114 protein-coding genes and 1 tRNA gene (1 of these 115 only partly in view) are annotated in these 111,522 nt (G+C 65.0%); 58 read left to right on the top strand and 57 right to left on the bottom strand.

Going from position 1 to position 111,522, the window contains the following annotated elements:
- Together V6F88_RS00575 and V6F88_RS00570 are read right to left on the bottom strand one after the other, a co-directional pair.
- Positions 1 to 543 carry the 5' portion of a DMT family transporter gene (locus tag V6F88_RS00575; RefSeq protein ID WP_332607436.1) on the bottom strand. It extends 342 nt beyond the left edge of the window, so the window shows 543 of its 885 coding nt (coding positions 1-543); it begins with the start codon at positions 541 to 543; its stop codon lies off the left edge, out of view.
- Positions 534 to 1,262, bottom strand: coding sequence for a GNAT family N-acetyltransferase (locus V6F88_RS00570; RefSeq protein WP_332607435.1), 729 nt, complete (start codon positions 1,260 to 1,262; stop codon positions 534 to 536). The genes V6F88_RS00575 and V6F88_RS00570 overlap by 10 nt, the downstream gene beginning before the upstream one ends.
- A 153-nt stretch (positions 1,263 to 1,415) precedes the next feature.
- Here V6F88_RS00570 and pdxR point away from each other — a divergent pair, with 153 nt between their 5' ends.
- Positions 1,416 to 2,996 carry a MocR-like pyridoxine biosynthesis transcription factor PdxR gene (pdxR, locus tag V6F88_RS00565; RefSeq protein WP_332607434.1) on the top strand — a complete coding sequence of 527 codons (1,581 nt, stop codon included), beginning with the start codon at positions 1,416 to 1,418 and terminating at the stop codon, positions 2,994 to 2,996.
- On the opposite strand, the gene V6F88_RS00560 is transcribed toward pdxR, so the two are convergent.
- A complete protein-coding gene (locus V6F88_RS00560) occupies positions 2,993 to 3,289 on the bottom strand; it encodes a hypothetical protein (protein WP_046804547.1) in 297 nt (98 codons plus the stop codon). The genes pdxR and V6F88_RS00560 overlap by 4 nt on opposite strands.
- Positions 3,289 to 3,921, bottom strand: a complete 633-nt coding sequence (locus tag V6F88_RS00555) for a LysE family translocator (protein ID WP_332607433.1) — start codon at positions 3,919 to 3,921, stop codon at positions 3,289 to 3,291. Before V6F88_RS00555 ends, V6F88_RS00560 begins: the two co-directional genes overlap by 1 nt.
- 226 nt (positions 3,922 to 4,147) lie before the next feature.
- On the opposite strand from V6F88_RS00555, the gene V6F88_RS00550 reads away from it, so the two are divergent.
- On the top strand, positions 4,148 to 4,972 hold the full coding sequence (locus V6F88_RS00550) for a DUF72 domain-containing protein (protein WP_332607432.1): 825 nt from the start codon (positions 4,148 to 4,150) through the stop codon (positions 4,970 to 4,972).
- A gap of 32 nt (positions 4,973 to 5,004) precedes the next feature.
- Here the strand turns inward: V6F88_RS00550 and gorA are convergent, their stop codons facing one another.
- Positions 5,005 to 6,363 (bottom strand): glutathione-disulfide reductase, encoded by a 1,359-nt coding sequence (gene gorA / locus V6F88_RS00545; RefSeq protein ID WP_332607431.1) that lies wholly within the window; start codon positions 6,361 to 6,363, stop codon positions 5,005 to 5,007.
- Between the two features lie 144 nt (positions 6,364 to 6,507).
- Positions 6,508 to 9,171 (bottom strand): pyruvate dehydrogenase (acetyl-transferring), homodimeric type, encoded by a 2,664-nt coding sequence (aceE, locus tag V6F88_RS00540; RefSeq protein WP_332607430.1) that lies wholly within the window; start codon positions 9,169 to 9,171, stop codon positions 6,508 to 6,510.
- Between the two features lie 223 nt (positions 9,172 to 9,394).
- Between aceE and V6F88_RS00535 the strand changes: the two genes are divergently transcribed.
- The 4 genes from V6F88_RS00535 (at position 9,395) to V6F88_RS00520 (ending at position 14,478) form a co-directional block, all read left to right on the top strand.
- Complete coding sequence (locus tag V6F88_RS00535; RefSeq protein ID WP_332607429.1) at positions 9,395 to 9,853, top strand: MarR family winged helix-turn-helix transcriptional regulator; 459 nt, start codon at positions 9,395 to 9,397, stop codon at positions 9,851 to 9,853.
- Positions 9,850 to 10,599: an aspartate/glutamate racemase family protein gene (locus tag V6F88_RS00530; protein WP_332607428.1), complete on the top strand. Its 750-nt coding sequence runs from the start codon at positions 9,850 to 9,852 to the stop codon at positions 10,597 to 10,599. The genes V6F88_RS00535 and V6F88_RS00530 overlap by 4 nt, the downstream gene beginning before the upstream one ends.
- A gap of 246 nt (positions 10,600 to 10,845) precedes the next feature.
- The gene (locus V6F88_RS00525; RefSeq protein WP_332607427.1) at positions 10,846 to 12,666 is read left to right on the top strand and encodes an acyl-CoA synthetase; all 1,821 of its coding nucleotides are present in this window, start codon (positions 10,846 to 10,848) and stop codon (positions 12,664 to 12,666) included.
- A gap of 42 nt (positions 12,667 to 12,708) precedes the next feature.
- Positions 12,709 to 14,478: an acyl-CoA dehydrogenase gene (locus V6F88_RS00520; RefSeq protein ID WP_332607426.1), complete on the top strand. Its 1,770-nt coding sequence runs from the start codon at positions 12,709 to 12,711 to the stop codon at positions 14,476 to 14,478.
- Here the strand turns inward: V6F88_RS00520 and V6F88_RS00515 are convergent.
- Positions 14,460 to 15,713 carry an MFS transporter gene (locus V6F88_RS00515; RefSeq protein WP_332607425.1) on the bottom strand — a complete coding sequence of 418 codons (1,254 nt, stop codon included), beginning with the start codon at positions 15,711 to 15,713 and terminating at the stop codon, positions 14,460 to 14,462. The genes V6F88_RS00520 and V6F88_RS00515 overlap by 19 nt on opposite strands.
- 90 nt (positions 15,714 to 15,803) lie before the next feature.
- On the opposite strand from V6F88_RS00515, the gene V6F88_RS00510 reads away from it, so the two are divergent.
- On the top strand, positions 15,804 to 16,262 hold the full coding sequence (locus V6F88_RS00510; protein ID WP_332607424.1) for a winged helix-turn-helix transcriptional regulator: 459 nt from the start codon (positions 15,804 to 15,806) through the stop codon (positions 16,260 to 16,262).
- On the opposite strand, the gene V6F88_RS00505 is transcribed toward V6F88_RS00510, so the two are convergent.
- The 4 genes from V6F88_RS00505 to V6F88_RS00490 all read right to left on the bottom strand — a co-directional run bounded on the left by V6F88_RS00505 (position 16,259) and on the right by V6F88_RS00490 (position 19,911).
- Positions 16,259 to 17,245, bottom strand: a complete 987-nt coding sequence (locus V6F88_RS00505; protein ID WP_332607423.1) for a pyridoxamine 5'-phosphate oxidase family protein — start codon at positions 17,243 to 17,245, stop codon at positions 16,259 to 16,261. The two genes, V6F88_RS00510 and V6F88_RS00505, sit on opposite strands and share 4 nt — an antisense overlap.
- A 33-nt stretch (positions 17,246 to 17,278) precedes the next feature.
- On the bottom strand, positions 17,279 to 17,908 hold the full coding sequence (locus V6F88_RS00500) for a glutathione S-transferase family protein (protein ID WP_332607422.1): 630 nt from the start codon (positions 17,906 to 17,908) through the stop codon (positions 17,279 to 17,281).
- A gap of 162 nt (positions 17,909 to 18,070) precedes the next feature.
- Positions 18,071 to 18,976 carry a LysR family transcriptional regulator gene (locus V6F88_RS00495; RefSeq protein ID WP_332607421.1) on the bottom strand — a complete coding sequence of 302 codons (906 nt, stop codon included), beginning with the start codon at positions 18,974 to 18,976 and terminating at the stop codon, positions 18,071 to 18,073.
- Positions 18,973 to 19,911, bottom strand: a complete 939-nt coding sequence (locus V6F88_RS00490) for a LysR substrate-binding domain-containing protein (protein ID WP_332607420.1) — start codon at positions 19,909 to 19,911, stop codon at positions 18,973 to 18,975. Before V6F88_RS00490 ends, V6F88_RS00495 begins: the two co-directional genes overlap by 4 nt.
- Before the next feature lie 145 nt (positions 19,912 to 20,056).
- On the opposite strand from V6F88_RS00490, the gene V6F88_RS00485 reads away from it, so the two are divergent.
- Complete coding sequence (locus tag V6F88_RS00485; RefSeq protein WP_332607419.1) at positions 20,057 to 21,334, top strand: MFS transporter; 1,278 nt, start codon at positions 20,057 to 20,059, stop codon at positions 21,332 to 21,334.
- Positions 21,335 to 21,365: 31 nt separating this feature from the next.
- Here the strand turns inward: V6F88_RS00485 and V6F88_RS00480 are convergent, their stop codons facing one another.
- The gene (locus V6F88_RS00480) at positions 21,366 to 22,265 is read right to left on the bottom strand and encodes a LysR substrate-binding domain-containing protein (protein ID WP_332607418.1); all 900 of its coding nucleotides are present in this window, start codon (positions 22,263 to 22,265) and stop codon (positions 21,366 to 21,368) included.
- A 111-nt stretch (positions 22,266 to 22,376) separates the two neighbouring features.
- Here V6F88_RS00480 and V6F88_RS00475 point away from each other — a divergent pair, with 111 nt between their 5' ends.
- Positions 22,377 to 23,042: a flavodoxin family protein gene (locus V6F88_RS00475; RefSeq protein WP_332607417.1), complete on the top strand. Its 666-nt coding sequence runs from the start codon at positions 22,377 to 22,379 to the stop codon at positions 23,040 to 23,042.
- Here the strand turns inward: V6F88_RS00475 and V6F88_RS00470 are convergent.
- From V6F88_RS00470 to V6F88_RS00445, 6 genes are all read right to left on the bottom strand, one after another.
- Positions 22,991 to 23,749, bottom strand: coding sequence for an AraC family transcriptional regulator (locus tag V6F88_RS00470; protein WP_332607416.1), 759 nt, complete (start codon positions 23,747 to 23,749; stop codon positions 22,991 to 22,993). The two genes, V6F88_RS00475 and V6F88_RS00470, sit on opposite strands and share 52 nt — an antisense overlap.
- 131 nt (positions 23,750 to 23,880) lie before the next feature.
- Positions 23,881 to 24,846 carry a proline dehydrogenase family protein gene (locus tag V6F88_RS00465; RefSeq protein ID WP_332607415.1) on the bottom strand — a complete coding sequence of 322 codons (966 nt, stop codon included), beginning with the start codon at positions 24,844 to 24,846 and terminating at the stop codon, positions 23,881 to 23,883.
- Between the two features lie 95 nt (positions 24,847 to 24,941).
- Entirely contained in the window at positions 24,942 to 26,189 is a 1,248-nt protein-coding gene (locus tag V6F88_RS00460; protein ID WP_332607413.1) for a D-amino acid dehydrogenase, read from the bottom strand.
- A gap of 124 nt (positions 26,190 to 26,313) precedes the next feature.
- A complete protein-coding gene (locus tag V6F88_RS00455; protein WP_332607412.1) occupies positions 26,314 to 26,751 on the bottom strand; it encodes an Rrf2 family transcriptional regulator in 438 nt (145 codons plus the stop codon).
- A gap of 56 nt (positions 26,752 to 26,807) precedes the next feature.
- A complete protein-coding gene (gene hmpA, locus V6F88_RS00450; RefSeq protein ID WP_332607411.1) occupies positions 26,808 to 28,025 on the bottom strand; it encodes an NO-inducible flavohemoprotein in 1,218 nt (405 codons plus the stop codon).
- Between the two features lie 91 nt (positions 28,026 to 28,116).
- Positions 28,117 to 28,755, bottom strand: coding sequence for a 4'-phosphopantetheinyl transferase family protein (locus V6F88_RS00445; protein ID WP_332607410.1), 639 nt, complete (start codon positions 28,753 to 28,755; stop codon positions 28,117 to 28,119).
- Between the two features lie 135 nt (positions 28,756 to 28,890).
- On the opposite strand from V6F88_RS00445, the gene V6F88_RS00440 reads away from it, so the two are divergent.
- The 19 genes from V6F88_RS00440 (at position 28,891) to V6F88_RS00350 (ending at position 45,288) form a co-directional block, all read left to right on the top strand.
- A complete protein-coding gene (locus V6F88_RS00440; protein ID WP_332607409.1) occupies positions 28,891 to 29,646 on the top strand; it encodes a beta-ketoacyl synthase chain length factor in 756 nt (251 codons plus the stop codon).
- Entirely contained in the window at positions 29,643 to 30,491 is an 849-nt protein-coding gene (locus V6F88_RS00435) for a lysophospholipid acyltransferase family protein (RefSeq protein WP_332607408.1), read from the top strand. Before V6F88_RS00440 ends, V6F88_RS00435 begins: the two co-directional genes overlap by 4 nt.
- Positions 30,488 to 30,748: a phosphopantetheine-binding protein gene (locus tag V6F88_RS00430; RefSeq protein ID WP_332607407.1), complete on the top strand. Its 261-nt coding sequence runs from the start codon at positions 30,488 to 30,490 to the stop codon at positions 30,746 to 30,748. Before V6F88_RS00435 ends, V6F88_RS00430 begins: the two co-directional genes overlap by 4 nt.
- Before the next feature lie 17 nt (positions 30,749 to 30,765).
- Positions 30,766 to 31,020: an acyl carrier protein gene (locus V6F88_RS00425; RefSeq protein ID WP_332607405.1), complete on the top strand. Its 255-nt coding sequence runs from the start codon at positions 30,766 to 30,768 to the stop codon at positions 31,018 to 31,020.
- Positions 31,017 to 31,565: a hypothetical protein gene (locus V6F88_RS00420; RefSeq protein WP_332607404.1), complete on the top strand. Its 549-nt coding sequence runs from the start codon at positions 31,017 to 31,019 to the stop codon at positions 31,563 to 31,565. The genes V6F88_RS00425 and V6F88_RS00420 overlap by 4 nt, the downstream gene beginning before the upstream one ends.
- 3 nt (positions 31,566 to 31,568) lie before the next feature.
- Positions 31,569 to 33,269 (top strand): ApeI family dehydratase, encoded by a 1,701-nt coding sequence (locus V6F88_RS00415; RefSeq protein ID WP_332607403.1) that lies wholly within the window; start codon positions 31,569 to 31,571, stop codon positions 33,267 to 33,269.
- The gene (locus V6F88_RS00410) at positions 33,253 to 34,029 is read left to right on the top strand and encodes a glycosyltransferase family 2 protein (protein ID WP_332607402.1); all 777 of its coding nucleotides are present in this window, start codon (positions 33,253 to 33,255) and stop codon (positions 34,027 to 34,029) included. Before V6F88_RS00415 ends, V6F88_RS00410 begins: the two co-directional genes overlap by 17 nt.
- On the top strand, positions 34,026 to 34,976 hold the full coding sequence (locus V6F88_RS00405) for an LpxL/LpxP family acyltransferase (RefSeq protein ID WP_332607401.1): 951 nt from the start codon (positions 34,026 to 34,028) through the stop codon (positions 34,974 to 34,976). Before V6F88_RS00410 ends, V6F88_RS00405 begins: the two co-directional genes overlap by 4 nt.
- Entirely contained in the window at positions 34,969 to 35,412 is a 444-nt protein-coding gene (locus tag V6F88_RS00400) for an acyl-CoA thioesterase (RefSeq protein ID WP_332607400.1), read from the top strand. The genes V6F88_RS00405 and V6F88_RS00400 overlap by 8 nt, the downstream gene beginning before the upstream one ends.
- Entirely contained in the window at positions 35,409 to 36,116 is a 708-nt protein-coding gene (locus tag V6F88_RS00395) for an outer membrane lipoprotein carrier protein LolA (protein ID WP_332607399.1), read from the top strand. Before V6F88_RS00400 ends, V6F88_RS00395 begins: the two co-directional genes overlap by 4 nt.
- The gene (locus V6F88_RS00390; protein ID WP_332607398.1) at positions 36,100 to 38,436 is read left to right on the top strand and encodes an MMPL family transporter; all 2,337 of its coding nucleotides are present in this window, start codon (positions 36,100 to 36,102) and stop codon (positions 38,434 to 38,436) included. The genes V6F88_RS00395 and V6F88_RS00390 overlap by 17 nt, the downstream gene beginning before the upstream one ends.
- Positions 38,437 to 38,461: 25 nt before the next feature.
- The gene (locus tag V6F88_RS00385) at positions 38,462 to 39,709 is read left to right on the top strand and encodes an NAD(P)/FAD-dependent oxidoreductase (RefSeq protein ID WP_332607397.1); all 1,248 of its coding nucleotides are present in this window, start codon (positions 38,462 to 38,464) and stop codon (positions 39,707 to 39,709) included.
- Positions 39,710 to 39,714: 5 nt separating this feature from the next.
- Entirely contained in the window at positions 39,715 to 40,377 is a 663-nt protein-coding gene (locus tag V6F88_RS00380) for a DUF3261 domain-containing protein (protein ID WP_332607396.1), read from the top strand.
- Entirely contained in the window at positions 40,374 to 41,741 is a 1,368-nt protein-coding gene (locus V6F88_RS00375; RefSeq protein WP_332607395.1) for a beta-ketoacyl-ACP synthase, read from the top strand. The genes V6F88_RS00380 and V6F88_RS00375 overlap by 4 nt, the downstream gene beginning before the upstream one ends.
- Positions 41,738 to 42,199, top strand: coding sequence for a hotdog family protein (locus V6F88_RS00370; protein ID WP_332607394.1), 462 nt, complete (start codon positions 41,738 to 41,740; stop codon positions 42,197 to 42,199). Before V6F88_RS00375 ends, V6F88_RS00370 begins: the two co-directional genes overlap by 4 nt.
- On the top strand, positions 42,196 to 42,927 hold the full coding sequence (fabG, locus tag V6F88_RS00365) for a 3-oxoacyl-ACP reductase FabG (RefSeq protein ID WP_332607393.1): 732 nt from the start codon (positions 42,196 to 42,198) through the stop codon (positions 42,925 to 42,927). The genes V6F88_RS00370 and fabG overlap by 4 nt, the downstream gene beginning before the upstream one ends.
- Positions 42,927 to 44,153, top strand: coding sequence for a beta-ketoacyl-ACP synthase (locus tag V6F88_RS00360; RefSeq protein WP_332607392.1), 1,227 nt, complete (start codon positions 42,927 to 42,929; stop codon positions 44,151 to 44,153). Before fabG ends, V6F88_RS00360 begins: the two co-directional genes overlap by 1 nt.
- A 141-nt stretch (positions 44,154 to 44,294) precedes the next feature.
- The gene (locus V6F88_RS00355; protein ID WP_332607391.1) at positions 44,295 to 44,735 is read left to right on the top strand and encodes an excinuclease; all 441 of its coding nucleotides are present in this window, start codon (positions 44,295 to 44,297) and stop codon (positions 44,733 to 44,735) included.
- Positions 44,736 to 44,826: 91 nt separating this feature from the next.
- Positions 44,827 to 45,288, top strand: coding sequence for a GatB/YqeY domain-containing protein (locus V6F88_RS00350; protein ID WP_006218783.1), 462 nt, complete (start codon positions 44,827 to 44,829; stop codon positions 45,286 to 45,288).
- Positions 45,289 to 45,303: 15 nt separating this feature from the next.
- On the opposite strand, the gene dinB is transcribed toward V6F88_RS00350, so the two are convergent.
- A complete protein-coding gene (gene dinB / locus V6F88_RS00345; RefSeq protein ID WP_332607390.1) occupies positions 45,304 to 46,386 on the bottom strand; it encodes a DNA polymerase IV in 1,083 nt (360 codons plus the stop codon).
- Between the two features lie 101 nt (positions 46,387 to 46,487).
- Between dinB and V6F88_RS00340 the strand changes: the two genes are divergently transcribed.
- The gene (locus V6F88_RS00340) at positions 46,488 to 46,922 is read left to right on the top strand and encodes a PaaI family thioesterase (protein ID WP_332607389.1); all 435 of its coding nucleotides are present in this window, start codon (positions 46,488 to 46,490) and stop codon (positions 46,920 to 46,922) included.
- Between the two features lie 56 nt (positions 46,923 to 46,978).
- Here the strand turns inward: V6F88_RS00340 and V6F88_RS00335 are convergent, their stop codons facing one another.
- Complete coding sequence (locus V6F88_RS00335) at positions 46,979 to 47,434, bottom strand: BPTD_2524 family lipoprotein (protein ID WP_046804510.1); 456 nt, start codon at positions 47,432 to 47,434, stop codon at positions 46,979 to 46,981.
- 137 nt (positions 47,435 to 47,571) lie between these two features.
- Between V6F88_RS00335 and V6F88_RS00330 the strand changes: the two genes are divergently transcribed.
- Positions 47,572 to 49,479: a prolyl oligopeptidase family serine peptidase gene (locus tag V6F88_RS00330; RefSeq protein ID WP_442880109.1), complete on the top strand. Its 1,908-nt coding sequence runs from the start codon at positions 47,572 to 47,574 to the stop codon at positions 49,477 to 49,479.
- Here the strand turns inward: V6F88_RS00330 and V6F88_RS00325 are convergent.
- Both V6F88_RS00325 and V6F88_RS00320 read right to left on the bottom strand, forming a co-directional pair.
- Positions 49,476 to 50,717 (bottom strand): GGDEF domain-containing protein, encoded by a 1,242-nt coding sequence (locus tag V6F88_RS00325; protein WP_332607387.1) that lies wholly within the window; start codon positions 50,715 to 50,717, stop codon positions 49,476 to 49,478. The two genes, V6F88_RS00330 and V6F88_RS00325, sit on opposite strands and share 4 nt — an antisense overlap.
- A 394-nt stretch (positions 50,718 to 51,111) precedes the next feature.
- Entirely contained in the window at positions 51,112 to 52,380 is a 1,269-nt protein-coding gene (locus V6F88_RS00320; protein WP_332607386.1) for an MFS transporter, read from the bottom strand.
- Positions 52,381 to 52,542: 162 nt separating this feature from the next.
- On the opposite strand from V6F88_RS00320, the gene V6F88_RS00315 reads away from it, so the two are divergent.
- Together V6F88_RS00315 and V6F88_RS00310 are read left to right on the top strand one after the other, a co-directional pair.
- A complete protein-coding gene (locus tag V6F88_RS00315) occupies positions 52,543 to 53,343 on the top strand; it encodes an AraC family transcriptional regulator (protein ID WP_332607385.1) in 801 nt (266 codons plus the stop codon).
- Between the two features lie 244 nt (positions 53,344 to 53,587).
- Positions 53,588 to 56,284: a penicillin-binding protein 1A gene (locus tag V6F88_RS00310; RefSeq protein WP_332607384.1), complete on the top strand. Its 2,697-nt coding sequence runs from the start codon at positions 53,588 to 53,590 to the stop codon at positions 56,282 to 56,284.
- Between the two features lie 9 nt (positions 56,285 to 56,293).
- On the opposite strand, the gene V6F88_RS00305 is transcribed toward V6F88_RS00310, so the two are convergent.
- Positions 56,294 to 57,007 (bottom strand): metallophosphoesterase, encoded by a 714-nt coding sequence (locus V6F88_RS00305; protein ID WP_332607383.1) that lies wholly within the window; start codon positions 57,005 to 57,007, stop codon positions 56,294 to 56,296.
- A 246-nt stretch (positions 57,008 to 57,253) separates the two neighbouring features.
- Here V6F88_RS00305 and V6F88_RS00300 point away from each other — a divergent pair, with 246 nt between their 5' ends.
- Entirely contained in the window at positions 57,254 to 58,429 is a 1,176-nt protein-coding gene (locus V6F88_RS00300) for a PepSY-associated TM helix domain-containing protein (protein ID WP_332607382.1), read from the top strand.
- Complete coding sequence (locus V6F88_RS00295; RefSeq protein WP_332607381.1) at positions 58,426 to 58,629, top strand: hypothetical protein; 204 nt, start codon at positions 58,426 to 58,428, stop codon at positions 58,627 to 58,629. The genes V6F88_RS00300 and V6F88_RS00295 overlap by 4 nt, the downstream gene beginning before the upstream one ends.
- Before the next feature lie 81 nt (positions 58,630 to 58,710).
- Here V6F88_RS00295 and V6F88_RS00290 read toward each other — a convergent pair whose 3' ends face one another.
- On the bottom strand, positions 58,711 to 59,538 hold the full coding sequence (locus tag V6F88_RS00290) for an aldo/keto reductase (RefSeq protein ID WP_332607379.1): 828 nt from the start codon (positions 59,536 to 59,538) through the stop codon (positions 58,711 to 58,713).
- A gap of 261 nt (positions 59,539 to 59,799) precedes the next feature.
- Here V6F88_RS00290 and V6F88_RS00285 point away from each other — a divergent pair, with 261 nt between their 5' ends.
- Together V6F88_RS00285 and V6F88_RS00280 are read left to right on the top strand one after the other, a co-directional pair.
- Positions 59,800 to 61,677: an ABCB family ABC transporter ATP-binding protein/permease gene (locus V6F88_RS00285; RefSeq protein ID WP_332607378.1), complete on the top strand. Its 1,878-nt coding sequence runs from the start codon at positions 59,800 to 59,802 to the stop codon at positions 61,675 to 61,677.
- A 51-nt stretch (positions 61,678 to 61,728) separates the two neighbouring features.
- On the top strand, positions 61,729 to 62,112 hold the full coding sequence (locus V6F88_RS00280; RefSeq protein WP_332607377.1) for a Rieske (2Fe-2S) protein: 384 nt from the start codon (positions 61,729 to 61,731) through the stop codon (positions 62,110 to 62,112).
- A gap of 55 nt (positions 62,113 to 62,167) precedes the next feature.
- Here the strand turns inward: V6F88_RS00280 and V6F88_RS00275 are convergent, their stop codons facing one another.
- Positions 62,168 to 63,151 (bottom strand): bile acid:sodium symporter family protein, encoded by a 984-nt coding sequence (locus V6F88_RS00275; protein ID WP_332607376.1) that lies wholly within the window; start codon positions 63,149 to 63,151, stop codon positions 62,168 to 62,170.
- A 111-nt stretch (positions 63,152 to 63,262) separates the two neighbouring features.
- Here V6F88_RS00275 and V6F88_RS00270 point away from each other — a divergent pair, with 111 nt between their 5' ends.
- On the top strand, positions 63,263 to 64,105 hold the full coding sequence (locus tag V6F88_RS00270) for a LysR substrate-binding domain-containing protein (RefSeq protein ID WP_332607374.1): 843 nt from the start codon (positions 63,263 to 63,265) through the stop codon (positions 64,103 to 64,105).
- Between the two features lie 58 nt (positions 64,106 to 64,163).
- On the opposite strand, the gene V6F88_RS00265 is transcribed toward V6F88_RS00270, so the two are convergent.
- The 3 genes from V6F88_RS00265 to V6F88_RS00255 form a co-directional block, all read right to left on the bottom strand.
- Positions 64,164 to 64,484: a hypothetical protein gene (locus V6F88_RS00265; protein ID WP_332607373.1), complete on the bottom strand. Its 321-nt coding sequence runs from the start codon at positions 64,482 to 64,484 to the stop codon at positions 64,164 to 64,166.
- 149 nt (positions 64,485 to 64,633) lie between these two features.
- Positions 64,634 to 65,512, bottom strand: a complete 879-nt coding sequence (locus V6F88_RS00260; RefSeq protein ID WP_332607372.1) for an N-formylglutamate amidohydrolase — start codon at positions 65,510 to 65,512, stop codon at positions 64,634 to 64,636.
- A 2-nt stretch (positions 65,513 to 65,514) separates the two neighbouring features.
- Positions 65,515 to 66,507, bottom strand: a complete 993-nt coding sequence (locus V6F88_RS00255; protein WP_332607371.1) for a Bug family tripartite tricarboxylate transporter substrate binding protein — start codon at positions 66,505 to 66,507, stop codon at positions 65,515 to 65,517.
- Positions 66,508 to 66,645: 138 nt separating this feature from the next.
- Here V6F88_RS00255 and V6F88_RS00250 point away from each other — a divergent pair, with 138 nt between their 5' ends.
- The gene (locus V6F88_RS00250) at positions 66,646 to 67,581 is read left to right on the top strand and encodes a LysR substrate-binding domain-containing protein (protein WP_332607370.1); all 936 of its coding nucleotides are present in this window, start codon (positions 66,646 to 66,648) and stop codon (positions 67,579 to 67,581) included.
- A 130-nt stretch (positions 67,582 to 67,711) separates the two neighbouring features.
- On the opposite strand, the gene V6F88_RS00245 is transcribed toward V6F88_RS00250, so the two are convergent.
- From V6F88_RS00245 to V6F88_RS00220, 6 genes are all read right to left on the bottom strand, one after another.
- Positions 67,712 to 67,927: a hypothetical protein gene (locus V6F88_RS00245; protein WP_025135384.1), complete on the bottom strand. Its 216-nt coding sequence runs from the start codon at positions 67,925 to 67,927 to the stop codon at positions 67,712 to 67,714.
- Between the two features lie 103 nt (positions 67,928 to 68,030).
- Complete coding sequence (locus V6F88_RS00240) at positions 68,031 to 69,140, bottom strand: AGE family epimerase/isomerase (protein ID WP_332608903.1); 1,110 nt, start codon at positions 69,138 to 69,140, stop codon at positions 68,031 to 68,033.
- Between the two features lie 149 nt (positions 69,141 to 69,289).
- A complete protein-coding gene (locus V6F88_RS00235) occupies positions 69,290 to 69,502 on the bottom strand; it encodes a hypothetical protein (RefSeq protein ID WP_008159938.1) in 213 nt (70 codons plus the stop codon).
- A gap of 342 nt (positions 69,503 to 69,844) precedes the next feature.
- The gene (locus V6F88_RS00230; protein ID WP_332607369.1) at positions 69,845 to 70,069 is read right to left on the bottom strand and encodes a hypothetical protein; all 225 of its coding nucleotides are present in this window, start codon (positions 70,067 to 70,069) and stop codon (positions 69,845 to 69,847) included.
- Between the two features lie 54 nt (positions 70,070 to 70,123).
- Positions 70,124 to 70,870 carry a sulfite exporter TauE/SafE family protein gene (locus V6F88_RS00225; protein ID WP_332607368.1) on the bottom strand — a complete coding sequence of 249 codons (747 nt, stop codon included), beginning with the start codon at positions 70,868 to 70,870 and terminating at the stop codon, positions 70,124 to 70,126.
- 79 nt (positions 70,871 to 70,949) lie between these two features.
- Positions 70,950 to 71,861, bottom strand: a complete 912-nt coding sequence (locus V6F88_RS00220) for a DMT family transporter (protein ID WP_332608902.1) — start codon at positions 71,859 to 71,861, stop codon at positions 70,950 to 70,952.
- Between the two features lie 160 nt (positions 71,862 to 72,021).
- Between V6F88_RS00220 and V6F88_RS00215 the strand changes: the two genes are divergently transcribed.
- Together V6F88_RS00215 and V6F88_RS00210 are read left to right on the top strand one after the other, a co-directional pair.
- Positions 72,022 to 72,492, top strand: a complete 471-nt coding sequence (locus V6F88_RS00215) for an Lrp/AsnC family transcriptional regulator (protein WP_006218755.1) — start codon at positions 72,022 to 72,024, stop codon at positions 72,490 to 72,492.
- A 114-nt stretch (positions 72,493 to 72,606) separates the two neighbouring features.
- Complete coding sequence (locus V6F88_RS00210) at positions 72,607 to 72,840, top strand: hypothetical protein (RefSeq protein ID WP_046807419.1); 234 nt, start codon at positions 72,607 to 72,609, stop codon at positions 72,838 to 72,840.
- 79 nt (positions 72,841 to 72,919) lie between these two features.
- On the opposite strand, the gene V6F88_RS00205 is transcribed toward V6F88_RS00210, so the two are convergent.
- Positions 72,920 to 73,510: a BPSL1445 family SYLF domain-containing lipoprotein gene (locus V6F88_RS00205; RefSeq protein ID WP_332607367.1), complete on the bottom strand. Its 591-nt coding sequence runs from the start codon at positions 73,508 to 73,510 to the stop codon at positions 72,920 to 72,922.
- A 227-nt stretch (positions 73,511 to 73,737) separates the two neighbouring features.
- Positions 73,738 to 73,995, bottom strand: a complete 258-nt coding sequence (locus V6F88_RS00200; protein WP_332607366.1) for a hypothetical protein — start codon at positions 73,993 to 73,995, stop codon at positions 73,738 to 73,740.
- Between the two features lie 253 nt (positions 73,996 to 74,248).
- Here V6F88_RS00200 and V6F88_RS00195 point away from each other — a divergent pair, with 253 nt between their 5' ends.
- Positions 74,249 to 75,202: a succinylglutamate desuccinylase/aspartoacylase domain-containing protein gene (locus tag V6F88_RS00195; RefSeq protein WP_332607365.1), complete on the top strand. Its 954-nt coding sequence runs from the start codon at positions 74,249 to 74,251 to the stop codon at positions 75,200 to 75,202.
- 37 nt (positions 75,203 to 75,239) lie between these two features.
- On the opposite strand, the gene V6F88_RS00190 is transcribed toward V6F88_RS00195, so the two are convergent.
- Positions 75,240 to 75,674, bottom strand: a complete 435-nt coding sequence (locus tag V6F88_RS00190) for a GNAT family acetyltransferase (protein ID WP_332607364.1) — start codon at positions 75,672 to 75,674, stop codon at positions 75,240 to 75,242.
- Positions 75,675 to 75,942: 268 nt separating this feature from the next.
- Positions 75,943 to 76,857, bottom strand: a complete 915-nt coding sequence (locus V6F88_RS00185) for a PhzF family phenazine biosynthesis protein (RefSeq protein ID WP_332607363.1) — start codon at positions 76,855 to 76,857, stop codon at positions 75,943 to 75,945.
- 238 nt (positions 76,858 to 77,095) lie between these two features.
- On the opposite strand from V6F88_RS00185, the gene V6F88_RS00180 reads away from it, so the two are divergent.
- Positions 77,096 to 77,482: a hypothetical protein gene (locus V6F88_RS00180; protein WP_332607362.1), complete on the top strand. Its 387-nt coding sequence runs from the start codon at positions 77,096 to 77,098 to the stop codon at positions 77,480 to 77,482.
- Between the two features lie 77 nt (positions 77,483 to 77,559).
- Here V6F88_RS00180 and V6F88_RS00175 read toward each other — a convergent pair whose 3' ends face one another.
- Positions 77,560 to 78,372: an alpha/beta fold hydrolase gene (locus tag V6F88_RS00175; protein ID WP_332607360.1), complete on the bottom strand. Its 813-nt coding sequence runs from the start codon at positions 78,370 to 78,372 to the stop codon at positions 77,560 to 77,562.
- A gap of 3 nt (positions 78,373 to 78,375) precedes the next feature.
- On the bottom strand, positions 78,376 to 79,122 hold the full coding sequence (locus V6F88_RS00170; protein WP_332607359.1) for a hypothetical protein: 747 nt from the start codon (positions 79,120 to 79,122) through the stop codon (positions 78,376 to 78,378).
- Positions 79,123 to 79,324: 202 nt separating this feature from the next.
- On the opposite strand from V6F88_RS00170, the gene V6F88_RS00165 reads away from it, so the two are divergent.
- Complete coding sequence (locus tag V6F88_RS00165; protein WP_332607358.1) at positions 79,325 to 79,729, top strand: hypothetical protein; 405 nt, start codon at positions 79,325 to 79,327, stop codon at positions 79,727 to 79,729.
- Between the two features lie 119 nt (positions 79,730 to 79,848).
- Here the strand turns inward: V6F88_RS00165 and V6F88_RS00160 are convergent.
- From V6F88_RS00160 to V6F88_RS00120, 9 genes are all read right to left on the bottom strand, one after another.
- Positions 79,849 to 79,925 (bottom strand) — tRNA-Pro (locus V6F88_RS00160).
- 231 nt (positions 79,926 to 80,156) lie between these two features.
- Positions 80,157 to 80,591, bottom strand: a complete 435-nt coding sequence (locus V6F88_RS00155) for a MerR family transcriptional regulator (protein WP_332607357.1) — start codon at positions 80,589 to 80,591, stop codon at positions 80,157 to 80,159.
- Between the two features lie 58 nt (positions 80,592 to 80,649).
- Complete coding sequence (locus V6F88_RS00150) at positions 80,650 to 80,991, bottom strand: integration host factor subunit alpha (RefSeq protein ID WP_332607356.1); 342 nt, start codon at positions 80,989 to 80,991, stop codon at positions 80,650 to 80,652.
- A gap of 3 nt (positions 80,992 to 80,994) precedes the next feature.
- On the bottom strand, positions 80,995 to 83,412 hold the full coding sequence (gene pheT, locus V6F88_RS00145) for a phenylalanine--tRNA ligase subunit beta (RefSeq protein ID WP_332607355.1): 2,418 nt from the start codon (positions 83,410 to 83,412) through the stop codon (positions 80,995 to 80,997).
- A gap of 13 nt (positions 83,413 to 83,425) precedes the next feature.
- Complete coding sequence (gene pheS, locus V6F88_RS00140) at positions 83,426 to 84,448, bottom strand: phenylalanine--tRNA ligase subunit alpha (protein WP_006218742.1); 1,023 nt, start codon at positions 84,446 to 84,448, stop codon at positions 83,426 to 83,428.
- 77 nt (positions 84,449 to 84,525) lie between these two features.
- Positions 84,526 to 84,885, bottom strand: coding sequence for a 50S ribosomal protein L20 (gene rplT, locus V6F88_RS00135; RefSeq protein WP_006218741.1), 360 nt, complete (start codon positions 84,883 to 84,885; stop codon positions 84,526 to 84,528).
- Positions 84,886 to 84,900: 15 nt separating this feature from the next.
- Entirely contained in the window at positions 84,901 to 85,098 is a 198-nt protein-coding gene (gene rpmI / locus V6F88_RS00130) for a 50S ribosomal protein L35 (RefSeq protein ID WP_006218740.1), read from the bottom strand.
- A gap of 271 nt (positions 85,099 to 85,369) precedes the next feature.
- Complete coding sequence (locus V6F88_RS00125; RefSeq protein WP_332607354.1) at positions 85,370 to 86,902, bottom strand: YifB family Mg chelatase-like AAA ATPase; 1,533 nt, start codon at positions 86,900 to 86,902, stop codon at positions 85,370 to 85,372.
- 287 nt (positions 86,903 to 87,189) lie between these two features.
- Positions 87,190 to 87,441 carry an accessory factor UbiK family protein gene (locus V6F88_RS00120; protein WP_006218738.1) on the bottom strand — a complete coding sequence of 84 codons (252 nt, stop codon included), beginning with the start codon at positions 87,439 to 87,441 and terminating at the stop codon, positions 87,190 to 87,192.
- A gap of 139 nt (positions 87,442 to 87,580) precedes the next feature.
- On the opposite strand from V6F88_RS00120, the gene V6F88_RS27870 reads away from it, so the two are divergent.
- The 3 genes from V6F88_RS27870 (at position 87,581) to amt (ending at position 90,171) form a co-directional block, all read left to right on the top strand.
- Entirely contained in the window at positions 87,581 to 88,057 is a 477-nt protein-coding gene (locus V6F88_RS27870) for a hypothetical protein (RefSeq protein WP_442880106.1), read from the top strand.
- A gap of 504 nt (positions 88,058 to 88,561) precedes the next feature.
- Entirely contained in the window at positions 88,562 to 88,900 is a 339-nt protein-coding gene (locus tag V6F88_RS00110; protein WP_006218735.1) for a P-II family nitrogen regulator, read from the top strand.
- Between the two features lie 32 nt (positions 88,901 to 88,932).
- Complete coding sequence (amt, locus tag V6F88_RS00105; RefSeq protein WP_046807729.1) at positions 88,933 to 90,171, top strand: ammonium transporter; 1,239 nt, start codon at positions 88,933 to 88,935, stop codon at positions 90,169 to 90,171.
- A gap of 255 nt (positions 90,172 to 90,426) precedes the next feature.
- Here amt and ptsP read toward each other — a convergent pair whose 3' ends face one another.
- The 6 genes from ptsP to thrS all read right to left on the bottom strand — a co-directional run bounded on the left by ptsP (position 90,427) and on the right by thrS (position 96,701).
- The gene (ptsP, locus tag V6F88_RS00100; RefSeq protein ID WP_332608901.1) at positions 90,427 to 92,184 is read right to left on the bottom strand and encodes a phosphoenolpyruvate--protein phosphotransferase; all 1,758 of its coding nucleotides are present in this window, start codon (positions 92,182 to 92,184) and stop codon (positions 90,427 to 90,429) included.
- 55 nt (positions 92,185 to 92,239) lie between these two features.
- Positions 92,240 to 92,509, bottom strand: coding sequence for an HPr family phosphocarrier protein (locus tag V6F88_RS00095; protein WP_046807727.1), 270 nt, complete (start codon positions 92,507 to 92,509; stop codon positions 92,240 to 92,242).
- A 116-nt stretch (positions 92,510 to 92,625) separates the two neighbouring features.
- Positions 92,626 to 93,027, bottom strand: a complete 402-nt coding sequence (locus V6F88_RS00090) for a PTS sugar transporter subunit IIA (protein ID WP_046807726.1) — start codon at positions 93,025 to 93,027, stop codon at positions 92,626 to 92,628.
- A 17-nt stretch (positions 93,028 to 93,044) separates the two neighbouring features.
- Positions 93,045 to 94,016: a glutathione synthase gene (gshB, locus tag V6F88_RS00085; RefSeq protein ID WP_332607352.1), complete on the bottom strand. Its 972-nt coding sequence runs from the start codon at positions 94,014 to 94,016 to the stop codon at positions 93,045 to 93,047.
- 157 nt (positions 94,017 to 94,173) lie between these two features.
- Positions 94,174 to 94,728, bottom strand: coding sequence for a translation initiation factor IF-3 (gene infC, locus V6F88_RS00080; RefSeq protein ID WP_332608900.1), 555 nt, complete (start codon positions 94,726 to 94,728; stop codon positions 94,174 to 94,176).
- 20 nt (positions 94,729 to 94,748) lie between these two features.
- On the bottom strand, positions 94,749 to 96,701 hold the full coding sequence (gene thrS / locus V6F88_RS00075) for a threonine--tRNA ligase (RefSeq protein ID WP_332607351.1): 1,953 nt from the start codon (positions 96,699 to 96,701) through the stop codon (positions 94,749 to 94,751).
- A 560-nt stretch (positions 96,702 to 97,261) separates the two neighbouring features.
- Between thrS and V6F88_RS00070 the strand changes: the two genes are divergently transcribed.
- Positions 97,262 to 98,002: a response regulator transcription factor gene (locus V6F88_RS00070; RefSeq protein WP_332607350.1), complete on the top strand. Its 741-nt coding sequence runs from the start codon at positions 97,262 to 97,264 to the stop codon at positions 98,000 to 98,002.
- Positions 98,003 to 98,025: 23 nt separating this feature from the next.
- Here V6F88_RS00070 and hemN read toward each other — a convergent pair whose 3' ends face one another.
- On the bottom strand, positions 98,026 to 99,453 hold the full coding sequence (gene hemN / locus V6F88_RS00065) for an oxygen-independent coproporphyrinogen III oxidase (protein ID WP_332607349.1): 1,428 nt from the start codon (positions 99,451 to 99,453) through the stop codon (positions 98,026 to 98,028).
- Between the two features lie 125 nt (positions 99,454 to 99,578).
- On the opposite strand from hemN, the gene V6F88_RS00060 reads away from it, so the two are divergent.
- From V6F88_RS00060 to V6F88_RS00015, 10 genes are all read left to right on the top strand, one after another.
- A complete protein-coding gene (locus V6F88_RS00060) occupies positions 99,579 to 99,824 on the top strand; it encodes a hypothetical protein (RefSeq protein WP_332607348.1) in 246 nt (81 codons plus the stop codon).
- Between the two features lie 209 nt (positions 99,825 to 100,033).
- Positions 100,034 to 100,777, top strand: coding sequence for a FadR/GntR family transcriptional regulator (locus V6F88_RS00055; protein WP_332607347.1), 744 nt, complete (start codon positions 100,034 to 100,036; stop codon positions 100,775 to 100,777).
- Positions 100,774 to 102,018, top strand: a complete 1,245-nt coding sequence (locus tag V6F88_RS00050) for a Zn-dependent hydrolase (RefSeq protein ID WP_332607346.1) — start codon at positions 100,774 to 100,776, stop codon at positions 102,016 to 102,018. Before V6F88_RS00055 ends, V6F88_RS00050 begins: the two co-directional genes overlap by 4 nt.
- A 260-nt stretch (positions 102,019 to 102,278) precedes the next feature.
- Positions 102,279 to 103,853 carry an ABC transporter substrate-binding protein gene (locus V6F88_RS00045; RefSeq protein ID WP_332607345.1) on the top strand — a complete coding sequence of 525 codons (1,575 nt, stop codon included), beginning with the start codon at positions 102,279 to 102,281 and terminating at the stop codon, positions 103,851 to 103,853.
- 103 nt (positions 103,854 to 103,956) lie between these two features.
- Complete coding sequence (locus V6F88_RS00040; protein ID WP_162941181.1) at positions 103,957 to 104,964, top strand: ABC transporter permease; 1,008 nt, start codon at positions 103,957 to 103,959, stop codon at positions 104,962 to 104,964.
- Complete coding sequence (locus V6F88_RS00035; protein WP_332607344.1) at positions 104,961 to 105,800, top strand: ABC transporter permease; 840 nt, start codon at positions 104,961 to 104,963, stop codon at positions 105,798 to 105,800. Before V6F88_RS00040 ends, V6F88_RS00035 begins: the two co-directional genes overlap by 4 nt.
- Before the next feature lie 9 nt (positions 105,801 to 105,809).
- On the top strand, positions 105,810 to 107,444 hold the full coding sequence (locus tag V6F88_RS00030; RefSeq protein ID WP_332607343.1) for an ABC transporter ATP-binding protein: 1,635 nt from the start codon (positions 105,810 to 105,812) through the stop codon (positions 107,442 to 107,444).
- A 73-nt stretch (positions 107,445 to 107,517) separates the two neighbouring features.
- The gene (locus tag V6F88_RS00025) at positions 107,518 to 107,808 is read left to right on the top strand and encodes a cupin domain-containing protein (RefSeq protein WP_332607342.1); all 291 of its coding nucleotides are present in this window, start codon (positions 107,518 to 107,520) and stop codon (positions 107,806 to 107,808) included.
- 19 nt (positions 107,809 to 107,827) lie between these two features.
- On the top strand, positions 107,828 to 108,892 hold the full coding sequence (locus tag V6F88_RS00020; protein WP_332607341.1) for a histone deacetylase family protein: 1,065 nt from the start codon (positions 107,828 to 107,830) through the stop codon (positions 108,890 to 108,892).
- Between the two features lie 15 nt (positions 108,893 to 108,907).
- On the top strand, positions 108,908 to 109,801 hold the full coding sequence (locus V6F88_RS00015) for a DMT family transporter (protein ID WP_332607340.1): 894 nt from the start codon (positions 108,908 to 108,910) through the stop codon (positions 109,799 to 109,801).
- A gap of 9 nt (positions 109,802 to 109,810) precedes the next feature.
- Here the strand turns inward: V6F88_RS00015 and V6F88_RS00010 are convergent, their stop codons facing one another.
- Entirely contained in the window at positions 109,811 to 110,836 is a 1,026-nt protein-coding gene (locus V6F88_RS00010) for a LacI family DNA-binding transcriptional regulator (RefSeq protein WP_332607339.1), read from the bottom strand.
- Between the two features lie 133 nt (positions 110,837 to 110,969).
- Between V6F88_RS00010 and V6F88_RS00005 the strand changes: the two genes are divergently transcribed.
- Entirely contained in the window at positions 110,970 to 111,512 is a 543-nt protein-coding gene (locus tag V6F88_RS00005; protein WP_332607338.1) for a TRAP transporter small permease, read from the top strand.
- Positions 111,513 to 111,522: the final 10 nt, after the last annotated feature.

The raw sequence follows: 111,522 nt of genomic DNA, 5'->3' as shown, positions 1-111,522 counted from the left end.
GACGACGATACGGTGGCCGTCCACGGGCCAGCGTTTCAGATACACCGTGCCCGCCGCCCACCCGAATGCGGCCACCAGCGGAAACACCAGGCCACGAGTGGCGGCCAGGTCGTGCTGCCCGAACACCGCGCGCAACACCGGCCAGGCCAGGATTGCGACGCCGATGGCGCCCAGCATCAATGCCAGCGCGCGCCGCCGGTCCAGCCGTTCGCCCAACACCAGCCAGGCCAGCAGCGCCGACATCATGGGCATCGTGAAGGTCAGCACCGCCGCGCGCGACGTGCTGGTGCTGAGCTGCGCCCAGGCCACCGCCAGGTTGAAGACCGCGACGGCCAGCACCCCGCCCACCACGATGCCCGGCCACGCATCGCGCGGCGGCAACAGCGGCAGGCGCTTGGCGCGCGCCAGCAGCAACAGCAGGACGGCGCCGCTGCCCAGCCCCAGCACGCGCAGCGTGAAGGGCGGAAAGATGGCCAGGATGATCTTCACCGCCGGCCAGTTCAGCCCCCAGAACAGGGCCAACGCCACCGGAATCAGGCGCACGCGGCTTTTTCCCGGGCGGTCAGTTCAGACAGGCTGTGGCGCTGATTGCCTTCGGCGTCGAAGTTGGCGGGGTCCAGCCAGCGTTCATAGGCGGCGCGCAGCGCGGGCCATTCGCCGTCGATGATCGAGAACCAGGCGGTGTCGCGGCTGCGGCCCTTGTAGATCGTGGCCTGGCGGAAGATGCCTTCAAACTGAAAGCCCAACCGCGCGGCGGCTTGGCGCGACGGCGCGTTCAGGCTGTCGCACTTCCATTCATAACGGCGGTAACCCAGCTCGTCGAAGGCGCGGCGCATCAGCAGGAATTGCGCTTCGGTGGCGATGCGGGTGCGCTTGAGCTGGCGCGAGAACGACACGAAGCCGACTTCGATGACGCCATTGGCGGGGTCGATGCGCATCAAGGCCAGCGTGCCGATGGCCCGCCCCGTTTCCAGGTCGATGATGGCGTGATGCAGGGGGTCGTTGCCCGCCTGGGCGGCTTCGGCAAAGGCGCGGTATGCGGCGGTGTCGGCAAACGGGCCAACGCCCATGTAGGTCCAGTCGCTATCGTCCGGCGCCCGGCTGAACGCGTCGTACAGGTCCGCGGCATGACGCTCGGCGGACAAGGGTTCCAGGCGGCAGTAACGGCCGACGGCCGGCGTCAGCGGCGGGCGCGGGCGCGCGGTCCAGGCGGGTACGTCGGGGCCGATGGGTTGTTGAAATGCATTGACGCGGGCTTGCATTGGGCGGGGCCTCATCCGGTTAAGCGCGCGCCGCCGGCCGTGGCGGACGCAACACGCAGGGCCTCACGATATCGGAATCGTGGCATCATAAAAAGCACCACGGATCTCGAATTTAATAGGGCCACGATCAATGTGGCCCGCGATCATCGCGCCATGCAACCGCCCAGCCAAAGCCTGCCCGCCAACACCGCCCTGCTGTCCAGCCCACTTGCGCGCGGCCCCGGCGCGCCGCCGCGCCAACGCCAGCTGATTCAACGCCTGAAGCAAGCCATCCTGGCCGGCCAATTGCCCGCCGGCGGCAAGCTGCCATCGTCCCGCGCGCTGTCCGAAGAGCTTGAGATCTCGCGCAATACGGTGTTGATCGCGTACGAACAATTGACGGCCGAAGGCTATGTGATTGCCGACCGCCAGGGCACCCGCGTGGCGCCGCTGTCGGCCGCGCCGCTGGCATTGGCGGCCCGCGCCGCCGGGCAGACAGCGCCCGCCGACCCGCACGCGCCGGCCGGCCGCGTCACGAACCGTGCTGCCGCCACCGCAACCACGACCGCCGCGGCGACAACCTGCCCGACGCCCCCCCCCACCGCCACCGCCACGCGCTTGTCGCGCATCGTTGCCACCCGTGGCGCCACGGACAGTTCGTGGCCGATGACCCCCGGCACGCCGGCCCTGACGCAATTCCCCATGAACGCCTGGCGCCGCGCGCAAGACCGCGCGCTGCAAGCCGCCCCCGCCACCACGCTGGGCTACGGCCATCCGACGGGTGAGCCGGCGCTGCGCGAAGCCATCGCGCAATATCTGCGGGTGTCGCGCGGTGTGCATTGCGACGCCTCGCGCATCATCATCACCGAAGGCGCGCAGGGCGCGCTGGCCCTGTGCGTGCAACTGCTGACCAACCCCGGCGACACCGCCTGGCTGGAAGAGCCCGGCTATCGCGGCGCCAAGTCGGCGTTTCATGGCGGCGACCTGAACGTGGTGGCCATGCGCGTGGACGCCGACGGCATCGTCATTCCCGAGGACGCCTGGCGCACGCATCCGCCGCGCCTGATCCAGACCACGCCCACGCATCAATACCCCACGGGCGCCGTGCTGTCGGTGGCGCGGCGGCTGGACCTGCTGGAACGCGCCGGGCGCGCGGGCGCCTGGATCATCGAAGACGACTACGACAGCGAATTCCGGCATCAGGGCGACCCCATCGCCGCCATGCAGGGGCTGTTGCCCAACGCACCCGTGCTGTATGTAGGCACATTCAGCAAGACACTTTTTCCGGCATTGCGCCTGGGCTTTCTGGTGCTGCCCGAGCCCCTGGCCCAGACCGCCCTGCCCTCCGTCATCGAGATGCTGCGCGGCGGCCACCGGCTGGAACAGCTGACGCTGGCCGCCTTCATCGACAACGGACAATTCTCGCGTCACCTGGGCCGCATGCGGCGCCTGTACCGCGAACGGCAGTCGGCCTTGCGCGACGCGCTGGCCACGCATTTCAAGGTGGATCATGAGGTCTTGGGCGGACACAGCGGCCTGCACCTGACGGTGCGCCTGCCGCCGGACTGCCCGGATCAGGCCACCGTGGCGCTGGCGCGGCAGGTGGGCATGAACCCCAGCGCGCTATCGACTTTCGCCATGGCGCCGCGCGCCGAAGACAATGGCTTGGTGATCGGCTATGGCAACACCAGCGCCGACCGCTTTCCCGCGCTGCTCAAGCGCCTGGGTGAACTGGCGCGGCAAGCGGGGCGTTAATTGACCAGGCCGCCCAACACCAGCACCGCCAGCACCGCCCAGAAGAGAAACCCCAGGATGGAGCGGCGCAGCAACGCCTTGATGGCGGCCCACAGGAACATCAGGCCCAGCACCAGCAAGACAAAATTGAAGATGGACGGGCTCATGCCCATCGCTTTCGACAGCCCGCCGTAGAAGTCGCCCAGCGCACCGCCCAAGCCGCCCAGCAGCCATTTGATGCCGCCCACCACCGCGCGCAGCGCTTCGCCCAGCATGACGCCCAGCGAGCCGAAAAATCCGTCGTCCTGCGGCATCAGCGTCGCGCGTCCATCAACATGCGCACGGCCAGCCCGGCCAGCACGGTACCCATCAGCCAGCGCTGGATCACCAACCACAACGGCCGCCCGGCCAGAAAGCCCGCGATGGACCCGGCGGTAATCGCGATGACGGCATTGACCGACAGGCTGATGACCACCTGCGTCATGCCCAGCGCCAGCGATTGGGTGAACACGCTGCCATGGTCGGGCTGGATGAACTGCGGCAACAGCGACACATACATCACCGCGATCTTGGGGTTGAGCAGGTTGGTGACCAGCCCCATCGTGAACAGCGTGCGCGGGCTGCTGCGGGGCAGTTCGCGCACCTGGAACGGCGATCGTCCCCCGGGGCGGACGGCCTGCCATGCCATGTACAGCAGGTACATGGCGCCGCCGATGCGCAAGGCGTCATAGGCGTAGGGCACCGTCAGCAGCAAGGCCGTGATGCCGAAGGCCGCGCAGCACACATAAAAGATGAACCCGACCGCCACGCCGCCCAGGGAAATCAGGCCGGCGCGGGCGCCTTGCGAGATGGATCGGGACACCAGGTAGATCATGTTGGGGCCGGGCGTCAGCACCATGCCAAGGGCCACCAGGGCGAATGTCAGAAGATGAGTCAGGTCGGGCATGATGAGCCGGCGCGGGCCGGACGATGTCGAACGGGGATGCGCACACGTTATCGCAAAACTGTATCGGAACAGGAAACTTTTTGAACGCGGCGCGGCCGCCCGGCGAACGTATCGCCGATGCCACACCGGCCCAAACCCGCGCCGTGATTGGCATCCGCAACTTTACGACCCCACGGGCGTAGCGATACAGTGGACCGATTCGTTGGACTGCATGGAGCACCGGGACATGCCGAAACGTCATCCGTCCGTGGTGGAAAGCCCGCCCGTTATTCGCGTCGGCATCGGCGGCTGGACATTCGCGCCGTGGCGCGGCGCCTTTTATCCCGAGGACCTGCCCCATGCGCGCGAGCTGGAATACGCCAGCCGGCAGCTCACCGCGATTGAAATCAACGGCACCTACTACAGCACCCAGAAGCCCGCCACTTTTGCCAAATGGCGCGACGAAACGCCGGACGGCTTCGTCTTTTCGCTAAAGGCGTCGCGCTATGCGACTAACCGACGCGAGCTTGCCGGCGCCGGCGATTCCATCCAGCGCTTCGTCCATAGCGGCATTGCCGAATTAGGGCCCAAGCTGGGGCCCGTGGTCTGGCAATTCGCGCCCACCAAGATCTTTAACGCGGAAGACTTTGGCGAATTCCTGGCGCTGCTGCCCGACAAGGTCGATGGCCTGCCGCTGCGTCATGTGCTGGACGTGCGCCACCCCAGCTTTGCCTGCGAGGAATACCTGGAGCTGGCGCGCCGCCACGGCGCCGCCACGGTCTACACGGACAGCGAAAATTTTCCGTCCATCGCCGACCGCACCGCCGATTTCGTCTACGCCCGGCTGATGCGCGCCAGCACCGCGTTCAAGGCCGGCTATGCGCCCAAGGTGCTGGACGCCTGGGCGCAAAGGCTGCACACCTGGTCGCGTGGGGCCGATCCGGCAGACCTGCCTCGGATCGGTTCCGAACCGTCCGGGCCGCCACGCGCGCAGGACGTCTACGCCTTCTTCATCAATGGCGCAAAAGAACGCGCGCCGCTTGCGGCGCGCGCCATGATCGAACGCTTGTAACGGGGGGCCAGTGCGGGGCCGCTGCCGCGCCCTTATTGCGCCACAGGCGTGCGCAGGGTGACGAATTCTTCCGCCGCCGTGGGGTGGATGCCGATGGTGTCGTCGAACACCTGCTTGGTGGCGCCTGCCTTGAGCGCCACGGCAATGCCCTGCACGATTTCTCCGGCATCGGGGCCGACCATGTGCACGCCCAGCACGCGGTCGGTCTTGGCGTCCACGATCAGCTTCATCAGCGTCTTTTCCTGCGATTCCGTCAGCGTCAGCTTCATCGGACGGAAGCGGCTTTCGAACAGCTTGATCTCGTAGCCGGCTTCGCGCGCTTCTTCCGTGGTCATGCCCACCGTGCCGATGTTCGGCAGGCTGAACACGGCGGTCGGGATCAGCTTGTAATCGACCTTGCGGTATTCCTCGGGGCGGAACAGGCGGCGCGCCACAGCCATGCCTTCCGCCAACGCCACCGGCGTCAGCGGCACGCGCCCGATCACGTCGCCAATGGCCAGGATGGAAGGCTCGGCGGTGCGGTATTCGTCGTCCACGTCGATGAAACCGTCTTCGCGCAGCTTCACGCCCGTGTTCTCCAGGCCCAGGTTGTCCAGCATCGGACGGCGGCCGGTGGCGTAGAAGACGCAATCGGTCTCGATGACCGCGCCGTCTTTCAAGGTGGCAACCAGCGAGCCATCGGGCTGCTTGTCGATGCGCGCCAGGTCGGTGAAAAAGCGCAGATCGACGCCCTTTTTCGTCAGTTCGTCGCGCAGGTGTTCGCGCACACCCTGATCAAAGCCGCGCAGGAACAGCGGGCCGCGATAGGCCTGCACGGTGTGCGCGCCCATGCCGTTGAAGATCGACGCGAATTCCACGGCGATATAACCGCCCCCCACCACCAGCACGCGGCGCGGCAACCGCGGCAGGAAGAACGCCTCGTTCGAGGTGATGGCGTGTTCCTTGCCGGGAATGTCGGGCACGCGAGGCCAGCCGCCCGTTGCCACCAGGATGTTGGCGGCGGTGTGGCGTTGTCCGTTGATCTCGACGGTGTGCGGGTCGACGATGCGGGCGTGGCCTTCCAGCAGCGTCACGCCGCTATTGACCAGCAAGTTGCGGTAAATCCCGTTAAGGCGTTCGATCTCGCGGTTTTTGTTGGCGATCAGGGTGGGCCAGTCGAACGACGGCTTGCCGACATTCCAGCCAAAGCCGTGGGCCTGCTCGAAATCTTCGCTGTAATGGGCGCCGTAGACCAGCAGCTTTTTGGGCACACAGCCCACGTTGACGCAGGTGCCGCCCAGGTAGCGGCTTTCCGCCACGGCCACGCGCGCACCAAAACCCGCTGCAAAACGGGCCGCGCGCACGCCGCCAGAACCCGCGCCGATCACAAACAGATCAAAATCGAATGCCATGTTGTTTCCTTCGCTAAAGCCCGGGGGCCCGCGTTCACTGTCCGGGAAAACCGTATTTAACACTACCGGCGCGCGCCCGGGTTCGCGCGGGCGGCCGGGGCGCGGTGCGGACGCGCCCATGCCGACGGCGATACGCCCCTGCGCCTAGGGCAAGGCAGCCGACACGGCCTCGGCGTCGATACCGTATCGGACGATGGCCTGGGCGGCCTGCGCCGGGTCTACCTGCCCGTCATCGGCCAGGGCCTTTAGCGCCGCCAGGGCGATGTGATGGCGGTCCACGCCGAAAAACGCGCGCAGCGCCGGCCGCGTATCCGAGCGGCCAAACCCGTCGGTGCCCAGGGTGACGTAGCGCCGGCCCGCCAGGAAGGGGCGGATCTGCTCGGGCACCGTCTTCATATAGTCGGTGGCGGCCACCACCGGCCCCACGCTGGCGGCCAAGGCGGTTTCGGCATGGCCGCGCCGTGCCTCGGCCTGCGGATGCAGGCGGTTCCAGCGTTCAACCTCCTGGCCGTCCCGCATCAGTTCGGAATAGCTGGTCACGCTCCAGACGTCGGCCGACACGCCGAAATCCTGCCGCAAGAGATCGGCGGCGGCCAGCGTCTCGGCCAGAATCGCGCCGCTACCCAGCAGCTGCACGCGCAAGGCGCCCGGCTCGCCTTGGCGCAGGCGATACATGCCTTGCAGGATGCCGGCCGGGGCGCCTTCGGGCATGGGCGGATGCGCGGTCTTCTCGTTGACCAGGGTCAGGTAATAGAAAACGTCTTCGCCGTCCTGGTACATCCGGCGCAGCCCGTCTTGCACGATCACCGCGATTTCATAGGCGTAGGCGGGGTCATAGGCGCGGCAGGACGGGATGACCGAGGCCAGCACGTGGCTATGGCCGTCATCGTGTTGCAGGCCCTCGCCTTCCAGCGTGGTGCGCCCCGACGTGGCGCCAAGCAGGAAGCCGCGCGCGCGGATGTCGCCCGCCGCCCACGCCAGATCGCCCACGCGTTGAAAGCCGAACATGGAATAGAAAATGTAGAAGGGAATGGTGGCCAGCCCATGCGTGCTGTGCGCGGTGCCCGCCGCGATCCACGACGACATCGCGCCGGATTCGTTGATGCCTTCCTGCAGGATCTGGCCCTTGCGATCCTCGCGATAGACGCTGAGCTGGTCCGCGTCCTGGGGCGTGTAAAGCTGGCCGACATGCGAATAGATACCCACCTGGCGAAACATGCCGTCCATGCCGAACGTGCGCGACTCGTCGGGCACGATGGGAACGACGCGCGGGCCGATATCCGGGTCTTTGAGCAACTGCGCCAACACCCGCACGAAGGCCATCGTGCTTGAAAATTCGCGGCCGTCGCTGCCCTTCAGATGCGCGGCGAACGCAGTCAGCGGCGGCGTGGACAACGGCCCCGGCCCGGCCGAACGCTGCGGTAGGTGGCCGCCGGCACGCCCGATGGCGGCCTGGAAATAGGCGTGTTCCGCGCTGTTGGGCGCGGGCTTGATATACGGAATTTCTTCAAGCTGATCGTCCGGCACGGCGATGGCGAATCGGTCGCGAAAGGCGCGCACGGCCGGGTCGGCCATTTTCTTTTGCTGGTGGTTGGTGTTGGCGGCCTCGCCTGCCGCGCCCATGCCGTACCCCTTGACGGTCTTGGCCAGGATGACGGTGGGCTGGCCCCGGTGCGCCACGGCCGCCGCATAAGCCGCATGCACTTTGGCGGGGTCGTGGCCGCCCCGGTTCAACGCGCCGATCTCGTCGTCCGACAGATGGGCCACGCGTTCCAGCAACACCGGGTCCGCCCCAAAGAAATGCTCGCGCACGTAGGCGCCGCCTCGCGCCTTGAACACCTGGTATTCGCCGTCCACGCACTGCATCATGCGGCGGCGCAGGCGGCCGTCGTGGTCCTGCGCCAGCAGCGCGTCCCAACCGGCGCCCCAGATCACCTTGATGACATTCCAGCCCGCGCCGCGATAGACACTTTCCAGTTCCTGGATGATCTTGGCGTTGCCGCGCACCGGCCCATCCAGCCGTTGCAGATTGCAATTGACCACGAAGATCAGGTTGTCCAGCTTTTCGCGCCCGGCCATCGCCACGGCGGCCAGCGTTTCGGGTTGGTCCTGTTCCCCGTCCCCCAGAAAGCCCCACACCTTGCGGCCCTGGGCGGGGATCAGCTCGCGGTCTTCCAGGTAACGCATGTAGCGCGCTTGATAGGCGGCCATCAGCGGACCCAGGCCCATGGACACCGTGGGAAATTGCCAGAAACCCGGCATGGTGCGCGGGTGCGGATAGGACGCCAGCCCCCCGCCACCGATTTCACGGCGAAAGCCGTCAAGCTGGTCTTCGGAAATTCGGCCTTCCAGGTAGGCGCGCGCATAGATGCCGGGTGCGGAATGCCCTTGTATGTAGAGCAGGTCGCCCAGGAAATCCGGCGCGGCGGCGCGAAAGAAATGGCGGTAGCCGGTTTCGTACAGCGTCGTGGCCGATGCGTAGGTGGCAATGTGGCCGCCCACGCCCGAGGTCTTGCCGGCGCGCAGCACCATGGCCATGGCATTCCAGCGCAGGTAGGCGTCCAGACGCTGCTCAATGCCGATATCGCCGGGAAACGCGGGCTGGCTCGCGGCATCGATCGTGTTGACGTAGGGCGTGACGCCCGGCGCCGCATAGCGCCCATTGGCCGCGCGGTCCTGCTGGATCAACTGGTCCAGCAAGTAGTGCGTGCGCGGCCTGCCTTCGTGGGCCAACACGGCCTGCATGGCGTCCAGCCATTCCTGGGTTTCCTGCGGGTCGGCGTCGGTGGTATCGATCGGGGTGTCCATGGGGTTCCTTTGGTGATGGGGCAGCGCCACGCAGCAAGACTTCGGCCTCTGCGTTTCACATCGTGAATTGCAATTGCATCATGTGCAATTGCAATCGTATTGCCGTGCTCGGACAATTGCAAGTGCAACTATCCTGGCTTGCGCTTTTCACTTCGATCACGCGATCCGGCCAAGCCGCTCTTACAATCGCGGCTGCATTCCCGATATCAAAAGGAACGACCGCATGGCCACGGGCAAGCCCGACGCATGGAGCCTCTTCCTGACCGCGCACGCGCTGGTGGTAGAGGAAATTGAAAACCGCCTGTCGGCAGCCGACCTGCCGCCGCTGGCGTGGTACGACGCGCTGTGGGCGCTGGAACGCGCGCCGGATGGCACGGCGCGCATGTTCGAAATGGCGGAACGCATGGTGATCGCGCGCTATAACCTGACGCGCCTGATGGACCGCATCGAGGCGGCCGGCCTGGTCGAGCGCTTTCGTTCCGACGAGGACAGGCGCGCCACCTATGCACGCCTGACGCCCAAGGGCCGCGCGCTGCGGCGGGAAATGTGGAAGGTGTACGGCCCGGCCATCGACGAGTTGTTTTTGTCGCGCTTGCCCGCCGCCCAACAAGCCGCCATGGCCAAGAGCTTTATCGACATTGCCCGCCACGTGCGGGCGTTGAACCAGGACGCTGCCTCATGAACAGTGCGCCCACGGCCGCCGGCCCCACGACCACCGGCCCCATCACCGCCGCCCCCCTGCACATCGGCATCGTTGCCTGTTCGGCCGAAGGCGCCGCGCTGTGCTATCGCACGTTGTGCGCCGAAGCTTCGCAGCGCATGGGGCCGCACGCGCACCCTGAGATTTCGCTGCACACCCATTCGCTGGCGGACTACGTGGTGTGCCTGGACAACAAGGACCTGGCCGGCGTGGGCGCGCTGATGCTGTCATCGGCCGACAAGCTGGCGCGCGCCGGGGCTGACTTGCTGATCTGCCCCGACAACACCATCCACCAGGCGCTGAAATATGTGCTGCCGCATTCGCCGCTGCCCTGGCTGCATATCGCCGAGGAAGTTGCCTTGCAGGCCGCGGCGCGAGGTTTTCGGCGCATCGGCATCCTGGGCACGCGGTGGCTGGTCGATAGCGTGGTGTACCCGGATAAGCTCGGCGCGCAAGGGCTGGAATGGGTACGCCCTGTCGAACAAGACCGGGTCACGCTGGGCCGCATCATCATGGATGAACTGGTTTACGGGGTGTTCCAGCCCACGTCGGTCGCGCGCCTGCAAGGCATTGTGCAGCGCTTGCGCGATGCCGGATGCGACGCCGTGGTGCTGGGCTGCACCGAACTGCCGCTGGTGCTGAACGACGGCAACTGCGTCTTGCCCACGCTGGATTCCACACGCATCCTGGCGCGCGCCGCGCTGTCATGCGCCCTGGCGCCGCGCTGAACGGGATGTAGGGGTTATGGGTGGGAATCTGGCGCGTTGACGGAAACAACGTTTGAAACGTCGGACAAGGTCGGAACCGTGTAAAACTGGCGGTTTGCAAGGGCGGCCGGCGCTCTGTCATGCAGGCGACAGACAGTAATTTCGGCTTGCCCCTAAGCTCAAGCAAGCGACGGAAATCAAGCTCTCCGCGCTCGGCAAACCTCGAACAAGACAGGGCCGCCCACGCGCCCGACTCGGAGACTACGCATGAGCAGCATGTTTGACCACGGCCTGGCGCGCCGCGACGCCAACTACACCCCCTTGACCCCGGTGGACTTCATTGCCCGCGCGGCCGAGGTGTATGGCCAGCGGCTGGCGGTGGTGCACGGCAAGGTACGCCGCACCTGGGCCCAGACCTACGAACGCGCGCAGCGCCTGGCCAACGCGCTGGAACGCGCCGGCATCAAGCGCGGCGACACCGTTGCCGTGATGCTGCCCAACATCCCCGCCATGGTCGAAGCCCACTTCGGCGTGCCGATGATGGGCGCGGTGCTCAATACGCTGAACACCCGGCTGGACGCCTCCAGCGTGCTGTTCATGCTGGGCCACGGGGAAGCCCGCGCGCTGATCATCGACACCGAATATGCCGACATCGCCCAGCGCGCCCGTGCCGAATTCCCGCACTTGAAAATCGTCTCGGTCCACGACCTGGACGGCGCCCCCGCCACCGTGCCGGGCGCCCCTGAGCCGGGCGCCCCTATGCCGGGCGCCCCTGAGCCGGGCGCCCCTATGCCGGGCGCCCCTGAGCCGGGCGCCCCTATGCCGGGCGCCACCGATTACGAAGCCTTCCTGGCCGACGCGCCCGCGCATTACGCCTGGCAACCGCCCGCCGACGAATGGGACGCCATCGCTCTGAACTACACCTCGGGCACCACCGGCGACCCCAAGGGCGTGGTCTACCACCATCGCGGCGCGTACCTGAACGCCGTCAGCAACATTCTTGAATGGGACATGCCCAAGCACGCGGTCTATCTTTGGACCTTGCCCATGTTCCATTGCAACGGCTGGTGCTTTCCCTGGACGGTAGCCGCGCGCGCCGGCGTGAACGTGTGCCTGCGCAAGTTCGACCCCCAGACCGTGTTCGACCTGATCCGCGCCGAAGGCGTCACGCACTACTGCGGCGCCCCCATCGTGCAAAGCGCGCTGGCCAACGCGCCGGCCGAGATGCGCGCGGGCATCACGCATACGGTGCGCACCATGGTCGCGGGTGCCGCGCCCGCACCCGCCGTCATCGCCAAGATGCGCGACATCGGCTTTGAACTGACGCACGTCTATGGGCTGACCGAAGTCTACGGTCCGGCCGCCGTCTGCGCCCGCCAGGAATCGTGGGACGCGCTGGACGACGAACGCCGCGCGCAGCTGACCGCGCGCCAGGGCGTGCGCTACCACTTGCAGACCGGCTTATCGGTACGCAACCCCGACACCATGCAGGAAGTGCCCGCCGACGAGCAGACCGTGGGCGAAATCATGTTCCGGGGCAACATCTGCATGAAGGGCTACCTGAAAAACGAACGCGCCACCGACGACGCCTTCGCGGGCGGCTGGTTTCACACCGGCGACCTGGGCGTGATGACGGCGGACGGGTACGTGCGCATCAAGGACCGCAGCAAGGACATCATTATTTCCGGTGGCGAAAACATCTCCAGCATTGAAGTGGAAGACGCGCTGTACCGACACCCCGCCGTTGCGGCGGTGGCGGTCGTGGCCATGCCCGACCCCAAGTGGGGCGAAACACCTTGCGCCTTCGTTGAACTGAAACCGGGTTGCAGCGCCACCGCCGAAGAGATCATCGCGCATTGCAAACTGCTGCTGCCCGGCTTCAAGGTGCCGCGCGCGGTGCGCTTCGGCGAACTGCCCAAGACATCCACCGGCAAGATTCAGAAGTTTGAATTGCGCGCCGCCGTGGGCGCCACGCAGGCCATTGATCTGGCCGGTCCATCCGCGACGAAGCCGTCGACGGGTCCCGCGCCTGACGCCGCCGGCGATGCCCCGGCCGCGCCGTCCACCAGCCCCGACAAAGCCGTCTGAACGCCGGCAGCCCGGCACCTTCATCAAAGGAGTTTTTCGGCCATGACGTACCAAGCCCCCGTGAAAGACATGATGTTTGTGTTGAACCACCTGGCCGGCCTGCGGCAAGTTGCCGCCCTGCCCGGCTTCGAGGAGGCCACGCCCGACACCGCGCAGGCCGTGCTGGAAGAATCCGCCCATTTCGCGGCCGACGTCCTGGCGCCGCTGAACCAACCCGCCGACCGCGAGCCCAGCACGTGGCGCGACGGCGCGGTCACGACGTCGCCCGGTTTCAAGCAAGCGTTTCGCCAGTACACCGAAGCGGGCTGGCAAGGCATGTCGCACCCCGTGGAATACGGCGGCCAGGGGCTGCCCGGCCTGATCGGCTCGCCCTGCTCTGAAATGCTGAACGCCGCCAACCTGTCGTTTGCGCTGTGCCCCCTGTTGACCAACGGCGCCATCGAAGCCCTGTTGACGGTTGGCTCGGCGGAAATGAAAACGCGCTTCATCGGCCCGATGATCTCGGGCCGGTGGACCGGCACCATGAACCTGACCGAGCCGCAAGCCGGCTCGGACCTGGCCATGATCCGCACGCGCGCGCAGCCGGTGGGCGACGGCACGTACCGGCTGTCCGGCACCAAGATCTTCATCACCTATGGCGACCACGACCTGACCGAGAACATCCTGCACCTGGTGCTGGCCCGATTGCCCGACGCGCCCGAAGGCGTCAAGGGCATTTCACTGTTCCTGGTGCCCAAGTTCCTGGTCAACGAAGACGGCTCGCTGGGCGAGCGCAACGACGTCACCTGCGTGTCCATCGAACACAAGCTGGGCATCAAGGCCAGCCCCACCGCCACCCTGCAATTTGGCGATGCGGGCGGCGCGCTGGGCTACCTGGTGGGCCAGGAAAACCGCGGGCTGGACGCCATGTTCATCATGATGAACGCGGCCCGCTATGCGGTGGGCGTGCAGGGCATCGCCATTGCCGACCGCGCCTACCAGCACGCGCTGGCCTATGCCCGCGACCGGGTGCAAAGCCGCCCGGTGGATGGGTCGTCGCGCGATGCCGTCACCATCATCCATCACCCCGACGTGCGCCGCATGCTGGGCACCATGCGCGCGCTGACCGAGGCGGGCCGCGCGCTGGCCTACGTGACGGCGGGCCACGCCGACCTGGCCCACGCCAGCCCCGACGCCGACGAGCGCAAGCGTCATCTGGCCATCCAGGAATTCCTGGTGCCCATCGTGAAGGGCTGGTGCACCGAGATGTCGCTGGACGTGACCAGCCTGGGCGTGCAGGTGCACGGCGGCATGGGCTTCATTGAGGAAACCGGCGCGGCGCAGTACTACCGCGACGCGCGCATCCTGACCATCTACGAAGGCACCACCGCAATCCAGGCCAACGACCTGGTCGGCCGCAAGACCTTGCGCGACGGCGGCGCGGTGGCGCATGCGCTGCTGGAGGCCATCCGCCAGACAGAAACCGAGCTGGAATCGCGCAGCGAACCCGCGGCCAACCTGGTGCTCAAGCCGCTGCGGCAAGCCCGGCTGGCCCTGGCCAATGTGGTGGACTTTGTGCTGGCCAACGCCGCCGGGGCGCCCAACGCCATCTTCGGGTCGGCCGTGCCCTATCTGCTGCTGGCGGGCACGACGCTGGCCGGTTGGCAGATGGCGCGCGCCCTGCTGGCCAGCCTGGACCACCAGCAGGAAGACCCCGACTTCCATCAGGCCAAGATTGCCACCGCCCAAACCTATGCGCTGCACAAGCTGACCCAGGCGCCGGGCCTGGCGGCCGTGGTGCTGGGGTCCAAGGACTACGCGGTACAGCCTTGACGTGACGACGATGGCGGCGGCGATGCCTTGCGGGGCAACGTCGCCGCCCAGAAAACTAAAGCCGTCACGCTGATGGCCGCGCCCAGCGCGCACACGCCCAGCCAGCCGGCGCGCGCGTACACCGCCGTGGACGCAATGCCGCCCAGCCCGCTACCCACCGCGTAGAACATCATGTAGCTGCCCACCAGCCGGCTATGCGACTGGGCGCTGATGCTGAAAATCATCGTTTGATTCGTCACGTGCAGCGCTTGCAGCGCCACGTCCAGCACCAGCACGCCCAGCGCCAAGGCCCATAGACTGTGATCCAGCAAGGCAATGGGCGCCCACGCCAGGCACAGCAGCACCAGGCCCGTGCCCGTAGTGCGCTGCCCCAGCCCGCGATCCGCCCAGCGGCCGGCGCGCGCAGCCATCAACACGCCCAATACGCCCACCAGCCCAAAGCCACCCACCGCCGCGTGCGACAACGAATGCGGCGGCGCGCTCAAGGGCAGCACCAGCGCCGTCCAGAACACGCTGATGGCGGCGAACATCAGCAAGGCGATCATGCCGCGCACGCGCAGCACGGGTTCAGTGGCCAGCAGCGTCGCCATGGACCGCAGCAAGTCCCGGTACGACAGCGTGGCCGTGGGCAGGCGCCGCCGAGGCAAGCGGCGCAGCAGCACCCACGCCAGCAAGGCGGCCATCACGGCGGACACCACGTACACGGCGCGCCAGCCCCAGGCGTCGGCCACCACGCCGGCCACGGTGCGCGCCAGCAACAAGCCGATCACCACCCCGCCCTGCGCGGCGCCCACCACCCGGCCCCGTTCTCCCGGCGCCGCCAGGGCGGCGGACAGCGCCAGCAGGCCTTGCGTCATCGCCGTACCCAACAGCCCCAGCGCCACCATGCCCGCCAGCAGCCACGGCGTATTGGCCGACACGGCCACCGCGCCCAGCGCCAGCACCAGCAGCCCCAGTTGCGCCAGCATCAGGCGGCGCCGGTCCAGCAGGTCGCCAAGCGGCACCACGAACAGCAGCGCCACCGCGCAGCCCAATTGCGTGGCGGTAACGACGACGCCCACGGCGCCCTCGTCCAGCAGGAACTCGCGGCCGATGGCGTCCAGCAAGGGCTGCGCGTAATACACGTTGGCCACGCTAAGCGCACAGGCCACGGCCAGCAGCATCACCAGCGAGGTAGGCAGGGGTGCTGGCGACGCATCGGCCGAGGCGTGGGCGGGCGGTGGAACATCTGGCATGGCAAGTCCTTTTGGTTTTATTACGAAACCGGAATGCTAGATCTTAAGGTTTTATAATGCAACCATTGCATCCCCACCCAAGGGTCAGACATGGTTAAACGCACCAGCCTTGAAGGCGCCGCCTGCCCGGTGGCGCGCTCGTTAGACGCCATCGGCGACTGGTGGTCGCTGTTGATCGTGCGGGACGCGTTCGATGGCGTACGCCGCTTTGGTGAATTCCAGAAAAGCCTGGGCGTGGCCAAGAACATTCTTAGCGACCGGCTGCGCACGTTGGTGGCGCACGGCATCCTGGCCGTGGCCCCCGCGTCGGACGGCAGCGCCTATCAGGAATACGTGCTGACGGACAAAGGCCGCGCGCTGTTTCCGGTCATCGTCAGCTTGCGGCAATGGGGCGAAGACCATTACTACGGCCCGGCCGAAGCCCACTCCACATTGATCGACCGCAAGCGCGGCCAGGCGGTGCGCCGCCTGGAAATCCGCGCGCAGGATGGACGCCTGCTGGAACCGGAGGACACCGTCGTGCAGAAAACCGCGCCCCCGCCCGGCTAGCCGGTTTGGTCGGGCTGCCCCGGCCACTGCCCCGTGCCCAGCGCGGTCGGCGAATACGCGCCGAATTGCCAGCGTAGCGCCAAGGCGCCGGGCCGCCGCAGCACACGGCGCACATGCACGCGCCACAGCCGTTCCGCGCCCGCGAAGCTTTGAATCTCGGGGCTGTCCAGCACCACCTCGGCGCGGCCCGATATCTGAAGCACGTCGCCACGTTCAAAGTCGATGAAGACCAAACCCGCGCGCGGGTTCGCCATCAGGTTGCCCAGGGTATTGAAGAAGCGGTTGCCGGAAAAATCGGGAATGGTCAGCACATTGCCGTCCACGCGCACAAAGCCGGGTTTGCCGCCGCGATGCGACACGTCAACCGCGCGCCCCCCTCGGGCATCATCGTCCACGTAAGAGGCCACGAAAAAGGTGTCGGCCGATTGGATCAACGCGCGCGCGGCATCGTCCAATTGATCGGTCTCGGGTCGCGCCGCCGCAAAGCGCATGGCCGGCGAGCGCGAGAAATGAAAATCGCGCGTCTGGATGTACTGCGGGCAATTGCCGAACGACTGCGCCACGGCCACATCGAAACGCTTGCCGTCCCACGCGGCGATCTGACCGTTCATGCGGTTGCGCCGACGCGTGTGCAGCTCGATTCCCAGCAGCCCCACCGCCTGCCCCGGGCCCAGGCCCGCGCGCACCGGATCATCGGCATCGGGCATGGCCGACACCCGTAACGTATGCGCATCGGGCGACATGGCAAAGCCCGGCAGGCCCTCCAGCACGCCGGCCCAGGGATCGCCCTGCCCGTCTACCGCGCCTACCACCAGGAACGGCAACTGCGCGAAAAAGTCACGATGCTGGTCGGGCATGTAATCGCGCACGATCTTCGGGCCGATCTGCGCCATGCGCTCGGCCACGCCGGCGCGCGCTTGCAACAGGCGTTCGCCCGCATGCCAGGGCAAGCCGTCGTCAAAAGAAGGATCAGTGAGAGTCATGGTGCGCTCCGGGCCAATGCGGTGATGGCGGTATCAGGCGGCCTGCAAGCCGGCGGGCGTGCGCGCCATGGGCACGAAGCCGGGCAGATTTTCGATGCGTGCGAGCCACGCGCGCACGTGGGGGTAGTCGGCCAAGGACACATTGCCTTCGGGCGCGTGCGACACGTAGGCGTAGCAGGCGACGTCCGCGATCGTCGGGCGGGAACCGGCCAGGAAGGCGCGGCCGCCAAGTTCGGCGTTCATAACGCCCAGCAAGGCATGCGCGCGTGTCAAGGTGGTTTCCACGTCGTAGGGCGCGCCAAATACCGTGATCAGCCGGGCCGTCGCCGGGCCGCTCGCCAAAGGCCCGGCTGCTACAGACAGCCAGCGCTGCACCGCCGCCGCACCGGCCGGATCGGCGGGCAGCCAAGCCTGGCCGTCGTAGCGGGCGGCCAGATAGACCAGGATGGCATTGGAATCCGCCACCACCGTGCCGTTGTCGTCGATCACCGGCACCTGGCCGAACGCGTTCAGCGCCAGGAATTCCGGGCGCTTGTGCTCGCCGCCGCGCAGATCCACGTCGACGCGCTTGTGCGGCACGTTCAGCAGCGACAGCATCAGCGCGACGCGATGCGCATGGCCGGACAAAGGGAAGCTATAGAAGGTCAACGGGGCAGCGGACATGGGAATTTCCAAGGGGGATGAACATGGCTCCATCTTGGCCCGATGCACGCCCTGCGTGAACGGCCAGCCGCGACAAGACACTATTGTCGGAATTGAAAGAACGGGTCGAAGGCACGGTCGAGGCGCCTGGTCCACCGTCCGGCGGGGCCGGGCTTCGGCCCTTCAGCGCGGCAATTCGGCCAGATCGCGCCGCAGCGCTTCCACGCAGAATTCAACAAAGCTGCGCACTTTGGCAGAGCTGCGTCGGCCCTCGGGGTACACCACGTGCACCGGCATGGGCGGCAATTCGAAATCGCGCAGCACCACCTGCAAGGCACCGCTTTTCAGGTGCCGCGCCACCTGGTACGACACCACCTGGGTCAAGCCCCAGCCTTCGCACGCGGCCAGCACGGCGGCCTGAAACGACGTGACGGCCAGTTGCGATTCCACATTCAGCCGGCGCGGCTCGCCGGCTTGCTGGAAACGCCATTGCGCGCCCCGCCCCTCCATCGCGGCCGTGATGGTGCAGAAGCGATGCAGGGCGTCGGGGTCCTGCGGTTCACCGTGTTGGCGCAGGAATTCCGGCGTGGCGCAGACCACGCGGCGCACGTGGCCCACCGGCACCGCCGTCAAGGTGGAATCGGGCAAAGCACCAATGCGCACGGCCACGTCCACGCCTTCGTCCAGCAGGTTCACCACCCGGTCCACCAGCAGGGTGCGCACCGACACGGCACGATGCGCGCGTAGATAGCCCAGCACCACCGGCATGACGTGCAGTTCGCCAAAGAAGGCGGGCGCGGTGACGTGCAGCGCACCGCGTGGCACGGCCATCGCACCAGCGGCGGCATCGTCGGCTTGTTCGACGTCTTCAAGAATGCGGCGGCAGTCGGCCGCGTAGCGCTGGCCCGCTTCGGTCAGGCGCAGGCTGCGGGTGGTGCGTACCAACAGCAAGGCGCCCAGCCGCCGTTCCAGCGCCGCAACGCTGCGCGTGACCGACGGCGCGGACATTTCCAGGCGGCGCGCGGCGGCGGCAAAGCCCTGGGCTTCGGCCACGGCCAGGAACACCGACATTTCTTGGAATCGATTCATGCTGGGACCGTGGCGGGCAAGGTGGTGGACAAGGCGGAAGGCGACGCCCAGGCAACGCTGCTGTCCCGGACACACTGCCGCACGATATCGGCCAGCGCGGCGGCCACCGGGTCTGGCTGCGCCTGGGCACGATACAGCGACAGCGTGATCGACGGCAAAGGGGGCAGGCCCCGTTCGCCCGGCGCCAGCGCCCGCACTCCGGCGGGCAGCCCTAGCGGCGTGCGCACGGCCAGGCCCAGCCCCGCCGACACGGCCGCCCACAAGCCGGCCAGGCTGGGGCTGGTGAAGGCCGCGCGCCAGCCCAAACCGGCGCGGTCCAGCGCATCGGTGGCACAGGCGCGAAACAGGCAAGGCGCCTCGAATGCCACCAGCGGCACCTCGCCGTCGCCCTCGCCTCGCGGCGGGTCGGCAAGCTGGCTGGGGCCGATCCAGCGCATGGGCAGGTCCAGCAGGCGCTCGGCGTGCGGCAGGCGCGCATCAAAGTCCCAGGCCAGCGCCAGATCCAGCTGCCCAAGCGCCATGCGTTCCAGCAGTTCGCCGTTGCGCGCCACCCGCGCTTCGATCCGCACATGGGGATGCGCGCGGGCGAATTGGCCCAGCACCCGGGGCAAGAGCATTTCGCCGAAGTCTTCCTGCATGCCCAGGCGCACGCGGCCGGACAGCTCGGCCCCTTGCACGGCGCGGGCCGCCTGGTCGTTCAGTTCCAACAGGCGGCGGCCGTAGGCCAGCATGGTCTCGCCCGCGTCGGTCAGCGCCAGTCCGCGCCCGGCCTTGCGCAGCAGCGGCACGCCGGCCTGCTCTTCCAGCTTTTTCATTTGCGCGCTGATCGCCGACGTGGAACGGCCCAGCCGGTCGGCCGCGCGGCCGAAACTGCCCAGATCGACGCCCGCAACGAAGCTGCGCAGGGTGTCCAGGTCAAAGGTTACGGGTCGCATGCATCGCCTAAATCGGAGCTGGGTGGCCTTGGATGGACTTGATAGTCCCGTTTTTCAAAACTATTTGATCAATATTTCCTGATTTTCAGAACGATAGCAGACGCGCAAACTGGCCGGGTCCTTTTTTAAAGTCCTGGAGTCCTGCATGTCCGACCTCCCCGCCCCTACGATTTTGTTGTCCGAACCATCGGCGCCCGCCGCCCACCGCTGGAAGGTGCTGGCCGTGGGCGTGGCCGCCAACGCGGCCTTTTCCGCAGCAGCCGCCGGCCTGCCGACCACGGCGGTGTTCATGCGCGCCGGTTATCGGCTGGACAACGATCAACTGGGGCTGGCGCTGGGTCTGATGGGCCTGGGCGTGGCCTTGTTTGAATTGCCGTGGGGCCTGCTGACCGACCGCTGGGGTGACCGCCCCGTCCTGTTGACCGGCCTGAGCGCCACGGCCGCCGCGCTGGCCTGGCTAAGCGTGTTCGCCTCGCCCACGGCCGGCGTGGTGCCCAGCTTGTGGCTGCTGGCAGCGGGGCTGGTGCTGGTCGGCGTGCTGGGCGGCAGCGTCAACGGCGCCAGCGGCCGGGCCGTGATGGCCTGGTTCGACGATAGCGAACGCGGTCTGGCCATGAGCATCCGCCAAACCGCCGTGCCGCTGGGCGGCGGCCTGGGTGCGCTGCTGCTGCCTTGGCTGGCGGCACGGGCCGGCTTTGCCGCCGTCTTCGGCGTACTGGCCGCGATGTGCGCGGCGGCGGCCGTGCTGGCGCTGTGCTGGCTGCGCGATCCGCCCCTTGCCGCCCGAGGCCGCCATGCCTCCGGCCGCGCCCGCCCCGCCGCGCCCAGCCCCTTGCGCGATGCGCGCGTCTGGCGCGCGGCGGCGGCGATCGGCCTGATGTGCTGCCCGCAGTTCGCGGTGCTGACCTTCGCCACGGTATTCCTGCACGACTTCAGCCAGGCGGGTATCGGCGCGCTGACTGCCGTGATGGTGGCCGTGCAACTGGGCGCGATGGTGGCGCGCATTGCCAGCGGCAGGTGGACCGATCGGCACGGCAACCGGCGCGCCTTTCTGCGCCGCTGCGCGCAACTGAGCGCGCTGATGTTCGCGGCGCTGGGCGCCGTCGCCTGGCTGGTCGGCGAGGCCCCGTCGGCGACGGGCGCGGTGATCGCCACGGCAGTCGTGCTGACCGCGGCGGGCGTGTGCGCGTCCGCCTGGCACGGAGTGGCGTATACCGAATTGGCAACGCTGGCCGGCGTCAACCGCGCGGGCACGGCGCTGGGCATGGCGAACAGCTGCGTTTATTTGGGCCTGTTCCTGACGCCGGTTGCGCTGCCCCACGTGGTGGCGGCCAGTTCGTGGCCCGCCGCCTGGGTGCTGGCGGGCGTGGCAATGCTGGCGGCCTTGCCGCTGTTGCCGCGCGCGTCATTGCGGGCGACATAGTCGCATGCGTCGCCGCAGGCGCCGGCGACTGCTATGCCTGGAATTCCCCCGTCAGCCACGCCAGAAAAGCCCGGACCGGCGGATGGCGTTCGCGCCCCGGCGCGCACAGCGCCGTGTAAGCCGCGCCGGGCACGCGCACCTGCGGCCGGTACGCGGCCAAGGTGCCGGCGCGCACGCTGTCGGACACCATGACGGAACTTGCCAGCACCAGCCCCTGCCCCGCGATGGCGGCTTGCAGCGCGTAGTGCTCTTCGGCGTACGCATGCACTGCCGAGGGTTCCCGCCATGCGGGCATGCGCGCCGCCTGGCACCACGCCAGCCAGCCTTGTTCGTACAGATCCGAATCGCGCCAGCGCACCGTCACCAGCGCAGGCGACGCTTTGGCGGCGCGCGTCTTCGACATTTGCGCGATCAGGCCGGGCGCGCCGTACACGCCAAACCACTCGGGCAGCGTCGCGGCGGTATGCAGGGCGGGATAGGCGCGTCGGCTATAGCGCACCGCCACGTCCACGCTGGCGTCTTGCAGCAGGTCCACGGGGTCGGCGCCGGTTTGCAGGTTCAGCTGGTATTGCGGAAAGGCTTGATGAAAGCGCCCCAGTCGCGGCACCAACCACAGGGCCGCGAAGGAATGTGTGGTGGACAGCGTCAAGGCGCCCGAGGCCGGTTCGGGGCGCAAGGCGTCCAGCGTTTGCGCAATATCCAGCAGCGCACCATGCACGCTGATGAAAAGGCGCGCACCCTTGTCCGTCAGTTTTACGCTTCGCGGCGCGCGGTCGAACAGCGAAAATCCCACTTGCCGTTCCAGCGCCTTGATCTGGTGCGACACCGCCGTGGGCGTCACGGCCAATTCGGCGGCGGCCAGCTTGAAACTGCGCAGCCGCGCGGCGGCCTCGAACGCGCGCAACGCGGTCACCGGCAATGTTGAAAACATGATGTTGGGGCAGTCTATGGATGAAATGAATTCATCTTAATCAAGGATTCGTCATTTGTCGTCGACATGCCGGATTTCTATATTGAAGGCACGACATTACTCGGAGCCATCATGAATCGAAATCATCCATCCCAACGCTTGCTGATCCTGGTCGGCAGCCCCCGCCGCGACGGCAACAGCGCGGCATTGGGCGCCGCCGCGCAACGTGGCGCAAACGCTGCCGGCGTATCCACCAGCCTGCTTTTCCTGGACGATTACATCCAAGGATTCCTGTCCGACCTGCGGCACCAACCCGGGCCCGATGACCGCTATTCGGAACTGTTTCTTGAACACTTCCTGCCGGCCGATGGCGTGCTGATCTGCACGCCCATTTATTGGTACGGCATGTCGGCGCAGACCAAGGCTTTCTTTGACCGTTCGTTCAGCCACTATGCCGGCAGCGGCCCCGAGCCGGAACGGGTCAAGGCGCGCATGACGGGCAAGCGCCTGGGGCTGGCAGTGGCGTCCGAGGAAACCTACCCGGGCGCAGCGCTGGGCATCGTGCACCAGGTGCAGGAATACGCGCGCTATTCGCATTCGGAATTTGTGGGCTATGTGCACGGCGCGGGCAACCTGCGCGGCGAAATCGCGGCCGATCCGCGTCAACCCTTGTTGGCGGCCGAGCAACTGGGCGCTTCGTTCTTTAGCCGGAAATATTCCGATTACCGCATCGAAACGCCCCGCCCTCACAACGTCTGGGAACCCGCGCGCACCAGCACGCCGGGCGTGCTGCCGTAGACCTGTTTGAACACGCGAGTCAGGTGCGCCTGGTCGGCAAAACCCACGGCTTGGGCCGCCTGCGCCAGTGGCACGCCGCCGCGCAACAACACCCGTGCGCGCGCCACGCGCCAATTGCGCAGCCACGCCTGCGGGGGCAGCCCGTAGCGGCGGGCAAACTGCTTGACCAGTGTGGTGCGGTGACGGTCCTGCGCGCGGGCCAGCGCCTCAAGATCCGGCGCGCAGGCGGGATCGGCGGCCATGCGATCGCGCAGCAAGGCGCAGACGTCGGACACGTCCTTGTCCGTCGACTCCGTCGTGTCGCCATGGGCGCCATGCGCGCCAAGCAGGCCGAGCAGCGCGGCCGAGATTCGGTCGCGGCGTTCGCAGTCGCGCATGGCGCCCGGCGCCAGGGCGGCCAGCCATTGCGCGCATAACGCCGGCGCACTGACGACCGGGCCCGAGACGCGCACGGTACGGCCCGGCATGGCGCGCGCGTGGTCATCGAACCACGCCGGGTCGATGTACGCCATGCGATAGGCCAGCGGCGCGTCGGACGTGCCGCCCGTATGCACCTGGCCGGGCGCAATCACCACCAAGTCGCCCGTAGCGGCCACGTGCGTGCGGCCTTGGACGGTAAAGGAACATCGGCCGCGCTCGATGGCGCCGATGGACCAGGCATCATGAAAATGCGGCGCGTAGCAATACGCGCGCAGGTCCGCGATCAAGACGTCGCCGGGCAGCTCCGCGCCACAATGCCAAATATGTTGAGATGCCGCCATCAGATAGCCGAAAGTGAATGATCAGGACTGAATAGCGCGGCATCCGCCCCGCGCTCTCATCGCCCTGCCCCGATACGCTAGCCGAAGTACCTTCCGTCCGCATTCAGCGACCGCGCCAACAGCCACGCATTGGACGGATTTTCGCCGACGCGGCGGATGGCGTAAGGCCACCAGTCGGCGCCAAACGGCAGGTAGACCCTGACGTTATAGCCCAGGCCGCGCAGCGCCATTTGCCAGTCGGGGCGCACGCCATAGAGCATTTCAAATTCGAACGCGTCGGGCGACCATCCCCGTTCGCGCGCCAACGTCATGAGGGCGCCGGCAAGCCGGTCGTCGTGCGTGCCGAAAACCGGATAAAACCCCGCTTCGCGCGCTTCGTGCGACAGCATGATGGCCGCCGCGTCCAGATACGCCTGGTCGATCCGAGCGCGGCCGGCATGGTCCAGCGCGCGCTCGGGAAACGCGCCTTTTACCAGGCGCAACGACGTATGCCGGCGCACGGCCCAGGCCAGGTCTTCGGGCGTGCGCCGCCGACGCGCCTGCAAGGTCAGGCCGACGGGCAAGCCGTCTTCCAGCAACGAGCGATGCAGCGCGCAGGTGCGATCGCGGATGGCGGAATCTTCCATATCCAGCACCATCCAGTTGCGGCCGCCGATGGCGCCGCGGGAGCTTGCAACGGCCTTGGCGATGCGGGTCGCGTTGGCGGCGCCCACCGCGTCACCGGCCATGTAGCCGATGGCGGTGGGGTCCACGGACACATGCGCGTCCAGCCCCGCCGCGCCCAGCGCGCCACAGGCTTCGATGGTTTGCGACACGTTGTGTTCGATGGCGGCGGCGTCGGCCACGTATTCGCCCAGGTAGAACAACGACGCCCGGATGCCATGCGCCTGCCACAGCCGCAACGCGGTGTGAACAGCGGCGCCCACATCCGCGCCGCCGACGAAGCGCTGCGCCAGGGACGAGCGTGCCGCCACCGCCCGCATCGCGCGCCCCATCATGGGGCTGCGCGCCAGCGCGATGGTGGTTCTTTGGAAAATGCTCATGAATGCTCCCGCTAGAGAGCCGCACTATGGCGTGGCCGGACGCGCTTGTATTGAACGCCCGTGAACGCGGGCAATGGCTCCTGGGGGACGCGGCCTCAAGGCCGAAACGGCGCCGGGTCCAGCGGCAGTTCCAGCCCGGCCATCTGCGCCGTCAGCAGCGCGGCGCTGCCGCAGGCCAGCGTGAAGCCCAGCGCGCCCTGGCCGATGTTCAGCCACAGGTTGTCGGCTGCGGGACTCTGCCCGATCAGCGGTTTGCCGGTAGGGGTGGCCGGGCGCAAGCCGGCCCAGGGAATGGCTTGCGACAAATCCAGCGCCGGAAACGCCTCGCGCACCTGACGCTTGAGCAGATCCACGCGCGCGGGATCGATATCCGCGTTGGCGCTGCCGATATCGACCATGGCGGCAATGCGCAGCACCTTGCCCACGCGCGCATAGACGATGCGGCGCTCGTAATCCGTCACGCTGATGCGAGGGGCAACCGGTTCGTCATCCGCCAAGGGCACGCTCAGGCTGTACCCCTTCAGCGGGTACAAGGGCACGTCGTGCCCCAGCGGCTTGAGCAGCGCACGGGTGCCGATCCCGGTGGCCAGCACGATGGCGTCGGCGCCGATGTCGCCATGGCGCGTGTTCACCGCGACGATGCGGCGGCCTTCGCGCTGCAAACCCGTCACGGGGTTGGACATGGCGCATTCCACATTGCCCAGCGCTTGCAGGCGGTCGAACAGCCCTTCGGTGAACTGACGGCAATCACCCGCTTCTTCGCTGGGCGTGTAGATCGCGCCAGCCAGGTTGCGGCCCATGGCGGCCAGCGCGGGCTCCATCGCCAGGGTTTGCGCCGCGTCCAGTACCTGCTGCTGAGCGCCGTGCCCGGCTTGATAGGCCACCAGCGCGCGCGCCTTGTCCAGCAAGGCCGCGCTGCGGTAGGCGATCAACTTGCCGTTTTTCAGGTGGCCAAAATCCAGGTTTTCCTGTTGCAGCAGCGTGTGCATGACGTCGCGGCTAAGGTAGGACAGGCCCAGCAACTGCGCAGTGGACGCCTTGGCCACCGACGCGCGGCAGGCCAGCGCAAATTGCACGCACCACCGCCATTGGTGGGGATCCAGCCGGGGCCGGAAGCGCAGCGGGGAATCCTGGCGCAAGAGCCAGCCGGGCACGCTGGGCAAGACGCCCGGCCCCGCCAGCGGCGCGACGTAGCTGTAGCTGAGCTGACCGCCGTTGGCGTAGCTGGATACTTCCGCCGGCCGCGCCTGGCTATCCACCAGCACCACATCGTGGCCCTGGCGCGCCAGGAAATACGCAGACGTCACGCCGACAACGCCCGCACCGATTACGCAAACGCGCATGCCTTCATCCAATCAAACAGGGAATATCCCATTTTGTAACGGCCATGGGCGGCGCGGCAAATGCCAAACGCCGCAGCATCCATAACAAAACATCATGGGATGGGGCAGGGTCAGCCGGGGCCGGTCAAGCCGCGCGATGCAGCTTGATGATGGCGGCGGCGGTGGGGTCGCGCACCAGATCGGCCAACGTGTAGCCGTTCAGCGCATCGTAGAAAGCGTTCAGGGTCTGGGCCAGCACGCCCGCCAGCCGGCAGGCGCCGTCCAGCGCACAGGGCGGTTCGCGGCAGTCGATCAGCGGCCCTTGCTGTTCCAGTTCGCGGATCAGGTCGCCCACCGGATAGGTGCACGCGTCACGCGCCAGCCGCAAACCGCCGCCCTTGCCGCGCACGGTACTGATCCAGCCGCGTTGCGACATGAAGTGCACCACTTTGACCAGGTGATTGCGCGACACGTCGAAACGCTCGGCAATTTCCGGGATGGTCACGGCCGTGGGCCGGTCGCGGCATTGCGTCAGATACATCAAGACGCGCAGGCCGAAGTCGGTGAATCGGGTCAGTTGCATGGCGGGATGGGGGTGGCCGGGCGGCCCGGCAAGTTCAGGCCGCCAGGATACACCGCTCAGGCAGGGGCGCCGCCGGTGCCAAAGGCCTCGGCGTGGATGCGCACGGGTTCCACGCCCAGCTCCAGCAAGGCAGAGCGTTGCGCGGCCATGAACGGCGCCGGGCCGCACAGGTAGTAGTCGGCGCCCGGCACAATGGCTTCGTGCGCAATGGCGCGCAGGTTCACGCGACCACGGTGGTCGTAGTCTTCACCGGCCTTATCGGCATGGCCGACTTCTTCATAGAAGACCGCCTTGCGCACATTGGCGCGCTCTGCCGCGATGCGGTTCACGTGGTCGCGCATGGCGTGCACCGCCCGGTTGCGGCAACCGTGCACGAACCGGATCTGGCGTTTGTCGTCCGTACGCACCAGGTGGTTCAGCATGGAGACCATCGGAGTCAGCCCGACGCCGCCGCTAAGCAGCACCACGGGCGCGTCGCTATCTTGTTGAAGATAAAAATCGCCTTGCGGCGGCGCCACATCCAGCACGTCGCCCTCTTGCAGCCGGTCATGCAAGGTGTTGGACACCAGGCCCGCCGGCGTGTCGGCGCCCGCGGCCTCGCGCTTGACCGAAATACGCAGGCGATCTTGCCCGGGCGCATCCGACAAACTGTATTGGCGCGGTTGCATCAGACCCAGCTTGGGAATATAGACGCGCACGGACAGGTACTGGCCGGGCCGATATTCGGGCACCGTGCCGCCATCGGACGGCGCCAGATAGAAGGAAGTGATTTCGGCGCTTTCCGGCTGCTTGCCCACGATGCGAAACGCGCGCCACCCCGTCCAGCCGCCCGGCTTGGCCGCCGACTCGGCGTACAGGCGCGATTCTTCGGCGATCAGCAAGTCCGCCAACTGCCCATACGCGGCGGCCCAGGCGTCCACCAGTTCGTCGGTGGCGGCCTCGCCCATCACTTCGCGGATGGATGCCAGCAAATGCTTGCCCACAATGGCGTAGTGCTCGGCGCGGATGCCCAGGCTGACATGCTTGTGCACGATGCGCGTCACCACGGGGGCCAGCACGGAAGGGTCGTCGATGTGTTCCGCGTAGGCGGTCACGGCACCGGCCAGCGCATGCTGCTGCTGGCCGCCGGCCTGATGGCCCTGGTTGAACACGTGCTTGAGCTCGGGATTGTGCTGAAACATGCGCGCGTAGAAATGACGCGTCAGCGCCACGCCATGGGTTTTAAGAACGGGGGCCGTGGCTTTGACCAGCGCGCGGACTTCGGGGCTCAACATCTTGCTGCTCCTTGAATTGCGATCGTGCTCGCTTTAAACATATATTTATAATACATCTTTAAGAACGAACGAGCCAATCCCGGCGCGCCTGTTATTCGATATTGCGTACCCATTCGCCAACAAGTGTTAGCGCAGGCAAGACGCAGCCGGCGCCGCCACGCCAAATTGGATACCTTGTGGCTTGGGCCGGGCCCTGCCAGACCACGGAGACCATCCATGCGTCCCCCACCATCCAGCTGGCCGCCTGCCACGGACCGGGCGGCGCGCGCAGCCGCCAATTGCCACCGGCATCCCTGGCGAGGCCGACCGTGGCCATATCCGCTGGAAAAGCCAGTTTTGCCGCCTTGATCAAGGCTTCTTTCAACGTCCACAGCAGGTAAAAACGATGGCATCGGGCCGGCCCGTCCAAGGCGGCCAGTGCCTCGGCCTCTTCCGCTGAGCAGACCCAGGCAGCCAGCGCGGCGAAATCCCGCGTGCGCAGGCGCTCAAGGTCGGCGCCCACTGCCCAGCCGTCCGGGGCGCGGACGCAGACGGCGTGGCCGCCGCTGTGGCTAAGCGACGTCACGCCGCCCGGGGGGGTGGACCGGCGCGCGTCATGCAGCAAGGCGCGGCTGACCTGCCAGTCTTCGCGGGCCTTGGGGCCGGATCGGGCGGACGCCAGCAAGGCATCATTTTCGGACAGGTCCTTCACCCGATAACGATCCGCGGCGCCTTTGTCCGCCCAATACATGAATAGTTCCTGAATTTCCACGGCAACAAGTAACCAATTACATTTCAAAGCCGTCAAACCCCTTGGGGCGGCGCCGACACAAAGTTACTACTGAAAACAAATTCCATGAGCGATGACATAGTAGAATCGCGCGCTATGTTGACGTTTTCAATCGCGCAATGGCAAGGTTGGACGCAAGGAATGGAGTCGCCCGAAGACTGGTTTCATTGGGCGCAACACCCTTACTGTCCTCTTGATGACGCACGCGCGCCCCGCCTGGACTTTCTGCCCCCGATGCAACGCCGCCGGCTCAGCCCGCTTGCCCGCGCGGTGTTCGAATGCGCGTGGCCGCTAGCGGCCGGGCGCCCGGCGATGCCTTTCGTGTTTGCCTCGCGGCACGGCGAAACCAGCCGCAACTTCGGTCTGCTGCAAGCGCTGGCGGCGGATGAACCGTTATCGCCCACTGCGTTCGGCCTGTCGGTGCACAACGCCATCGCCGCGCAGTGGTCGATCATACGCGGTGAAACCACGGAATCCGTTGCGCTGTCCGTGGACGGCGACGGCCTGGAACACGCCTTTGTCGAAGGCGCCATGCTGCTGGACCAAGGCCATGACGACGTCCTGGTGGTGCTTGCCGAAGAACGCCCGCCCGCGCCCTATGCGGCCTGGATCGATGACGTGCCCTACACCTACGCCGCCGCGTTTCGCTTGCGCGCCGGCTCGGACTGGTCGCTGGCCCTGTCCTTTGGCGCCGACAGCCACCGCCCGCCGCCCGCGCCTTCCCCCGACCCGACGGCAGCCGCGCACCCCTGGCCCAACCCCTTGAACCTGCTGCGCCACCTGACGCTGCGCACCCCCACGTGGGCGCATGCCAATCATGCCCGACGCTGGACCTGGACCCGCACCGCATGACTAGCCCACCCCAACCCCGCCAGGACTTCTGGCTTTGGCGCCTGCTGGCCACCGGCATGGCCTTCACGATGTTCGGCGTGGGCGGCGTGCTGTTGCGCGTGTTGGTCTTCCCGCCGCAGCGCCTGCTGCCGGGCGGCCGGATCGAACGCCAGCGGCGCGCGCGCTGGGCGCTGAACCGCACGTTTCGCCTGTTCATCCGGTTCATGGTCCGGGTGGGCATCCTGACCGTTGAATTCAAAGGCGCCGAACGCCTGGGCAAGCCCGGCCAGATGATCCTGGCCAACCACCCGTCGTTGCTCGATGTGGTGTTCCTGGTGGGACACGTCAAGAACGCCAACTGCATCGTCAAGCATGGGCTGGCCACCAACCCCTTTACGCGCGGGCCCGTCGCCAACGCCGGCTACATCACCAACGACGAAAGCTTCGACATGTTCGACCGCGCCGCCGATGTGCTGCGCAACGGCGAAACGCTGATCGTCTTTCCGGAAGGCACGCGTACGCCGCCTGACGCCTTGCCGCGGTTTCACCGTGGCGCCTGCGCCATTGCGCTGCGCGGCGCACGCGTCGTCACGCCCGTGGTGATCCAGATGAACCCGCGCAGCCTGACCAAGGGCGAACCTTGGTACCGGATTCCCGCGCGCCGCATGCGCTATGTCATCCAGGTGGGCGAGGACATCGACCCGTCCGTCTGGAGCAGCGCGCATCCCCTGCCCGCCGCGGGCCGCAAGATGAATGCCTGGCTGCATGCCTATTTCGAAGCCGAGTTGGCGCGCACCGCGCCGGCCGGCGCTGTCATGAACGAACACGCCACCCGGGACGGTGGCAACGGAGTCAAAGCGGGATGAATCAATTGGAACTTGAGCTCAAGACGCTCGTCATCGAATCGCTGGGGCTGGAAGACATCACCCCCGACGACATCGCGTCCGACGCCCCGCTGTTTGGCGACGGTTTGGGGCTGGATTCGGTCGATGCCCTTGAGCTGGGCCTGGCGCTGCAAAAGCGCTACAGCATCGCCATCGACCCCGAAACGCGCAACATGCGCGAGCATTTCACCAGCATCAGCAGCCTGGCGGACTTTGTCGCCGCGCAGCGCCGCGCCTAACGCAGATGGAGTCCACGATGCATACCCGTGAGGACATCTTCAATACGTTGCGCGAGGCGCTGGTCGAGCTGTTCGAGATCGAACCCGAACGCGTTACGCCGCAAGCCAATCTATATACCGATCTGGAAATCGACAGCATCGACGCCATCGACCTGATCGACCACGTGCGCCGCCAGACCGGCCGCAAGCTGGACGCGAACGACTTTCGCACGGTACGCACCGTCGAGGACGTGGTCCAGGCCATGTGGCAGAAGCAGGCTCCCGACGCATGAGGCGCGGCGTTGCGGCCGGCTTGGCCGTTGCCGGCGTCGCGTATCCCTTTGTGGTGCACGCAACGCTGGGGCGCGTCAGTCCCGCCTGGCTGGCCTTGCCGCTGGCGCTGCTGTGGTTGCTGCGTGGCGTGACCGCGCGCGCCGGGCAACCCGGCGCGCGCTTGCTGCCGGCCGTGGCGGTAACGTTCTGCGTCGTGCTGGCGCTTTGCAATTCCGAGGCCTGGCTGCGCTGGTACCCCGTGATGGTCAATGCGATGATGCTTGCCATCTTCGGCACAAGCCTGCGCGTCGGCCGTCCCGTGGTTGAACAAATCGCCCGCCTGCGCCATCCGAGCCTGCCGCCCGAGGGCGTGCGCTATACGCGCAATGTCACGCGCGCATGGTGCCTGTTTTTTGCGGGCAATGGCGCCGTTGCCGCGGCCCTGGCCGCCTGGGCGCCCTGGAGCTGGTGGGTCGCCTACAACGGCGCCATCAGCTATGGCTTGATGGGCCTGCTGATGGCAGGCGAATGGCTGCTGCGCCCGGCAGCCGCGAAGGCGGTTTGAGCCATGCGCTGGACACCGCCTGAACACCTGCTGTTGCCAGCCGCAGCCGCCCACGACGTCCTGCTGGCCGACGATCCCCCCTTGACGCGCGCGGCTTTCGCGCAGGCCAGCCTGCACGTGGCCGGCGCCTTGCAGGCACGCGCGCCGCGCCGCGTGGCGCTGTGGTTTGACGACGCCGTGGCGCTGGCCATCGCGCTGTACGCCTGCTGGCGGGCCGACGTCATCGCCGTCCTGCCCGGCGATGCGCAACCCGCCACCTGCGCCACGCTGGACGCGGATGTGGACGCCTGGCTGACCGACGCCGCCCTGCCCGTGCCGGCCTTTCGCCAATGGCGGCTGGACGGCTTGCAAGGCCACCCGCCCCTTGCGCCCGCCAGCCTGGACCCGTCGCGCACCGTGGTGTTGTGCACGTCGGGCTCCAGCGGCGCGCCCAAGCCGCTGCACAAGCAATGGCGGCAACTGTCGGCCGAGGTCCACGCCTTGCAGCGGCAATGGCCGGAACCGGACACGCCCGTGCTGGGCAGCGTATCGGCCCAGCATATGTACGGCCTGCCGTTTCGCGTGCTGTGGCCGCTGTGCGCCGGCCGCCTGATCGACCGCCTTCAGCGCCACTATCCCGAGGAATTGCAGCAAGCCAGCCTGCGCTACCCGTCCTTCACCTGGATAGCCAGCCCCGCCATGCTGCGGCGGCTGGGCCAACGGCTGGACTGGGCGCAACTGCGCGGCCGACTGCTGCGCATTCATTCGTCGGGCGGTGCGCTGCCATTGCGGGTATCCGACGACATCGAACGCGAACTTGGCCTGCGTCCCACCGAAATCTATGGCAGCTCGGAAACCGGCGCGGTTGCGTGGCGCACCGGCGCGTCTGACTGGCAAGCCCTGCCCGGCGTTGCGCTCAGCACAGGCGCCGACGGCGCGCTGCGCGTGCAGTCGCCCTGGGTCAACGCCGCCGACGAACACACTTCGGATGGCGCCCGGCTGACCGGCAGCGGCTTTGAATTGCTGGGCCGCCTGGACCGCATCGTCAAGATCGAAGAAAAACGGATCTCGTTGCCGATGCTGGAACAGGCGCTGATGCGCCATGGGTATGTGTCCGATGCGCGGGTGGGCATCGCGAGCGGCGCTACGCGCCTGACCGGGCTGATCGCGCTGTCGGGCGCGGGCCTGCATGTGCTGCGCAACCAGGGCCGCAAGACGCTGGTGGACGCGCTGCGCACGCATCTGGGCACGGGTTTTGAGTCCCTGGCCATACCGCGTTCGTGGCGGCTTTTCAGGCATCTGCCCACCAATGCGCAGGGCAAGCTGCCGCAGGCATTGTTCGACGCGGCGGCGGGCCCGCGCCCGGTGGACCCCCACGCGGTCGAAGTGCCCGCCCAACCCGACAACGAACGCCGCTACACGCTGGATATTCCGTACGACCTGGCGTTTTTCAGCGGGCATTTCCCGACGGTGCCCGTGGTGCCCGGCGTGGCCCAGATCAGCTGGGCGGTGTCGCTGGCGCAGCGCGGCTTGTGCCCGGGCCTGCAATTTGGCGGCATGGAGGCCCTGAAATTTCAGCGGCTGCTGCGTCCGGGCGATCAGGCCGTGATGGCCTTGCGCTGGGACGAGACGAAACACAAGCTGTATTTCACCTTGACGGTGGACGACGCGCCCTGCTCGTCGGGCCGCGTGATTCAAAGGGATGGCCATGCCGCAACCCCATAAGCTGTGCGCGGTCATCCCCGTCTACAACCATGGCGCGACGGTAGCCGCCGTGCACGCGCAAATGGCGACGCAGGGCTTGCCCTGCGTGCTGGTGGACGACGGTTCCGAGCCGGGCTGCGCCGCCGTGCTGGACACGCTGGCCGCGCAACCGCACACGCACCTGGTGCGCCGCGCCGTCAACGGCGGCAAGGGCGCGGCGGTACAGGACGGCCTGCGCGCCGCCTCCGCCTTGGGCTATACCCACGCCTTGCAGGTGGACGCCGACGGCCAGCACGCCCTGCACGACGCCATCGCCATGGCCGAGGCGTCGCGCGCCCAGCCGCAAGCGGTAATCTGCGGCGCGCCCGTCTACGGCGACGATGTCCCGCGCAGCCGCCTTTACGGGCGCTGGCTGACCCGCGTCTGGGTCTGGATCAACACGCTGTCGACGGACATCCCCGACGCCATGTGCGGTTTTCGTATTTACCCATTGGCGTCCGTCCTGCCCGTCATTGACCGCGCAGGCGTCGGCCGCCGCATGGATTTCGACATCGCCATCCTGGTGCGCCTGCATTGGCGCGGCGTGCCGATGGCATGGCGCCCTACTCGCGTGACGTACCCGGAAGGCGGTGTGTCGCACTTCAAGGGCCTGCGTGACAACGTGCTGATCAGCCGCATGCACGCGCGGCTGTTCTTCGGGATGCTGGGCAGATCCCCGGCCTTGCTGTGGCGCCGTCTGGCACGAGGCGCGCAGCGCCCGACACGAAGGACCCAATCTTGAGCGCCGCCGATTCCCATTGGGCCCACCAGCGCGAGCGCGGCAGCCCCGCGCTGATGCGCCTGACGGCCTGGGCCGCGCGTCACCTGGGCCGCCGCGTGGTCGCGCCCGTGGTGTGGGTGGTGGTGCTGTACTTCTACGCCTTCGGCGGGCGCGCGCGTCGCGCCATTGCGCAGTACCAGCAGCGGCTGTCCAGCACGACGACGCCCGACATGCCCCACATGCCGCCCTCGGCGCACGTGCCGCTGCCGCGCACCTTGCCCGTCTACCGCCAATACCTGGCGTTCGCCGACGCCATGCTGGACAAGCTGGACGTCTGGCAAGGCAAGATCACGCTGTCGCACCTGGACATCGCCGACCCGGACGGCTTGCATGCCCAAATGGGCGCGGGCCGTGGCCAGATACTGGTGGGCTCGCATCTGGGCAACATCGAAGTGTGCCGCGCGTTGGCTGAACGGTCGGGCGCGCTGCGCCTGAATGTGCTGGTGCACAGTAAGCACGCCGTGCATTTCAACCGCCTGCTTGATGCGGCCGGCGGGGGCTTGCGCATGATCCAGGTCAGCGAACTGGATGCCGCCACCATGCTGGACCTGGCGCAGCGCCTGGATCGCGGGGAATGGCTGGCCATTGCCGGGGACCGCGTGCCGTTGCAGGGCGACCGCACCACGCTGGTCAACTTCCTGGGTGCGCTCGCGCCGTTGCCGCAAGGGCCCTGGCTGCTGGCGGGGCTGCTGCGCTGCCCGGTCAATGTGCTGTTCTGCACCCGCCATGGCGACCGCTACCGCGTCTCCATGCAGCGCTTGTGCGACGGCATTCAATGGACGCGCGCCACGCGCCAGGAACGCATCGCCCACTGGGCACAACGCTATGCCGACCAGCTAGCCGCGCACTGCCGGCTGGCGCCGCTGCAATGGTTCAACTTCTACCCTTTCTGGAAAGACGATGCGTAAACGAGGCCTTATCGGCGCACAGGTCGACATCCAGGTGCCCTTCTTCGACGTCGACTCGCTCAATGTCGTGTGGCACGGCCACTACGTGAAGTACCTGGAGCAGGCGCGTTGCGAACTGCTGGATCAACTGGGCCACAACTACGACGCCATGCGCGCCAGTGGCTACGCGTGGCCGGTCATCGATTTGCATCTGCGCTACGCCCAGCCCGCCGAGTTCGGCCAGCGCCTGACGGTCCGCGCCGAGCTGGTGGAATGGGAAAACCGCTTGAAGATCAATTACCTGATCCTGGATACGGCAAGCGGCAAGCGGCTGACGCGCGGTACGTCGGAACAGGTGGCCGTCTGCATCGAAACCCGTGAAATGCAATTGACCTCGCCACCCGCGTTCGTGGACGCCGTGCGGCGCAAGCTGCATGCCCTGGAGGCCTCGGCATGAAGGCGCCTGCGATCAAGTCGTTTGCACTGGGGCTGAAAGGCGGCCTGAAACACGGCTTGAAACACGGCTTGAAACGCGGCCTGACACTCGCGCGACATGCGGCGCTGCGGCAGTTGCAGTTGCTCTTGCTGTTGCTGATCGTGCTGCCGTGGACCGCGCACGCTTTCAGCCTGGACGACCTGCAAGCCCAACTGCGTGCCACGCCGGTCGTGCGTGGCCATTTCATCCAGCAGAAATTCCTGCGCTCGCTGCCGCGGCCCCTGACCAGCCGTGGCGACTTCACGCTGGCGGCGGGCAAAGGGCTGTTGTGGCTGCTGCGCACGCCCATCGCCCAGGACCTGCGCATCGACGCCGGCGGCATATCGCGGCGTGATGAATCCGGGGCCTGGCAGGCCTTGCCGCAACAAACCGGCTCAGGCCGCGAGAACCGCCTGTTCCTGTCGGTGCTGGCCGGCGAAACCAAAGGCCTGCAAGACAATTTCGACCTTGCCCTGACGGGCGACGCCACGGCATGGCAGTTGATGCTGACGCCGCGGTCCGCTTTGCTGCGCCAGATTTTTGACAACATCCAGATCAACGGCGGCAAGCTGGTTGACCGCATCGAATTGCGCGAGACCCAAGGCGATCGCAGCGTCCTGCAAATGACGGATGCGGTTGCCGCCGACGCCCTGACTTCAGAAGAGCAACGTGCGTTTTCCCATTGAGCGCTGGCTACCCCGGCTGTTCAAGCTGGGTCTGCTATTGGTTCTGTGCGTGGGCGCGTGGCAATGCCGCCACGGCTGGCCGGTGTCGGCCAACCTGATGGAGCTGGTGCCGCACACCCGGGCCGACGCCACGCGGCAGTTGGCCGAAGCACGCATCCAGCAACCGCTGTCCCGCCAGTTGCTGGCCCTGGTCGCGGCGCGGCCGGGCGCGGACCCGGTGGCGCCCGCGCGCGCCTTGGCCGACCGCCTGCGCGACAGCGGCCTGTTCGCCTCGGTGCAGCTGGAATTGAATGTGGACGTGGCCGCGCTGCGCGCGCAGTTGCTGGCAGGACGCCTTGCCATGCTGCCCCCCGCCGACCGCGAACAACTGGCCGCCAACCCCGCCGCCTACGCCCAACGTCGCGCGCGCGAATTGTCCGACCCGTTTTCGTCGTCGGGGCTGGTGCCCGTGGACCAGGACTGGTTGGGGCTGACGCGGCGCGCCGAACAGGCGCTGCGGCCGGGCGGCGCGGTGCAATACGACATGGGCACCGGCACGCTGCAAGCCGAACACGACGGCAGGCGCTGGGTGATGGTGCGCGCCGAAACGCGCGCTGACGCATTCGACACCGACGCGCCACAGGGCCTGGCGGCCCGCATCGACGAAGCCCGCCAGGCGCTACAGGCCGACGGCGCGGAACTCCTGGTGGCCGGCGGCCCGCTGTACGCGGCGGCCGGGCGGGCGCAGGCCGTGGCGGAAAGTTCGTGGATCGGGTCCATCGCCATGGCCGGCATCGTCCTGGTGCTGTTGCTGGCCTTGCGCCGCGCGCGCGCGTTGCTGGCATTCATCCCGGTGGCGGTGGGCCTATTGACCGGCGCGGTCGCCTGCGTGGCGGTGTTTGGCTCGATCCATGTGCTGACGCTGGTGATCGGCGCCAGCCTGATCGGCGTGGCGGTGGACTTTCCCATGCACTGGCTGGGCAAAAGCTACGGCATGGCCGACTGGCAGGCATGGCCCGCGCTGCGCCGCGTGTTGCCCGGCCTGACCATCAGCCTGGCGGCCAGCCTGGTCGGCTACGTGGCGTTGGCCTTTACCCCGTTTCCCGCCCTGACGCAGACGGCCGTCTTTTCAGCCGCCGGCCTGTTGGGTGCCTACGCGTGCACGGTGTGCCAGCTTCCGGCATGGATGAACGGCTGGCGCCCGCGCCCATGGCCCCCGCTGTTGCATGCCGCCGAAGCGGCCTTGCGTTTGCGCGAACGCGTGGCGGGCCAACGCCTGTTGCTGGCGGTGGGCGCCCTGGCGCTGGTGGCCGCCACCGCGGGTGGCATCAGCCGGCTGGTCATCCAGGACGACCTGCGCCAATGGCTCAGCCTGCCCGCCCCGCTACTGCAACAAGCGCGCCAGATCGGCGAAATCACCGGCTTCACGCCGACCAGCCAGTTCTTTCTGGTGCGCGCGCCCGACGCGGACGAGCTGCTGCGCCGACAAGCGCAGGTGGCTCGCAAGCTGGACGCGCTGGTCCAGCGTGGTGACCTTGCCGCTTACAGCGCGCTTAGCCAGCTGGTGACGCCCGTGCAGGACCAGCTGGCGCTGGGCCAACGGCTGGCGGCACTGGCCCGGCAGCCCCAGGCCTGGAAACCATTGACCGACATCGGCATTCCGCTTGAGTCCCTGCAACAAGAACTGCAAGGCTACGCCGCGTTGCCCCCGCTGACCCTCGACGCCGCGCTGCAAGGCCCGCTGGCCGAACGCTGGCGCGGCCAATGGCTGGGCGTGCACGACGGCCAGGCAGCCGGCATGGTCACGCTGCTGGGCCTGCGCAGGGCCGCCGCCCTGGACGGCATCGCGGGCGATTTGCCGGGCGTCGAACTGGTGGACCGCAGCGGCGACTTGAATCGCATGTTTGCGTCGACCCGCATCGAAGCCGCCGAACTGAAGCTGCTGTCCTATGGCGTGGCCGCCGTGTTGCTGCTACTGACGCTGGGTCGGGCGGCCACGTGGCGCATTCTGGCGGTGCCTCTTGCCGCCACCGCCTGCGCCTTGGCCGCCTTGGGCTACCTGGGCCAGCCCCTGACCCTGTTCAGCCTGTTCGGCCTGCTGTTGGTGTCCGCCATCGGCGTGGACTACGCCATCTTCATGTTCGAACGCGTGGCGGGCGCCGCCGCCAGCCTGGTCGGCATCCTGCTGGGCGCCGTCACCACCTTGCTGTCCTTCGGTCTGCTTGCCGTCAGCCAGACGCCGGCTATCGCGAACTTCGGCATGGCCGTCGCGCTGGGCGTTGCCTTCTCTTTGCTGTGGTCTCCCTGGGTGCGTCCGCCCCAGCATGGCCGCTCCCTCTAGCTCAACCTACATGGAATCTCCCCTCATGGAACATCGTGAAGTCGTCGTCATCGGAGCGGGTCCCGCCGGTGCGGTTGCGGCGGCCCTGCTCAAGCGGCAAGGCCATGATGTCTTGATGCTGGAACGCCAGCAATTTCCGCGCTTTTCGATCGGCGAAAGCCTGCTGGCGCACTGCCTGGAATTCGTGGAAGAAGCCGGCATGATGCCCGCCGTCAACGCGGCGGGCTTTCAGGTTAAGAACGGCGCCGCCTTTGCGCGGGGCGACGACTACACCTACTTTGATTTTCGCGACAAGTTCACGGCCGGCCCCGGCACCACCTTCCAGGTGCAGCGCGCGCAGTTCGACAAAGTACTGGCCGACGATGCCGCGCGCCAGGGCGTGGACGTGCGCTACCTGCAGGAAGTCACCGCCGCGGATTTCAGCGGCGACCAACCGCTGCTGGATGTGCGCGGCGCCGACGGCGCCAGCTACCAGGTCGCAAGCCGCTTCGTGCTGGACGCCAGCGGCTATGGCCGCGTGCTGGCCCGCTTGCTGGACCTGGAACGCCCGTCGTCGATGCCGCCTCGCAAGGCGATCTTCACGCACATCGAAGACCGCATCGACGACCCCGGCTTTGACCGCGAAAAAATCCTGATCAGCGTGCATCCCGAACAGCCGGGCATCTGGTATTGGCTGATTCCGTTTTCGAACGGCCGCTGCTCGTTCGGCGTGGTCGGCGGCCAGGACCTCTTCGGCGGCCCCGATCAGGACCTGATGTCGACCCTGCGCGAGATGGCCGCTGCCGCGCCGAACCTCAAGCGCGTGCTGGCCAATGCCGTGTGGGATACGCCGGCCAACACCATCGGCGGCTATTCCGCCAGCGTCACCCGGCTGTACGGTCCCGGTTACGCGCTGCTGGGCAACGCGGCCGAATTCCTGGACCCGGTGTTTTCGTCGGGCGTGACCATCGCGCTGCGCTCGTCCAAGCTGGCCACCGACGCCCTGCACCGCCAACTGGGCGGCGAAGTGGTGGACTGGCAGGCCGATTTCGCCGACCCCTTGATGCTGGGCGTGGAAACCTTCCGCGCCTACGTGCAAGGCTGGTACAGCGGCGAATTCCAGGACGTGGTGTTCCACAAGAACCCGCAGCCCGAGATCCGGCGGATGATCAGCTCGATTCTTGCCGGCTACGCCTGGGACACCGCCAACCCCTTTGTCGCCAGCCCGCAGCGCCGCCTGCGCATGCTGAGCGAGCTTTGCCGTGGCGCCGCCACGCAAGCCGAACCCGCCTGAGACCGATGATGCAAGCCGCTTCGCCTCGCCCGCCCGTATCCGTGCACACACATGGCGTTTTTGCACGCCTGCCCTTGCCCGTACCCCGCCTTGGCGTTGTGCCGCGCTTGCCCTTGCCCGTGGGCAAGTCGGCCCGGCGCGCGCTGGCCACGGCGGCGTTGCTGGCCGTGCTGATCGGGCTGGCCGGCTGCGCCGGCGCGCCACCCTTGCCCGCCCGCGACGCCGGCTTTGCCGTGCCGCGCCAGCTGCACGTCGTGCAGGTGGCCGCCGACCAGCCCAGCGTGGACACGATGCTGGTGGTGCAGCGCGAAGGGGCGGCGCTGCGCTGGTCGCTGTTCGACCCGATGGGTGTGCCGCAAGCGCGGCAGATGCTAGAGGGCGGCCACTGGCGCAACGACGGATTCATGCGGCCCAACGCCCAGGCGCGCGATCTGTTTGCCGCGCTGATGTTCGCGTGGACGCCGCGGGCCCAGCTGGACGCCGCTTATGGCGCGGGCACATGGCGCACGCGGCAGCAAGAGGACGGCACGGCGGTACGCAGCCTGCTGGATCGCGGCGCGGTGCGCTGGACGGTGCGTTGGGCGCAGCCCTCGCAGCCCGACGTTTTTTCGATTACCGGCGCCGATGGCGTCACCTGGCGCGTCGCGCCGCTCAAGGAACAGCCGTGAACACTTGGCTAGGCACCCCCGGCATCGTCTGCGCGTTGGGCGCTGGCGTGAACGCCGTCGCCCAAGCCGCCTTCGATGGCGACACGCGCGGCATGCGCGGGCAGGCGGGCTGGGTCCGCGACCGCAGCCTGACGCTGGGCGCTTATGACGGCCCATTGCCGGCGTTTCCGGGCACCGCCGCCGACACTCGCCCCCACACCGCCGCCAACACAGATGGCGACATCCCGCCAGGCACCTCGGTCGCCGCCCCGCGCGACATGCTTGCCAAGGCCACCGCTGGCTCCTTAGACGCCCCGCCCAGCGACATCCTGGCCAAGGCCACGGCCACGGCCACGGCCGCCCCCATGCCCGACCATCTGCGCAGCCGCAACAACCGCTTGCTGCTGGCCTGCGCCGAGCAGATCGCGCCGCAATTGCAGCGCGCCATCGCCCGCCACGGACCCTCCCGCGTTGCCGTGGTGCTGGGCACCAGCACGTCGGGCGTCAACGACAACGCGCCTGCCTTCCGTACCTTGGCAGCGCAAGGCGCCTGGCCCGCCGACTACGACTACCGCCGTCAGGCCCTGTCGTCGCCCGCTGCGTTTCTGGCGGCACATCTGGGCGTAACCGGCCCGGCGTATACGCTGTCAACCGCGTGCACCTCCAGCGCGCGCGCCCTGCTGTCCGCCCGCCGGCTGCTGGCCGCCGGCCTTTGCGACGCGGTGGTGTGCGGCGGCGCCGATACGCTTTGCCGCCTGACGATCAATGGCTTTGCCACGCTGGAAGCGGTGGACGACGCGCTCTGCCAACCGTTCTCGGTCAACCGCCGAGGCATCAATATCGGCGAAGCCGGCGTGCTGTTCGTGATGCAGCGCGACGCCGATGACGCCAACGCCGTGGCGCTGCTGGGCGGCGGCGCCAGTTCCGACGCCTGGCATATGTCGGCGCCCGAGCCGTCCGGCGCGGGCGCGCGTCAGGCCATGCTGGCCGCCTTGCAGGCCGCGCGGCTTGCGCCTGCCGACATCGGCTGGGTCAACCTGCACGGCACCGGCACCCCGCACAACGACGCGATGGAAAGCCACGCCATGCATGCGGTGTTCCCGGAAGGCGTGCCCTGCGCGTCCACCAAGGCGTTGACCGGCCACACGCTAGGCGCGGCCGGCGCGATGGAAGCCGCGCTGGCCTGGATCACGCTTTCCGCCATGAATCCCGACGGCCGGCTGATGCCCCACGTCTGGGATGGCCAGGCCGACCCGGCGCTGCCCGCGCTGAATTTCAGCACGGGACAACATCGCTATGCGCCGGGCCGCCCCCGTATCGCGATGAGCAATTCCTTTGCGTTTGGCGGCAACAACGCCAGCCTGATCCTGGGAGCCCAGCCATGAAAGCCTGCCCCTGGCCCGTCGCCAGCCTGTTGCCGCATGCCGGCAACATGATCTTGCTGGACGCCGTGGACGGCTATGACGCCGACAGCCTCAGCGCCCACGCCGTCATCAAACCCGGCCCGTACTCCTTGCCGGACGGCTCGCTGCCGCCCTGGCTGGGCATGGAACTGATGGCGCAAGCCGTGGGCGCCTGGGCGGGTTGCCACGCACGCGAAGCGGGCACGTCCGTCAAGCTGGGATTCCTGCTTGGCACCCGGCGCTACGAATCCCATGCAAACGCGCTGCCCGCCGGCGCGGCCCTGACCATCCATGTCCGACGCGGCTTGATCGACGCCAGCGGCATGAGCGTTTTCGAATGCGAGTTGCGCGCGGAATCCCGCCTGCTGGCGCACGCCCGGCTGAACGTGTATCAGCCCAAGGACCCCGACGAATTTACCCAGGAAGCTTCCCCGACATGAACGCAGCCCCCATTCTTGTAACCGGATCAAGCCGCGGCATCGGCCGCGCCATTGCCATGGCGCTGGCTGACGCCGGCCACGATCTTGTCCTGCACTGCCGCCAGCAACGCGAGCAGGCCGAGGCCGTGCAGGCGGACGTCATCGCGCGCGGGCGCCAGGCGCGCGTGCTGCAATTCGATGTGTCCGACCGCGCACAATGCGCGGCCGTGCTGCAAGCGGACGTGGAAGCGCACGGCGCGTATTACGGCGTGGTGCTGAACGCCGGGCTGACACGCGACGGCGCTTTCCCGGCCTTGACGGCCGACGACTGGGACCAGGTGATGCGCACCAACCTGGACGGCTTCTACAACGTGCTGAGCCCGCTGGCCATGCCCATGATCCGGCGCCGCGCGCCGGGCCGCGTGGTCTGCATGGCGTCGGTGTCCGGGCTGGTGGGCAACCGTGGCCAGGTCAACTACAGCGCGTCCAAGGCCGGCCTGATCGGCGCGGCCAAGGCGCTGGCCGTTGAATTGGCCAAGCGCCAGATCACCGTGAACTGCGTGGCGCCGGGCCTGATCGATACCGACATGATCGACGAGCACGTACCGGTGGAAGAAATCCTGAAAGCCGTGCCGGCCCAGCGCATGGGCAAGCCCGAAGAGGTCGCCGCGACGGTGGCCTTCCTGATGTCGCCGGGCGCCGCCTACATCACGCGCCAGGTCATTGCCGTCAACGGAGGCTTGTGCTGATGAAACGGGTTGTCGTCACCGGCATGGCCGGCATCAGCGCGCTGGGTTCGGATTGGGCCAGCGTGCAGCAAGCGTTTGAATCGGGTCGCAGCGCCATCCGCACCATGCCGGATTGGTCGCGCTTTGCCGAACTGAACACGCGCCTGGCAGGGCCCGTCGAGGATTTCCAGGTGCCCTCGCACTGGACGCGCAAGCAATTGCGCAGCATGGGCCGCGTGTCGCAGCTGGCCGTGCGCGCCGCCGAGCTGGCGCTGGCCGACGCGTCGCTGCTGGGCGACCCCCGCATCACCGATGGCCGCATGGGCGTGGCCTGCGGGTCGTCGGTGGGCAGCACCGCCGAGATCCGCGCGTTCGGCAACATGCTGCTGAACGGCGTCACCGACGACCTGAACGCCAATTCCTATGTGCGCATGATGCCGCACACCACGGCGGCCAACGTGGGCATCTTCTTCGAGCTGAAGGGCCGCATCATTCCGACATCCAGCGCCTGCACCTCGGGCAGCCAGGGCATCGGCTACGCCTACGAGGCCATCCGCTATGGCCGCCAGGACATGATGCTGGCCGGCGGCGCGGAAGAACTGTGCGCCAGCGAGGCGCTGGTGTTCGACGCGCTGTACGCCACCAGCCAGCAGAACGACACGCCGGAACTGACGCCACGCCCCTACGACCGTGACCGCGACGGCCTGGTCATTGGCGAAGGCGGCGGCATGCTGGTGCTGGAATCGCTGGATCATGCGCTGGCGCGCGGGGCGCGCATCCATGCGGAAGTGGTGGGATTCGGCAGCAACTCGGACGGCACGCACATCACGCGGCCCGAAGCGGCCACGATGCGCATCGCCATGCAGATGGCGTTGACCGATGCGGGGCTGCCGCCCGAGGCCATCGGCTACGTGAACGGTCACGGCACCGCGACCGAACAAGGCGACATCGCCGAAACGCAGGCCACGCACGCGCTGTTCGGTGCCCGCATGCCGATCAGCACGCAGAAAAGCTACCTGGGCCACACGCTGGGAGCCTGCGGCGTGCTGGAGTCCTGGTTCAGCATCGAGATGTTGAACCGCGACTGGTACGCGCCCACGCTGAACCTGCGCAACATTGATCCGCGTTGCGGCGAGCTTGACTACGTGCAGGGCGAAGGCCGCCGCATGAGCAACGAATACGTCATGAACAACAACTTCGCGTTCGGCGGCATCAACACGTCACTGATCTTCCGGCGCTGGCCCTGAGCGGTGCCGGGCGTTGCCGGCCCGGCCTTGCCGGGTCGGCATTGACCTGTTCCATCTATTCGCCTTTTTCACTGAATTTTCACCTTCTGTTCGCCTTCTTTTTGCCTTCTTCCCTACTTTCACTCACGGAAAACGCACTTCATGAAGATCACCCACAAGCTCTTTGGCGCTCTGTCCCTGTCGCTGGCCTGCTCGACCCAGGTCCTGGCCGCCGACCGCACCGTCTTCCTGCCCCTGCAACCGGCCATCGAGGCCGCCCTGGCCGCCGGCAAGATCGACGGCAGCGTCAAGTTCTACCTGGCGGGCACGGGGCCCAAGGGACAGGTGCTGGAAGCCAACGTGGTCACCAACCGCAAGACCAATGCGTTTGCCAAGAAGGACCCGGAAGCGTGCCTGTGGGCGGCGCAATCGGCCGTGATCTCGCTGCATGAAGCCGCCAAGAAGGCCGGTGCGAATGCCGTGACGAACATCGTCAGCTACTATCGCAAAAACGAAACCCGCAGCAAGACCGACTACGAATGCCACGCGGGCGCCGTGGTGGCCGGCGTAGCGCTGCGCGGGGATCTGGCCCGCGTGAAGTAAGCCGGGCCGATGCCGGCCCGATGCGAGCCCGATCCGGGCCCGCCCGATTTACACTTGCGAATTGCCGCAACACCACCCAAAAGGTTCACACATGAGCACTGCTACGCTCAAGACCCGCCTGTCCGATGCCGTCAAGGACGCCATGCGCGCCAAGGCTTCCGAACGCCTGACGACGCTGCGTTTCCTGCTGGCCGCCGTCAAGCAGAAGGAAGTGGACGAGCGCCGCGACCTGAACGACGCCGAAATCACCGCCATCATCGAAAAGCAGGTCAAGCAACGGCGCGAGTCCATCGCCGCGTTCGAACAGGCCGGCCGCACGGAAACCGCCGAACAGGAAAAGGCCGAATTGCTGGTGCTGCAAGAGTTCTTGCCGCAGGCCGCAACGCCTGAAGAAGTGGCCGCCGCCATCGACGCCGCGCTGGCCGAAGTGGCCGCGCAAGGCGTGACGGGCGCGCCCGCCATGGGCAAGGTCATGGCGCTGCTCAAGCAGGCGCTGGCCGGCCGCGCCGACATGACGGCGTTGTCGCAACAGGTCAAGGCCCGTCTGGCCTGACCGGACGCCGGGCAGTTAAAACGCGCCGCCGAACAGATCCGGCTGGCGCGACTGCTCGGCGGGATCGGCAAAATTGCTCATCCCCACCCCTGCCAGTCGGTACAGCGTTTCCGGCGGCAGTTCCACCCGTTCGCATAACAGCCTGGCCAACGCCGCCAGTTCGGCCGCCGACCCCGGCGGATTCAGGCTGGTCTGGCTGCGCGTCAGGATGCGAAACCGGTCGGTCTTCAACTTCAGGACCACCGTGCGCCCCAGCGCGCCCTTCTTCAACGCCTGATCCCAGACCTTGCCCGCCATGCGGTCGATGGCGTCGCCCAGCGCGTCCAGCCGGATATCTTCCGAAAACGTGGTCTCGGCCGACACCTGCTGCAACGGCTGGTCGGTTTGCACTTCGCGTTCGTCGATGCCGCGCGCCAGCTCGTACAGGCGGCGCCCGTAGCGGCCGAAATAGTGGGCCAGCTCTTCCAGGCTGTGCGTGGCCAGGTCGCCCACCGTGTGGATGCCCAGCTGCTCCAGGCGCGCCTGCGTCACCTTGCCCACCCCGGGCACTTTGCGCACCGGCAGCGGTTGCAGAAATTCCAGCACCTTCGTGGGTCGGATGACGAATTGCCCGTCGGGCTTGTTCCAGTCGGACGCGATCTTGGCCAGGAATTTGTTGGGCGCGATGCCGGCCGATGCGGTCAGGCCGGTTTCCTCGCGGATCTGATGGCGGATGACCTGCGCCACTTCGGTCGCCGAGGGCAGCCCGCCCTTGTTATGCGTCACGTCCAGATAGGCTTCGTCCAGCGACAGGGGTTCGATCAGGTCGGTGTGGCGCGCGAATATCTGCCGGATCTGGCGCGACACCTCGCGATAGCGGTTGAAGTCCGGGGGCACGTAGATGGCTTGCGGGCACAGGCGTTCGGCGCGGATGGCGGACATGGCCGAATGAATGCCGAAGCGCCGCGCCTCGTAGGACGCCGCGCAGACGACCGAGCGCGGCCCGGTCCAGGCCACCACCACGGGCTTGCCGCGCAGGTCGGGATTGTCGCGCTGCTCCACGGACGCGTAGAACGCGTCCATGTCCACATGCACGATCTTGCGCAAGAGTTCAGACATTCCAGTGAAGACGATGGCCCCGTCGCGCTTGCACGCTGGCGGGCACTGCAAAAAAATATATTATGACCGGCTCTATCCGCTTACCCATCTTGCCCACGCTCATGACCGCACCCGCATCCCCATCTGCCTCTGCCTCCACCGACTATTTCGGCCTGACGATACCCTTCATGCACTTCATCGGGCTGGTGCCCGAGAGCGTCGCGCCGGGATTCGCCCGCACCACCCTGCCGTGGCGCCAAGACCTGACCAACAGCCGGGGCGACGTGCATGGCGGCACGCTGATGAGCGTGCTGGACTTCACCCTTAGCGCGGCGGCACGCGGGTCCGCCGACGCCACCGAAGGCATGGCCACCATCGACATGAACACCACATTCCTGTCTCCCGGCACGGGCGACCTGGTCATTGAAGCGCGCTGCCTGCGCCGTGGCGCGTCCATCGCCTTCTGTGAAGGCGACATCCGGCGCGCCGACGGCGAACTGGTGGCGCGCGCCACGGCAACGTTCAAGATCATTCGCCGCCGTCCGGGCGGCGACTGAGCGGCGCCGCCAGGGGGCTGACGCGCGCCGACCGGGTTCGGGCCGGCGCGCCGCCCTTAATTGGGCAGGTCGCGCGACGGCTTGACGGGCGGGCGCGGGTCCAGCGGCATGTAAGTGCTGCACGACGTGATGCTGTAGTAGATGGCGTCCTGCATGGCGCGCATCGCGGCGGCGTCCCAGGTGCCCTTGCCCCACATCACAATCTTCACGTCGGTGCTTGCCGGGCCATTGGCCTTGAGGTCCACGCGTGACATTTCGTTGTCGGTGTACGGGGCCAGCACGCGCACCACGCCCGACTGCGCCGCCTCGTTCAGGTCGGACACCACGCGATAGGCGTTGTCGGTGCTGCGCAGGCAGTTGTTCGACTGCCGGATCACGGTGGCGTAGGCGTCCTTGAACGCGACCGGCGCCTTGAATTCGCTGTGCGGGGATGCGCTGTCCTGCGAGATGCCCAGCGAGCAACCCGCCAGGCCCAGCGCCAGCGCCGATGCCGCGACCAGATTCCTGTACATGTAATTCTCCAGATGAATTGCCGCGATTATCCCGCAAACGGCACGGCGGCATAAGTGGGGCCGGTTCGACACCGCCCGCGCGACTATGGCATTATCGACCGCATTGAAATCGCGGAGGTCCTGCCTTGTTTTCCTTCATGACGCGCACCATTCTGGCCGCCAGCATCGTCGGCACCACGCTGGGCGCCTGCGCCACCCAGCCCCCGCCCCGCGCCTATCCCCTGAAGGACTTTTTCCGCAATCCGGAACGCGGCTTCTTCCGCCTGGCCGACGACGGCCGCACGCTGGCCTTCATGCAGCCCACCAGCGTGGACGGCAACCCCGCCCGCATGAACATCTATGTGCAGCCGCTGCAAGGCAGCCAACTGGTGGGCGAGCCCCGCCAACTGACCAGCGAAACCGCGCGCGACATCTCCAACTACTTCTGGAAGGGCGCCGACGTGGTGCTCTATCAAAAGGACTTCGGCGGCGACGAAAACTTCCACGTGCTGGCCGTGAACGCCAAGACGGGCAAGATCACCGACCTGACGCCCTATGAGGGCGCGCGCGCCAGCATCGAAGACGATCTTGAAGACGATCCCGATCACGTCCTGATCAGCCACAACCAACGCAACCCCGAGGTCTTTGACGTCTACCGCGTCAACGTCCACACCGGCGCGGCCGTGCTGGTGGCGCAGAACCCGGGCAACATCGTGGGCTGGCAAACCGACCATGCGGGCAAGGTGCGCGCCGCCGTCACCAGCGACGGCCTGAACACCACCCTGCTCTACCGCGACAACGAAGCGTCCGACTTCCGCCCGCTGATCACCACCGATTACCGCACCAACGTCAGCCCGTCGTTCTTCACGTTCGACGACAAGAAGATCTACGCGCTTAGCAACCGTGGCCGCGACAAGCTGTCGCTGGTGGTCATCGACCCCGCGCAACCCGACGCCGAAGAAGAGATCTTCACGCCCGACACCGTCGACCTGGACGGCGCGGGCTACTCGCGCAAGCGCCGCGTGCTGACGCTGGCCGCCTACCAGACCGACAAGCCGCAATACAAGTTTTTCGACGCGCAGTCCGAAGCGCTGTTCAAGAAACTGTCCGACAAGCTCAAGGGCTATGACATCGCCCTGCAAGGGTCGAACCGCGACGAAACCGTATTCATCGTGGCCGCCTACAACGACCGCACGCCGGGTTCGCGCTACTTGTATGACGCCAATGCCGACACGCTGACCAAGCTGGCCGACATCAACCCGGCCATTCCGGAAGCCGACATGTCGCAAGTGCGGCCCATCAGCTACCAAAGCCGCGACGGCCTGACCATCCACGGCTACCTGACGCTGCCCGCCGGCCGCGATCCCAAGAATCTGCCTTGCATCGTCAACCCGCACGGCGGGCCGTGGGCACGCGACGGCTGGGGCTACAACCCCGAAACCCAATTCCTGGCCAACCGGGGTTTCTGCGTGCTGCAAATGAACTTCCGTGGCTCGACGGGTTATGGCCGGGCGTTCTGGGAAGCCGGCTTCGGGCAATGGGGCCTGAAAATGCAGGACGACATCACCGATGGCGTTCAGTGGCTGGTCAAGCAAGGCATCGCCGACCCCAAGCGCATCGGCATCTATGGCGCCAGTTACGGCGGCTACGCCACGCTGGCCGGCGTGACGTTCACGCCGGACCTGTACGCGGCGGCCGTGGACTACGTGGGCGTGTCCAATCTGTTCACGTTCATGAAGTCCATTCCGCCGTACTGGAAGCCCATGCTGGACAAGATGCAGGACATGGTCGGCCACCCCGAACGCGATAAGGACCGGCTGGCCGCGACCTCGCCCGCGCTGCACGCGGACCGGATCAAGACGCCGCTGTTCGTTGCGCAAGGCGCCAAGGACCCGCGCGTGGCCAAGGACGAAAGCGACCAGATGGTGGCGGCGTTGAAGGCGCGCGGCGTTGAAGTGGAATACATGGTCAAGGACAACGAAGGCCACGGTTTCCACAACGACGAAAACAAGTTCGAGTTCTACGAAGCCATGGAAAAGTTCCTGACGGAACACCTCAAGCCTTAGTGCCCCGCGCCTTCATGAGTCACCAGCGGCGCGTTTGCCGCTGGCGCCATGCCCGCCAACCCGCCTACGTGCACGCGGCCCGCGCCGCGCGCGCCAAACGCCATTTCCACCCGGTCGCGCCCTTGCTCCTTGGCGCGGTATAGCGCCACGTCGGCGCGCGCCAGGATCACATCGGCGCTATCGCCGGGCTGGTACGTCGCCAAGCCACCGCTGGCGGTCATGGGCACTTCCACCCCTTGCAGGTACAGCGGCGTATCGCGTAGCGCATCGCAGACGCGTTGCGCGTGCACCAGCGCACGCGCCGGGTCGCAGTCCACCATCAACAGCACGAATTCCTCGCCCCCCAGGCGGCCGAAGCGGTCGGAGCCGCGCACGGCGTGCTGAGCAACCTTGGCGAAATGGCGCAGTGCGGTGTCGCCCGCCGCATGGCCGTAGCGGTCGTTGATGGATTTGAAATGGTCGATGTCCAGCACCAGCACGGCCAGCGGGCCGCCCGAGCGGCCACAGCGCTGTAATTCGCGTTCCAGTTCATCCAGGATGCTGCGACGGGAATAGGCGTGCGTCAGGCTGTCGAACGTCAGCGCTGCCTGCATCTGCTCGGATAGCCAAGTCTGCACCAGCAGCAGCAATGCCAGGAACAGCGCCGGCACGGTGACCGAGCCGCACACAATGAAGAACAGCCCCCAGGACGACGGCTCAAGCAAAGACAAAGGCGTCACGAAACCGAAGCCATAGACCGCAACCCGCGTTGCGTGCAGTGCCGCCAGCCCGAATATGGCCAGCATCAGATACAGCGTCACACCCGGCGTGCGAATCTTTGCGCGCTGCTGGTAGATCACCCGCCCGGTCAGCAGCGCGCTGATGCAGGTAAAGCCCGAATTGAGCAGCATGCGTTCTTGCAGGTGGTCCGTGCCATACAGCAGCAGCGCAAAGGCCAGCACACAAGCCGCCGTGACGCCGCAGGTGCGCGCGATATGCGGTCGCAGCCCGAAGAACTGGCGCACGCCTACGTACACCAGGCTGATCGCGCATACCCACGCTGCGTTCGACGCCATGATGTAGGCGCCCGGCGGCACAAGCTTGGCGGCGGCGAAGGCCAGCAGCGCCAGCACGGCCAGCGTGTTGGCGGCAATGAACGCGCGCACGCCCTTCACCCCGCGCGACTGGAACGGCAGCAACAGCGGTAGCGCCAAGGCCGTAGCCAACGCCCACATCAGGAAGAATAAGGAAGTCGTCATGGTTTTCTGCCGGCCGCGCTTCAGGCACGAATGCCGTCGGTTCAGGCTGCTGTTGCACTGGGTTCATGGATGGATACGCGTTACACGTCAGCATGCTTGATGCTTTTTGTTACCAGAAGGACGAAACGTCGCAGCCTCGATGAACGGCGATACGCCGTAGCGAGGGCGCGACGTTGTCCTGAACCTTTACCTACCGCGCCAAGACGATTGCGCGGCATGTCCAGAAGAATACGCCAAGCCAGGGGCGCCCGGATGCCCCTTTGCAGTATTTGACAGTTAAACCTTTCAGGTGACTGACAATCGAAAGGAACGAGGGGCAAACCCTAGATTAATTATTGTGGTTCGCCCCCGCCAGTCGGCCAAAAGCACTAACCCGGATCAACGCGGGACTGCATCACCGCGGCTTTTCGACGTTGGGCAACAAGATCGCCACTACGCCCAGCAGCGGCAGATACGCGCACACCTGGTACACATAGCCGATGCTGGTGGCGTCGGCCAGCTTGCCCAGCGCGGCCGCCCCCACTCCGCCCATGCCGAACGCAAAGCCAAAGAACAGCCCGGCAATCATGCCGACCTTGCCCGGCACCAATTCCTGCGCGTAGACGACGATGGCGGAAAACGCCGACGCCAGCACCATGCCGATGATCACCACCAGCGCCGCCGTCCAGAACAGATTGGCGTAGGGCAGCAACAAGGTGAACGGCGCCACGCCCAGGATAGACACCCAGATCACGATCTTGCGGCCGATGCGATCGCCCACCGGCCCGCCCACCACCGTGCCCACCGCCACCGCGGCCAGGAACAGGAACAGGTACAACTGGGCCTCGCGCACCGACAAGCCAAACTTGTCGATCAGATAGAACGTGAAATAGCTGTTCAGGCTGGCCAGGTAGAAGTACTTGGAAAATATCAGCACGCCCAACACCGCCAGCGCGCCGATCACCCGATTGCGCGACAGCCCGTTGCCGGCGCCCGCCGCGCGCACGCGCGGCTTCAAGATGACGCGGTTGGCGCTGTACCAACGGCCGATGCCGGTCAGCACCACGATGCCGAACAGCGCCGCGAAGGCAAACCAGGCCACGCTGCGCTGGCCGTGCGGAATGATGAATAGCGCTGCCAGCAGCGGCCCCAGCGCCGACCCCACGTTGCCCCCCACCTGGAACAGCGACTGGGCCAGGCCGTGCCGGCCGCCCGAGGCCATGCGCGCAACCCGCGACGATTCGGGGTGGAACACCGACGACCCCGTGCCGACCAGCACGGCAGCCACCAGCAGCCAGCCGAACGACGGCGCCACCGACAGCAGCAACAGCCCCGCCAGCGTGAAGCTCATCCCCACGGGTAGCGAATACGGCTTGGGATGGCGGTCGGTGTACAGGCCGATAAAGGGTTGCAGCAGCGAGGCCGCCAACTGATAGACCAAGGTGATCAGCCCAATCTGCGCGAACGACAGGCTGAATGAATCCTTCAACATGGGGTAGATGGCCAACAGGATCGACTGGATCATGTCGTTCATCAAATGCGCCACGCTGATCGCGCCCAGCACTTTATAGGCGGTAGATGACGCGGCGGATGGGGCGGAGGCCGGCGCGGAGAGTGGCGCGGCGGCAGGCGCGGGCACGTTGGCGTCCGACATGCCGGCAATGGGATTCTGGGCGGGAGTCATGGGCGGCTTTTGCGATTGGGTTGTGGTTGGCTGACAGCCAAAGCCAGCCATCAGTGTAGAAACCGGCCACGGCGAGGATCTGCCAATTTTCATCGAGCAAGTGACAAAATAGCGCCACCCTGCCCGCCGTCGCGGCGTCATCCTTTTGTTGGAAGTGACATCATGGCCACCCGTCTTGCCCCGCCCGACCCCGCCCGCAGCATCAACGCGCAGGACTACCAGGATCGCCCGCGCGTCGTCACCGCGTTGGCCAAGGAATTTCGCGCGGGCGCGCAGACGGGCGCGCACTCGCACCCGCGCGCGCAGCTGATCTACGCGGCCGAAGGCGTGATGCGGGTCACCACGCCCAGCGGCCTCTGGGCGCTGCCGCCGCTGCGCGCGCTGTGGGTGCCGGCCGGGGTGCCTCATGGCGTCGACATGGTGGGCGCCGTGTCGATGCGCTCGCTGTACATCCAGGCCGATGCCGCCGCCGCCTTCTGGCCGCAACCCCAGGTGGTGGAAGTAAGCGGGCTGCTGCGCGAACTGATCCTGACGCTGACGGCCGAGCCCATCGACTATCCGCTGGGCGGCCGGGCCGAACAGGTCGCCGCGCTGATCCTGTCCGAACTGGCGGCCGCGCGCGTGCTTCCCATCCAGATCCCGTGGCCGCGCGACCGCCGCTTGCAGACCATCTGCGCGGCCATCCTGGACCGGCCCGGCCTGCAACGCGGCATGGAAGCCTGGGGCAGCCAGGTGGGCGCCAGCGCGCGCACGCTGATCCGGCTGTTCCAGGCCGAACTGGGCCTGAATTACCGGCAATGGGTGCAGCAGGTGCGCTTGGCGGACGCGGTCTGCCGATTGTCGGAAGGCGTGCCCGTGGCGCGCATCGCCGCCGACCTGGGATACCGCAGCCCCAGCGCGTTCAGCGCCATGTTCCACCGTGCGTTGGGCGCGCCGCCGCAGCGGTATCAACAGGGCTCTTGACACCTTACCGAAAGCTGAATCGCAACATGCGCATGCAACCGGCCTTGCTGTTTGTCACCGCGCGCAATACATTTCACAGCGCAATTCCCGTCGCTCGCGCGCGCAAGCCGCGTCGCGCGTATGCTAGACCCCGTCCCTATATCTACAGCGGCACACGCCCCCCACCTGGCTTCGGCAAGTTTGGTTACTGAAACCTTATGACGCCATGGCCGGTCTATAGCGTTCTGTCCTAGAATCGCCTGCAATGAGCACCCCCCAGCAATCCTCCGCCACCCCGGGCGGCAAATCGGGCCTTCCCTGGAAACGCATCCTGGTCAAGACGGGCATCGTCGCGGCCGGCGTCGGCGCGTGCGGCGCCGTCGTGCTTGGGCTGGCACTGGCCCTGGCCTGGCCCAGCCTGCCCGACCTGCACGCCATGACCGACTACCGGCCGCGTGTGCCGCTGCGCATCTACACGGCCGACAAGGTGCTGATCGGCGAGTACGGCGAAGAGCACCGCAACGTGCTGCGGTTCGACGAGATTCCGCCGGTGATGCGCCAGGCCGTGCTGGCCGCTGAAGACGACCGCTTCTACAGCCACGGCGGCGTGGATTGGATGGGCGTGGCGCGCGCGGTGCTGACCAACGTGGTCAAGGGCTCGAAGTCGCAAGGCGGCAGCACGATCACGATGCAGGTGGCGCGCAATTTCTATCTGTCTTCCGAGAAGACGTATTCGCGCAAGCTGTACGAGCTGCTGCTCACGTTCAAGATCGAAAACGAGCTCACCAAGGACCAGATCCTTGAGCTCTACATGAACCAGATCTACCTGGGGCACCGCGCCTATGGCTTCGCGGCCGCGTCGCGCGCCTACTTCGGCAAGCCGCTGTCGGAAGTGACCCCGGCGGAAGCCGCCATGCTGGCCGGCATCCCCAAGGCCCCGTCGCGCTTTAACCCCATCACCAATTTCCCGCGTGCCGAGATCCGCCAGCACTACGTGCTGGGCCGCATGAAGACGCTGGGCTACATCACGCCCGAGCAGGCCGACGAAGCGCTCAAGCAACGCCTGACAATCCGCGGCGCCGACGGCACCAGCGCGCGCGGCTTCGCGGTGCACGGCGATTACCCGTCGGAACTGGCGCGCCAGTTGATGTATGGCGTGTTCCAGGAAGAAACGTATTCCAAGGGCATCGACGTCTACACGACCATCGATTCCAAGGCCCAGGAAGCTGCCTACCGCGCGGTGCGCGATGGCGTCATGGACTACACGCGCCGCGCCGTGTATCCCGGGCCGGAAGACCAGATCGATTTGCCTGACGGCGTTGAAAGCGATGCGCAAGCGCTGGACGAGATTCTGGACGGCGTGCAGGACAAGACGCCGGACAGCGAAGACCTGCTGGCGGCCGTGGTGCTGTCGGCCAGCCCTACCGAGGTGAAGGTGGCCCGCAGCGCGCGCGACATCATCACCATTTCGGACAAGAAGGCCCTGGCCGTGGTGGCCCGCGCCTTGAACCCGAAGGCCGGCGACAGCCAGCGCATCCGTCGCGGTTCGGTCGTGTACATCCACAAGACGGGCGGCAAGGACAGCGACACCTGGGAAATCATCAACATGCCGGCGCTGCAAGCGGCGCTGGTGTCGATGGCGCCCCAGGACGGCGCGATCCGCGCCATGATCGGCGGCTTTGACTACAACCGGGGCAACTTCAACCGCGTGACGCAGGCTTGGCGCCAGCCCGGTTCGAACATCAAGCCTTTTGTCTATGCCGCCGCCCTGGAACGCGGCTTTACCCCCGCCACGCAGATCTCGGACCAGCCGTTCATGTTGACGGCCGCGCAAACGGGCTCCAAGGACTGGCAGCCCAAGAACGACGGCAACAAGTACGAACCGATGCTGACGTTGCGCCAAGGCTTGTACCGGTCCAAGAACATGGTGTCGATCCGCATTCTGCAAGCGATTTCGCCGCAGTACGCGCAGGACTATCTGACCCGTTTCGGCTTTGACAAATCGCGCTGGCCGGCGGTGTTGCCGCTGGCGCTGGGCGCGGGTGGCGCCACGCCGTTGCAGGTGGTCAATGGCTATGGCGTCTTCGCCAACGGCGGTTATCGCGTGACGCCGTATCTGGTGGACCACGTTACCGACCGTTCTGGCAAGGTGCTGATGCAGGCCCAACCGGTCAAGGCGGGCGACGAGGCGGCGCGCGCCATCGACCCGCGCACCGCCTGGGTCATGGACGACATCCTGCGCGGCGTGACGACCAGCGGCACGGCCGCGCGCGCGCATCAGGTCCTGAAGCGCAACGACGTGGGCGGCAAGACGGGCACCACGAATGATGCGGTGGACGTCTGGTTCTCGGGCTTCACGCCTGATCTGGCCACGACCGTCTGGATGGGCTTTGACCAGCCCAAGTCCCTGGGCACCAACGAATTCGGCAGCGGCTTGGCGTTGTCCACGTGGCTGGACTACATGCAGCCGGTATTGAAGGGCATGCCCGAAGCCAAGCAGCCGCCCCGTCCGGACGGGCTGTTGGTGGATAACGGCGAATACTATTTTGCGGAATTCCCGCCCGGGCAGGCGGTGGCTTCGCTGGATTTGTCGTCGGGTGATGCGCTGACCGATTTCCTGAACAACAACCGCAGCACCGACGGGGTGGATACGTCTGTCAAGCCGCTGCCGGCCCCGGGTGGTGCCGTGCTGCCGCAAAATTCGAACAACGGCGCGGTGCAGCCGCCGTTGCAGCCCCTTCAGGCACCCAACGCCGCGAATGTCGCGCCGGCCGCGATGGCGGGTGTAGCGACTTCTGGATTACCGGCGGCGGGCGTACCGGCGGCGGGCGTACCGGCGGCGGGCGTACCGGCTTCGGGCATACCGGCTTCGGGCGTACGGGCTTCGGGCAGCGCTGACGATGCTGCTGCCCGCGCAAGCGCGGTATCCACGTCCAGCTCGGTCATCGCGCGGCCTCTGTAACCGGCCGACCTACTCCTCTACCGCCAGTTCCGTCACGACCTCGTGCGGCCAGGCGGTCAGCGATTCCAGGTCCAGGAACGTGAAGAAGCCGGACCGCCAGCCCTCGGTATCGATGTGATAGACGTTGCCCAGGACCAGCGGCGCGGCCACCGGCGTGTGCCCGGCCACCACCGCCCGCACGCCCTGGATGCCCGTGCGGTTCATCTGCCGCAAGCGGTCGCGTGACCACTGGCACGCCGCGCTGGTGCGTTTGTAGCGATCTTGCAGCGCGAATTCAAGGCGGGGCCAGAACAGCACCGGGCAATCCGCATGCAGCAGGCCCACCGCCCCCTCGCGCGTCTCGACCTCGATAGCGATGGGCAGCTTGGCAAACGCGTCGGCAAACACTTGCTGCTGGTCGGCAGGCAGGTCCAGAAACCAGCCGCCGCCGTAACCGCGCCAATTGATCACGTCCACCTGCCCCGTACGCACGTGGCGAATCGCATAGTCTTCGTGGTTGCCCTGCACCGCGAAAAACCAGGGTTGGGCCAGCCAGTGCAGCGCGGCCTCGCTTTCAGGCCCGCGATCAACCAGGTCGCCCACGGAAAACAGCCGGTCGCGAGCCGGGTCGAAACCCAGCCGGTCCAGGCTTGCCTGCAAACGCGAAAAATGCCCGTGCACGTCGCCCACCGCGAAATCGCGGCCGCGCTCGTTGCGCGGAACTTTTAAAAATCGCTGCTCCATGATGCTTCTCGACTGCCCGTTGCGGGGCGGGCAAGACCCGTCCCTTGAAACAAACCGTGGCGGCTCGCGCCCGGTCACTCCCGAGCTGTCTTTTTAACCCGCTTTAGTTGACGCCGGCCTTGCACCCCTGGCCATCCGGGGGTCAAATATTCCGTTACGAGAATCGCTATTATTCGTGATAATGTTCCGCCTTCCTCACAAACAGCTTAAAGGGGGCCGCGCGCGCCGCCGCCCCCTTCCGCCGCCATGACAGCCGCGTCCACCATTAAAACCTGGTATTGGATCCACAAGTGGACCAGCCTTGTCTGCACCATCTTCCTGCTCATCATCTGCCTGACGGGCTTGCCGCTGGTCTTTCATCACGAAATCGAACACTGGCTGGATGACGCCAAGCCGCTGTCCGACGTGCCGGCCAATACGCCGCCCGCCAACCTGGACAAGCTGGTCTCCAGCGCGTTGACCCTGTATCCAGGCGAAGTGGTTGATTACCTGTTCTTCGACCCGGACGAACCCCAGGTGTATGTCGGCATGGCCAAGAAACCGGGCGATGGCCAGGCGTCCGGGCACGCGGTCCGCATGGACGGCCGCACCGGCGACGTGCTGCTTGAAGGCCCGCTATATACCGAAGACAAGTTCTCGTTCATGGGCATCATGCTGGCCCTGCATGTGGATTTGTTTGCCGGCCTGCCCGGCGAATTGTTCCTGGGCTTCATGGGGCTGCTGTTCTGTGTGGCTATCGTGTCGGGCGTGGTGTTGTACGGCCCGTTCATGAAAAAGCTGGAGTTCGGCACTGTTCGCGCTGCCCGGTCCACGCGCCTGAAGTGGCTGGACCTGCACAACCTGCTGGGCATCGTGACGCTGGTGTGGGCCTTCGTGGTGGGCTTTACCGGCGTCATCAACGAACTGTCCACCCCGTTGTTCCGTCTGTGGCAGTCCACTGAATTGGTCCGCATTCTGGAACCCTACAAGGGGCAGACCGTGCCCACGCAGCTGGCCTCGGCGCAGCTGGCGGCCGACACGGCCAAGAAAGCCATGCCGGGCAACGAGGTGTCGTTCATCGCCTTCCCGGGCAACGCCTTCGGCAGCCCGCACCACTACATCGCCTGGATGCGCGGCGATACGCCGCTGACTTCGAAGCTGAACACGCCTGTGCTGGTCGACGGCAGAACCGGCGAACTGACCACCGTGGCCAAGATGCCGTGGTACCTGACCGCGCTGGAAGTGTCGCGCCCCCTGCACTTTGGCGATTACGCAGGCCTGCCGCTGAAGATCATCTGGGCCTTGCTTGACCTCATCACCATCGTGGTGCTGGTCAGCGGCCTGTACCTGTGGATTGCGCGGCGCCGCGCCACCGAGGCGCGCATCAACGAGCTGGTGAAAAAGCATCAGGCCGCCGCCGCCCCGCAAAGGACCCCCGCATGAGCCCCCGCCACGCCAAAGGCCGCGGCGGTCGTGGCTTCATGTTCGTATGGGGCGCGCCCATCCTGCTAGGCGTGCTCAGCGTCTTCGGCCTGCTGGCCGCGCTGTTGGGCACGGGCGCCTGGCACTGGGCGTCGTGGATCACGCTGACCATCCTGCTTGTGGTCATCGTCCGCTACTGGGTGTTCCCGCTGAAGCACTAGGCCGGCCATGGGGCCCCGCAGCCCCATTCCCGCGCCGTGTCCGGGGCCTTGGGTCTTGTGCCAGACCCTGCCCCCGGCCGGCTATCGGCCGAACTGTTCGGGATCAGGCCCCAGCCGCGCGCCGTTCTTGATGCCGTCGATCGCGGCCATCTCATCCGCTGACAATTCAAAATCAAAAATGTCGATGTTCTCGCGGATGCGGGCGGGCGTGACCGACTTCGGAATCACGATAAGACCGCTTTGCACGTGCCAGCGCAGCGTGATCTGCGCGGGTGACTTGCCGTGCTTGGCCGCCAGGTCCACGATGACTTTTTCCTTCGTCACGCCGCCCTGTGCCAGTGGGCTCCAGGATTCGGTGGCGATGCCGTGCTTGGCGTGGAAAGCCCGCAGGTCGGGCTGGGCGAAGCCCGGATGCAGCTCGATCTGGTTCACCGCCGGCGTGACGCCGGACGCTTCGATCAGCTGTTGCAGATTGGCCTGCGTGAAGTTGGACACACCGATCGAACGCGCGCGGCCGTCTGCCTTCATTTCGACCATCGCGCGCCAGGCATCCAGGAATTGGGTGCTGCCCGCCACCGGCCAGTGGATCAGGTACAGGTCCACATAAGCCAAGCCCAGCTTTTCCAGACTTTCGTCCATGGCCTTGTGCGCGTCGTCATAGCCGTGCTTGTCGTTCCACAGCTTGGTGGTGATGAACAGGTCCTTACGCGCCACGCCCGACGCGCGCAGCCCCGCGCCCACACCTGCCTCGTTGCCGTAGATGGCCGCCGTGTCCACCGACCGGTAGCCGGCCGCCAAGGCTTCCTTGACGCTGGCGGCCGCCTGGTCGTCGGGCACCTGCCAAACGCCCAGCCCCAATTGCGGGATGTTGCTGCCGTCGTTCAATTTCACTGCGGGTACCTTCGCCATAAGCCCTCCGAAACGTGCAACGCAACGCTCGCGCGGCGAATACGCGCCAGGTCGCGCAATCCAGGGGCACAGCCCGGCCAACCCCGGATTGAAGAGATAAAAAAGCGGGCTTGCCGAGCTGCGCCCGCATTGCGATACCGGTCTGACATCCCCAGGCAATGGTCCGTAAATACCAGGGGTTATCACCCAAATAATAGCGCCCGTGCCGGATAATGCCCTTCACCCCGCTCCACCCCCCGCTTTCGCCCCCCAAGGCCAGCCATGAATTCCCCTGACGCGCCCCCGAAGAATCGCGGCGGTTTTTCCACCTTGCGTACCCTATTCCCGTACTTGTGGCCGCCCGGCAAGACCGGCCTGAAGGTGCGCGTCGTGGCCGCATTGCTGTGCCTGTTCGCGGCCAAGGCGGCCACCGTCTATGTGCCGCTGATCTACAAACACGCCATCGACGAACTGGGCAAGGGCGCGCCCGGCGCGGTGACGGTGCCACTGGGCCTGATCCTGGCCTATGGCACCGCGCGCGTGTTGTCGCTGCTGTTCTCGGAATTGCGCGACGCCATCTTCGCCCGCGTCGGCCAGCACGCCATCCGCGCGGTCGGCTTGCAGATCTTTCGCCACCTGCATGCGTTGGCGTTGCGTTTTCACCTGTCGCGCCAGACCGGCGGGCTGACACGGGCCATCGAACGCGGCACCAAGGGCATCCAGACGCTGCTGTCGTTTTTGCTGTTCAACATCCTGCCCACGTTCTTTGAAATCGGGCTGGTGTGTATTGTGCTGTGGAAGATGTTCGACATCTGGCTGGCCGCGGCCACCGGCGCCACCGTCATCCTGTACATGGCCTACACGCTTGCGGTGACGGAATGGCGCGCCAAGTTCCGGCGCCAGATGAACGAAACCGATTCAGAAGCCAACACCAAGGCCATTGAAAGCCTGTTGAACTACGAGACGGTCAAGTACTTCGGCAATGAAGAGCACGAGGCGCGCCGCTACGACGCTTCCCTGACGCGCTACGAGCGCGCCGCCGTGCGCAGCCAGGTCAGCTTGTCGATTCTGAACGTGGGCCAGGCCGCGATCATTTCGGTGGGCTTGACGCTGGTGATGTGGATGGCCGCCACCGGCATCGCCCAGGGCCGCTACACGCTGGGCGACTTTGTCCTGGTCAACACCTACCTGTTGCAGCTGTACCAGCCCCTGAGCTTCTTCGGCTTCATCTACCGCGAAATCAAGCAGGCCATGATCGACATGGAACGCATGTTCGAACTCTTGGGGCAGGACCGCGAGGTGGCCGACCGCCCCGACGCCCAGCCGCTGCGCGTGGCGGGCGGCGAAGTGGAATTTCGCGACGTGTATTTTGGCTATGACGCGCGCCGCCCCATCTTGAAGGGCGTGAGCTTCACCATTGCGGCGGGCAAGACCGTGGCGGTGGTCGGCACGTCGGGCGCCGGCAAATCCACCATCGCCCGCCTGCTGTTCCGCTTCTACGACGCGGACAGCGGCGCCATCCTGGTGGACGGCCAGGACGTGCGCAACGTCACGCAGGCCAGTCTGCGCGCCGCGATCGGCGTGGTGCCGCAGGACACGGTGCTGTTCAACGACACCATTCACTACAACATCGGCTACGGCCGACCCGGCGCGACCGACGCCGAGATCGAAGCCGCGGCGCGCCTGGCGCACATCCACGACCTGATCATGACCATGCCGGACGGCTACCAGACCATGGTGGGCGAGCGCGGGCTGAAATTGTCGGGCGGGGAAAAGCAGCGCGTGGCCATCGCCCGCACCATCTTGAAGAACCCGGCCATTTTCCTGTTCGACGAGGCCACCAGCGCGCTGGACACCCACACCGAGCGCGAGATTCAGGCGAACCTGCGCGAAGTCAGCCAAGGCCGCAGCACGCTCATCATCGCGCACCGCCTGTCCACCGTGGCCGACGCCGACGAGATCATCGTGCTGTCCGAAGGGCGCATCATCGAACGCGGGCGCCATCCGCAGTTGCTGGCGCAACGCGGCGTGTACGCGGGGATGTGGGCGCGCCAGCAGGACGGCGCCGCATCAAATGAAGACGCCGACGCTACGTCAAACGAAGACGCCGACGTTGGCGACGCCCCGGCCGGCGGGCCGGCGAACAGCCCGGCGGATTGACAAGCCCCGCCGCCCTGACCGAACATCGCACCCTTTCGTAAAAGGCCCGCCATGCAGGAACCCTCACTTGCCTCCGAAGTCCGCGTCTGTGCGGCATCCGACCTGGCCAACGGCGGCCTGGGCGTCAAAGTGCCGGTATCCGACGGCGCGGGTCAGACCACCGCCTTTTTCGTCCGTTATCAGGACCGCGTGCATGGCTACCTGAACCGCTGTGCCCACGTGGGCGTGGAACTGGACTGGGAAGGCAGCTTCTTCACCCGCGCGGGTGACCTCATCATGTGCGCGCGCCATGGCGCGATCTATCAGCCCGACACCGGACTATGCGTCGGTGGGCCGTGCAAGAACGGGCGACTGACCGCGCTGACGGTGTCGGAACGCGATGGCGCCGTGTACTGGCATCCCACGGGCAAGATCGTTCCACGCGACGGCGGCTGACAGCGGACGTTGGCGGCTTGCGCAGGCGTTTTACCACGACCGCCGCCATTGCCGACTACGCCCCCGCCACGGCAGCCTGTGCCGGCGGCTGCCGTTCCGCATAGCGTCGTGCCAACACGGCGCACACCATCAGCTGCATCTGGTGAAAGATCATCAAGGGCAGCACCACCACGCCCATCTGCGACGTGCCAAACAGCACGGTGGCCAGCGGAATGCCGGACGCCAGTGACTTCTTCGACCCGCAGAATACCAGCGTGATTTCGTTCTCTTTGGACAGGCCCAGCTTGCGGCTGCCCCACGTCGTAATCACCAGCACCGAGCCCAGCAGCAATGCATTGACCAGCACCATCGTGGCCAGATCGATCGCCGGAAACGCGTGCCAGATGCCCTGCGCCACGGCTTCGCTAAAGGCCGTGTAAACGGCCAGCAAAATCGAACTGCGATCCACCTTGGACAGGGTGCGGTTGTTGCGCTGCGCCCAGGCGCCGATCCACGGCCGCAACAGGCTGCCCACCGCAAACGGCAGCAGCAGCTGCAACAGGATGCGGCCCGCGTCAGCCAGCCCGTGCCCGCCACCCTGCCGATGCAGCAACACCGCCACCAGCAACGGCGTCAACACGGTGCCCAGCAAGTTGGACGCGGTCGCCGCGCAAATGGCGCCCGGCACGTTGCCCCGCGCCATTGACGTGAAGGCAATGGAAGACTGCACCGTGGAAGACAGCGTGCACACGAACAGCACGCCCAACCACAGCGAAGGCGTCAGCAGCCCCGGGAACAAGGCCCGCAAGCCCAGCCCCAGCGCGGGAAACAGGATGAAGGTGCAGGCAAGGATCAACGCATGCAGGCGCACGTCTTTGACGCCCGCCACGATGGCATCCGTGGAAAGGCGCGCGCCGTGCAGGAAGAACAGCAGCGATATCGCCACGTTGCTGGCCACCATCATGAACGTGGCGCCCCTGCCCACGGCAGGGAAAAAACTGGCGAACGCCACGGTGGCGATCAGGATCAGGGTGAATTGGTCAGGTAAAAAGCGGCGCATGGCTAGGTTTCCAGGAAATTACGGAAAACTATAGGCGGGCCGCTTGCTATCGTGAAGCCCATTGATTACTTTGACTGTCATCGAAAAGTCCTATAACCATATCGGCGCGACATGCTTAATCCCTTGTGGCTCAAGACCTTCACGGTGGCCGCCGGCGCCCCCAGCTTTACCGAAGCCGCCCGCCGCCTGGGCCTGACGCAGCCCACCGTCAGCGAACATATCCGCCAACTGGAACAGTCCGTGAACCGGCGCCTGTTCCTGCGCGACACGCATTCGCTGGCGTTGACCAGCGACGGCCGCAGCCTGCTGGTGCACGCCGAGATCATTCTTGACGCGCACGAACGCGCCGCGCGGCTGTTCGACGCGCCGCGCCTGCGCGGTCGCGTGCGGCTGGGCACGTCGGACGACCTGGCGATGGGGCCGCTGCCCGAGGTGCTGGCCGCGTTTCGGCTGGCGCATCCCGAGGTGGAACTGGACCTGACCATCGGCGTCACCAGCGAGCTTTACAAACTGCTGGACGACAGCGAGCTGGACGTGATGATCGGCAAGCGGCGGCGCGGCGATCGCCGGGGGCAGACGCTGCACAAGGAAGCGCTGCTGTGGCGCGCCAAGGAAGGCCTGCGGTTCGCGGCGGACGCGCCGCTGCCGTTGATATTGCTGCGCGAGCCCAGCGTGACGCGTACGCTGACGCTGGACGCCCTGGCGCGCGCCGGGCGCAGCTGGCAGATCGTGTGCACCAGCACCAGCTACGCGGGCTGCCAGGCGGCCGCGCGGGCGGGGCTGGGCATTACCGTGCAGCCTTCGCATCTGTCCACGGCAGGGCTGGCCGCGCCGGGCGGCGCGACGCCATTGCCGCCCTTGCCGCAGGTGGAATTCATCGTCATCTCGGCGCCCGCGCCCAACAAACCCACGCGCGCGCTGACCAACATCCTGATGCGCAGCACCTTGACCTGACGGTGCTGCAAGGCGCGGCGGCAGCGGGCCGTCAATGCCCGCCCGCCCCGCCCCACGCTTATTCCGGCAACGGATCCGGCACGCCGTCTTCGTCCACGCTGGTCACGCGGTCCAGCGCATTGCGCGCGGCGGACATCGCTTCGATCGCGCTGCGAAAGCGGCGGCTGACAAAAATCTCGAACGGCCGGCCTTCGGGCGGCGCCGGGGCCGGGGCCGGCTCGGCGCCATCGGGGTCCAGCACCTGCTGCGCATCGGCTTCGCCTTCCTTGACCTTGGCCACCAGGCGCCGCGTCTCCAAGAACGCCCGAGGCGGCGTGCGCCCCTCGGGTTGCGTCGCGTACGCCACCACCGAAAATCCGTTGATCTTCTTCTCTAGCATTACGGTTCCCTTGCGCCGCGGCCACCGTTGGCGCAGCGTGTTCCTAGCGACAACGGCGCGGCAAACGGAAACTTAAGCGGTAGGCAAAAAGCCGGCGTTGATCTGCATCAACGCCGGCTTTTTGCCTGGGTACAGCCACACAAACGACTCTATTTTGTCGACGTAGCCGCTTCCATGCGCACGCGCACGTAATCGGCCACCTGGGCCAGCACCGTCGTCAAATGCCCGCGCAGCAAATCAAAGCCGGCGTTGCGTTCGCGCGTGGCTTCGTCCATGTACAAAGGACGACGAATTTCCACCTGCAAGCTGTGCCGGTTCAGCGCCGGCTGGCCAATCTGCGCAATCAACTGCACGCCCTTGTAAGGGTCGTTGCGCGCGACGGTATAGCCCAGGTCGCGCAGCGCCTTTTCGATCAGCGCGATGAACTCGGGTTCGCACGTCGTGCCATCCCGATCCCCCAGCACGAAGTCCGCCAGCGGATGCTCGCTTTGCCGGCCCAGGCGTTCGTAAGCGTCGTTGGGCATGGAATGCAGGTTCAGATGCCACACCGCGCCAAAGCGTTGTTCAGCTCGGCTGATCGCCTGCGACAACGCCGCGTGATAGGGCTCGTAGTAAGCCTGAATGCGATGCCGCACTTCTGCCAGGCTCAGCTTGCGATCGTAAATGGGCGTGGCCTTGTCCATGCGGCGCCAGATCAGCCCCTTGCCCAAGCGAGTCTTCTCGCCCGGGGACAGGGGCTGCGGCCACGGTTCCGCCAGCAGCTCCGGGTCCAGATCCTGCAAGGTGCGGTTCGGGTCGATGTACACGCGCGGAAAGTGCGCGGCAATTAACGTTGCGCCCAGCGTAGGCGCCGCCGACCACAACGCGTCCACGTGCGTGTCTTCGCCCTGGCGCAATTGCGCCTGCGTTGCCACCGCCCCGAAATCGTCGGGATAGCGTTCACCGCTATGCGGCGAATCACAGACCAGCGGCAAGGCCGGCCCCTGAGGTTCATGCACGGAAACCACGTTGAAATCGGCAAGCGTCATCGTCAGTCAGCCTGAATGTTGGCGGCCTTGGCCACCTTGGCGTAGCGGGCCAGGGCCTGTTCGATCTGGACCTGGAACTCTTGGGGCGTCGTGGGCATCAGCGTACCACCCACGTCTTCGGCCTTCTTGCGGAACTCGGGGTCTTGCATCGCCGCGCGCACCGCCTGGTTCAGGCGGTCGATAACGGCCTTCGGCGTACCGGCGGGAGCCACCAATCCGAACCAGCCGCCGGTGCCCATGTCGGGATAACCCAGTTCGATATAGGTCGGCACGTCAGGCAACAGCGGCGAACGCTGGGCGCCCAGCACGGCCAACGCACGCAGCTTGCCACCCTGCACTTGCGGCAGCGTGGAAGACAGGTTGTCGGTGATGGCATCCACCTGCCCGCCCATCACGTCGTTCAGCGCTGGGCCGGCCCCACGGTAAGGCACGTGCAGCAACTTGATGCCGGACAGCATCATGAAATTCTCGATGTTCACATGCCCCAGCGACCCGACGCCGGGCGACGCAAAGCTGTAGCGGTCAGCCGGCGCCTTCTTGGCCAGCGCCACGAATTCGACCATGTTCTTGGCCGGAATATTCGGGTTGATGGCCAAAATGCTGGGCACCGCCAGCACGTTGGCCACGGGCGCGAAGTCCTTGATCGGGTCGTAATTCATCTTGCGATACACGGCCGGATTCGACCCGTGCGTGCTCATCGTGGCCATGCCGATCGTGTAGCCGTCAGGCGTGGACCGCGCCACCTGCTCCATGCCCATCGAGCCGCCCGCGCCCGCCTTGTTTTCAACCACGATGGTCTGCTTGAGATCGCGCCCGGCATACTCCGCGACCAGGCGGGCAACGATGTCGGTCGAACCGCCCGCGGCGAACGGCACCACCAGCTTGATGGGACGCGAGGGGTAGTCGGCGGCTTGGGCAATGCCGGCAAAGGACAGCGTGGCGAACATGCCGGCAAGCGCAAAGCGCGCGGACCGGCCAAGCAGGCGGCAAGACATGGATCGACTCCGAAAGGGATACGTTGAAGTAAGGGTCAGAACGGGGTGTCAAACAGAGACAGGCCGCCAGTGTCCAAACTTTACGGTCCCCTTTCAAACGACTATATTGCACTCCTTCATTACCAAAGATCATGCTAAATGCGGCTACATTCGCCGTCCATGTCCGAGCTGCACGCCTTTATCGCGGCGGCACGCTTGGGAAGCTTCACCCTGGCTGCCCAGACGCTGTGCGTCACCCAAGGCGCCATCAGCCGCGCCATTTCGCGCCTGGAGGCCCATTTCGGGCAGCCGCTGATGCATCGCAACGCGCACGGCCTGACGCTGACCGAGATGGGCCAGAAGCTGTACGACGGCGCGCACACGCCGCTTCAGGCCATTGAAAAGCTCAGTGCCGAACTGCGGGCGGATGACCGCCGGCTGCGCTTGACGCTATCGACCGTGCCAACGTTGGCCAGCGCCTGGCTGGTGCCGCATTTGCCAGACTTCCATCGACGCCATCCCGATATCCAGCTTAATTTCGCGGCCTATCGGCGCAATGAGGACTTTTCGGGCACCACGCCAGACGCCAGCATCCTGGCCGGCACCCCTGATCAATGGCCCGGATGCCAAGCCGATTACGTGATCGGTCGCGAAGTGGTGGTTATTTGCCATCCCGACCGTCTTGCCGCCCGCCAGGCCCAGGGGCTATGGAGCACCCCGCACGGGTTGCTGGGCGAAGCCTTGCTCTATCACACCAACGGGCAGGACAACTGGGCGCAGTGGTTCAATGCAGCGGGGGTGCCCCGCCATGCCGTCACGCTGTCCAAGGGGTTCGATCAGGTATCCATCTTGATCCGCGCGGTCATGGCGGATATGGGGGTTGCGGTATTACAGCGCTGCCTGGTGCGCGACGAGCTTCAGTCCGGCCGGGTGGCCGCGCCCTTTCCCGATATGCCCATTCGGCTGAGCCGGGGCTATCACCTTTGCGCGCCGGCCCAGCGCCGCGATCATTACGCGCTGGAATGCTTCCGGCAATGGCTGCTGGCCACCGCACATGCCGACCCGGACGTCATCGCGGCCAGATCAGCGTCTTGAAAGGCGCGCTGCGGCATATGACACGGCCAGCGCCCACGACATGTCTGGTTTCATCGCCGGCGCTATACTTGAAACCAAATAAAACGGGCCTCTGTAAAGAGGCCCGACTTTAAGTACGGCGATAAAACGATCAAGGTGCCAGCTTGAATCCCAGGTCCACGCCCCACTTATCGGTTTCACGCAACCATTTCGCCCCGCAGCTCAGGCACCGGAAGTGATCTTCGCGACTCTCTTCGCGCCCTTTCTGCGTGGGATTGGTGAAACCTTGATGTCCCAGGTGCGAATGCGGCGCGACGCCGGCAAGGCCCGGGTTAATGCGTTGGCAAGCCAAACACATAACGCTCATTGATGCTTCCCCACAAACAGTGTTAGCAAATTGTAAGGGATTTCACCAATGTTTTTCTATCGATTTATAACAATTGAACGACAATAATTGTTAACAAGGGCGTTTAAACAACGTTAGGCATTGCCGCCAGGCAGGTGGCCAAATGATACGGCGATGTCGACGGCATGTCGGCGCGGACGACGTCCCCCTGCCCGTTCAGGCATTCGTACCACCCGCCCTCATGCACGAAATGGGCGCGAAAACTGGCCAGCCCGGACTCCAGCGCCGGCCAGTCGCCCAGCACCGCCAACGTCCGCAGGTATTCCGTCTGCGCCCAGATCCGGCGCGTGTCATCCATCACCGCACCCGACTCGTCCAACGACGCCAGCACGCCGGGGCCTTGTACGCCCACCCCATGCGTGCGCGCCCACTGCACCGCGCGCGGCAAGGTTTCCACCAGCTCAAGCCCTTCAAACACCTGCGCCGCACCGTGCACCAGCGACAGCCATTCAAACTGGTGCCCCGGTTCAAGCCGGTTGCCCGCCGTGCCTTGCAGCGCTTCGGATATGCACTGGGTGGGCCCGTGTACAAAAAACTGGCTGACGCCTTGCGCAAGCGTGCGCAGATGCTGGGCAAACAGCGCGGGTTCGGCCACCTGGGCGGCCGCCAGATACGCTTCCGTGAGGTGCATCATTGGATTTTGCGCGGGCGGGCGTAGCGGCGTCTGCCAGTCGGCGCTAAGCGCCGCATGATAGAGCCCGTCATTTGTCTTGAAGCGCGCTTCGATTGCCGATGCCGTGGCCAACATAAGCTTGCGCGCATCCGCATTACGGCTGCTCTGAAAGTACGCCGAGCAGGCCAGCACCACGAACGCGTGGGTATATAAATCCTGAGTGTCATCCAACGGCTGCGCATCAGCGTCCACGCTGTACAACCAGCCGCCTTGATCGTTGCGAAATACGCGGCACAGGGACGCAAACAAGCGGTCTGCATGCTGGCCCGCGGCGGCGCCGGATGCTTCTGAAAAAACATAGAGTTGACGCGCGCATGCCATGGCTCGATATCGGCTGGGCGGCAGCGGCTTGCCCGTTGCGGCATCCAGCGATTCGTAGGGCAGACCCAATGCGCCGTTGAAGCCCTGCCCCATCCAAAGCGGCAGGATGACGGAGTCGAAATGTGCGCGTAATGCGCGGACATGCTCCGTCAGAATAGGAGTGGTCTGTGCGGCAATCATTTTGGAACGACCCATACCCGAAAAGGGCCCCAGGTTTTGGAGCAGCAACGATAACCGAAAACTTCGTCGCAAATTTTGGAGTATTTTCCGCAGCCTCATGCACACACAGACCGGCACCACCGATCAGCTCCGTCCAGGGCGGATAAGCCCTATCGGAAGATGTTTTCCTCGACCCAGTTCTGCGCGAATACTTCCGCGCGATCTCGTGCTTCGTCTAATGAAGCGCAGTTGCCCAAGTGGGAAAACGCGGCATCCACTTCGGTGCCGCCCTCGGCCGTTACCGTCAGCAAGACGCCATATCCGCCGGTATCCATGGCCGCTGTGGAAACGTCGATCAGTACTTCCTGGTCACGATGCTGCATGTGCTACCTCCCAGTCGGTTACCTAAACGCGTGAACCACGCGTGACGTGGCGGGACCAAATCCCGCGTAATTGAATAGACCTGAAAGCGTCACGCAAGTTCATCTTACTGGCGAGATAACAAGCGCGATACGTCCGGAAGATGCCAAATCACACATTCCGTCTCAGGAGATTCCCGTACTGCCCTGTAAATACCCCCTGCGCTGCGACATAACGCGAAATCATTCGCAAACTATGCGGCAATTAGGCGCAACTTGCTTCAAACCGCAGCAAGCCGGCGCGCACAAAAGGGGGATCGATATGTGCTGCAAGAAATACCGCCGAGCGTGCCGGCGGCGCAGCGTTCAGCGCACGTGGATGGCGGTGGGCTCTTCCATGCGCAGGGCGAGCTTGCCCTTTTCGGTGATCAGCCAGCGGCCATTTTCGCCGGGCTGAATGCAGCGCAAGGTTTGAAGTGCCTGGGAAATTTCGACAGGCACTTCTGCTTGCGCGGCGCCGGGTTCGCTGCTGTCGGCCACGATGCGCAGCCAATGACCCAGTTCACCCTTCTGAAAACGATGCAATGCCATACTGATTCTCTCTTCAATGACTTTAACGATAGCATGCTCGTCAAGCCTGTCCCGCTATGCAATAAGCTTGGGCACGGACGACACCAGCAAGGCAATGCCCGACAACGTCAAGAGGCCCAGCACCACGCGCCGAAAGGTCACGTCGGTGATGCCGACATACATGCGCGCGCCCAGCAATGTGGGCACCAGCATGGCCGGCACGATGATGGCAAACAGCGGCAGCATGTCTGTCGTCACCATTCCCGTGACGATGTAGCTTGCCATCGTGACCGCCAGCATCGACAAGTTGAAGTTTTGAATAACCGAGCGCTGCACATCGCGCTCGAAGCCGCGCAAGGTGCACCACAACGTCGGAATGACGCCGGTGAAGCCGCCGATGCCGCCCATGATGCCGCCCATCGCCCCCACGACGCCATCCGCCACCTTGCCGCCGGCCGTAATGCGCGGCAAACGCGTTGCGAACAGCATGATCGGGCACCAGACCGCCAACAGAGCACCGATGAAGGTCTTGAATATCAGCGGGTCAAGATGCGGCAAGACCTTTACCCCGATGGGGATGCCCACCAAACCGCCTAGTACGAATGGCAGCAGGTTCGACCACGAAAAGCCGCGGCGCACGGTAAATGCCGCCAACAGCTGGCCGGTCAGTGCGCCGAAGACCGTCATCGCGGCAGCCAGGCGTGGGTCGATGGTCCACGCCCAGAACGACATTGCCACCATCCCAAAGCCGAACCCGGACAAGCCCTGGACGAAGCCGGCAGCCACCGCGCCCAACACGACCAGCACATATAGCGTATCCATTTCTGCCCCATTTACCCGATTTCCGCGGCGCATCCACGCGTCTTGCCAGGCCCCTCCCGGCGCGACATTCTAGTGCGTTCTACGAAGGACGCAGCGCAAGCGGGCGCTTCACGCGCGCGGCAACCGCCGAGGCGGCGACGCTGATGCCGATCAACGACAGGCCCAGCACCAGGTCGGCGGACAGGCGTTCATGGAAGACGACGGACGACACGACAAGGCCGATCACAGGTACGCACAGCATCGCGATGGAGGTGGCCACGGGCGGCAGTTTTTGCGTCATGCCCAACACCACGATGAACGTCAGCGCTGTCGCAAGCGGACCGGTGTACAGGATGATCGGCCACGCATCGGGCACGGCCAAAAAGCCGGGCGCGCCATCGCGCATCCAGGCCAGCGCCGCCAACGGAATCGTGGCTAGCGCGGTTTGCCAGGGAATCATGTCGGCGCCCAGACGCACGTGACGGTTGCCGCGCAGCTGGATGATGTTGCACGCCCACGCGAACGAGGCGCCCAGCAGCATGACCAGGCCCACCACCGTATGCGCCTGCCAAGGGCTGAACGCCGGCGCCACGATCACGCCGATGCCGGCATAGCTGAGCGCCGTCGCCAGCCATTGACCGACGTTCAGGCGTTCTTTCAAGATCAGCGCCGACAAGGGAATGACCCATATCGACGTCGCGTAGGCAACGACGGACGCCCGCCCCGGCGCCACGTACTGCAACGCCCACAACGCCAAGGCGGTGAACGCGCCCATCTGCAACAGCGCCACGCCAGCCACCAGCGGCCATTCCTGGCGCGTGGGCAACCGCAGTCGACCCAGTGCCGCCAATACCAGCACGCTGACCACGGCGGCCGACCCGAACCTGCTGGCGGCAAGCCACAACGGGCTCATGTGCGCCAGCCCCATCTTCATGACGGGCCAGTTTCCCCCCCACACCATGACCGCGCCCACCAGCGGCAAAAACTTGCGCAACGTGCTTTGCTGACTTATCACCACAGGATCTACCGCTTGAATATTCCGCACTTCGGCCCCTTTGCCGAAGAAAGAAATAGTCTATAGGGTTAACCCCAGCATATTTCACCTCATTCAGCTTCGATACACTGCTTGCGCAGCACGAACGAATTGCCAAGCCACAACAACTGGATGACTTATGCCGGAAATCAACCTGGATGCGACCGACATCCGAATCCTGAACGAACTTCAACGCGATGCGCGACTGACGAACGTCGAGCTTGCCGCCCGGGTGAACCTGTCCGCCTCGCCTTGCCTGGCGCGCGTGCGGCGGCTGGAAACCGATGGACTGATAGACCGCCGCGTCACCCTGCTCAATGCGCGCAAGCTGGGGCTGAAGGTCAACGTCTTCATCCAGATCTCGCTGGACAAGCAGCGCAAAGCCGCGCTGGATGTCTTCGAGCGCGAAATCGCCGTACTGCCTGAAATCATGGAGTGTTATCTGATGTCGGGCGACGCCGACTACCTGATTCGCGCATTGGTGCCCGACGTGGATGCGCTTGAACGCCTGATCGTCGAGCACATCACCCGCATCCCCGGCGTGGCCAGCATCCGGTCAAGCTTCGCGCTCAAGCAGGTGCTGTACACCACCGCCGTGCCGCTAGCCTGACGGATACCAGGCGACGCGTTCCGAAACTTGCGGGATCAGTCGCCCGCCCGCACAATGATTCGTCGGCGCGACATACGCGCCGGCTTCCCTCCCATCGCTTAGCAAGGAGCAACCATGCCCGAAACAGAATGGTCCCCCGGCAGTGCGCTACCCGATCGTCAGGGTTACTTCGAAGTGGAATTCGACACAGGCGAAACTGAAATCACCCGATACGGCATGCTGGGTTGGGAACCCGAAGCCGAACGCGGACGCATACTGCGGTGGCGCGGTCTGGACCCCGCCATTGAAGAAGCCGAAATCCAGCGCGAAAGCGCCGTGCGCAATAACGGCGACACCTTGCTCGGCTGACCCATAGCCCCGCCAAAAAAAACGCCGCGGAGTTAAATCCGCGGCGTTTTTCTTGGGGAAGGATTGTCGGCCGCCAGGCTTACCAATCAAGCTTCGAGATCTTGGTGCCGGCCAGCGAAACGCCCGCCATCAAGCCACCGTTGTTCATCACGAAGCCCACAATCGGCTGCTGCGCCGTATTGGTATCGATGCGGCCATTGGCGCCGATGTTCACCACGGCAACCGTGGCGTCCGCGCCGACGGTCCAGCCACTGCTGTTGCGGAACTTGTTCAAGGCGTCATCCGTCATGAACAACAACACCATGGCCTTGGACTGCGCGCCGGCCTGGAAGCCGATCGAGCCCGCCGTGGTGCTGTAGTAACCGGCATTGGAGCCGCCCACCCGCAACACGCCCTTGCCATGCTCGGCGCCCACGATGAAGCTGCCGCTGAGTACGTCGGGGAACACCAGCACACCCTTGGCGCGCGCCACCAATTCCTTCGATTGCGGCGAAGCCTCGTACAGCTTGGTCAGTGTGGCGTTGGCCGCGCTATTCATCGAATCGCGCTTTTCGGTTGAGGTAGCCGAAGACTTGGGCGTGGTCGTGGTGCAACCGGCAAACAGCACACCGGCCACTCCGATCGTCGCGGCAATACCTACACGACGCAGAACAGGAAAAGTGTCAAGCATGGAACTCTCCTTTATTGTTGTCAGCCGGTACCACTGTACCGGTCATAACCGCTGAAGCAAGGCACACGATTGTGATAAACGAAACAAAACCTACCTGTCTTCAACGCGGGCGCAATGGCCTCGGTCCAACATCCATGGGCCTGCGCGGGCCGAATCCCTTGCACTGCCTCTGCAACATTTAGTAGAGGCTACCCGGAGAGTCCGTCACGCCTGACGTTGCCGCGCAACTACAGAATGCCGTACCTCGGCTCGCCGGTGGACGCATCCACCGACACGATGCCGGACAACACCAATTCCGCGTGACGACGCGCCACGTCGGCGTCGGCGAACGTCACAAAACGGGGCAAAGACCAGCGTTGTTGCTGCGCCCCACCGTCGTCCGGGCGGCTCACGATGATCTCGATAGCCATCACGCCGGCATCCAGACTCACGATCTCACAACCCACTTGAAAACCATCGATATGGCGTTGCGGTACCGCCCTCATTCCGCGCTCCTGAAATCAAACACTCCGCGCGCAATATGCCAAAAAAACATGGTACTGAAAAGCAGTGCTTTTAGCGGGTCATGAAGCACTAGTGCACCTAGTATTCCAGCATCTTGCATACGCTTCGATCACACTAGAATTCGGTATTTCCAAGCGGAATTGCCATTTTTTTAAATCATGCAAACACGGCCGGCGGTTTACGCCGCGCGGTCGGGGGGTATATTGCAACGTTCACCAACAGGCCTTTCGTTCCATGCAAACCTTACCTTTTGAACCTGACACCGCCCCGCTTGAAGTCCTGCCCCGCGACTTGTCTGCGTACCGCGAAGGCAACACCGGCATCCCGTACGTGCATCGCTTTGAATCCGGTGTCCCCGGTCCGCACGTGCTGATCAACGCCATCACGCATGGCAACGAAATCTGTGGCATGGTCGCCGCCACGCATTTGCTGGACACCGGCGTGCGTCCCAAGATCGGCACGTTGACCGTCAGCTTTGCCCATGTCGAAGCGTATGAAGCCTTCGACATCGAGAACCCGTACGAGAACCGGCAGTTGGTGCATAACCTGAACCGCATCTGGTCGGCAGCCATGTTGGATGGGACGGAAGACAGCCCGGAACTGCGCCGCGCCCGGGAGCTTCGACCGGTGCTGGACGCCGCCGATTTTGTGCTTGATATCCATTCGACCCGCGCCCCCGTGCAGCCGTTCTGGGTCTACAACGAGATGGATCGCAATACCGCGCTGGCAGCCGCCGTTGGCGCGCCCGCCGTGCACCTGGTGATGCCGCAGCATAAATTTCCCGGCACGGGCGTTATGGGCTACGGCCATCACGGGGACCCCCTGTCCGACAGCCAAGGGGCGCTGGTCGTCGAATGCGGCCAGCACTTCGCACGCTCGGCCGCCGAATTGGCCACTGATGTGACGATGCGTTTTTTGGCCCACACCGGCCTCATCGATGCGCCCTTGAATGCCCCGCCCCCGCCCGTTCCGCAACGTTTCCGTTTGCTGGAAGTGCACATGGTCAAGTCCGAGGACTTCCATTTCACTCGCCACGTCATCGGCTTTGAAACCTTCGACAAGGGCGAACTGATCGCGATGAACGGCGACGAGGAAATCCGGTCGCCTTGCGACCGCTGCACGATCTTCATGCCTACGCGCATGCCGATCGTCGGCCGGGAAGCGGTCTACCTTACCGAGGCGATCTAAGCCGCATCGTGAAGACGTGCAGGGTGTCGGCGCGCGCCTACATATCGGGAATCAGGCGCTTGCCCATGCTGACCACTTCATCCAGATCAAAGCCCAGGCTTTCGTAGAAGCCCTGCACGGCGGCATTGCCGGTTCGGATCAGTAGATTGATCTTCGGGCACCCCATCTCCAGCAGCTTGGCTTCGACAGCGCGCATCAGCACGGTGGCATAGCCCCGCCGCTGGTGCGCGGGCGCCACCGCCAGATAATTGATCCAGGCGCGGTGCCCGTCATAGCCACCCATCAGCGTGGCGACGATCGCGCCTCGGATCTCGCCCACCAGAAACAGCTCCGGCTGCACGGTCAGCTTGCGCGCAATATCCTTGGCGGGATCGTTCCAGGGACGCGTCAGGCCGCAGTCGCGCCATAGCTGGATCAGCGCCGTTTCGTCAGCGCGTTGGTAAGGCCGGATGGCCAGGGGATCACAAGTCATGCTTCGTTCCTTCACTGTGGGAAACGAAGGCCCTGCGATACGCCTCGGAGGCAATACAGCGGCAAAGGGATACCGCAAAAACAAAAAGGCCACGAGGGGTATCGTGGCCTTCAGGGAAAGCGCCGAACGGTCGGCGCCTGTACGTGACTAGCCACTCAACGTAAACGTCGAGCGGCTCGTCGGTTGTCTGCCAGGCATGCGGCAGATAAATCATGGGCGTTCATGCAGGCAAGCTTACACGAGCGCCCCCGCCTGGATCAATACCGGCTTACTGCGCGTCGGGCGCCGGCAACGTCCCTTCCATGACCACCACGGCATGGCCTTCGACTCCGGCCCACACACCGTCGGCGCGCGGCTCGGCATGCGCCAGCAGCAGGCTTGGGCGCCCCATATCCACGCCCTGCCCTACGCGCAACGACAGCTTGCCCTGGTCCCGCAACGCCGCGCGCAGCGCCGTTACGGCGGCCGTCGCGCTACCGGTAGCGGGGTCTTCCGTCATGCGGCCGGTGAACATGCGCGCCTGGATATCGGTGGGCGCATCGATCGTGTCGCTTGCGGTATCGGTGGTGTAGACGTAAATGGACTTTGCGCCATCCAGCGGCAGCAACGCGGCGTAGCCGTGCGAATCCGGCGACGCGCGGCGCAAGGCGTCGCGGCTGGCCAACTGCGCCACCAGAAAGATCAGGCCCACCGACACGACCTGCGGCGCATGTTCGGACGTGTCCACATCCGCGGGATTCAATTTCAACGCGCGCGCCAGATCTTCCGCGGACACGACGCTGGCGCGTGACAGCGGCTGGGGCGCCAGAAGCTCGACGCTCTCCACGCCCTTGGCGCCCGAGCGCAACGCGATGCGCACCAAACCCGCTTCCTCTTCAAAGACGAACGCATCCGGCACCGGGCGCCCCGCCGTGGCCATCTCGCGCGCCAGCACCACGGCGGTGCCCACGTTCGGGTGCCCGGCGAACGGGACCTCGCGGTCAGGCGTGAATATCCGAACCGCGGCCGTATGGTTGGGATCGTTGGGCGGCAGCACGAAGCTGGTTTCCGAATAATTGAACTCTCGCGCAATGCGCTGCATCTGCGCGCCATCCAGCCCCTGCGCGTCCAACACGACAGCCAACGGGTTGCCACAATAGGTTTGGCCGGTAAACACATCGGCGGTGACATAGCGGTAGCGCATGCGGTCTTCTCTTTGGCGGTTATAAGGCGAGGAGTATGCGCGCGGTCAACCGCGTTGCGACAGGCACAGAAGGCAGGGATTTTCGCCATAACAGCGGGAGCGGAGTCGAGTACCCTGTGGTGCTGGATCACAATCGCGCGCAGCGGCACTCATGCCAAGCGCCCATTGCGTTCGCGCGCCACCGCGCCGGGCCGCAATCGCCAGCCCGAACGCGTTTACTAACTGCAAGGAATGCATCATGGAAAACCCCTTTGGCGACGCCGAAGAACCCGCAATCGGCCACCGGCAATACCTGGTCCTGATCGCGGCATCAAAAGACAACGCGTCACTTGCGCAAAAGCAGCTGGAAAACCTGAAGAAGTTTGTCGACGATCGCGCAGCACCGCTATGGATTGACGCCAAAGGCATCGGCGTGCTGTTGACCACGGACATGGTCGCTTCCGAAATCTGGCGCGTCATGTTGCCAAAGGACGCCCCGGACCTTGGCGACACCCGCAACATGCTAGTCCTGGAAATCGGCAAAGACTGGGCCGCCCGCCGCGACGACAAGATCGAACACTGGCTAGCCTCACACGTCGGCACCCCACTACCGCCCATGCCGCGTGCCGCGGCCAAGAAGCGTTAAGCGGATAACGTGCGCGCCGGTGCATTGCCAGTTTTATAGCGGCTGCATGCGCGGCATACCGCCAAGCGGGCAGTCGGTCAGGCTTCGCCCGCGATAAATGCAAGCAGGCGCGCGTTCAGCTCCGCAGGCCGATCCAGGCCGGGCAAGTGCGCCGTGCCAGCCAATTCCGTGCCTGTGCCATAAGGCAGCAATGCGGCGACTTGTCTGCTGCGCGCCCGGATATGTGGAAAGTCGCAAGCGCCCCACAATACCAGCGCCGGTACGTGAATTTCGCGCAGGCGCTGGTACGCAGCCACGTTATCGATGCTTGAGCCGCGATACGGCGCGCTCAATATGGCGCCGTTCATTTCAAGAAACAGCTTGCGCGCAGCGCCCTGCACCCGCCCTTCGTTTTCGAACGGCCCATCCAGAAACAAGCGCGCCTTCAAGGCATTGATGCGTTCCTGGTCCCCCGACGCGCCGACCCGCTTCAGTTCTTCCATCAGTTCGTGCACCGCTGGCGAATGCACCGGGTCGGCGGCGCCGGCAACCGTCGGCGAAACCAACACCAAGCCGCGCATGCGTGATGGGTGCAATAGTGCTGCGTCCAGTGCGACGCGGGCGCCTTGCGAACAACCCACCAGGATTGCCGGCTTACCTTCGGCCAGCGTATCAAGCACTGCCATCAGATCCGCAACCGCTGAATAACTTTCGGCTTCGGCATGCGTCCGTCCGTGGCCGCGACGATCATAGGCAATGGCAGTGTTCGATTCCGCGACTTGATCCGTCTGCGCCTCCCACATCCGCCTGTCGCAAACGGCGGCGTGCAGAAATACCACCGGGTCGCCACGACCCACCGTCTCGGCAAAGAGCGACGCCCGGCCACTCGTTATGTGATGTTCGCTTCGCATCTTTCAAGCCACCATGGCAGCGTCGCTGACCGTTTCCGCGCTGCCGCGCGAGGATTCACGGCAGGCGATTGCGGCCATCATCGTCGCTATGACGAGCATGGCCGTGCAGATCAGCATGCCAGCCAGGCCGTAAGCGATGCCCGACAAGGTTGCGCGGCGCGCTATGTCGGCGACCAGGGTCTTCGTGACGCCTGCCGATACGACAAGGCTAAACAACACCATGGCCAACGGCCAGCGCCGGAACACCATGGTTTGGCGCACCACTTTGAATCCGTATTCGCCTGACGATGCGGCGCGCGGCAGGCTTGGCACATACACCGCGCCGGCTGATATCGTTGGCACCCAGATCAGCCCAAGCACGCAGAACAACGCGACAAAGAACTTTGCGTCGCCACCGCTGTTCAGCGCGAAGTAGAGCCACAGCGGAATGTCGGCGGAAGCTCGCAACACCGCGCCTGCCACGACCACGAAAAGAACCAACAGCGCCAAGTGCTTTGCCTCGGCATTGGCCGCCCGCTTCGGCTGTTCGACCACGGCGTCCCTGCTGGCGACGACATCCGTCCATGCGAAGGTCATACGTGCCAATGCCAGCAAATTGATCAACGCCAGCAGCAGAAACAAAAACTGGATCGCACCGACAGATTTGAACGCCAGCAAGGCAAAAGGAAGCGATAGAAAAAACACGCACAAGGACCATGGCGCCGACGCCACCATGTGGCGGCCGCTTTTGCCAATGGCGTTGAAGGTCAACGCGATAAGACGCCTACCAGCGAGTTTTCGAGCCACGGGAACCCTTTACGAACGGAGTCTGGACGCTAGTTATACCAGCACGTTGATGAACAGAATATGTGGGCGCTGCTGGACGCATTTTGTCCCGCCGGCATGCTGTTCGGCCAAGGGGTCGTTCGGCTAAGCTGCCACAAGCTGCTGATATCAAAACCGGGAAGACCCTATGCCTTTCGCCCGCACCTACTACATGAACGAAATCAGCGAAGCGCAGTTTGCACAGCTGCTTTCGAGCGCGCTTTTCGACAAGCAGAACTTCTATATGGAAAACGTCCACGACATGGAAGCCACCCTGCTACGCGCAGGCGAATTGGTGGCGCAAGCCGGGCTGAAAAGCCGTGTCGTGAATAGGCCGTCGAACCCTTTTACAAGCTTGCATCACAGCGCAATCGCGTCCATACCCGTCATTGGACTGATATGGACTGCCGCGATGGCGGTGATGGCAGTGATGTCGGTTGCACGCCCCAGCGCCGACGTGACGTTCGTGCGCACGGCAGATCATTCGCTAAGCGTCGTTTTCAGCAGAAAAACGCGCATGGGGAAGACGGCGGAGAGACTGGGCGGCGGATAGTGAACGGCAAAAAGCGCCGGGCAGATGTCGGCGCGATAAGTGCAGATATCGGTGCAACCAACCGAAAGCGGAAATGAGAAAGGCCGTTAGTGATTTCTCACTAACGGCCTTGGAACTTCTGGTCGGGACGGCGGGATTCGAACTCGCGACCCCTTGCACCCCATGCAAGTGCGCTACCAGGCTGCGCTACGCCCCGAAAGAAAAAGAGTATAGCAGAACAAAAATAAGTTTGCACGCATTGGTGCAAAAAAAGTGCTGAATACTCAAAAAATTTGCGCTTCATGCTCGTCGTCTGCACTAGCTACTTATCAGACGGCGCACGAAGCGCAATGCACTGCTTGTTGCCGCGCGCGAAGCGGATCAGCGACGCGCGTTGCCGATAACGCTTTTCATCAATTGCGTGTTGGCGTGGAAAACGCCAGCAGGCTTATGCCACCGTGCTGACGGTGCCGTTGCTTGCGCTGGCGGCTACGTTGGCAGGCTGACCCAACGCGTCCGCCAACATCGTCGAGACGCTGGAGAGCTCGTTGCGCAGGCCCTGCATTTCGGCGCCCGACAAACGAACGGCGGCGTCTTGATCGTGTGGCATGTCGCGCGCATCGCCCAGGCGATTGCGTGCGCCGCTGATCGTGAAGCCTTGTTCGTACAACAACGAACGGATGCGGCGAATTAGCAGCACTTCGTGATGCTGATAGTAGCGGCGGTTGCCGCGCCGCTTGACCGGCTTGAGCTGGGTGAATTCCTGTTCCCAGTACCGCAAGACGTGAGGCTTGACGCCACACAGCTCGCTGACTTCACCAATGGTGAAGTAACGCTTGGCGGGAATGGGCGGCAGGGTAACGGTGGATTCAGTACGTGTCATAAGCGAATTTTATGCCGCGAGTAAGCTGGGTGCCGATAACAATTACCGACAAAGCGTATCACTCCACGGCCTCGGGTGCAGCAGGGGTCGCCTGCTCTACCACGCTCTTGAGTTTCTGACTTGCGTGGAACGTGACCACGCGGCGTGCGGCGATGGGAATGGTCTCGCCGGTTTTGGGATTACGGCCAGGGCGCGGCGGTTTGTCGCGCACCTGGAAATTGCCGAAACCCGAAAGCTTGACGGAATCACCGCGAGCCAAGGCGTCACGGATTTCTTCGAAAAAGGTATCGACGATGTCCTTGGCCTCGCGCTTGTTCAAGCCGACCCGCTCGAAGAGCAGTTCGGCAAGCTCAGCCTTGGTCAGGGTGCGTGGCTCGGCAGCAAGCATACTGTTCCCCATGGTTCATGTACGCTGGCGCGCGCCGTGGGCGCTGACCAATGCATCCTTGATGCGGGACAGGCAATCGGCCACACGGGCTTCGTCCAGGGTGACTTCAGTGTCCTGTAGCCAGAAACGGAAAGCAAGGCTTTTCTCCGTCACGGGCTCGCTGCCATGGGCCTTCTCGCGCCACACGTCAAACACCCGCGCATCCTGCACAACTGCCAGCTGCGTATCCGCCTTGACTGCTGCGAACACGGTGTCCAACATCGACTGCGTGGATACCGAAACGTCCACCCACAGCGCCAGGTCGCGCACGACCACGGGCTGGCGCGAGAGCTCGCGCACCTGGGGCAATTCGCCTTCGGACAAGGCCTGCACATCAAGTTCGAACACGACGGGCGCGTGCGCCAAGTCTGCCTGCTGCGCCCAACGCGGGTGCAGTTCGCCGACCCAGCCCACTTGCTTGCCATCCAGTTCGATGCGGGCACTGCGGCCCGGATGCAGCGCGGGATGCGCGGCGGCTTCGAAACGCAGACGACGACCGCGGGCGCCGAACAATGCTTCGACGTCCATCTTCACGTCAAAGAAATCGACCTGGCGCGTGGCAACGCCCCACTGCTCTTCAACGGCCGGCCCCCAGGCCGCGCCCGACAAGCGCATCGGCTGACGCACGCCCGCAACTTCCAGCGGACCATCTTGTGCGCTGGCGTCGCGCATGAAGACGCGGCCCAGTTCGAACACGCGCACGCGTGACTGCTTGCGGTTGGCGTTGTGGCGGATGTTGGCGACCAAGCCACCAATCAGGCTGGAACGCATGACCGACAAGTGGCTGGCGATCGGATTGACCAAGCGCACGGGCGTGTCGTTGCCGGCGTAGTCGCGTTCCCAATCGGCTTCAACGAAGCTGTAGTTCACGACTTCCTGATAATCCTGCGCGGCCGTCAGGCGACGCAGCGCATGCGCGCCGCGATGCACTTCGGGCTGCGAGAACATCTTGGCGCGCGCCATCGGCGGCACATCGGGAATGCTCTCGAAGCCATAGATGCGAGCCACTTCTTCGATCAGGTCTTCTTCGATTTCAAGGTCGAAGCGGTACGACGGCGGGCTGACGATGAAGTCATCGCCTTCAACCGTGAATTCCAGACCCAGGCTGGCGAAAATCTTGGCGACCTGCTCTTGCGTGACGGGCACGCCAAGCACACGATGGCAGCGCGCCAGACGCATGCGCACAGGCGCGCGCGTGGGCAGGTTGACGATCTGGTCGTCCACCGGGCCAACCTGGCCGCCGCAGATGTCGACGATCAGGCGCGTAATGAATTCGATGTGTTCGGGAATGCTGGCGTAGTCCACGCCGCGCTCGAAGCGATGGCTGGCTTCCGAGCTGAACTTGTAGCGGCGCGCGCGCCCCGCAATCGCCTGCGGCCACCAGAACGCGGCTTCCAGATAGACGTTCTGCGTGTCCAGCGTCACGGACGTGGCTTCACCACCCATGATGCCGGCCAGGCTTTCCACCTGATCGCCGGCCACCACCACGCCGACCTTCGGGTCCAGCGTGACGGTCTGGCCGTTCAACAGTTCCAGCGTCTCGCCTTCGCGCGCCCAGCGCACGGAGATATCGCCGCCGATCTTGTCCAGATCGAACACATGCGACGGACGGCCCAACTCAAGCATGACGTAGTTCGAGATATCGACCAGTGCCGACAGCGATCGTTGGCCGGCGCGCTCAAGGCGCGTCTTCATCCAGTCTGGCGTTGCGGCGCGGGCATTCACGCCACGAATGACGCGGCCGGCAAACCGGCCGCAAAGGTCCGGGGCATCGATCTTGACGGGCAGACGTTCTTCAAGCTGAACGGGCACGGCAACGGCCGTGGGCACCGACAACGGTGCACCCGTCAGCGCGGCCACTTCACGCGCAACGCCAAGTATCGACAGGCAGTCGGCGCGGTTAGGCGTGAGCTTGAGCGTGAAGAGCGTGTCGTCCAGGTCCAGCGCTTCGCGGATAGACTGACCGGGCACCATGTCGGCCGGCAGTTCCAACAAGCCTGCGTGGTCTTGCGACAAGCCCAGTTCGCGGGCCGAGCACAACATGCCCGACGAGTGGACGCCGCGCATTTTCGCCACGCCGATCTTCATGCCGCCGGGCAGTTCCGCGCCCACGCGGGCCAGCGGCACCTTCAGGCCGGCCGCCGCGTTCGGCGCGCCGCACACAATTTGAAGGCGTTCGCCAGAGCCATCGTCCACTTGGCAGACGCGCAGCTTGTCGGCGTCGGGGTGCGGAGCGATATCGACGATGTGGCCCACGACCACGCCGGTGAAGGCCGGTGCGGCGGGCGCCGTCTCTTCGACTTCCAGGCCAGCCATGGTGAGGCGATGCGCGAGTTCGTCGGTTGCGATGGGAGGGTTGACCAGCGTACGCAGCCAGGATTCGGGAAATTGCATGATCAGCCGTCTGTTATTCGTTGAACTGGCGCAAGAAGCGCAAATCGCCTTCGTAGAACTGGCGCAGGTCGTTGACGCCATAGCGCAACATCGTCAGGCGCTCAAGGCCGGAACCAAAGGCAAAGCCGATGTAGCGCTCGGGATCAAGGCCGAAGTTGCGCACCACTTCAGGGTGCACCTGACCCGAGCCGGAAATTTCCAGCCAGCGGCCACGGTTGGGACCCGAGGTGAACATCATGTCGATTTCGGCGGACGGCTCCGTGAACGGGAAGAACGACGGGCGGAAGCGCACGACAAGATCGTCGCTTTCAAAGAAGCAACGCAGGAAATCGGTGTACACACCCTTCAGGTCGGCAAACGAGATGTCTTCGGCGATCCAGAGCCCTTCCACCTGGTGGAACATGGGCGAGTGCGTGGCGTCGCTGTCGACGCGATAGGTGCGCCCGGGCGCAATCACCTTGATGGGCGGCTTGTGCATGCGGGCATAACGTACCTGCATGGGGCTGGTGTGCGTGCGCAGCAGCAGCGGCAGGCCGTCGGCGTCGTTCATGTCGACGTAGAACGTGTCCTGCATGGAACGCGCCGGATGGTCCAGCGGGTTGTTCAACGCGGTGAAATTGGTCCAGTCGTTTTCCACTTCGGGGCCGTCGGCCACATCGAAGCCAATGGAACGGAAGATGGCTTCCACACGTTCCCAGGTCCGGATCACCGGATGGATGCCTCCCGGCGCGCGACCGCGGCCAGGCAGGGTGACGTCAATGGTTTCAGAAGCCAGTCGGGCGTCCAGTTCCGCCTGCGCCAATGCGGCGCGGCGCGAATTCAGGAGCTCTTCGACTTGTTGCTTGGCCTGATTGATACGGGCGCCCATCTCGCGCTTTTGCTCGGGATCAAGCTTGCCCAGGCCCTTTAGCAGCACCGTCAGTGCGCCTTCCTTACCCAGGAAGCGAGCCTTTGCGTTCTCGAGCGCGGCGGCATCCGTAGCCGCGGCGAACCGTTCTTGCGCCTGGGAGACCAGGTCGTCAACCAATAGAGTCATGAAATCCAGCCTTCAAAACGCAAACGGGGCCATTACAGCCCCGTTTGCAGCGATGCGCGATGAGTTAAAGCGCGCGATCAGGCAGCCAAGGCAGCCTTGGCTTGCTGCACGATGGCGGCAAAGCCGGCCTTGTCGCGCACGGCCAGATCGGCCAGGACCTTACGATCCAGTTCAATCGAAGCCTTCTTCAGACCAGCGATGAACACGCTGTAGCTGACGCCATGTTCGCGGACAGCAGCGTTGATACGCGTGATCCACAGAGCACGGAACGTGCGCTTCTTGTTACGACGGTCGCGGTAGGCGTATTGGCCAGCGCGCATGACTGCTTGCTTGGCAATACGGAACACATTACCGCGGCGGCCACGGTAACCCTTGGCGGCGGCAATGACTTTTTTGTGACGTGCGCGGGCAGTTACGCCGCGTTTGACGCGAGGCATATTAGGTCTCCCTTATCAAGCGAAAGGCATCATGGCCTTGACGGAGGCCACGTTGGATTCATGAACGGCCGTCGAGCCGCGCAATTGACGCTTGGCCTTCGTGGTCTTCTTGGTCAGAATGTGGCGCTTGAACGCCTGACCGCGCTTGATGGAGCCGCTGCCGCGAACCTTAAAGCGCTTGGAGGCGCTTTTCTTGGTTTTCATCTTGGGCATGATGATTCCCTAAACTTAAACTCGTTGTTGATTTGACATGACGCGAGGTGCTTGGGCGCTGGTGGCTGGCAGCCCGAAGGCTGGTACCGACTCAACGGCAAAACTTGTAAACCTGTTGCCACTTCTGGGGGGTACTTCTTTCCCGAACGTCAGCCGCTAAAAAGCACGGCAGATCCGGGAAAGCCTTTGATTATATGGTGATTTCCTGGGTGTTGTCGAGCCGGAATGCGGAAAAACCCCAGGCGGGTGCGCAGCCGGCTTCCAAGCAACCCTACAAACCCGGCCGCCGGTACTGAACCGCCTGGGCAACATGACTGGCGGCAAGCACGTCGGCCCCATCAAGATCTGCGATCGTGCGGGCAACGCGCAGCGCCCGGTGCAGCGCCCGCCCGGAACCGGACAGACGCCGCATGGCCTGAAACAGCAGCGCCTGAGCATCCGCCTGCATCATGCAGTGCTGATCCAGTTCGGCGCCGCTTAGTGCGGCGTTCAGCTTGCCCTGCCGATCGTGCTGCCGCTGGCGGCAGCGCGTCACCCGATCCAGCACGTAGCCGGAAGCTTCGCCAGGCGGGCCTGCCATTGATTCGGGATCAGAGGGTGGCAGCGCCACGTGCAGGTCGATCCGGTCAAGCAGTGGCCCCGATATCTTGCCCACATAGCGAGCAACCTGGTCCGGCCTGCATACACAGGCCCGCACGGGATGCCCGCGCCATCCGCACGGGCAGGGATTCATTGCAGCGATCAATTGGAAGCGCGCCGGAAACTGAGCCGCATGTAACGCCCGCGCGATAACCACCCTGCCCGCCTCCAGGGGCTCGCGCAGGGCCTCTAGCGTACGGCGGCTGTACTCGGGTAATTCGTCCAGAAACAGCACGCCATTGTGCGCCAGGCTGATCTCGCCGGGGCGAGGCCGGCTGCCCCCGCCCACCAACGCGGCAACCGAGGCGGAATGGTGGGGTGCGCGAAACGGCGGCTGGCCCATCAACGTTTGCGGCATGCCCGCCAAGGCGGCGACGGCTGCAGCCTCCAGCGCCTGGGACCGGTCCAGCGGCGGCAGCAAACCGGGTAAACGCGAGGCCAGCATGCTTTTGCCCGCGCCGGGAGGGCCCACCATCAGCAGGCTGTGGCCACCCGCCGCCGCCACTTCAAGCGCGCGCCTTGCACCCGCCTGCCCCCGCACATCCGACAGGCACGGCCCGGGAGGCGCTTGCGGCCACGCCTTGGGGATGGCGTCGGCAAGCCGATGCGAGCCCGCTGCGTGCGCGGCGACATCGGCCAGGCTGCGCGCCGACAAAACGCGCAGGTCGGGCACCCATGCGGCCTCTTCAGCGCTGCCCGCCGGCAATATGAGCGTGGCGCCGGGCGCATCCCGCGCCACACTCAAGGCAATGACCAACGGCGCGGCAACGGGCACCAGCGCGCCGGTCAGCGATAGTTCGCCGGCAAACACCAGATCCACCAAAGAAGGATCATGCGCCTGCGGCTGCCCTGCCCCTTGGCACGCAACGGGCGCGGATAGCTGACCGGAAGCCAGCAGCAGGCCCAACGCGATGGGCAGATCAAAGCGCCCCGATTCCTTGGGGATGTCGGCCGGCGACAAATTGACAGTGATGCGGCCCGGCGGGAAATCAAACCCGCTGTTCAATATCGCGGCACGCACGCGTTCACGGCTTTCGCGCACCTCCGTGTCCGCAAGGCCCACGACGTTGAAGCTGGGCAGGCCGGGTCCCAAATGGGTCTCAACCCGAACGGCGTGCGCATGCATGCCGCTGAGCGCGCGGCTGGCAAGTACGGCAAGCGTCAAGACAGTCTCCGTGAATGCAAGACCGTCAGTATCGGCAATTCCGTCCGGCGCCATGGGCCGAGGGGGACAATGATGTCCCTTGTTCCCAGGCTCTTGTCCCTGATCAGAGGGTCCCGATCGCAATTCCCTGATCGCTTTTCCCTGATCGCTCGTCGCGTGTCGCGCACACCCTCCCCTCACCACCAAAAGCAAAACGACCGCATGACGCGGTCGCTTTGCTTTGTTCTGTGATGCGGACTGCCTGGCGGATAGCGGCTAACAGTCAACAACTAGTCGCTGACCGCGCATCACTTGTCCAGGGCGGACAAGCGCGATTCCATCTGTTGGACCTGTGCGGCAAGCTGGTCCACGCGGGCACGGGTGCGCGCCAGCAAATCGGCTTGCACGTCGAATTCTTCGCGCGTGACCAGGTCCAGCTTCGAGAACGCCTGCGTCATCATGGCGCGCACATTGCGCTCCACATCCGCAGCCGGGCTGCGGGCAATCAGGTCAGAGATATTTTTCTGGATGTCTTCCATCCACTGGGTGCGATTATTCATAGCGGCCTCTCAGGTTCTTGACGCCTCAAGTGTAGTGCCTTGCCAGCCGGCGCAGCCACGCCCGTCAGCGAGCGCCAAAAAAAAGGGCGGGCCGCATGCGGTGACCGCCCATCAAAGCACAGGAGAAAACCGGGCTGCCATGGCGGCAACCCCCTACCAACATCGTTACGGGCAACCCATCTGGCTTGCCGATTGCGCAAACAAATCCGACGACTGCTTGCATTGCGCCGCCAACTGCGTCTTGTCGGGGACGGCGGCCCACTGCGATTTGGCCGCTTCAAGCTGCTGCTTGACGCTGGCCGCAGCCGGATTGCTGCTTCCCAATTTATCCATGCACGCGTTCACTTTGGTCACGTACGCCTCACATTCAGACGGAAGCGCCGACGACGCGCTTCCCGCCGGCGAACTGGCGGCCGGCGGCGCAGCCGGCGCCGAAGTCGCGGGCGGCGCAGCGGGCGTCGCGGGCGCCGGAGTCGTTGAAGCGGCCGGCGGGGCCACCTTTTCTTCATTCTTGTTGCAGCCCGCCAGGATGCCCACTAAAGCAACCAGCGCGACAGCGCCTATCAGCTTGCGTTCAATCCTCATGGTGTCCTCTTTCCTTATTGCTTCTTATTAAGAGAGCCGGGCTGCCACCCCGCACCAGCGGGCGGCGTCGCCCACCATTTGGATGAGCTGTCTTGATTCTTGTTCACCCGTCCCCCAACAACAAGCCGACGCCTGTAAACCCTGGTATCAAGGGAATCCCTCATTTGGTGTATTGAAAAGCCGCCCGAATACCGAACGCAGCACCTTTGAAACGGGGACCACCGTTGCGCTGCAACGCTCCCCGGCCCATTGCGACCGACCTGGCAGCCGGCAAGCGAGCAAAATATCCAATACAAACCGCAACGGCCGCAGCATCAACTGGCTACAAATGCCGTTTCTGAAACATATTTCGTTGCATGCACCCAATGTCGGGCATGACGCACCACTTTGAGGCCACGAGGCGGTGCATCACGCCCTACATTGGTGCTCACCGGCACAACATGCGCGCGTGCAGCCCGCATCTCAGGCGTCAAAAAACATGGCATGGATATTGCTTGATAGACGAGGCCAACGTGCAACCATGAGAGGAAATGCCATGAAACTCATCATCGCCATCATCAAGCCCTTCAAGCTCGACGAAGTGCGGGTGGCTCTATCCGGGATCGGCGTCCAGGGCCTGACTGTTACCGAAGTAAAGGGTTTTGGCCGTCAAAAGGGCCATACCGAGCTGTATCGCGGCGCGGAATACGCCGTGGACTTTCTGCCCAAGTTGCGTGTCGAAGCCGCCGTGCCAGATCACCTTGTGGACCAGGTTATCGAGGCGATCGAGCAAGCCGCTCGTACCGGCAAGATCGGCGACGGCAAGATCTTTGCCGCCCCGCTGGAACAGGTGATCCGTATCCGCACAGGTGAAGCTGGCGAAGCTGCGCTGTAAATAAATAAAGAAAGACTCATTGGAGCCTGAAAATGGATAAAGCAGATATCTCCTGGTTGCTCGTCTCTACCCTGCTCGTATTGATGATGGCCGTACCCGGTCTGGCGATGTTCTATGGCGGCCTGGTACGCAGCAAGAACGTGCTGTCTGTGTTGCTGCAAGTGCTGTGCACGTTCGTGTTGGGCCTGGTTCTCTGGTTCATCTACGGTTATTCGCTTGCCTTCACCGAAGGCAACGCGTTCTTCGGCGGCCTGTCGCGCGCCTTCTTCTCTGGCATGTTCACACCGGCTGACGGCAAGTACGCCATGTCGAACACCCTGACCGAGCTGCTGTTTGCCTCGTTCCAGGCCACGTTCGCCGGCATCACCTGCGCGCTGATCGTGGGCAGCTTTGCCGAGCGCGCCCGTTTTTCGGCCGTGCTGGTATTCACGGTGATCTGGTTCACGTTTGCCTACGTGCCCATCGCGCACATGGTGTGGTTCGCATCCGAAACGGCGCCCGGCCTGCTGAACGCCAAGGGTGCACTGGACTTTGCCGGCGGCACCGTGGTGCACATCAACGCCGGTGTGGCCGGCCTGGTGGGTGCTTATGTAGTGGGCAAGCGCGTAGGCTACGGCCGCGAAGCGATGCAACCGCACAACCTGCCGATGACCTTCGTGGGCGCCGCCCTGCTGTGGGTGGGCTGGTTCGGCTTCAACGCGGGTTCGGCCCTGGCCGCGAACGAGAACGCCACGCTGGCCTTCTTCAACACCATGATCGCGACTGCCGGTGCCGTCCTGGCCTGGTTGTTCACGGAATGGGCCGTCAAGGGCAAGCCGTCGATGCTGGGCGCTGCGTCCGGCGCGATTGCGGGTCTGGTGGGTATCACGCCGGCAGCCGGCCTGGTCGGCCCGGTGGGCGCATTGATCATCGGTGTGATCGCCGGCATCGTCTGCGTCTGGGGTGTGAACGGCCTGAAGCGTTTGCTGCGTGCCGATGACGCGCTGGATGTGTTTGGCGTGCACGGTGTGGGCGGTATCGTCGGCGCCTTGCTGACCGGCGTGTTCAATGCCCAGGTCCTCGGTGGCCCCGGCCTGGCCGAACCCGGCATGATCGCCCACCAACTGTGGGTGCAGCTGGAAGGCGTGCTGCTGACCATCGTCTGGTCCGGTGTGGTGGCGTGGATTGCCTACAAGATCGCCAACGCCCTGTGCGGCCTGCGTGTGCCGGAAGACCAGGAACGCGAAGGCCTGGACGTGACCAGCCACGGCGAATCGGCCTATCACAGCTAAAGCGGTATAGCGGGCCTGCGGCTGACTGCCGCAGGGCTTGCCAGAAACGGCGTCGGGGGCTGCCCCGACGCCGTTTTTCATTGGCGATTCCAGATGCAAAAGCAAAGAAAAACGCCCCATTCAGGGGCGTTCAGCGTCTGGCAGGTTCGGAATGGCCTATACACGGGCCTATACACGGGCCTATACACGGGCCTATACACGGGCCTATACACGGGCCTATACACGGGCCAATACAGGCAAATTCAGCCGGCCGATTCAGGCCGGGTCCAGCGCGTCCAGGTCGACAGGCAAGGCGCGGTTTAGGGCGGTAGCTACCTTGATGCGCAAAGCGTTCGAATGCGCGCGTCGCACCTCGCGCTTGACGTCCAGCAGTTGCTGCGGGTGCATGGAAAACTCTGTCAGGCCCAGGCCCAGCAGCAGGCGCGTCATGCGTGAATCGCCTGCCATTTCGCCGCACACCGCTACCGGCTTGCCGGCGCGCTCGCCCGCGTTGATGGTGTTGGCCACCAGGCGCAACACGGCGGGATGCAGCGGGTCGTACAGTGCAGCCACATCGTGGTCGCCGCGGTCAATGGCCAATGTGTACTGGATCAGGTCGTTGGTGCCGATAGACAGGAAATCCAGCGCCTGCGCGAAGGGCTCGATGGCGATCGCGATGGCCGGCACCTCGACCATTGCGCCCACTTCCATATGCGGCGCATACGCCTGGCCGCGCGCATCAAGTTCGCGGCGGGCGGATTCGATGGCAGCCTTGGTGGCCACCACTTCGTGCATGTGCGCAATCATGGGGATCAGCAATCGCACCGGGCCGTGTGCCGATGCCCGCAAGATGGCGCGCAGCTGCGTGGCGAACATTTCCGGACGCGCCAGGCAGTAGCGGATAGCGCGCTGCCCCAACGCAGGATTGGTAGCCACGGTGGCTTCGCCGTCCAGGGTCTTGTCCGACCCGATGTCCAGCGTACGGATCGTGACGGGTCTGCCCGCCATGACCTTGACCACCGATGAATAGGCTTCGTATTGCTCTTCTTCGCCGGGCAGGTCCGGCCGGCCCATGAACAGGAATTCGCTGCGGAACAGGCCGATGCCATGCGCGCCCGAAGCCAACGCCAGCGCGGCCTCTTCAGGCAGTTCGATATTGGCGTGCAAGACGACGTCGATGCCGTCAAGCGTGACGGAGGGCTCGTCGCGCAGCAGGCCCAGTTCGGCGCGCTCATCGGCGTACACGGCCTGGCGGCGGCGGTATTCCTGAAGAATGCGGTCAGACGGATTGACCACCACCGCGCCGGCCGCGCCGTCGATGATGAGCATGTCGCCATCGCGCACCAGTTCGCGCACGTTGCCCATGGCGACCACGGCCGGCACGCCCATGCTGCGCGCCACGATGGCGGTATGGGACGTGGGGCCGCCCAGGTCGGTCACGAAAGCCGCGAAGCGGCCGCCGCGCAAACGCAGCATGTCCGCCGGAGAAATGTCGTGCGCCACAACCACCAGCGCGTCGTCCCCGCCCATGTGGGACATGTCGGGCAGGATGGCGGACGTGCCGGCAAGCACATGCAGCACACGCTCGATGACCTGGCGTACGTCGGCCCCGCGCTCGCGCAGGTACTCGTCTTCCATGGCGTCGAACTGCTGGCCCAGCATCTGGCCTTGCGTGGTCAGCGCCCATTCGGCGTTGTAGTGGCGTTCAGCGATCAGGCCCAGCGTTTGCTCGGCCAGCAAGGGGTCACCCAAGAGCAAGCTGTGCACGTTCAGCATGGCACCCAGCTCACGTGGCGCATCGGCGGGCAAAGTGTCTGCCAACTGCCGCAGCTCGTGCTGCGCCGATGCCAGGGCCTCGGTCAGGCGGCTGCTTTCGGCGGGCACGTCTTCGGGAGAGATCCGATAGTGCGCCACTTCCAGCGCCGCGGCGCCCATGACGACCGCGCGGCCGATGGCATATCCCTTGGCAACGCCTTTGCCATAAAGACAAACGACGGGGCTGGCGCGGCCAGCCCCGTCGTGGGCATTGTTCAGGGTCGTAGACGGGCCGGCCTCGGCAACGCCAGGGCCGGCGGATTCAGGGGGCGTTCTATTCCTGCTCACCGAATTTGCTGTCGAACAGAGTTTCGATTTCGGAAAGGGCTTGATCGGCGTCGTTGCCGGAAGCCTCCAGTTTGACTGTCACGCCAAGCCCCGCCGCCAGCATCATGACGCCCATGATGCTCTTGGCGTTCACGCGTTGCGCGCCACGCGAGATGAAGATCTCGCTGGAGAACTTGCTGGCCAGTTGCGTCAGCTTGGCGGCGGCCCGCGCATGCAAACCCAATTTATTGCTGATGACGATGTCTTTAGTAGGCATAGGAAATATTATGACCGCGGATTAACGCCGCAGTGTTGATCGCAGCAAAGAGGCAAACCGTCAACCGCATTTCGACCGGAAATACCAGCCGACATAATAGGGCAAATTCCTGCCCGTCAGTCTACACGCAAGACACCCTGCACGCCGCCGGCCAAGGCCTTTTCGCGTGTATCGGCAAGCGGTAGATTGCGATAGGTCAAGGCGCGCAGCAGCATGGGGGTATTCAGGCCGGCCAGGACACAGCACTGAATGCCCTGCGCCTGGGCATCGGCCACGGCGCGCTTGGAGATATTGGCGGGGGTGGCGCCGATCAGGTCAGTCAGCACCAGCACACCGGCGCCGTGATCCTGTTCAAGAATATCTTTCAGGACGGCCGGTGCCTGATCGTCGGGCCGGTCCTCGGGCAGGATGTCGTGAATGGCCAGCATGCCGTCAAGGTCGCCCATGACGTGGCTGGCGCATTCGCGCATCGCCGCGCCCAAAGGCGCGTGCACGACGATAACAATACCCGTGGTCATGACGGATTCCAGAAAGATCAGGCAGCCGGGGCAGTATTCGCCACGGCTTTTTCAAGCGCCTGGACGAACATGCCCGCGACATCGAAGCCAGTCTGTTCGGCAATCTCGACGAAACAGGTGGGGCTGGTGACGTTGACTTCGGTGACGTAATCGCCAATGACGTCCAAGCCGACCAGCAGCAGGCCGCGAGCGGCAAGCTTGGGGGCTACGGCTTCGGCGATTTCGCGATCGCGCGGGGACAATTCCTGCGCCACGCCACGGCCGCCGGCGGCCAGGTTGCCGCGCGTTTCGCCGGCCAGCGGAATACGCGCCAGCGAATACGGCACCGGCTCGCCGCCGATGAGCAGGATGCGCTTGTCACCCTTGACGATGTCAGGGATGTAGCGCTGAGCCATGATGGTGCGCGCGCCGTTGTCGGTCAGCGTTTCCAGAATGGCGTTCAGGTTGGGGTCTTTGGGTTGCAGGCGGAACACGCCCGTGCCACCCATGCCGTCAAGCGGCTTGACGATCACGTCGTGGTGCGTGTCGTGAAAGGCCTTCAGGCGAGCCATGTTGCGCGTCACCAGCGTCGGGGCGGTGAACTCGCTGATCTCGGTGATGGCCAGCTTTTCGGGATGGTTGCGAATGGCCGCGCCGCTGTTGAACACGCGGGCGCCCTGCGCTTCGGCGTATTCGAGCAGATGCGTCGAATACACGTATTCCATGTCGAATGGAGGGTCTTTTCGCATGACGACGGCGCCAAAATCCGCCAACGGCAGATCTTGCGCGGCGGACTCGGTCCACCAGTCGTGGCCGTGCAGGTCGGCATCCGCGACCAGCGCGATCGGCGTGGTAACGGCCTTGACCGTGCCGCCCTCGATGTACAGATCGCCTTGCATGGCCACGCTAAGCGTGTGACCGCGCGCCACGAGGGCACGCATCATGGCAACCGAACTGTCCTTGTACGCCTTAAGAAGCGGCAAGGGATCCAAAACGAACAAAACATGCATCGCGACACCCTGAACGTACGCCGCCTTCCCTGGCGGGAAGGCGGCTTTATGACATCGTAGCGCAGAGCCGCCCAATAAGCGAACCCGCCGGTCACGTGACGGACGGCGGGTCGGATGGGAAGCGGCCAAGCCTTCTTGCGAAGGCTATGGCTGGAACTTACGCGGCAGATTCAGGCTTGCCCGCAGCGGGCAGGGCCTTCTTCTTGGGCGCCAGCACCATGACCATCTGACGGCCTTCGAGCTTCGGCATGGCTTCGACCTGGGCAAGTTCCAGCAGATCGTCACGCACACGTTCAAGCACACGCATACCCAGTTCCTGGTGAGCCATTTCACGGCCACGGAAGCGCAGGGTCACCTTAGCCTTGTCGCCCTCTTCGAGGAAGCGGCGCAGGTTGCGCAGCTTGACTTGGTAGTCGCCCTCGTCGGTGGCCGGACGGAATTTGACTTCCTTGACCTGGATGACCTTCTGCTTGGAACGAGCTTCAGCTTGGCGCTTCTGCTCTTGGTACTTGAATTTACCGTAGTCCATCAAACGGCAGACCGGCGGCTCGGCGTTCGGCGCGATTTCCACCAGATCCACGTCGCTTTGCTCGGAAAGACGGAACGCGTCGGCAATCTTGACGATGCCCAGCTGTTCTCCGTCCAGACCTATCAGGCGCACCTCGGGGACGCGGATTTCACCGTTGATGCGATTGGCTTTTTCAGTGGCGATGTTGAAAGCTCCTAGAAATGTTAAGCAGCACTGCTATCAGGTTGATTGACGTCGCGACGGGCAGAAACATCCTCGGACAACCGCGCGACGAATTCGTCGTATGCGATGGCGCCAAGGTCCAATCCACCCAGACCGCGGACGGCTACGGTGCCGTTTTGCTTTTCCTTGTCGCCGACGACAAGAATGTACGGCACCTTTTGCAGGCTGTGCTCCCGGATTTTACGAGTGATTTTTTCACCGCGCAAATCGGACTCTACTCTAAAGCCTTGTTTTTTCAGGCTTTGTGTTATTTCAGCCGCATAATCGGCCGAAGGTTCAGAAATGCAGCATACAACGGCTTGCACCGGGGCCAGCCAAGGCGGCATCGCGCCGGCATGGTTTTCGATCAACATGCCGATGAAACGCTCAAGCGATCCCAGGATGGCACGGTGCAGCATGACGGGCGGACGACGCTGGTCGTTCTGGTCAACATACTCTGCACCAAGGCGCACGGGCATGGAGAAGTCGACCTGAATGGTACCGCATTGCCAGTGGCGGCCGATGGCGTCTTTCAGGGTGTATTCCACCTTGGGACCGTAAAACGCACCTTCCCCGGGGGAAATCTCGAATTCGCAACCCGTGCGGCGCAGGCTTTCCATCAGCGCCTGCTCGGCCGTATCCCAGACTTCGTCCGAGCCGATGCGCTTTTCAGGACGCGTGGCGACCTTGTACAGCACTTCGGTAAAGCCGAAATCGCGATAAACCCTCTGCAGCAGGGCCGTGAAGTCCGCGCATTCGTCTTGCAGTTGCTCTTCGGTACAGAAGATGTGGCCATCATCCTGCGTGAACCCGCGCACGCGCATCATGCCGTGCAGCGAACCCGACGGTTCATTGCGGTGGCACTGGCCGAATTCGCCATAGCGCAGCGGCAGTTCGCGATAGGAATGCAGGCCGGCGTTAAAAATCTGCACGTGGCCCGGGCAGTTCATCGGCTTCAGGCCATAGACGCGGTTCTCGGACTCGGTCGTGAACATGTTTTCACGATAGTTGTCCCAGTGGCCCGTCTTCTTCCACAGCGAAATATCAAGAATCTGCGGCGCCTTGACTTCCTGGTAGCCGTTGTTGTTGTAGACGGCGCGCATGTATTGCTCGACCTGCTGCCACAACGCCCAGCCCTTGGGATGCCAGAAAATCAAGCCCGGCGCTTCGTCCTGGAAGTGGAACAGGTCAAGTTCGCGGCCGATCTTGCGGTGGTCGCGGCGCTCGGCCTCTTCCAGCATGTGCAGGTAGGCTTCCTGTTCTTCCTTGGTGGCCCAGGCCGTGCCATAGATGCGCTGAAGCATCTCGTTCTTGCTGTCGCCGCGCCAGTAGGCGCCGGCTACCTTCATCAGCTTGAACACTTTCAGCTTGCCGGTGGACGGCACGTGGGGGCCGCGGCACAGGTCGATGAAATCGCCTTCGCGATACAGGCTCAGGGGCTCGTTGGACGGGATCGACGCGATGATCTCGGCCTTGTACTTTTCGCCGATACCCTTGAAGAATTCAACGGCGTCATCGCGCGACCATTCTTCACGCGTGACGACCTCATCCTTCTTGGCGAGCTCGGCCATCTTCTTTTCGATGGCGACCAGATCGTCGGGCGTGAACGGGCGCTTGTACGAGAAGTCGTAGTAGAAGCCGTTGTCGATCACCGGACCAATGGTGACCTGGGCGTCGGGGAACAGCTCCTTCACGGCATAGGCCAGCAAGTGGGCCGTCGAGTGCCGGATCAGATCCAGGCCATCGGCGTCCTTGGCGGTCACGATTGCCAGGCGCGCATCGCCTTCGATGCGATAGCTTGTGTCGACCAGCTTGGACGACTCGCCTTCAAACGTCACGCGGCCGCCCAAGGCGGCCTTGGCCAGGCCCGTACCGATCGATTGAGCCACTTCAGCGACCGTAACCGGCCCCGGATATTGGCGTTGCGAACCATCGGGCAATGTGATCTGTACCATCGGGAGTGCTTCCTGGGGTTCTTGGAACGAGAAAAAATCAATGAACGAAAACGAAAAACGCGGCCTGATAGCCGCGTTTTCTGGTTGTCTTGCTGAGTCTTACCGCTGACCTGACACGGTGAAACCCGACGCACGAAAAACTAACGCGACATAGGGCGAAAGTTCCGGGTCGTAGTTCGTGCCAGCAGGAAAAACATGATTCTGAGCCTGTTCAAACGCGCCGGGACGGCGCGTTACAAGGTTGCGCGATCGATACCAACCAAAACCGGGCCGGGAACACCCCGACCTCCAACGGATCGACCGAAATTAACGTGTCGATTGTAGCACCCTTTGCGCCTTTTCCGGGCGGCAGTCAAGCGAATATGCCCACTCTTGCGGCAGATTGAATGCTTGTTCAAGGGTGCAACGGTCCGATATTCGGGTGATTCCGGTCCGGACAGGCTTTCGAAAACGTAACCTTCCATCGCAAATTTATGACCAGGCGCGGAGCGTGCTCCGGACTTCAACTCTGGCCGAGAAAAAGCGCGACGCGGTTCGCGCTACCGGCTTGTGGAGCATCGATGAAAGCTGTCCCAATACGTGTGACCAAAGCAGCCTCTATTTCCAACCCGCCACGCTGCGGCGAAGGCGTGCGCACCGGCGCGCGCAGGCATATGCTGCTGTCGCGGCTGCCGTCGGTGATCAAGGTGGCAATACTCGACGACCATCCCGTCGTTGCCCTTGGCGTGGGCGCATACCTTGAAAGCCGCCCCGGCTTTCGGGTGCTGCACCGAGAGACATCGGCGCGCGAAATGCTTGATAAGCTGCGTCATACGCCCTGTGACGTGGCGCTGGTGGATTTTTATCTACCCCAGGAACCCTGGGACGGCGTCAACTTCCTGCGGCGGCTACGGCGGCACCACCCTGCCCTGGCCCTCATCACGTTTTCGGCGGGGAACCGGCAGGAAACGCAATACGCGGCGTATCGCGCGGGCGCCAACGGCTATCTGGCCAAGCAATGGGGAATGGTGTTGCTGCCCGAAATCATCCGAGCCGTACTCAGCAACAAAAAGACCTTTCTTTCCGTGCAGGACGGCAAGGTCCGCCCCGTGCTGCCCGACCATCCCCACGCGACGCTGACCACATCCGAAATCGAGATCCTGCGCCATATCAGCCAGGGCCTGTCGGTCACTCAGATTGCGGCGCGCCTGTCGCGCAGCAAAAAGACGATCAGCACCCACAAGCGACGCGCGATGCAAAAACTGCAACTGGCCGATGATCTGTCGCTGGCCCTATACCTGCGCGAGAAGTTCGCGGAATGAGCCCAACCCGCACAGGCGCCGCGTCAGATGATGCGGGAATAGCTGGCGCCGCTGACGGCGCTGCCCAGGTACCCGTCGAACGCCATGGCGACGGCGCGCACGAAATACCAGCCCAGCCCGGTCACCTCGACTTCGCCCGCACGCAGATTGACCAGGCCCAATTCAGCCAGGTTCGCCATTTGCAGCAATTCGCGGCTGAAGTAGTCGCCAAAGCGCACGCCGTGGCGCGCCTCGACGGCGGCGAAGTCCACCCGGCCCTGGCACATGACGTCCATGATGACGTCCCGCCTTACCAGGTCGTCGCTGGACAGGGCAAGCCCGCGTTCCACCGCGAAATGGCCGGATTCGATTGCGCCGTAATACGCGTCCAGCACCTTTGCGTTCTGGCTGTACGTGTTGCCGATGCGGCCGATGGCCGACACGCCCAGCGCGACCAGGTCCCGATCGGGCTGAGTGCTATAGCCCTGAAAATTCCGGTGCAACTGGCCGCGCTGCTTGGCGATTGCCAGCGCGTCGGTGTTCAGCGCGAAATGGTCCATGCCGATGTACGTGTAGCCCTGCTGCAGAAAGCCGTCGATGGCCGCGCCAAGCAGGCCCACCCGGGTCTCGCGGTTAGGCAGGTCCGCTTCATGGATGCGGCGTTGGGGCTTGAAGCGTTCGGGCAGGTGCGCGTAGGCGTACAGCGCAATGCGGTCGGGCCGCAACGCCACCACCTGCTTGATCGTACGCGCGAACGATTCCGCGGTTTGCAGCGGCAGCCCGTAGATCAGGTCCATGTTGACCGAGTCGTAGCCCAGCGCCCGCGCGCTTTGCATCAGCGCCCGGACGTCGTCGAAAGACTGCACCCGATGCACCGCCTTTTGCACCCGCTCGTCAAAATCCTGCACGCCGAAGCTCAGGCGGTTAAAGCCCAACTGGCGAAGGTGCGCCAGACGCTGCGGCGTGGCCGTGCGAGGATCGACTTCGATGGAAATCTCGGCATCGCTCTCGAACCGGAACGCCGATCTTAGGTCCTGCATCAAGCGGGTCAATTCCGCGTCGGACAGGAAGGTGGGCGTGCCGCCGCCAAAGTGCAGTTGCGACACCGGTACGCCCGGGCCCAGCTCCGTCACGTGCAACGCGATTTCTTGCGCCAGCGCCTCCAGGTAGCGCACCGCGCGGTCGTGATGACGCGTCACCACCTTGTTGCACGCGCAGTAATAGCAAACCGAATCGCAGAACGGAATGTGCACATATAGCGACAGCGGCTCGGCCCCACCGTTGGCGCGGCGCTGACGCAGCGCGGCGCGGTAGTCCTGTTCGCCAAAATTGCCGTGATAGCGGTCGGCGGTGGGATACGAGGTGTAGCGTGGCCCGTTCTTGTCCAGCCTCGCCAGCAATCGAGGGGGAAAGAACGGTTCGGCGGCGGCAGGCGCGGGCGATGAAACGATGGGGCTTAGGGCGGCTTGCATACCTTGGATTATTCGCCCTTGCGGGCAGCCGCAGCTTGATCTGGCGCAAACGCGGCAGCGTCTTGGCCGCGCGCCGAGTCACGCCCGTAAAATGCGGCTTTCACGTTGCACAACAAGGACGCCTCATGGGCACTGAACTGGACGGCCGCCTGCTGGCCATGCGCCAGGCGGTGGCAATTGCCATCGCCCTTTCCACCCGCAGCAGCCCGCAAGCCACCGACATGGCGCTGGAACTGCTTAACGACCTGAAGGCCGGCATGGACAACGCCCCGTCCGACAGCCCCTTCGACAAGCCCGAATGGGTGGTAGGCGCCCAGGACGAACTGGACGGTATCGCGCGCCTGGTCCGCGCCTTTACGAACGAGCCCTGAACGGGGCACGCAAGGAAGGGGCGCTGGTGCAACGCCATCGCCCGCTTCAGGGCAAGCGCACAGCTTCCTAGCTGGCCTGACCACCGGATAGGAAGGCGTAGATTCCCTCTGATCGTTTTCCCTGAAAACGCAAATTTCCCCTTCTATTTCAATAACGGCGTGCCTATATTGGTGGCCTGACCACCAGGCCATGACAACCCCACGCCACGATGAGCACCTTTCAGGCTGTCGCCGCCACCCGCTTGTACCGAATGATTGCCGACCAGATTGCCGGCCGCATCCGGGCGGGTGATTTCTTACGCGGTGCGCGCCTGCCTTCCGAACGCGAACTGGCCGAACAACTGCAGGTGAGTCGGGCGTCGATCCGCGAAGCACTGATCGCCCTGGAAATCGAAGGCTACGTCGAGGTGCGCGTGGGCACCGGCGTATTTGTCACCACCTCGCCGGACGGCGCCGCGTTTCCCGCAACGGCCAGCCTGGGCGGGCCGGCCTTGACCGAACAGGACGACATCGGGCCGTTCGACCTGCTAGAAGCCCGCATGCTGATCGAACCGGAGTGCGCGGCGCTGGCCGCGCACCAGGCCACGCCCGCGCAAATTGCCGGTATCCGCGATGCCCATGCCGCCATGTCGCTGACCGACTCGCCCGGCCGCCACGACCGCGCGTTCCACAGCGCCATCGGCGCCGCCTGCGGCAACGCGGCGCTGGCGTCAGCCGTGGCGCACCTGTGGAATCTAAGCCAGTCCAGCTCGCTGTATAGCCGCATGCAGGACTATTTCGTCACGACGCAGGCGTGGGTCGCCGCCCATGCCGAGCATCAACGCATCCTGAACGCCATCACGGCGCGAGACCCGATTCGCGCGCGCCACGCCATGCACACGCACCTGCTTGGCATCCTGGCGCGCCTGCGCGAAGACTTCGATCCCCTTACCGACCATCGAGGCAACACATGACTACGTCTACCCTGTCCATCAACGGCCAACGCCTGTGGCAGTCGCTGATGGACCTGGCGCGCATCGGCGCCACGCCTAAAGGCGGCAACTGTCGATTGGCGCTGACCGCGCTGGACGGCCAAGGCCGCGACCTTGTCACCGGCTGGATGCGCGATGCCGGCATGACCGTGCGGGTGGACCAGGTGGGCAACATCTTTGCGCGCCGCGCCGGCCGCAATAACGACCTGCCACCCGTCATGACCGGCAGCCACATCGATACGCAACCCACGGGCGGCAAGTTCGACGGCTGCTACGGCGTGCTGGCAGGTCTTGAAGTGATGCGCACGCTGAACGACGCCGGCGTCCAGACAGAAGCGCCGCTGGAAGTGGCGATCTGGACCAACGAGGAAGGCTCGCGCTTCGTGCCCGTGATGATGGGGTCCGGCGTATTCGCCGGCAAGTTCACATTGGAAACCGCGCTGTCGGCCCGCGATGCGCAGGGCATATCGGTACGCGATGAGCTGGCCGTGATCGGATATGCGGGCACCGACCCGGTTGGCGGGCGCCCGGTGGACGCGTACTTCGAGGCCCATATCGAACAGGGCCCCATCCTTGAACACGAAGAAAAGACCATCGGCGTCGTGACCGGCTCGCTGGGCCTGCGCTGGTACGACATCACAGTGACCGGCATGGAGATGCACGCGGGACCCACGCCGATGGCAATCCGCCGCGACGCGCTCTTTGCGGCCAGCTTTCTGGTGCAGACCGTCATCAACATCGCCAACGCGCACCAGCCGCATGGGCGCGGGACCGTGGGCGAGATTCACGCGTATCCGGGATCGCGCAACGTCATTCCCGGCCAGGTCCGCTTTACCGCCGACCTGCGCCACGAAGACGAAGCCACGTTGACGCGCATGGACCAGCAATGGCGCCGGGCTTGCGACGACATTGCGGTGGCCCATGGCGTGAAGGTGGACTTGAAAGACGTGCAGTATTTCCGCCCCACGCCGTTTGATACCGACCTGGTGGACAAGGTGCGGCAAGGCGCCGCCAGCCGCGGCCTGCCCGCGATGAACATCGTGACGGGCGCGGGCCACGACGCCGTCTACATGGCCGCGGTGGCGCCCACCGCCATGATCTTCGTGCCCTGCAAAGACGGCATCAGCCACAACGAAATTGAGGACGCGCAACCCGAGCATCTGGAAGCCGGCTGCAACGTCCTGCTTGACGCCATGGTGGCGCGGGCCAACGCCGCAAGATAGCGGCAGCTGTTTCTTCGCGGATCGCCGCGCGGCCGACGCCGACGTCTCCACGTCTTTCGGCACGCCGCGCGTGCACCGCCGATTTCGCCGCATTGGTGCGCGGCCTGCCTTACCCAGCACCTGTACGAAGCATGGCGGTAGCGGCTTTACCTGTAATACCCCTGAGAAACCCAGGTGGCACAAGGTTTGCTTGTCAAAGCACGGCATCGGCCGCGCAGCGGCGGTCACCTGTCAGTCCCTTTCCAGCCCGGAGGCTCGCAGTGAAATCGAAGAAATGGTTCTCCCTAAGCATCGGCGCATTGGTCCTTGCGGCCGCGCTACCCGCCTCGCAAGCCTTGGCCCAGACCAAAGGCGGCACGCTGAACATGATCGTGCAGCCCGAGCCGCCCGTGATTGTCACGGCCATCAACCAGCAAGGCCCCACGCAGTTCGTCGCAGGCAAGATCTATGAAAGCCTGCTGACCTATTCCACAGACCTGAAGCCGCAGCCCGGCCTGGCCAAGTCATGGGAAGCGGCGGCCGACGGCCTGACCTACACGTTCCACCTGCAAGACAACGTCAAGTGGCATGACGGCAAGCCGTTCACGTCGGAAGACGTGGTGTTCTCGCTTTCCGAAATGCTGCCCAAGACGCATGCCCGCGCCCGCGTCATCCTGAACAAGTTTGTCGATTCGGTGACCGCCCCGGACGCAAAAACCGTGGTGATCAAGCTGAAGACGCCCTTCCCCGCGTTCATGCTGATGTTCGAACCCGGCTTTGCGCCCATGATGCCCAAGCATCTGTACGCCGGCACGGACTTCATGACCAATCCGGCCAACCAGAAGCCCGTGGGCACCGGCCCGTTCATGTTCAAGGAATGGAAGCGCGGCGAATACATCAAGCTGACGCGCAACCCCGATTACTGGAAGCCCGGCAAGCCGTATCTGGACGAACTGGTGTTCAACGTGATTCCCGACGCAGCCTCGCGCGCCGTCGCGTTCGAACGCGGCAGCGTGGACGTGCTGCGCGGCGGCGATGTGGACAACGTCGACATCAAGCGCCTGCGCGCCCTGCCCAAGGTGGAATACACCACCGCCGGCTGGGAAATGTTCTCGCCGCAGGCCTACCTGATCTTCAACATGCGCAAGCCTCCGTTCGACAACCTGAAGGTGCGTCAGGCCATCATGGCCGCGATGAACCGCAACATGGTGGTCAACAATATTTTCTTCGGCCTGGGCAAGGTGTCCACCAGCCCCTTCGTGACGACCGAGATGTTCTACGACAAGAACATGCCGGCGATGCCGTTCGACATGAAAAAGGCGCGCGCGCTGATCAAGGAATCGGGCATCAAGCCCGAGGACTACACCATTCGCCAACTGAGCTTTCCGTACGGTTCCACCTGGGATCGCCTGGGCGAGTACACCAAGCAGGCCCTGGAACAGCTGGGCTTCAAGGTCAACGTGGAATCCACCGACGCGGGCGGCTGGGCCAGCCGCACGGGCAACTGGGACTTTGACCTGACCACCACGTTCACCTACCAGTACGGCGACCCCGCGCTGGGCGTACAGCGGCTGTATATCTCGTCGAACATCGTCAAGGGTTCGCCGTTTGCCAACGTGCAGGGCTACAGCAACCCCGAGACCGACAAGCTATGGGAAGCCGCCGCCTCTGAAGTTGACCCGGCCAAGCGCCAGGAAATCTACACCAAGCTGCAAACCACGCTGGTCAATGACGTGGCCAACGGCTACCTGGTGGATATGGAATTCCCGACCCTGTACCGCGCCAACGTGAAGAACCTGGTCAAGACCGCGATCGGGTTGAACGACTCGTTCGACGACGTCTACATCGAAAAGTAAGCGCAGCAAGACGCCGCCGCAAAGCCCTTGCGGCGGCGGATCCCGGCAGCGCATGGGCGCGCCCCCTGGCCGCCCGCGTTCAGCCCGAGAGGACATCCCAAGCATGAAATTCCTTTCCTTTTTCCTGTCCCGCGTCGGCAAGGCCCTGGTGGTCGTGCTGGGCGTGGTGATCATCAATTTCTTTTTGATCCGGCTGGCGCCCGGCGACCCGGCCGCCGTGCTGGCGGGCCAGGCCGGCGCGGGCGATGCCGCCTACGTCGATCAATTGCGCGTGGCATTCGGCCTGGACAAACCCATCCTGACGCAGCTGATGCTGTACCTGAAAGGCGTGGTCCAGCTGGACCTGGGCTTCTCGTACCGCAACCACGTCCCCGTGCTGGACCTGATCGTTGAACGCCTGCCCGCCACATTCCTGCTGATGTCCTGCGCTTTTTTGTTTTCCATCGTGCTGGGTGTCTTCCTGGGCGTGGTCGCGGCCAAGGCGCGTTACCGCAACAAGCGCCGCTGGATCGACAGTTCGGTGATGACCGGCGCGCTGCTGCTGTACGCCACGCCGCTGTTCTGGCTGTCGTTGATGGGCATTCTGCTGTTCTCCGTCGTGCTGGGCTGGCTGCCCGCCTTCGGCATGGAAACCGTCGGCTCGGGCCTGACCGGCTGGGCGCGCGCATCCGACATCGCCCAACACCTGATCCTGCCCACCGTCACCCTGGGTTGCTTCTTCATGGCCGTGTACGTGCGGCTGACGCGGGCGTCGATGTTGGAAGTGATTGGCATGGACTTCGTGAAAACGGCGCGAGCCAAGGGCGTCAGCCCCAGCCGGGTAATCCGCGTGCACGTGCTGCGCAACGCGCTGCTGCCCGTCATTACGTTCGCCGGCATCCAGCTGGGCCAGATGGCCGGCGGCGCGGTGCTGACCGAAACCGTGTTTGCCTGGCCGGGCATCGGGCGCCTGATGTTCGACGCCCTGCTCCAGCGCGACTACCAATTGCTGCTGGGCATCTTCCTGGTCACATCAATCATGGTGGTGGTGTTCAACCTGCTGACCGATGTGTTGTACCGCCTGATTGATCCGCGTATCGCCGCGGGCGCGCAGCAAGGAGCCGCCGCATGAAAGCTTTTGCCAGACGTTATATGCGCAACTACGGCGCGGTGGCGGGTCTTGCCATCATGCTGGTCGTGGTCATTGTGGCGCTGGCCGCGCCGCTGCTGTATGAAGAGTCCCCCTGGATGATGGTGGCCGACCCGCTGATTCCGCCATTCACGAACGCTGACTTCCCGTTCGGCACCGACATGCTGGGGCGCGACATCACCGCCGGCCTGGTGTGGGGCGCGCGGGTGTCCTTGATGGTGGGCCTGCTGTCAACGGCGGTGGCGCTGCTGTTCGGCATTCTGGTCGGCTCGGTGGCGGGCTACTGCGGTGGCCGCGTGGACGACGCGCTGATGCGCTTCACCGAGTTCTTCCAGACCATTCCGCAACTGGCGATGGCCGTTGTGTTGGTGGCCATCCTGAGCCCGTCGGTCTATTCCATCATGGGCGCGATCGCCGTCGTGTCCTGGCCACCCGCCGCGCGGCTGGTGCGCTCTGAATTCATGACGCTCAAGCAGCGCGAATTTGTCCAGGCGGCCATCGTCATTGGCCAGACGCCGGCGCGCATCGTCAGCACGCAGATTCTGCCCAACGCCATGTCGCCCATCATCGTGTCGGCCTCGTTCATGGTAGCCACCGCCATCCTGACGGAATCGTCCTTGTCCTTCCTGGGCCTGGGCGACCGCAACCTGATGAGCTGGGGCTTCATGATCGGCGCGGCGCGCACGATGATCCGCGAAGCCTGGTGGATGAGCGTGTGGCCCGGGGTGGCCATCCTGCTGACGGTGCTGGCCATCAACCTGATCGGCGAAGGCCTGAACGATGCCTTGAACCCCCAACTGCGCAAGCGCGGCGAATAGGAGGCCAACATGACGACCGAAGCCACGCCCTTGCTGTCCATCCAGAACCTGAGTATCGCGCTGCCTCGCGGCGGCGACCGGCCCTTTGCCGTGCAAGACGTTTCCTACGACATCCGCGCCGGCGAAATCCTGTGCATCGTGGGCGAATCCGGATCGGGTAAATCCATGAGCGCCAACGCCATCATGGGCCTGCTGCCGGACTACCTGACGCCGCAGCAGGGCCGCATCCTGTTCCGTGGCAAGGACCTGTTGCAGCAAGACGAAGCCACGTTGCAAGCCATGCGCGGCAAAGACATGGCGATGATCTTCCAGGAACCGCTGTCGGCGCTGAACCCGCTGATGACCGTGGGCGAACAGATCAGCGAAGTCATGCGCGTACACGACGCCTACCCGGGCGCCCAGCGCATGAAGCGCACGCTTGAACTGCTGGATTTCGTGGGGTTGCCGGACCCGGCCACGCTGTATCACGTGTATCCCTTCCGGCTATCCGGCGGCCAGCGCCAACGCGTGATGATCGCCATGGCCCTGGCGCTGGAGCCGGCCCTGCTGATCGCCGACGAGCCCACCACGGCGCTGGACGTCACCACGCAGGCGCAGATCCTGGCGCTGATCGCGCGCATTCAGAAAGAGAAAGGCATGGGCGTGATGTTCGTCACGCACGATTTCGGGGTGGTGGCCGAAATTGCCCACCGCGTCGCCGTCATGGAAAAAGGCGTGCTGGTGGAGCAAGGCCCCGCCGACGAAGTCCTGAACCGCCCGCGCCACCCGTACACGCAGCGGCTGATCGCGGCGGTGCCGCATCGGCGTGGCGAAGAACGCGTGGCCACCGCCAATGACGCGCCCGTGCTGGAAGTGAAAGACCTGAAGAAAACCTACGTCATTGGCCATGGCTGGCTGGGCGGCAAGCGCGAAGTGCATGCGGTGGACGGCGTCAGCTTCAGCGTCCGGCGCGGTGAAACGTTGGGCATAGTCGGCGAATCCGGTTCAGGCAAGTCCACCATCGGCAAGTGCCTGCTGAAGCTGGTGGGCATCAACGGCGGGCAACTGATCTTCAATGGCCAGGATATTGCCGCAATGTCCGAATCGCGCTTTCGCCCATTGCGCCACGATATCCAGATGATCTTCCAGGACCCTTTTGCCTCGCTCAACCCGCGCCACACCGTGGGCCGCATCATCAGCGACGGGCCCGTAGCCAACGGCGTGCCGCGCGCCAAGGCCGAGGCGCGTGTGCGCGAATTGCTGTCGCTGGTAGGGCTGGACCCGTCCGCCTTCGACCGCTACCCCAACCAGTTTTCGGGTGGGCAACGCCAGCGCATCGGCATCGCGCGGGCGCTGGCGCTGGAACCCAAGGTGCTGGTGGCCGATGAATCGGTGTCGGCGCTGGACGTCTCGGTGCAGGCGCAGGTGCTGCAACTGCTGCATGACTTGCAGCAGCGCTTGCAGATCGCGCTGGTGTTCATCACCCATGATTTGCGGGTCGCGGCGCAAATCTGCAATTCCGTGTTGGTGATGCACCGTGGCAAAGTCGTGGAATACGGTTCCCCGACCCAGATTTTCGACAAGCCACAGCATGCCTACACGCGTCAGCTGATTGCCGCCGTGCCCGGCCAACACTGGGATCCCACGCAGGCGACAATGGCCTGACCGCCGCCGCCGACACCGACACCGACACCGACACCGACACCACGACACCATGACAACTTCAGGAGCTTCCCCCGTGCAACGCCCCGCCGCCGTTCCCACCGTGCAGATCGACAACGACCGCGTCACCGTCACTGAATGGCGCTTTCCGCCCGGCGGTGAAACCGGGTGGCACCGCCACGGCATGAACTACGTGGTGGTGCCACAAACCACCGGCCCGCTGTTGCTTGAAACGCCCGACGGCGAGGTCACCAGCCAGCTCACCACCGGCATCGCCTACTATCGACCGGTTGGCGTTGAGCACAACGTCATCAACCCGAGCGACACCGAATTCGTTTTTGTCGAAATCGAAATCAAACAGGCTTGACGCGTCAGCGAGGACCACCATGAAGGCGTTTTTCTCGGAAGAACAATTGCTGCACACCCCGCAGCAGTTCATGCGCTTGGGGCGGATCAGCGCCCCTACCGATCTGCCGTCCCGCGCGGAAAGCCTGCAAGGCGCCCTGACGGCGCGCGGCATCCCCGTGCAAGCGCCTTCGGACTATGGCCGCAAACCGCTGGAAAGCATCCATAGCGCCGACTACCTGAACTTTCTGGAATCCGCCTACACGCGCTGGCAGTCGTTGAAGGCGCCCGGCGTGGACCCGGGCCCGGAAGTGTTGCCCAACCTTTCGCCTTACTACAACGGCCGGGTCGAACAGGCGGGGCGCGGGCCCTGCCCCTCTCCGTCCATCGTGGCGCAAGCGGGGTACTACCTAAGCGATTTGTCTTGCCCCATCGGGCCGCAGACGTGGCGTTCGGCGCTGCGGTCCACGCACAGCGCGGTGGCGGCCGCCGATCACGTTGCCGGCACGTCCGGCATGGCGTACGCGCTGTGCCGGCCGTCGGGCCACCACGCCCATCGGGATCGCGCCGGCGGCTTTTGTTATTTGAACAGCAGCGCGGCGGCGGCCAGCCGCCTGCTACAGACCTGGTCCAAAGTGGCGGTGCTGGATGTGGACGCCCACCATGGCGACGGCACGCAGAACATCTTCTACCAGCGCGCGGACGTAATGACGGTGTCGCTGCACGCGGACCCCGGCGCCTACTACCCTTTCTATACCGGCTACGCGGAAGAACGCGGCCACGGCGCGGGCGAAGGCTACAACCTGAACCTGCCGCTGGCGCACGGTTCAGGCAACGCCCCCTTCCTGGCCGCGCTGGACACCGCGCTGACAGCGCTGTCCGGTTACGCACCGCAGGCGCTGGTGCTGGCGTTAGGCTTCGACACCTACAAGGATGACCCCATCAGCGTGCTGAAGCTGGACATCGACGCGTACCGGGACATCGGCGCGCGCGTGGCCGGCTTGCGCTTGCCCACCGTCGTCGTGCAGGAAGGCGGCTACATGGTGCAGGCGATCGGCCCCGCGCTGGACGCGTTCCTGCAAGGCCTGGGCCACGCCGGCGCTTGACGCGCGGCAAGCACCATGGCCTCCGTTTCCGCTGCCGTCCTGCCTACGCCCGCCGCCTCGCGCAATGCCGGCATCCTGCTGTTCTTCGCCGCGCTGGTGGCCTTTGCCACCTTTGACGCGGGGTCCAAGCACATGCTGGAACGCTACCCCGCGCCGTTCCTGAACGTGATGCGGTATCTGGCGGTGATCGTTCTGGCCGTCACCATGCTGTGGCGGCATGGCAGCGGGATGCGCCTGCGCGATGCCCCGGAAAAACCCCTGCTGGTGCTGCGCGGCGTCACGCTGGCCACGGTGGCCACGTGCTTCATGACCGCACTGATCTGGATGCCGCTGTCGGAAGCCACCGCCATCTACTTCACGTCGCCGCTCATCATGGTGGCGCTGTCGCCGTGGCTGCTGGGCGAACGCGTGCGCCCCGTGCAATGGTTGGCGGTGGCCGTGGGGTTTGCCGGCATGCTGCTGATTGTGCGGCCCGGCGCCGACCTGCCGCTGTTGGGCACGCTGTTGATGGCCGTGTCCGCGATCTGCTACGCGATCTTCCAGGTTTTGACACGCAAGCTGTCGAGCAAGGTGCCCGGGCCGGTGCAGTACGCGTATACGGCGATCATCTGCCTGATCGTCACGGCGCTACCGGCGCCCTTCTTTCTGCCCGAGCCCTGGCCCACGCCCGCCGATACCGCGATCATCATCGCGCTGGGCGCATGCAGCGGCCTGGCGCAGGTGTTGTTGATTGCCGCATTCCAACGGGTCTCGGCAGCGACCCTGGCGCCGTTGAACTATTTTCAGCTGCTGCTGGCCGTGCTGTTCAGCACCTTCTGGTTCCAGCGCCCGCCCGACACGCTGGCGTTGGCGGGCATGGCGCTGATCATGGCCTCGGGCGTGTTCCTGGCCATGCGCCGCGCAAGCTAGCGCCGTCGTTCAGCTGGTTTCGCGCTGCACCAGCGTAAAGCCCAGGTCTACGTGCCGCTGGGCGATAGGCTCGCCCGCCAGATGCTGCATCAGCAAGCCCGCAGCCGACACGCCGATCTGGTAGCGCGGCGTGGCGATCGTGGACAGCGGCGGCGTCGTCCACGCCGTGCCCGCCAGGTCGTGAAAGCCGATCAGGGCCATCTGCTCGGGTACGCGCACGCACAGCCTGCCGCACTGAAACACCGCGCCTTGGGCCAGGTCATCGTTGCAGAAGAAGACGGCATCGCAATCTGGATGCTGCTGTCGCAAGGATTCCAGCAACGACGCCCCCAGACTGATCGACGACTTTTCCGGGGTCATGATCTCCAGCGTGGCGTCGTAGCAACCCGCATCGCGCAACGCCTGTCGCGCCCCTTCGCAGCGGCGCAACGAACGTGGGTCCAACTGCGCGCCGATGATGCCGATACGGCGGCGGCCACGTTCCACCAGATGGCGGCAGGCGGCATAGCCGGAATCAAACTGCGAGAAACCGACGCTCATGTCGTCGGCGCCCGCCAGCGTTTCGATGGTATGCACCGTGGCCATGTGGTGCGTGCGCAGCAAGGCCCAGGTGCCCGGGTTGTGGTCGATGCCGGTCAGGATCAAGCCGTCCGGCGAATGCTGTAGATATTTGCGCAGCAAGGCTTCTTCGGCATCCGGCGAATAGCCCGTCACCCCGATCAGCATGTGATAGCCATGCTGGTCCAGCACTTCCTTGATGCCCGAAATGATGTCCACGAACACCACGTTGCTAAGCGACGGGATCAGCACCACGATGGTCTGCGAGCGGGCCGAAGCCAGCGCGCTGGCGGCATGGTTGGGCACGTACCCCAGTTCCTGGCACACGCGCGCGATGCGCAGGCGCAGCGCCTCGGCCACTTTGTCCGGTGTGCGCAACGCGCGCGACACGGTGATGGCGCTGACGCCGGCGCGTCGCGCCACCTCTTGCATGGTGACGCGGCCAGCGTGCGAACTTCGGGGTTTACGGATGGACATTGGCCTTCGTGGTCGGGTGGGAAGCGCGTAGTCTGACGCAAAAAACAGGGGCTTGCCAAAAGCGAAATGTTAGCGCTAACATCCGCCAAAGCATAAGCGAAAAAAGCCCAGAAAAACCGGGCAGGAGACAAACATGCAAGCCTTCCCTTCCGGGCCGCGCGGCGGTTCGCCGCTGGCCCGTGCCGCCGATTGGTGTTTTGCATTGCAGACCTGGCTGATGGTGGCCTGTCTGGTCGTCATGGTCGTGCTGCTGTTCGGCAACGTGGCGCTGCGCTATCTGTTCAATTCCGGCATCAACGCGTCTGACGAGGTATCCCGCCTGGCTTTTGTCTGGCTGATCTTCCTGGGCGCCGTCATTGCGTTGCGCGAACACCAGCACATCGGCGTCACCATGCTGGTCGAGCGTTTCGGACCCGCTGCGCGCCGTGTGTCTCACATCTTTTGCCAGCTGCTGGTGCTGTGGGTGCTGTGGCTGATGGCGCAGGGCAGCTGGGTGCAGACCGTGATCGGCATGGACACCGTGCTGCCGGTCACCGGCATGCGCCTGGCGGTGTTCAACACGGCGGCGCTGTACGCGTCCGTGGCCATGGGAATCCTGACCGTCATTGATCTGGTTCGTGTGCTGGCCGGCGGCCCTTTGCCGGCGGAATCCAGCCCCGAAGACCCGCTGGTCTGACCCGGGCCAC

The organism is Achromobacter sp. ESBL13 (genome assembly GCF_036668755.1).
GTDB lineage: Bacteria > Pseudomonadota > Gammaproteobacteria > Burkholderiales > Burkholderiaceae_B > Achromobacter.
Note: the sequence above shows the minus strand (reverse complement) of the source record. Positions and strands in the feature narration are given on the sequence as shown.

Bases quoted from the DNA above. Each gene is read 5' to 3' on its own strand.
- V6F88_RS00570 (WP_332607435.1), bottom strand. From the start codon at position 1,262: ATGCAAGCCCGCGTCAATGCATTTCAACAACCCATCGGCCCCGACGTA.
- pdxR (WP_332607434.1), top strand. From the start codon at position 1,416: ATGCAACCGCCCAGCCAAAGCCTGCCCGCCAACACCGCCCTGCTGTCC.
- V6F88_RS00560 (WP_046804547.1), bottom strand. From the start codon at position 3,289: ATGCCGCAGGACGACGGATTTTTCGGCTCGCTGGGCGTCATGCTGGGC.
- V6F88_RS00555 (WP_332607433.1), bottom strand. From the start codon at position 3,921: ATGCCCGACCTGACTCATCTTCTGACATTCGCCCTGGTGGCCCTTGGC.
- V6F88_RS00550 (WP_332607432.1), top strand. From the start codon at position 4,148: ATGCCGAAACGTCATCCGTCCGTGGTGGAAAGCCCGCCCGTTATTCGC.
- gorA (WP_332607431.1), bottom strand. From the start codon at position 6,363: ATGGCATTCGATTTTGATCTGTTTGTGATCGGCGCGGGTTCTGGCGGC.
- aceE (WP_332607430.1), bottom strand. From the start codon at position 9,171: ATGGACACCCCGATCGATACCACCGACGCCGACCCGCAGGAAACCCAG.
- V6F88_RS00535 (WP_332607429.1), top strand. From the start codon at position 9,395: ATGGCCACGGGCAAGCCCGACGCATGGAGCCTCTTCCTGACCGCGCAC.
- V6F88_RS00530 (WP_332607428.1), top strand. From the start codon at position 9,850: ATGAACAGTGCGCCCACGGCCGCCGGCCCCACGACCACCGGCCCCATC.
- V6F88_RS00525 (WP_332607427.1), top strand. From the start codon at position 10,846: ATGAGCAGCATGTTTGACCACGGCCTGGCGCGCCGCGACGCCAACTAC.
- V6F88_RS00520 (WP_332607426.1), top strand. From the start codon at position 12,709: ATGACGTACCAAGCCCCCGTGAAAGACATGATGTTTGTGTTGAACCAC.
- V6F88_RS00515 (WP_332607425.1), bottom strand. From the start codon at position 15,713: ATGCCAGATGTTCCACCGCCCGCCCACGCCTCGGCCGATGCGTCGCCA.
- V6F88_RS00510 (WP_332607424.1), top strand. From the start codon at position 15,804: ATGGTTAAACGCACCAGCCTTGAAGGCGCCGCCTGCCCGGTGGCGCGC.
- V6F88_RS00505 (WP_332607423.1), bottom strand. From the start codon at position 17,245: ATGACTCTCACTGATCCTTCTTTTGACGACGGCTTGCCCTGGCATGCG.
- V6F88_RS00500 (WP_332607422.1), bottom strand. From the start codon at position 17,908: ATGTCCGCTGCCCCGTTGACCTTCTATAGCTTCCCTTTGTCCGGCCAT.
- V6F88_RS00495 (WP_332607421.1), bottom strand. From the start codon at position 18,976: ATGAATCGATTCCAAGAAATGTCGGTGTTCCTGGCCGTGGCCGAAGCC.
- V6F88_RS00490 (WP_332607420.1), bottom strand. From the start codon at position 19,911: ATGCGACCCGTAACCTTTGACCTGGACACCCTGCGCAGCTTCGTTGCG.
- V6F88_RS00485 (WP_332607419.1), top strand. From the start codon at position 20,057: ATGTCCGACCTCCCCGCCCCTACGATTTTGTTGTCCGAACCATCGGCG.
- V6F88_RS00480 (WP_332607418.1), bottom strand. From the start codon at position 22,265: ATGTTTTCAACATTGCCGGTGACCGCGTTGCGCGCGTTCGAGGCCGCC.
- V6F88_RS00475 (WP_332607417.1), top strand. From the start codon at position 22,377: ATGAATCGAAATCATCCATCCCAACGCTTGCTGATCCTGGTCGGCAGC.
- V6F88_RS00465 (WP_332607415.1), bottom strand. From the start codon at position 24,846: ATGAGCATTTTCCAAAGAACCACCATCGCGCTGGCGCGCAGCCCCATG.
- V6F88_RS00460 (WP_332607413.1), bottom strand. From the start codon at position 26,189: ATGCGCGTTTGCGTAATCGGTGCGGGCGTTGTCGGCGTGACGTCTGCG.
- V6F88_RS00455 (WP_332607412.1), bottom strand. From the start codon at position 26,751: ATGCAACTGACCCGATTCACCGACTTCGGCCTGCGCGTCTTGATGTAT.
- hmpA (WP_332607411.1), bottom strand. From the start codon at position 28,025: ATGTTGAGCCCCGAAGTCCGCGCGCTGGTCAAAGCCACGGCCCCCGTT.
- V6F88_RS00445 (WP_332607410.1), bottom strand. From the start codon at position 28,755: ATGTATTGGGCGGACAAAGGCGCCGCGGATCGTTATCGGGTGAAGGAC.
- V6F88_RS00440 (WP_332607409.1), top strand. From the start codon at position 28,891: ATGTTGACGTTTTCAATCGCGCAATGGCAAGGTTGGACGCAAGGAATG.
- V6F88_RS00435 (WP_332607408.1), top strand. From the start codon at position 29,643: ATGACTAGCCCACCCCAACCCCGCCAGGACTTCTGGCTTTGGCGCCTG.
- V6F88_RS00430 (WP_332607407.1), top strand. From the start codon at position 30,488: ATGAATCAATTGGAACTTGAGCTCAAGACGCTCGTCATCGAATCGCTG.
- V6F88_RS00425 (WP_332607405.1), top strand. From the start codon at position 30,766: ATGCATACCCGTGAGGACATCTTCAATACGTTGCGCGAGGCGCTGGTC.
- V6F88_RS00420 (WP_332607404.1), top strand. From the start codon at position 31,017: ATGAGGCGCGGCGTTGCGGCCGGCTTGGCCGTTGCCGGCGTCGCGTAT.
- V6F88_RS00415 (WP_332607403.1), top strand. From the start codon at position 31,569: ATGCGCTGGACACCGCCTGAACACCTGCTGTTGCCAGCCGCAGCCGCC.
- V6F88_RS00410 (WP_332607402.1), top strand. From the start codon at position 33,253: ATGCCGCAACCCCATAAGCTGTGCGCGGTCATCCCCGTCTACAACCAT.
- V6F88_RS00400 (WP_332607400.1), top strand. From the start codon at position 34,969: ATGCGTAAACGAGGCCTTATCGGCGCACAGGTCGACATCCAGGTGCCC.
- V6F88_RS00395 (WP_332607399.1), top strand. From the start codon at position 35,409: ATGAAGGCGCCTGCGATCAAGTCGTTTGCACTGGGGCTGAAAGGCGGC.
- V6F88_RS00385 (WP_332607397.1), top strand. From the start codon at position 38,462: ATGGAACATCGTGAAGTCGTCGTCATCGGAGCGGGTCCCGCCGGTGCG.
- V6F88_RS00380 (WP_332607396.1), top strand. From the start codon at position 39,715: ATGATGCAAGCCGCTTCGCCTCGCCCGCCCGTATCCGTGCACACACAT.
- V6F88_RS00370 (WP_332607394.1), top strand. From the start codon at position 41,738: ATGAAAGCCTGCCCCTGGCCCGTCGCCAGCCTGTTGCCGCATGCCGGC.
- fabG (WP_332607393.1), top strand. From the start codon at position 42,196: ATGAACGCAGCCCCCATTCTTGTAACCGGATCAAGCCGCGGCATCGGC.
- V6F88_RS00360 (WP_332607392.1), top strand. From the start codon at position 42,927: ATGAAACGGGTTGTCGTCACCGGCATGGCCGGCATCAGCGCGCTGGGT.
- V6F88_RS00355 (WP_332607391.1), top strand. From the start codon at position 44,295: ATGAAGATCACCCACAAGCTCTTTGGCGCTCTGTCCCTGTCGCTGGCC.
- V6F88_RS00350 (WP_006218783.1), top strand. From the start codon at position 44,827: ATGAGCACTGCTACGCTCAAGACCCGCCTGTCCGATGCCGTCAAGGAC.
- dinB (WP_332607390.1), bottom strand. From the start codon at position 46,386: ATGTCTGAACTCTTGCGCAAGATCGTGCATGTGGACATGGACGCGTTC.
- V6F88_RS00340 (WP_332607389.1), top strand. From the start codon at position 46,488: ATGACCGCACCCGCATCCCCATCTGCCTCTGCCTCCACCGACTATTTC.
- V6F88_RS00335 (WP_046804510.1), bottom strand. From the start codon at position 47,434: ATGTACAGGAATCTGGTCGCGGCATCGGCGCTGGCGCTGGGCCTGGCG.
- V6F88_RS00330 (WP_442880109.1), top strand. From the start codon at position 47,572: ATGACGCGCACCATTCTGGCCGCCAGCATCGTCGGCACCACGCTGGGC.
- V6F88_RS00325 (WP_332607387.1), bottom strand. From the start codon at position 50,717: ATGACGACTTCCTTATTCTTCCTGATGTGGGCGTTGGCTACGGCCTTG.
- V6F88_RS00320 (WP_332607386.1), bottom strand. From the start codon at position 52,380: ATGACTCCCGCCCAGAATCCCATTGCCGGCATGTCGGACGCCAACGTG.
- V6F88_RS00315 (WP_332607385.1), top strand. From the start codon at position 52,543: ATGGCCACCCGTCTTGCCCCGCCCGACCCCGCCCGCAGCATCAACGCG.
- V6F88_RS00310 (WP_332607384.1), top strand. From the start codon at position 53,588: ATGAGCACCCCCCAGCAATCCTCCGCCACCCCGGGCGGCAAATCGGGC.
- V6F88_RS00305 (WP_332607383.1), bottom strand. From the start codon at position 57,007: ATGGAGCAGCGATTTTTAAAAGTTCCGCGCAACGAGCGCGGCCGCGAT.
- V6F88_RS00300 (WP_332607382.1), top strand. From the start codon at position 57,254: ATGACAGCCGCGTCCACCATTAAAACCTGGTATTGGATCCACAAGTGG.
- V6F88_RS00295 (WP_332607381.1), top strand. From the start codon at position 58,426: ATGAGCCCCCGCCACGCCAAAGGCCGCGGCGGTCGTGGCTTCATGTTC.
- V6F88_RS00290 (WP_332607379.1), bottom strand. From the start codon at position 59,538: ATGGCGAAGGTACCCGCAGTGAAATTGAACGACGGCAGCAACATCCCG.
- V6F88_RS00285 (WP_332607378.1), top strand. From the start codon at position 59,800: ATGAATTCCCCTGACGCGCCCCCGAAGAATCGCGGCGGTTTTTCCACC.
- V6F88_RS00280 (WP_332607377.1), top strand. From the start codon at position 61,729: ATGCAGGAACCCTCACTTGCCTCCGAAGTCCGCGTCTGTGCGGCATCC.
- V6F88_RS00275 (WP_332607376.1), bottom strand. From the start codon at position 63,151: ATGCGCCGCTTTTTACCTGACCAATTCACCCTGATCCTGATCGCCACC.
- V6F88_RS00270 (WP_332607374.1), top strand. From the start codon at position 63,263: ATGCTTAATCCCTTGTGGCTCAAGACCTTCACGGTGGCCGCCGGCGCC.
- V6F88_RS00265 (WP_332607373.1), bottom strand. From the start codon at position 64,484: ATGCTAGAGAAGAAGATCAACGGATTTTCGGTGGTGGCGTACGCGACG.
- V6F88_RS00260 (WP_332607372.1), bottom strand. From the start codon at position 65,512: ATGACGCTTGCCGATTTCAACGTGGTTTCCGTGCATGAACCTCAGGGG.
- V6F88_RS00255 (WP_332607371.1), bottom strand. From the start codon at position 66,507: ATGTCTTGCCGCCTGCTTGGCCGGTCCGCGCGCTTTGCGCTTGCCGGC.
- V6F88_RS00250 (WP_332607370.1), top strand. From the start codon at position 66,646: ATGCGGCTACATTCGCCGTCCATGTCCGAGCTGCACGCCTTTATCGCG.
- V6F88_RS00245 (WP_025135384.1), bottom strand. From the start codon at position 67,927: ATGAGCGTTATGTGTTTGGCTTGCCAACGCATTAACCCGGGCCTTGCC.
- V6F88_RS00240 (WP_332608903.1), bottom strand. From the start codon at position 69,140: ATGATTGCCGCACAGACCACTCCTATTCTGACGGAGCATGTCCGCGCA.
- V6F88_RS00235 (WP_008159938.1), bottom strand. From the start codon at position 69,502: ATGCAGCATCGTGACCAGGAAGTACTGATCGACGTTTCCACAGCGGCC.
- V6F88_RS00230 (WP_332607369.1), bottom strand. From the start codon at position 70,069: ATGGCATTGCATCGTTTTCAGAAGGGTGAACTGGGTCATTGGCTGCGC.
- V6F88_RS00225 (WP_332607368.1), bottom strand. From the start codon at position 70,870: ATGGATACGCTATATGTGCTGGTCGTGTTGGGCGCGGTGGCTGCCGGC.
- V6F88_RS00215 (WP_006218755.1), top strand. From the start codon at position 72,022: ATGCCGGAAATCAACCTGGATGCGACCGACATCCGAATCCTGAACGAA.
- V6F88_RS00210 (WP_046807419.1), top strand. From the start codon at position 72,607: ATGCCCGAAACAGAATGGTCCCCCGGCAGTGCGCTACCCGATCGTCAG.
- V6F88_RS00205 (WP_332607367.1), bottom strand. From the start codon at position 73,510: ATGCTTGACACTTTTCCTGTTCTGCGTCGTGTAGGTATTGCCGCGACG.
- V6F88_RS00200 (WP_332607366.1), bottom strand. From the start codon at position 73,995: ATGAGGGCGGTACCGCAACGCCATATCGATGGTTTTCAAGTGGGTTGT.
- V6F88_RS00195 (WP_332607365.1), top strand. From the start codon at position 74,249: ATGCAAACCTTACCTTTTGAACCTGACACCGCCCCGCTTGAAGTCCTG.
- V6F88_RS00190 (WP_332607364.1), bottom strand. From the start codon at position 75,674: ATGACTTGTGATCCCCTGGCCATCCGGCCTTACCAACGCGCTGACGAA.
- V6F88_RS00185 (WP_332607363.1), bottom strand. From the start codon at position 76,857: ATGCGCTACCGCTATGTCACCGCCGATGTGTTTACCGGCCAAACCTAT.
- V6F88_RS00180 (WP_332607362.1), top strand. From the start codon at position 77,096: ATGGAAAACCCCTTTGGCGACGCCGAAGAACCCGCAATCGGCCACCGG.
- V6F88_RS00175 (WP_332607360.1), bottom strand. From the start codon at position 78,372: ATGCGAAGCGAACATCACATAACGAGTGGCCGGGCGTCGCTCTTTGCC.
- V6F88_RS00165 (WP_332607358.1), top strand. From the start codon at position 79,325: ATGCCTTTCGCCCGCACCTACTACATGAACGAAATCAGCGAAGCGCAG.
- V6F88_RS00155 (WP_332607357.1), bottom strand. From the start codon at position 80,591: ATGACACGTACTGAATCCACCGTTACCCTGCCGCCCATTCCCGCCAAG.
- V6F88_RS00150 (WP_332607356.1), bottom strand. From the start codon at position 80,991: ATGGGGAACAGTATGCTTGCTGCCGAGCCACGCACCCTGACCAAGGCT.
- pheT (WP_332607355.1), bottom strand. From the start codon at position 83,412: ATGCAATTTCCCGAATCCTGGCTGCGTACGCTGGTCAACCCTCCCATC.
- pheS (WP_006218742.1), bottom strand. From the start codon at position 84,448: ATGACTCTATTGGTTGACGACCTGGTCTCCCAGGCGCAAGAACGGTTC.
- rplT (WP_006218741.1), bottom strand. From the start codon at position 84,885: ATGCCTCGCGTCAAACGCGGCGTAACTGCCCGCGCACGTCACAAAAAA.
- rpmI (WP_006218740.1), bottom strand. From the start codon at position 85,098: ATGCCCAAGATGAAAACCAAGAAAAGCGCCTCCAAGCGCTTTAAGGTT.
- V6F88_RS00120 (WP_006218738.1), bottom strand. From the start codon at position 87,441: ATGAATAATCGCACCCAGTGGATGGAAGACATCCAGAAAAATATCTCT.
- V6F88_RS27870 (WP_442880106.1), top strand. From the start codon at position 87,581: ATGGCGGCAACCCCCTACCAACATCGTTACGGGCAACCCATCTGGCTT.
- V6F88_RS00110 (WP_006218735.1), top strand. From the start codon at position 88,562: ATGAAACTCATCATCGCCATCATCAAGCCCTTCAAGCTCGACGAAGTG.
- amt (WP_046807729.1), top strand. From the start codon at position 88,933: ATGGATAAAGCAGATATCTCCTGGTTGCTCGTCTCTACCCTGCTCGTA.
- V6F88_RS00095 (WP_046807727.1), bottom strand. From the start codon at position 92,509: ATGCCTACTAAAGACATCGTCATCAGCAATAAATTGGGTTTGCATGCG.
- V6F88_RS00090 (WP_046807726.1), bottom strand. From the start codon at position 93,027: ATGACCACGGGTATTGTTATCGTCGTGCACGCGCCTTTGGGCGCGGCG.
- gshB (WP_332607352.1), bottom strand. From the start codon at position 94,016: ATGCATGTTTTGTTCGTTTTGGATCCCTTGCCGCTTCTTAAGGCGTAC.
- thrS (WP_332607351.1), bottom strand. From the start codon at position 96,701: ATGGTACAGATCACATTGCCCGATGGTTCGCAACGCCAATATCCGGGG.
- V6F88_RS00070 (WP_332607350.1), top strand. From the start codon at position 97,262: ATGAAAGCTGTCCCAATACGTGTGACCAAAGCAGCCTCTATTTCCAAC.
- hemN (WP_332607349.1), bottom strand. From the start codon at position 99,453: ATGCAAGCCGCCCTAAGCCCCATCGTTTCATCGCCCGCGCCTGCCGCC.
- V6F88_RS00060 (WP_332607348.1), top strand. From the start codon at position 99,579: ATGGGCACTGAACTGGACGGCCGCCTGCTGGCCATGCGCCAGGCGGTG.
- V6F88_RS00055 (WP_332607347.1), top strand. From the start codon at position 100,034: ATGAGCACCTTTCAGGCTGTCGCCGCCACCCGCTTGTACCGAATGATT.
- V6F88_RS00050 (WP_332607346.1), top strand. From the start codon at position 100,774: ATGACTACGTCTACCCTGTCCATCAACGGCCAACGCCTGTGGCAGTCG.
- V6F88_RS00040 (WP_162941181.1), top strand. From the start codon at position 103,957: ATGAAATTCCTTTCCTTTTTCCTGTCCCGCGTCGGCAAGGCCCTGGTG.
- V6F88_RS00035 (WP_332607344.1), top strand. From the start codon at position 104,961: ATGAAAGCTTTTGCCAGACGTTATATGCGCAACTACGGCGCGGTGGCG.
- V6F88_RS00030 (WP_332607343.1), top strand. From the start codon at position 105,810: ATGACGACCGAAGCCACGCCCTTGCTGTCCATCCAGAACCTGAGTATC.
- V6F88_RS00020 (WP_332607341.1), top strand. From the start codon at position 107,828: ATGAAGGCGTTTTTCTCGGAAGAACAATTGCTGCACACCCCGCAGCAG.
- V6F88_RS00015 (WP_332607340.1), top strand. From the start codon at position 108,908: ATGGCCTCCGTTTCCGCTGCCGTCCTGCCTACGCCCGCCGCCTCGCGC.
- V6F88_RS00010 (WP_332607339.1), bottom strand. From the start codon at position 110,836: ATGTCCATCCGTAAACCCCGAAGTTCGCACGCTGGCCGCGTCACCATG.
- V6F88_RS00005 (WP_332607338.1), top strand. From the start codon at position 110,970: ATGCAAGCCTTCCCTTCCGGGCCGCGCGGCGGTTCGCCGCTGGCCCGT.